This is a genomic window from Leucobacter celer subsp. astrifaciens (genome assembly GCF_001273835.1).
In the GTDB taxonomy this organism is placed as follows: Bacteria; Actinomycetota; Actinomycetes; order Actinomycetales; family Microbacteriaceae; genus Leucobacter; species Leucobacter celer.
In genome coordinates this window covers 1-115,343 of sequence record NZ_JHEI01000140.1, presented here as the reverse complement: position 1 = coordinate 115,343, position 115,343 = coordinate 1, and the positions used below count along the sequence as shown (strand labels likewise).

The 115,343-nt window shown below is 70.3% G+C and carries 97 protein-coding genes, 1 tRNA gene and 1 riboswitch (1 of these 99 running past the window's edge); of the genes, 72 read left to right on the top strand and 26 right to left on the bottom strand.

The window, feature by feature from the left end:
• From AMS65_RS13380 to AMS65_RS13360, 5 genes are all read right to left on the bottom strand, one after another.
• Positions 1-1,176, bottom strand: the 5' portion of a protein-coding gene (locus AMS65_RS13380; RefSeq protein ID WP_053384675.1) for a hypothetical protein. The gene continues 99 nt to the left of window position 1, outside the view; only the first 1,176 of its 1,275 coding nucleotides appear in the window; its start codon is at positions 1,174-1,176; the stop codon falls past the left edge of the window.
• Between the two features lie 87 nt (positions 1,177-1,263).
• Positions 1,264-6,018: a PKD domain-containing protein gene (locus tag AMS65_RS13375; protein WP_053384674.1), complete on the bottom strand. Its 4,755-nt coding sequence runs from the start codon at positions 6,016-6,018 to the stop codon at positions 1,264-1,266.
• A gap of 16 nt (positions 6,019-6,034) precedes the next feature.
• On the bottom strand, positions 6,035-6,652 hold the full coding sequence (locus tag AMS65_RS13370; RefSeq protein ID WP_241489449.1) for a hypothetical protein: 618 nt from the start codon (positions 6,650-6,652) through the stop codon (positions 6,035-6,037).
• A 149-nt stretch (positions 6,653-6,801) separates the two neighbouring features.
• A complete protein-coding gene (locus tag AMS65_RS13365) occupies positions 6,802-7,773 on the bottom strand; it encodes a glycosyltransferase family 2 protein (protein ID WP_053384672.1) in 972 nt (323 codons plus the stop codon).
• A 3-nt stretch (positions 7,774-7,776) separates the two neighbouring features.
• Positions 7,777-8,769: a glycosyltransferase family protein gene (locus tag AMS65_RS13360; RefSeq protein WP_241489448.1), complete on the bottom strand. Its 993-nt coding sequence runs from the start codon at positions 8,767-8,769 to the stop codon at positions 7,777-7,779.
• 123 nt (positions 8,770-8,892) lie between these two features.
• Here AMS65_RS13360 and AMS65_RS13355 point away from each other — a divergent pair, with 123 nt between their 5' ends.
• Positions 8,893-10,095 carry a glycosyltransferase gene (locus tag AMS65_RS13355; RefSeq protein WP_083451703.1) on the top strand — a complete coding sequence of 401 codons (1,203 nt, stop codon included), beginning with the start codon at positions 8,893-8,895 and terminating at the stop codon, positions 10,093-10,095.
• A gap of 33 nt (positions 10,096-10,128) precedes the next feature.
• Here AMS65_RS13355 and AMS65_RS13350 read toward each other — a convergent pair whose 3' ends face one another.
• Complete coding sequence (locus AMS65_RS13350; RefSeq protein ID WP_075201000.1) at positions 10,129-11,658, bottom strand: glucosamine inositolphosphorylceramide transferase family protein; 1,530 nt, start codon at positions 11,656-11,658, stop codon at positions 10,129-10,131.
• Between the two features lie 121 nt (positions 11,659-11,779).
• Between AMS65_RS13350 and AMS65_RS13345 the strand changes: the two genes are divergently transcribed.
• From AMS65_RS13345 to AMS65_RS19465, 3 genes are all read left to right on the top strand, one after another.
• Entirely contained in the window at positions 11,780-12,514 is a 735-nt protein-coding gene (locus AMS65_RS13345) for a CDP-alcohol phosphatidyltransferase family protein (RefSeq protein ID WP_157502277.1), read from the top strand.
• Between the two features lie 49 nt (positions 12,515-12,563).
• On the top strand, positions 12,564-13,904 hold the full coding sequence (locus tag AMS65_RS13340) for a phenylacetate--CoA ligase family protein (protein ID WP_053384668.1): 1,341 nt from the start codon (positions 12,564-12,566) through the stop codon (positions 13,902-13,904).
• A gap of 307 nt (positions 13,905-14,211) precedes the next feature.
• Complete coding sequence (locus AMS65_RS19465; RefSeq protein WP_053384667.1) at positions 14,212-17,205, top strand: hypothetical protein; 2,994 nt, start codon at positions 14,212-14,214, stop codon at positions 17,203-17,205.
• An 84-nt stretch (positions 17,206-17,289) separates the two neighbouring features.
• Here AMS65_RS19465 and AMS65_RS13330 read toward each other — a convergent pair whose 3' ends face one another.
• Positions 17,290-17,757, bottom strand: a complete 468-nt coding sequence (locus AMS65_RS13330; protein ID WP_053384666.1) for a hypothetical protein — start codon at positions 17,755-17,757, stop codon at positions 17,290-17,292.
• 18 nt (positions 17,758-17,775) lie between these two features.
• Positions 17,776-17,889, bottom strand: a riboswitch (SAM riboswitch).
• Positions 17,890-17,950: 61 nt separating this feature from the next.
• Positions 17,951-18,421 (bottom strand): aminoacyl-tRNA deacylase, encoded by a 471-nt coding sequence (locus AMS65_RS13325; protein WP_241489447.1) that lies wholly within the window; start codon positions 18,419-18,421, stop codon positions 17,951-17,953.
• 229 nt (positions 18,422-18,650) lie between these two features.
• Between AMS65_RS13325 and AMS65_RS13320 the strand changes: the two genes are divergently transcribed.
• The gene (locus tag AMS65_RS13320; RefSeq protein ID WP_053384703.1) at positions 18,651-20,516 is read left to right on the top strand and encodes an ABC transporter ATP-binding protein; all 1,866 of its coding nucleotides are present in this window, start codon (positions 18,651-18,653) and stop codon (positions 20,514-20,516) included.
• Positions 20,517-20,633: 117 nt separating this feature from the next.
• Here AMS65_RS13320 and AMS65_RS13315 read toward each other — a convergent pair whose 3' ends face one another.
• Positions 20,634-21,785, bottom strand: coding sequence for a heparan-alpha-glucosaminide N-acetyltransferase domain-containing protein (locus AMS65_RS13315; protein ID WP_053384665.1), 1,152 nt, complete (start codon positions 21,783-21,785; stop codon positions 20,634-20,636).
• 204 nt (positions 21,786-21,989) lie between these two features.
• Between AMS65_RS13315 and AMS65_RS13310 the strand changes: the two genes are divergently transcribed.
• The 8 genes from AMS65_RS13310 to AMS65_RS13275 all read left to right on the top strand — a co-directional run bounded on the left by AMS65_RS13310 (position 21,990) and on the right by AMS65_RS13275 (position 29,944).
• The gene (locus tag AMS65_RS13310; protein ID WP_053384664.1) at positions 21,990-23,216 is read left to right on the top strand and encodes a pyridoxal phosphate-dependent aminotransferase; all 1,227 of its coding nucleotides are present in this window, start codon (positions 21,990-21,992) and stop codon (positions 23,214-23,216) included.
• The gene (locus AMS65_RS13305; protein WP_193787030.1) at positions 23,216-23,674 is read left to right on the top strand and encodes a 23S rRNA (pseudouridine(1915)-N(3))-methyltransferase RlmH; all 459 of its coding nucleotides are present in this window, start codon (positions 23,216-23,218) and stop codon (positions 23,672-23,674) included. The genes AMS65_RS13310 and AMS65_RS13305 overlap by 1 nt, the downstream gene beginning before the upstream one ends.
• 62 nt (positions 23,675-23,736) lie before the next feature.
• A complete protein-coding gene (locus AMS65_RS13300; RefSeq protein WP_053384663.1) occupies positions 23,737-24,090 on the top strand; it encodes a hypothetical protein in 354 nt (117 codons plus the stop codon).
• Positions 24,091-24,444: 354 nt separating this feature from the next.
• A complete protein-coding gene (gene nrdH / locus AMS65_RS13295) occupies positions 24,445-24,678 on the top strand; it encodes a glutaredoxin-like protein NrdH (RefSeq protein WP_053384662.1) in 234 nt (77 codons plus the stop codon).
• 105 nt (positions 24,679-24,783) lie between these two features.
• On the top strand, positions 24,784-25,185 hold the full coding sequence (gene nrdI / locus AMS65_RS13290) for a class Ib ribonucleoside-diphosphate reductase assembly flavoprotein NrdI (protein ID WP_053384661.1): 402 nt from the start codon (positions 24,784-24,786) through the stop codon (positions 25,183-25,185).
• The gene (nrdE, locus tag AMS65_RS13285) at positions 25,185-27,326 is read left to right on the top strand and encodes a class 1b ribonucleoside-diphosphate reductase subunit alpha (protein WP_053384660.1); all 2,142 of its coding nucleotides are present in this window, start codon (positions 25,185-25,187) and stop codon (positions 27,324-27,326) included. Before nrdI ends, nrdE begins: the two co-directional genes overlap by 1 nt.
• 231 nt (positions 27,327-27,557) lie before the next feature.
• A complete protein-coding gene (nrdF, locus tag AMS65_RS13280) occupies positions 27,558-28,526 on the top strand; it encodes a class 1b ribonucleoside-diphosphate reductase subunit beta (protein WP_053384659.1) in 969 nt (322 codons plus the stop codon).
• A 245-nt stretch (positions 28,527-28,771) separates the two neighbouring features.
• Positions 28,772-29,944, top strand: coding sequence for a helix-turn-helix domain-containing protein (locus AMS65_RS13275; protein WP_053384658.1), 1,173 nt, complete (start codon positions 28,772-28,774; stop codon positions 29,942-29,944).
• On the opposite strand, the gene AMS65_RS13270 is transcribed toward AMS65_RS13275, so the two are convergent.
• Positions 29,941-30,627, bottom strand: coding sequence for a maleate cis-trans isomerase family protein (locus tag AMS65_RS13270; RefSeq protein ID WP_053384657.1), 687 nt, complete (start codon positions 30,625-30,627; stop codon positions 29,941-29,943). The genes AMS65_RS13275 and AMS65_RS13270 overlap by 4 nt on opposite strands.
• On the bottom strand, positions 30,624-31,475 hold the full coding sequence (locus AMS65_RS13265) for a substrate-binding periplasmic protein (protein WP_053384656.1): 852 nt from the start codon (positions 31,473-31,475) through the stop codon (positions 30,624-30,626). The genes AMS65_RS13270 and AMS65_RS13265 overlap by 4 nt, the downstream gene beginning before the upstream one ends.
• Positions 31,476-31,692: 217 nt before the next feature.
• Here AMS65_RS13265 and AMS65_RS13260 point away from each other — a divergent pair, with 217 nt between their 5' ends.
• The 5 genes from AMS65_RS13260 to AMS65_RS13240 are packed head-to-tail and all read left to right on the top strand — an operon-like array spanning position 31,693 to position 36,419.
• Positions 31,693-32,988 carry a M20 family metallo-hydrolase gene (locus tag AMS65_RS13260; RefSeq protein WP_053384655.1) on the top strand — a complete coding sequence of 432 codons (1,296 nt, stop codon included), beginning with the start codon at positions 31,693-31,695 and terminating at the stop codon, positions 32,986-32,988.
• Positions 32,985-33,764, top strand: a complete 780-nt coding sequence (locus tag AMS65_RS13255; protein WP_053384654.1) for an amino acid ABC transporter ATP-binding protein — start codon at positions 32,985-32,987, stop codon at positions 33,762-33,764. Before AMS65_RS13260 ends, AMS65_RS13255 begins: the two co-directional genes overlap by 4 nt.
• Positions 33,761-34,408, top strand: a complete 648-nt coding sequence (locus AMS65_RS13250) for an amino acid ABC transporter permease (protein WP_053384653.1) — start codon at positions 33,761-33,763, stop codon at positions 34,406-34,408. Before AMS65_RS13255 ends, AMS65_RS13250 begins: the two co-directional genes overlap by 4 nt.
• Complete coding sequence (locus AMS65_RS13245) at positions 34,405-35,106, top strand: amino acid ABC transporter permease (RefSeq protein ID WP_053384652.1); 702 nt, start codon at positions 34,405-34,407, stop codon at positions 35,104-35,106. Before AMS65_RS13250 ends, AMS65_RS13245 begins: the two co-directional genes overlap by 4 nt.
• The gene (locus AMS65_RS13240; protein ID WP_053384651.1) at positions 35,103-36,419 is read left to right on the top strand and encodes an NtaA/DmoA family FMN-dependent monooxygenase; all 1,317 of its coding nucleotides are present in this window, start codon (positions 35,103-35,105) and stop codon (positions 36,417-36,419) included. Before AMS65_RS13245 ends, AMS65_RS13240 begins: the two co-directional genes overlap by 4 nt.
• Positions 36,420-36,772: 353 nt before the next feature.
• Here the strand turns inward: AMS65_RS13240 and AMS65_RS20370 are convergent, their stop codons facing one another.
• The gene (locus AMS65_RS20370; RefSeq protein ID WP_241489446.1) at positions 36,773-37,009 is read right to left on the bottom strand and encodes a hypothetical protein; all 237 of its coding nucleotides are present in this window, start codon (positions 37,007-37,009) and stop codon (positions 36,773-36,775) included.
• Here AMS65_RS20370 and AMS65_RS20365 point away from each other — a divergent pair.
• Entirely contained in the window at positions 36,929-37,366 is a 438-nt protein-coding gene (locus tag AMS65_RS20365; protein WP_241489451.1) for a Fic family protein, read from the top strand. The genes AMS65_RS20370 and AMS65_RS20365 overlap by 81 nt on opposite strands.
• Positions 37,363-37,557 (top strand): hypothetical protein, encoded by a 195-nt coding sequence (locus AMS65_RS20360; RefSeq protein WP_053384649.1) that lies wholly within the window; start codon positions 37,363-37,365, stop codon positions 37,555-37,557. The genes AMS65_RS20365 and AMS65_RS20360 overlap by 4 nt, the downstream gene beginning before the upstream one ends.
• Before the next feature lie 25 nt (positions 37,558-37,582).
• On the opposite strand, the gene AMS65_RS13225 is transcribed toward AMS65_RS20360, so the two are convergent.
• On the bottom strand, positions 37,583-38,368 hold the full coding sequence (locus tag AMS65_RS13225; RefSeq protein WP_157502275.1) for a Pr6Pr family membrane protein: 786 nt from the start codon (positions 38,366-38,368) through the stop codon (positions 37,583-37,585).
• A gap of 229 nt (positions 38,369-38,597) precedes the next feature.
• On the opposite strand from AMS65_RS13225, the gene AMS65_RS13220 reads away from it, so the two are divergent.
• Both AMS65_RS13220 and AMS65_RS13215 read left to right on the top strand, forming a co-directional pair.
• Positions 38,598-39,257, top strand: a complete 660-nt coding sequence (locus tag AMS65_RS13220) for a TetR/AcrR family transcriptional regulator (RefSeq protein WP_053384647.1) — start codon at positions 38,598-38,600, stop codon at positions 39,255-39,257.
• A 76-nt stretch (positions 39,258-39,333) separates the two neighbouring features.
• Positions 39,334-40,671 (top strand): M20/M25/M40 family metallo-hydrolase, encoded by a 1,338-nt coding sequence (locus tag AMS65_RS13215; protein ID WP_053384646.1) that lies wholly within the window; start codon positions 39,334-39,336, stop codon positions 40,669-40,671.
• A gap of 90 nt (positions 40,672-40,761) precedes the next feature.
• On the opposite strand, the gene AMS65_RS13210 is transcribed toward AMS65_RS13215, so the two are convergent.
• On the bottom strand, positions 40,762-41,136 hold the full coding sequence (locus AMS65_RS13210) for a TFIIB-type zinc ribbon-containing protein (RefSeq protein ID WP_075200999.1): 375 nt from the start codon (positions 41,134-41,136) through the stop codon (positions 40,762-40,764).
• 140 nt (positions 41,137-41,276) lie between these two features.
• Positions 41,277-42,449 carry a PucR family transcriptional regulator gene (locus AMS65_RS13205; RefSeq protein WP_053384644.1) on the bottom strand — a complete coding sequence of 391 codons (1,173 nt, stop codon included), beginning with the start codon at positions 42,447-42,449 and terminating at the stop codon, positions 41,277-41,279.
• A 157-nt stretch (positions 42,450-42,606) separates the two neighbouring features.
• Here AMS65_RS13205 and AMS65_RS13200 point away from each other — a divergent pair, with 157 nt between their 5' ends.
• From AMS65_RS13200 to AMS65_RS13185, 4 genes are all read left to right on the top strand, one after another.
• A complete protein-coding gene (locus AMS65_RS13200) occupies positions 42,607-43,938 on the top strand; it encodes an MFS transporter (protein WP_053384643.1) in 1,332 nt (443 codons plus the stop codon).
• An 87-nt stretch (positions 43,939-44,025) separates the two neighbouring features.
• The gene (locus AMS65_RS13195) at positions 44,026-45,747 is read left to right on the top strand and encodes a thiamine pyrophosphate-dependent enzyme (protein WP_053384642.1); all 1,722 of its coding nucleotides are present in this window, start codon (positions 44,026-44,028) and stop codon (positions 45,745-45,747) included.
• A gap of 9 nt (positions 45,748-45,756) precedes the next feature.
• A complete protein-coding gene (locus AMS65_RS13190; RefSeq protein ID WP_053384641.1) occupies positions 45,757-47,412 on the top strand; it encodes an amidohydrolase in 1,656 nt (551 codons plus the stop codon).
• 39 nt (positions 47,413-47,451) lie between these two features.
• Complete coding sequence (locus tag AMS65_RS13185; protein ID WP_053384640.1) at positions 47,452-48,705, top strand: M20 family metallo-hydrolase; 1,254 nt, start codon at positions 47,452-47,454, stop codon at positions 48,703-48,705.
• A gap of 129 nt (positions 48,706-48,834) precedes the next feature.
• Here AMS65_RS13185 and AMS65_RS13180 read toward each other — a convergent pair whose 3' ends face one another.
• Positions 48,835-50,148 carry a D-alanyl-D-alanine carboxypeptidase family protein gene (locus tag AMS65_RS13180; RefSeq protein ID WP_157502273.1) on the bottom strand — a complete coding sequence of 438 codons (1,314 nt, stop codon included), beginning with the start codon at positions 50,146-50,148 and terminating at the stop codon, positions 48,835-48,837.
• Between the two features lie 156 nt (positions 50,149-50,304).
• Complete coding sequence (locus tag AMS65_RS13175; RefSeq protein WP_053384638.1) at positions 50,305-51,081, bottom strand: IclR family transcriptional regulator; 777 nt, start codon at positions 51,079-51,081, stop codon at positions 50,305-50,307.
• A gap of 145 nt (positions 51,082-51,226) precedes the next feature.
• Between AMS65_RS13175 and AMS65_RS13170 the strand changes: the two genes are divergently transcribed.
• From AMS65_RS13170 to ppgK, 4 genes are all read left to right on the top strand, one after another.
• A complete protein-coding gene (locus AMS65_RS13170) occupies positions 51,227-51,934 on the top strand; it encodes a CoA transferase subunit A (protein ID WP_053384637.1) in 708 nt (235 codons plus the stop codon).
• Position 51,935: 1 nt separating this feature from the next.
• Positions 51,936-52,583: a CoA transferase subunit B gene (locus AMS65_RS13165; protein WP_053384636.1), complete on the top strand. Its 648-nt coding sequence runs from the start codon at positions 51,936-51,938 to the stop codon at positions 52,581-52,583.
• A 205-nt stretch (positions 52,584-52,788) separates the two neighbouring features.
• Positions 52,789-53,961 (top strand): acetyl-CoA C-acyltransferase, encoded by a 1,173-nt coding sequence (locus AMS65_RS13160; protein ID WP_053384635.1) that lies wholly within the window; start codon positions 52,789-52,791, stop codon positions 53,959-53,961.
• Between the two features lie 32 nt (positions 53,962-53,993).
• Positions 53,994-54,776 (top strand): polyphosphate--glucose phosphotransferase, encoded by a 783-nt coding sequence (ppgK, locus tag AMS65_RS13155; RefSeq protein WP_053384634.1) that lies wholly within the window; start codon positions 53,994-53,996, stop codon positions 54,774-54,776.
• A gap of 269 nt (positions 54,777-55,045) precedes the next feature.
• Here ppgK and AMS65_RS13150 read toward each other — a convergent pair whose 3' ends face one another.
• Positions 55,046-56,248, bottom strand: a complete 1,203-nt coding sequence (locus tag AMS65_RS13150) for a 4-hydroxybenzoate 3-monooxygenase (protein ID WP_053384633.1) — start codon at positions 56,246-56,248, stop codon at positions 55,046-55,048.
• 230 nt (positions 56,249-56,478) lie between these two features.
• The gene (locus AMS65_RS13145; RefSeq protein ID WP_053384632.1) at positions 56,479-57,231 is read right to left on the bottom strand and encodes an IclR family transcriptional regulator; all 753 of its coding nucleotides are present in this window, start codon (positions 57,229-57,231) and stop codon (positions 56,479-56,481) included.
• A gap of 203 nt (positions 57,232-57,434) precedes the next feature.
• Between AMS65_RS13145 and AMS65_RS13140 the strand changes: the two genes are divergently transcribed.
• From AMS65_RS13140 to pcaC, 6 genes are all read left to right on the top strand, one after another.
• Entirely contained in the window at positions 57,435-58,181 is a 747-nt protein-coding gene (locus AMS65_RS13140; protein ID WP_053384631.1) for an IclR family transcriptional regulator, read from the top strand.
• Between the two features lie 115 nt (positions 58,182-58,296).
• On the top strand, positions 58,297-59,136 hold the full coding sequence (pcaH, locus tag AMS65_RS13135; RefSeq protein ID WP_053384630.1) for a protocatechuate 3,4-dioxygenase subunit beta: 840 nt from the start codon (positions 58,297-58,299) through the stop codon (positions 59,134-59,136).
• A complete protein-coding gene (gene pcaG, locus AMS65_RS13130; protein ID WP_241489445.1) occupies positions 59,136-59,780 on the top strand; it encodes a protocatechuate 3,4-dioxygenase subunit alpha in 645 nt (214 codons plus the stop codon). Before pcaH ends, pcaG begins: the two co-directional genes overlap by 1 nt.
• A complete protein-coding gene (locus AMS65_RS13125; protein ID WP_241489444.1) occupies positions 59,770-61,203 on the top strand; it encodes a lyase family protein in 1,434 nt (477 codons plus the stop codon). The genes pcaG and AMS65_RS13125 overlap by 11 nt, the downstream gene beginning before the upstream one ends.
• Positions 61,204-61,314: 111 nt before the next feature.
• On the top strand, positions 61,315-62,094 hold the full coding sequence (locus tag AMS65_RS13120) for an alpha/beta fold hydrolase (protein WP_053384629.1): 780 nt from the start codon (positions 61,315-61,317) through the stop codon (positions 62,092-62,094).
• Positions 62,091-62,528, top strand: a complete 438-nt coding sequence (pcaC, locus tag AMS65_RS13115; protein WP_075200998.1) for a 4-carboxymuconolactone decarboxylase — start codon at positions 62,091-62,093, stop codon at positions 62,526-62,528. The genes AMS65_RS13120 and pcaC overlap by 4 nt, the downstream gene beginning before the upstream one ends.
• A gap of 6 nt (positions 62,529-62,534) precedes the next feature.
• On the opposite strand, the gene AMS65_RS13110 is transcribed toward pcaC, so the two are convergent.
• From AMS65_RS13110 to AMS65_RS13090, 5 genes are all read right to left on the bottom strand, one after another.
• Entirely contained in the window at positions 62,535-64,073 is a 1,539-nt protein-coding gene (locus AMS65_RS13110) for an acyl-CoA synthetase (RefSeq protein WP_053384628.1), read from the bottom strand.
• A gap of 94 nt (positions 64,074-64,167) precedes the next feature.
• A complete protein-coding gene (locus tag AMS65_RS13105; RefSeq protein ID WP_053384627.1) occupies positions 64,168-64,623 on the bottom strand; it encodes a MaoC family dehydratase in 456 nt (151 codons plus the stop codon).
• Between the two features lie 68 nt (positions 64,624-64,691).
• A complete protein-coding gene (locus AMS65_RS13100; RefSeq protein ID WP_083451700.1) occupies positions 64,692-65,927 on the bottom strand; it encodes an acyl-CoA dehydrogenase family protein in 1,236 nt (411 codons plus the stop codon).
• Complete coding sequence (locus tag AMS65_RS13095) at positions 65,924-66,817, bottom strand: amidohydrolase family protein (protein WP_053384626.1); 894 nt, start codon at positions 66,815-66,817, stop codon at positions 65,924-65,926. Before AMS65_RS13095 ends, AMS65_RS13100 begins: the two co-directional genes overlap by 4 nt.
• An 11-nt stretch (positions 66,818-66,828) precedes the next feature.
• Positions 66,829-67,755 (bottom strand): SDR family oxidoreductase, encoded by a 927-nt coding sequence (locus tag AMS65_RS13090; protein WP_053384625.1) that lies wholly within the window; start codon positions 67,753-67,755, stop codon positions 66,829-66,831.
• A 97-nt stretch (positions 67,756-67,852) separates the two neighbouring features.
• On the opposite strand from AMS65_RS13090, the gene AMS65_RS13085 reads away from it, so the two are divergent.
• The 22 genes from AMS65_RS13085 (at position 67,853) to AMS65_RS12980 (ending at position 98,114) form a co-directional block, all read left to right on the top strand.
• The gene (locus AMS65_RS13085; RefSeq protein WP_053384624.1) at positions 67,853-68,326 is read left to right on the top strand and encodes a MarR family winged helix-turn-helix transcriptional regulator; all 474 of its coding nucleotides are present in this window, start codon (positions 67,853-67,855) and stop codon (positions 68,324-68,326) included.
• 183 nt (positions 68,327-68,509) lie between these two features.
• Positions 68,510-70,168 (top strand): amidohydrolase, encoded by a 1,659-nt coding sequence (locus AMS65_RS13080; RefSeq protein WP_053384623.1) that lies wholly within the window; start codon positions 68,510-68,512, stop codon positions 70,166-70,168.
• Positions 70,169-70,399: 231 nt separating this feature from the next.
• On the top strand, positions 70,400-71,965 hold the full coding sequence (locus AMS65_RS13075) for an ABC transporter substrate-binding protein (RefSeq protein ID WP_053384622.1): 1,566 nt from the start codon (positions 70,400-70,402) through the stop codon (positions 71,963-71,965).
• A 67-nt stretch (positions 71,966-72,032) separates the two neighbouring features.
• Positions 72,033-73,451 (top strand): amidase, encoded by a 1,419-nt coding sequence (locus tag AMS65_RS13070; protein ID WP_053384621.1) that lies wholly within the window; start codon positions 72,033-72,035, stop codon positions 73,449-73,451.
• Positions 73,451-74,491, top strand: a complete 1,041-nt coding sequence (locus AMS65_RS13065; RefSeq protein ID WP_075200997.1) for an ABC transporter permease — start codon at positions 73,451-73,453, stop codon at positions 74,489-74,491. Before AMS65_RS13070 ends, AMS65_RS13065 begins: the two co-directional genes overlap by 1 nt.
• Positions 74,484-76,280 (top strand): dipeptide/oligopeptide/nickel ABC transporter permease/ATP-binding protein, encoded by a 1,797-nt coding sequence (locus AMS65_RS13060; protein ID WP_075200996.1) that lies wholly within the window; start codon positions 74,484-74,486, stop codon positions 76,278-76,280. The genes AMS65_RS13065 and AMS65_RS13060 overlap by 8 nt, the downstream gene beginning before the upstream one ends.
• Positions 76,277-77,095: an ABC transporter ATP-binding protein gene (locus tag AMS65_RS13055; RefSeq protein WP_053384620.1), complete on the top strand. Its 819-nt coding sequence runs from the start codon at positions 76,277-76,279 to the stop codon at positions 77,093-77,095. The genes AMS65_RS13060 and AMS65_RS13055 overlap by 4 nt, the downstream gene beginning before the upstream one ends.
• A 107-nt stretch (positions 77,096-77,202) precedes the next feature.
• A complete protein-coding gene (locus AMS65_RS13050) occupies positions 77,203-77,901 on the top strand; it encodes a TetR/AcrR family transcriptional regulator (RefSeq protein ID WP_053384619.1) in 699 nt (232 codons plus the stop codon).
• Positions 77,898-78,956, top strand: a complete 1,059-nt coding sequence (locus AMS65_RS13045) for an FUSC family protein (RefSeq protein WP_053384618.1) — start codon at positions 77,898-77,900, stop codon at positions 78,954-78,956. Before AMS65_RS13050 ends, AMS65_RS13045 begins: the two co-directional genes overlap by 4 nt.
• Positions 78,957-79,245: 289 nt before the next feature.
• Positions 79,246-80,010: a 3-oxoacid CoA-transferase subunit A gene (locus tag AMS65_RS13040; RefSeq protein ID WP_053384617.1), complete on the top strand. Its 765-nt coding sequence runs from the start codon at positions 79,246-79,248 to the stop codon at positions 80,008-80,010.
• Positions 80,007-80,651 (top strand): 3-oxoacid CoA-transferase subunit B, encoded by a 645-nt coding sequence (locus AMS65_RS13035; RefSeq protein ID WP_053384616.1) that lies wholly within the window; start codon positions 80,007-80,009, stop codon positions 80,649-80,651. The genes AMS65_RS13040 and AMS65_RS13035 overlap by 4 nt, the downstream gene beginning before the upstream one ends.
• A 94-nt stretch (positions 80,652-80,745) precedes the next feature.
• Positions 80,746-81,915: a thiolase family protein gene (locus tag AMS65_RS13030; protein ID WP_053384615.1), complete on the top strand. Its 1,170-nt coding sequence runs from the start codon at positions 80,746-80,748 to the stop codon at positions 81,913-81,915.
• Positions 81,916-82,062: 147 nt separating this feature from the next.
• Positions 82,063-82,833: an IclR family transcriptional regulator domain-containing protein gene (locus AMS65_RS13025; protein ID WP_053384614.1), complete on the top strand. Its 771-nt coding sequence runs from the start codon at positions 82,063-82,065 to the stop codon at positions 82,831-82,833.
• 247 nt (positions 82,834-83,080) lie between these two features.
• On the top strand, positions 83,081-83,956 hold the full coding sequence (locus AMS65_RS13020; protein WP_053384613.1) for a shikimate dehydrogenase: 876 nt from the start codon (positions 83,081-83,083) through the stop codon (positions 83,954-83,956).
• Between the two features lie 13 nt (positions 83,957-83,969).
• Positions 83,970-85,292, top strand: a complete 1,323-nt coding sequence (locus AMS65_RS13015; protein ID WP_053384612.1) for an MFS transporter — start codon at positions 83,970-83,972, stop codon at positions 85,290-85,292.
• Between the two features lie 22 nt (positions 85,293-85,314).
• Entirely contained in the window at positions 85,315-87,096 is a 1,782-nt protein-coding gene (locus AMS65_RS13010) for a bifunctional sugar phosphate isomerase/epimerase/4-hydroxyphenylpyruvate dioxygenase family protein (protein ID WP_053384611.1), read from the top strand.
• Between the two features lie 55 nt (positions 87,097-87,151).
• Positions 87,152-87,805, top strand: a complete 654-nt coding sequence (locus AMS65_RS13005; protein ID WP_053384610.1) for a TetR/AcrR family transcriptional regulator — start codon at positions 87,152-87,154, stop codon at positions 87,803-87,805.
• Between the two features lie 155 nt (positions 87,806-87,960).
• Positions 87,961-92,742, top strand: coding sequence for an NAD-glutamate dehydrogenase (locus tag AMS65_RS13000; RefSeq protein WP_053384609.1), 4,782 nt, complete (start codon positions 87,961-87,963; stop codon positions 92,740-92,742).
• A gap of 97 nt (positions 92,743-92,839) precedes the next feature.
• Positions 92,840-93,493: a TMEM175 family protein gene (locus AMS65_RS12995; RefSeq protein ID WP_053384608.1), complete on the top strand. Its 654-nt coding sequence runs from the start codon at positions 92,840-92,842 to the stop codon at positions 93,491-93,493.
• Positions 93,494-93,630: 137 nt separating this feature from the next.
• Positions 93,631-95,883 carry an ATP-dependent Clp protease ATP-binding subunit gene (locus AMS65_RS12990; protein WP_075200995.1) on the top strand — a complete coding sequence of 751 codons (2,253 nt, stop codon included), beginning with the start codon at positions 93,631-93,633 and terminating at the stop codon, positions 95,881-95,883.
• 284 nt (positions 95,884-96,167) lie between these two features.
• Positions 96,168-97,067: a glycerophosphodiester phosphodiesterase gene (locus AMS65_RS12985; protein WP_053384607.1), complete on the top strand. Its 900-nt coding sequence runs from the start codon at positions 96,168-96,170 to the stop codon at positions 97,065-97,067.
• 93 nt (positions 97,068-97,160) lie between these two features.
• The gene (locus AMS65_RS12980) at positions 97,161-98,114 is read left to right on the top strand and encodes an aldo/keto reductase (protein ID WP_053384606.1); all 954 of its coding nucleotides are present in this window, start codon (positions 97,161-97,163) and stop codon (positions 98,112-98,114) included.
• A 102-nt stretch (positions 98,115-98,216) separates the two neighbouring features.
• On the opposite strand, the gene AMS65_RS12975 is transcribed toward AMS65_RS12980, so the two are convergent.
• A complete protein-coding gene (locus AMS65_RS12975; RefSeq protein WP_083451697.1) occupies positions 98,217-99,404 on the bottom strand; it encodes an ROK family transcriptional regulator in 1,188 nt (395 codons plus the stop codon).
• A 94-nt stretch (positions 99,405-99,498) separates the two neighbouring features.
• On the opposite strand from AMS65_RS12975, the gene AMS65_RS12970 reads away from it, so the two are divergent.
• From AMS65_RS12970 to resB, 13 genes are all read left to right on the top strand, one after another.
• A complete protein-coding gene (locus AMS65_RS12970; protein WP_053384605.1) occupies positions 99,499-100,593 on the top strand; it encodes a Gfo/Idh/MocA family protein in 1,095 nt (364 codons plus the stop codon).
• Positions 100,590-102,191 (top strand): sugar ABC transporter ATP-binding protein, encoded by a 1,602-nt coding sequence (locus AMS65_RS12965; RefSeq protein WP_241489443.1) that lies wholly within the window; start codon positions 100,590-100,592, stop codon positions 102,189-102,191. Before AMS65_RS12970 ends, AMS65_RS12965 begins: the two co-directional genes overlap by 4 nt.
• Positions 102,191-103,228: an ABC transporter permease gene (locus AMS65_RS12960; protein WP_053384604.1), complete on the top strand. Its 1,038-nt coding sequence runs from the start codon at positions 102,191-102,193 to the stop codon at positions 103,226-103,228. Before AMS65_RS12965 ends, AMS65_RS12960 begins: the two co-directional genes overlap by 1 nt.
• On the top strand, positions 103,225-104,346 hold the full coding sequence (locus AMS65_RS12955; protein WP_053384603.1) for an ABC transporter permease: 1,122 nt from the start codon (positions 103,225-103,227) through the stop codon (positions 104,344-104,346). Before AMS65_RS12960 ends, AMS65_RS12955 begins: the two co-directional genes overlap by 4 nt.
• Positions 104,343-105,563: a substrate-binding domain-containing protein gene (locus AMS65_RS12950; protein ID WP_053384602.1), complete on the top strand. Its 1,221-nt coding sequence runs from the start codon at positions 104,343-104,345 to the stop codon at positions 105,561-105,563. Before AMS65_RS12955 ends, AMS65_RS12950 begins: the two co-directional genes overlap by 4 nt.
• 256 nt (positions 105,564-105,819) lie before the next feature.
• Entirely contained in the window at positions 105,820-106,686 is an 867-nt protein-coding gene (locus AMS65_RS12945) for a sugar phosphate isomerase/epimerase family protein (RefSeq protein WP_053384601.1), read from the top strand.
• Positions 106,683-107,699, top strand: a complete 1,017-nt coding sequence (locus AMS65_RS12940; protein ID WP_053384600.1) for a sugar phosphate isomerase/epimerase family protein — start codon at positions 106,683-106,685, stop codon at positions 107,697-107,699. Before AMS65_RS12945 ends, AMS65_RS12940 begins: the two co-directional genes overlap by 4 nt.
• A 407-nt stretch (positions 107,700-108,106) precedes the next feature.
• The gene (locus AMS65_RS12935; RefSeq protein WP_053384599.1) at positions 108,107-109,147 is read left to right on the top strand and encodes an LLM class flavin-dependent oxidoreductase; all 1,041 of its coding nucleotides are present in this window, start codon (positions 108,107-108,109) and stop codon (positions 109,145-109,147) included.
• On the top strand, positions 109,144-109,704 hold the full coding sequence (locus AMS65_RS12930) for a GNAT family N-acetyltransferase (protein WP_053384598.1): 561 nt from the start codon (positions 109,144-109,146) through the stop codon (positions 109,702-109,704). Before AMS65_RS12935 ends, AMS65_RS12930 begins: the two co-directional genes overlap by 4 nt.
• Positions 109,705-109,760: 56 nt before the next feature.
• A complete protein-coding gene (locus tag AMS65_RS12925; RefSeq protein WP_053384597.1) occupies positions 109,761-110,405 on the top strand; it encodes a histidine phosphatase family protein in 645 nt (214 codons plus the stop codon).
• Positions 110,402-111,070, top strand: coding sequence for a TlpA family protein disulfide reductase (locus AMS65_RS12920; RefSeq protein WP_053384596.1), 669 nt, complete (start codon positions 110,402-110,404; stop codon positions 111,068-111,070). The genes AMS65_RS12925 and AMS65_RS12920 overlap by 4 nt, the downstream gene beginning before the upstream one ends.
• A 2-nt stretch (positions 111,071-111,072) precedes the next feature.
• A complete protein-coding gene (locus AMS65_RS12915) occupies positions 111,073-111,816 on the top strand; it encodes a cytochrome c biogenesis CcdA family protein (RefSeq protein ID WP_053384595.1) in 744 nt (247 codons plus the stop codon).
• Positions 111,800-113,464: a cytochrome c biogenesis protein ResB gene (resB, locus tag AMS65_RS12910; protein ID WP_053384594.1), complete on the top strand. Its 1,665-nt coding sequence runs from the start codon at positions 111,800-111,802 to the stop codon at positions 113,462-113,464. The genes AMS65_RS12915 and resB overlap by 17 nt, the downstream gene beginning before the upstream one ends.
• Positions 113,465-113,803: 339 nt before the next feature.
• Here resB and AMS65_RS12905 read toward each other — a convergent pair whose 3' ends face one another.
• Positions 113,804-114,406, bottom strand: coding sequence for a CHAP domain-containing protein (locus tag AMS65_RS12905; protein WP_241489442.1), 603 nt, complete (start codon positions 114,404-114,406; stop codon positions 113,804-113,806).
• A gap of 275 nt (positions 114,407-114,681) precedes the next feature.
• On the opposite strand from AMS65_RS12905, the gene AMS65_RS12900 reads away from it, so the two are divergent.
• A tRNA-Ser gene (locus tag AMS65_RS12900) sits at positions 114,682-114,766 on the top strand.
• The last annotated feature ends 577 nt before the right edge of the window (positions 114,767-115,343 follow it).

The window sequence follows — 115,343 nt, the reverse complement described above, 5'->3', positions numbered from 1 at the left end:
GGACTGCGCTGTCGCCGCGACACCGACGAGGAACCAGAGCAGCATTCCGTACTGGGTGATGAGGGCGACCGCGAACAGGCTCACGATCTGCGCGAGGACGGCGATGCCGGCGGCGTTCATGCCCTGCCTCGCCGAGATCACGATCGCGGCGATCACGACGGCGAAGAGGAGGGCGGTCGGCAGGTATCCGAATCTCAACAGGATCGAGAGGATCGCGTTGTCGACCGAACGGGCGAAGAACCCGAGGTAGGTGTCCCCGACGACGAGCGTCTCCCAGCTCCGGTCGCCTCCCATGAGGCGCACCTGGCCGAGGAGCACCAGCAGATCGGTGCGGTATCCGGCGCTTCCCGCGGCTTCGTCGCCGGCCGACTCGAAGACGCCGGAGAGGAAGGGGACGACCGCGAGGGCGGCCGCGGTGAGGGAGGCTCCGATCACGAGCCTCATCCGCAGGCTGAGCTCGCGCAGGAAGAGGACCGACAGGGCGACGGTCAGCGCGAAGGTGACGAGTCCGACGCGGCTGAAGGTGAAGACCGTCGCCGCGCCGACGAGCGCGACCCCGGCGATCTTGGCCGCGGGACGCCAGCGGGCCGCGAGCACGAAGGCGGACAGCATGGCGAGCACTGCGCCCAGGGCGATCGAGTGCCCCAGCGCTCCCTCCGCGCGGATGAACCCCGCGCGCTCCTGGAGCGGGCTCCACGTCGTGTAGGAGACGCCGGAACCCGGGATCAGCACGAACAGGTTGGTACTGGTTAGGAACTCGATGACGGTCAGCGATGCCAGCACCACCGCCGCGCCGGCCAGGCACTTCGTGATGAACGCACCGGGCAGGCGTTCCGCCACGATGCGACCCCAGAAGTAGAAGGCGAGCCAGTCGAGCACCGCCGTCAGATACGCGGAGAGCCGCACCTCGCCGGCGAGTTGCAGCACGGTGAGCAGCAGGATGAGCGCGATGACGACGACGTCCAGGCCGTTGAAGCGGAGACCCTCCACCTGGAGCGCGATCGCCAGCAGGGTGAGGCCGACGATCGCGGACCAGAAGATGCCGAAGCTGACGCCCACCCAGACGGGCACGAGCAGCAGCGCGACCAGCCACACGACGAAGGTCACCCGCGGGAACACCCGGAAGACCACTGCGAGGATGCCGAGCGCGGCGAGGCCGCCCACTGCCAGCAGCACGGTCGTAGCATCTAGCGGCATCCCGGATCACCCACTCATCGAGCTCGGCAGCGAGGATCTGGGCAGATCCTCCTGCCGAGCCCGAGTCTAACCGATCGCGTTCACGCGCAGTGCGTCGATCGAGACCACGACGGGAGTCGCGGACGTGCTGGATCGGTTGATGCGGAATCCGCTGCTTCCCGCGACCTGGAGCTCCGGCGCCGAATCGCTCGCGGTCAACTGCCAGCCGGACGGCTCCGGCTCGCCGGACTTCCAGACCTTGCCGAGCAGCTGGGTCGTGCCGCTTCCCGCGACGCCGACCCTGATGCTCAGCTCATCGCCGGCCGCGTAGGTGAGATTCGGCACCGCGTAGGTCATGATCGCCGTGGAGCCGCGCTGGGCGACCAGCCAGACCCTGCCATCCGTGCGCAGCCACACGTTGACCAGATAGTACGTGCTTCCCGTGTGGCGGGCGACCGCGCCGACGTAGGTGGCGCCGTCCGCGGGCGCCGAGTCGACGCTGAAATCGGTGGTCAACTCGGTGTCGAGCGCCGAGGCCCCGGTGAGCAGTGCCGTCCGGGTGCTGCCCGGGGCCAGGGTCATCCGCGCCTTGCCATCGGCGACCGATGCCGCCGATGCCGCTCCGCCGCCGATCGTCCAGGCCCCGCCGACGTCGGCGTTCCCCCACGAGGCGGTGGCGCTGCGCTCGAAGTCGTCCTGGGCCAGGAGCCCGGGAGCGGGCGGCGCCTCGGCGATGACCTCGCGAGTGGTGGTGCCCGTCGCTCCGTCGTCGTCGGTGACGGTCAGGGTGATGGTGTACTGGCCCGGTGCCGCGTAGACGTGCGAGGCGGAGACGCCGGGATCCGTCGGGGATCCGTCGCCCCAGTCCCACTCGTACGATGCGATCGTGCCGTCCGGGTCGGTGGACGCCGCGGCATCCACCGTCACCGAGAGACCGGATACCGCCGGTGCGAAGTCGGCGACCGGAGGAACGTTCTCCGTCGGCTCGGGTTCGGGTTCCGGTTCCGGTTCGGGCTCCGGCTCCGGTTCGGGTTCCGGTTCGGGCTCGGGGTCCGGGGTCGGAACGCCGAGGTCGCGGACCGTCACGCGGTCGAAGGCCACGACGCCGGTGACGGTCGAGGTGGAACCGAGGTTGTAGCGGACCGATACGTAGCCGGCCTGCTGGAGGCCCGGTGTCGAGTCCGTCGCCGTCAGCTGCCACGCCTGCGGCTCGGCCGCGCCCTGCGCCCAGATCTTCCCGCGCAGCGTGGTCGGACTCGATCCGGAGACCTCCGTCTTGATCGTGAACTCGTCGCCCTGCGCCCAGCTCATGCCGGAGATCGCCTGGGTGGCGAGAACAGTGCCGCCCTGCTGCGCGACCAGCCAGACCGTCCCGTTGTTCCGGTGCCACGCGTGGATCGTGTAGCGGTCCGTCGCGGTCTGGCGCAGCGAGAGGCCCACATAGCCGGCGCCCACCGCGGGTCCGAAGTCGGTGCGGTAGTCCAGCACCGCCTCGGAGTCGGCGATCGACACGTCCTGCAGCGCCATCTGACGGGTGCCGCTGGGAGCGAGGGCGAGCACGCCGTGCGTGCCATCGGTCGAGGCGACGTTCGCGGAACCGCTCATCGTCGTCCACACGCCGCCGGTCGGTGCCGCGCCCCAGCCGTTGGACACGACGCGTTCGAACTCGTCGAGGACGGTGTAGACCGTCGCCTCGACCGATACCGTGCGGGCGAACGCGGTGCTCGCGCCCAGGCTGTCCGTCGCCGTCAGCGTGATCTCGTAGGTGCCGTCGGCTGCGTAGGCGTGGGAGGCCTGAGCGCCGGACGATCCCGCGCTGCCGTCGCCCCAGTCCCAGGAGTAGGTGAGCGTGGCCCCGTTCGAGGCGGTCGACGCGCTGGCGTCCGTCTCGACGGTCAGTCCCGAGACCGACGTCTCGAACGTCGCCACCGGTGCGGCATGGCTCGCCTCGACCTCATGACTCGTGCTCGCGGAGCCGCCCCGGTCGTCGGTCACGGTGAGCGTCACCGTGTAGGTCCCCGCCGCCGAGTAGGCGTGCGTGGCCAGGGCGCCCGAGCCTGCTGCGCTGCCGTCGCCCCAGTCCCAGGCGTAGGACTCGATGGTGCCGTCGGGATCCGTCGAGCCCGAGCCGTCGGCCGTGACCGTCAGGCCGTTCACCGAGGGTGTGAAGGACGCGGTGGGAGGCACGTTCGGTCCCAGCACCGATACCTCCTGCTCCGTCGTCCCGATGAGACCGTGGTTGTCGCGAACGGTGAGCGTCACCGTGTACGTCCCGGTCCCGGCGTAGCTGTGCGACCGGGTCGCAGAGGTCCCGGAGACGGTCGATGAGCCGTCGCCGAAGTTCCAGGAGTAGTCCACGATGCTGCCGCCGCCCGAGACCGTCGATCCCGAGCCGTCGAAGGCGACCGTGAGCTCGTCGGCCGTGGCGGTGAAGCTCGCCGTCGGCACGTCGCGGCCCGTGCCGATCGCGTAGTGCGTCGCGACCTGCGCGGCGCTGAGCGCGTGCGGGTAGACCGCCACCTCGTCGATCGCGCCGGAGAACCAGTCGGAGGAGGGCCGGTTGGGCCAGCTGTTCAGGTTGTCGCCGCCGATGCGCCAGAAGCCGCTGAACCCCTCGCCGGTGGTGACGCTCGGATTCGATGCGACGAGCTGCCCGTCGACGTAGAGCTTCATCCCCTCGCCGCTCAAGGTCGAGACGGCGTGGTGCCACTGGCCGTTGTTGTAGCTCGACGGAGAGGTCACCACCTGCGTCGACCCCGGGTACACCCCGAAGTTCAGGCGGCCGTCGTTGCGCATGTAGATGTGGCGGTCGTACGAGGACGAGGATCCCGTCTGGTTGTTGCCGTAGCCGATCAGCTTCCCGCCGTTGTTCGTCGACGTCCTGAACCACAGCTCGGTGGTGAACTCCGTGGGCGTCGGCGGCCGCGTGGTGCTCGAGACGCGACCCGTCGTGGAGCCGTTGAAGTTCGAGAAGCCCGTAGTGGATCCGACGACCGCGCTCGGCTGCTGCGCCTGGACGCCCCCGCCGAACACCGGCGGGTTCGCCCCCGCCCAGTCGGCGTTGCTGTTGCCCAGCGGGTAGTAGAGGCTCGCGCCGTCGTCGAGCACGGCGCTCGTGTACTCGGCCGAGGCCGCGCTGCTCGCCGTCGCGGTCACGGGCTGGCTCACGACGGAGTTGCCGTCGCCGTCCTTGACCGTGATCCGGTAGGTGTAGCTCTGGCCCGCCACGACGCTCGTGTCCGTCAGGCTCACGGTGGGCACGTTCCACCACCCGTTCGAGCGTGTGGTCGAGGCGATCACGCCGCTCGTGCCGGTGCGGGTGAGCTCGTACGTCAGATCCCGATCGTCACGATCCCAGGTGCCCGCGATCGATAGCCTGATGCGTCCGGGGACGACGGTCGAGGCCGCCGGGGCGCCCCAGGCCGCGGTGGTCGTGCGCGGGCCGTCCTTGGCGCCGCCCGGCGGGGCCGTCGAGAAGCGGACGATGCCCTGGAAGTAGTTGCCGTTGACCCCGGGGAACTCGCCGGCGACCGAGATGACGTTGCCCGCCCCGGTGATGGACAGTCCCGCCTGGTTGAGCCCGGTCGCGGTGCCCGTGAAGAAATCCGGGTACCAGACGTATGCCGCGGGGGCCGGCTCGCCCTCCCAGTTGACATAGAGGCTGCCGGTGTGCGGCTGGCGCGACAGGGTGCCTCGCACGTCCGCCGTCATGGCGTGGACGAACTTGTGGGTTCTCGGCGACTGCTCCGGCCACAGGCCCACGGTGCTGCAGGCGTGCGTGTGGGTCGTCGAGTACACGACGCTGCCGGTCGAGTAGACGCCGTAGTGATCGCCGAGGCAGTCGGCCATCCAGCGCGTCGTGCCCGAGGTGGGTTCCAGGGCGAAGACGCCCTCCATGTTGCCGACTTGGGCGTTCGCGAACACCCAGCCGGTGCCGTAGATCCCGCTGGCGTCCGTATTGAGCGCGAAGATGCCGGCCTTGCCGCGGTCGTTTCCGGTTCCCCAGCCGTTCTTGACCTTCGCCGTTCCCGCCCAGGAGGCGTTGACCTGCCCGTTGCCCGCGTTGACGGAGACCAGCCCGCGCCAGGTACCGTTGCCGTTGACGTTCGAGAATCGCCCTCCGACGATGACGTGCTGACCGTCCGGATCCATGACCATCGTGTCCACCTGCTGGTCGGGCTGAGCGACCCAGTCGGTGCGGAGCGCGCCGTTCGAGGCGGCGAACGCGGCGAGATTGCTCCGGGCCGTGCCGTTCGCCTGCGTGAAGAGCCCGCCGACGTACACCGCGCCGGCGTCGGCCGCGAGCGCGTAGACGCCGGAACCGCCGATGGACGGGGTGAACCCCGGCACGAGCTGTCCGGTCTGCGCGTCGAGTGCGGCGATGTTCCAGCGCGATTGGCCGTTGACGTTGTTGAACGAGCCGCCGATGTAGATCCGGCTGCCGTCGGGTGAGGCGGCGACGGCCTTGATCGTCCCGTTGACCGTGGGAGCGAACGGCAGCAGCGCGCCGGTGTTGATGTCGAACGCCAGGATGTTCGTGCGGGGTGTCAGCGACGTGCCGGGCGCCGCCTGCGCCGGGCGTGCGTTCTGGAACTGGCCGACCGCGTACACCGTCGTGCCGATCGTCGCCTGCGACCAGACATAGCCGCTGTCGATCTGAACGGTCGGCAGCGGATCGCCGGTGACGACCGACTCGTCGCGTTGCAGCAGCGGTGGCGGCGAGGGCAGCGGATCGTCCGCGACGGCGGCCGTCGCTCCTCCGAGGACGATGGCGCTGGCCACCAGTGTGGTCGTCGCGATCGCAGCGATGACGGCCCGCAGGCCACGTCCGGCAGATGGCATGAGTTACTCCGACTCGTCAGGGCGTGCGCCCGGTGAACTGCGCGACGGGCTCGCCCGCTGCGTAATTCACGCTGATGGTGATGTCCCGGCCGTCGGCCGGGTCGAGCATGAACAGGTAGCGCCCTTCGGCGCTCTCCCGGGGGGCGATGTCACCGCCCAGCGGCGCGGCTCCGCCGGCGATCGTCGGAATGCCGAGGTCGCCTTCGGGGGTCTCGAGCGTGACGACCGCGGAGTCGACGCTCTGCGTCTCGGAGGAGGTGTTGGTGACCGAGACCACGACCGCTACCGCGGAGCCCGCGACGTCGCCGGGCGTCTCGGCCTCGACCGTCGTGGTCGTGATGGAGCCGAGCGCGACGACGAACCCGGTCGAGAGTTCGATCTCCTCGTCGATCTCGCCCTCCACGATCGGAAGCTCGGGCTGCTCGGTCGGGCCGACGCTGCCCGGCGGTGCCGGGGAGGGATTCGAGACCGAATTCGGTGCCGCGGATTCGTCCGCGGCGGAGCCGGACGAGTCGGACGCCTGCGAATCGCCGTCCGGTGAGGCCACGCATCCGGTCAGGCTCAGGGCAGCTGCGACTGCGCCGACGATCATCCACCGCCCGCGAATACCGGATGCCACACGTAATGACGTCACAACAGTCCCCTTAACTGCTAGCGGCCCACACGGTCGAGCTCCATTGCTCTCGGTGATGGCCGATACGGCATCGTAAGGAGAGGCGCGCCGGTTCACCGGCGGCTTTCAGTATTTCTTGCGGTCCCGATTTCTCGCGGTCCCGCCGGGCCTCAGCGATCCGTCGTGGGAGCGGTGCTCTCGTTCGCGGTGATCGCCGCCGCGGCGCGGGACCTCCACAGGCGCATCCCGTCCAGGCTCCCTCGCAGTGCGGGCCAGATCGTCCGCCGAGGATTGACGAACTGCCGCCTGCCGCCCTGCAGCAGGATCCGGTACGAGGCCCGCGGCGTGCGTCGCATCCAGCGCAAGCCGTCCTCGCGGGACAGGAACTTCGCCGCGTACAGCAGCCGGTTGCGGGAGTTGTAGTAGTAGTAGATCGGCGACTTCGCCCGGCTCTCGCCCTGGGCCCGATGCGTGGTCCCTTCGTCGTGCACCGCGAAGAGCGAGGGATCCGCGCGGACGGAACCCCCGGCCTGCACGACCCGGCGGGAGAGATCGACGTCCTCCCAGTAGAGGAAGTAGTCCTCGTCGAAACCGCCGAGGCGCTGCCAGAGCTCGGCGCTCATCATGAAGCACGCTCCGCTGACCCAGGTGTGGATCTGCCCGGGATCGGCATCGGCCGGCCGGCGGCTCTTCGACCGCATCTCTCCCAGGCCGAGGTGCAGATCGACCTCGGCCGTGTAGAGGCTGCCGTCCGGACGCAGCACGACCGGGGCGAGCTGCAGCGCGGGGTTCGCGCGCACCTGCTCGTGCATGCGACGAATCGTCTCCTCGCTCAGCCAGGCATCCGGATTGAGGAGCAGGAGCTCGGTCGCACCGCGGCCGATCGCGAGCTCGGCGCCGCGATTGTTGCCGCCGCCGAAGCCCTCGTTCGTATCGAGCGCGAGCAGCGTCCAGCCCCGTCGCGCGCAGACGTCCCGCATCGCCTCTCGCTCCGGCGCCGTGCTGAAGTTGTCCACGACGACGACCTGTCCCGGGAATCCGCTGCCGAGCGAGCGGGTGAGGTTGTCCTCGACCACGTCATGGGATCCGAAGTTCACGACGAGCACGGCGAGGTGCGCGAGCGGATCCGAGGGCTCGTCCATCGTTCACCCCCGTCGACGCAGGATCGCGTTGCGATAGGCGGTGAGATGCCGGCGGCCCGTTTCGCTCCAGTCGCGACGGCTGAGATCGGGCCGGCCACGGAGGGAGGCGGTCGCGGCCAGAGCGCGTTCGAGATCGGAGGCCTCGAGATCACCCTCGAAGCGGATGACCCAGTCGGCCCCGACCTCGTCCGCGAGCGCGCGGTTGAACTCGTTGTCGGGCACGAGCACGGCCCGATCCAGCGAGAGCGCGGCGAGCACGCTGCCCGAGTTGTGCATCTCGGGGTAGGGCAGCACGACCAGCTGCGCCTCGCCGACCTCCCGCACGAGCTCCGCGTCCTCCACGAAGCGGAGCACCAATTCGATCCGGGGATCCTCGCCCGCGGCCGATCGCAGCGATTCGGTGAGTTCGGCCGACGATGGGCTCCCCACGATGCGGAGCGAGGCCGTGCCGCCGGGGAGCTGCCGGAACACCTCCAGCAGGCCCTCCGCGTTCTTGTAGCGTCGCACCTTGCCGAAGAACAGCAGGCGACCCTCGACGGAGCCGACCGAGGGGTATTGCGCGAACCAGTCCCGGTAGTGGCCGTGCTCGATGAGCGTCGTCGCGGCGGCCGGCGGCACGGGGGTGAACTCGTTGAGCAGGATCCGCATCCGGGTCAGGCGATCCGTCCCGGCGAGCAGCAGCCGTTCGACCCGCCCGATGCCCCGCGGCAGTTCGACGTTGTGCACGGTGCGCACGATCGGGATCCGCTGCGCGAGCATTCTCGCGAGGACGAGCGCGTACAGCGTCGATCTCCCGAGGGTCGAGAGCGGGCCGCGCCGCTCGATCAGGGCTTCGGGCCAGTGGGCGTGGAACACGTCGTAACCGCCCAGCAGCGCCGCTCGCCAGGAGAAGGAGCGGGGTTCGACGCCCGGAGTCGCCGCGAGGCCGTCGTGCAATTGGATGATGTAGGGGTTCGTCTGCGGGCCGGGGCCGATGTAGGACTGCAGCACTCGCACGGGTCGCCCCCTCCGCACTCTTCGCTGAGCCACGTTACTCCCTGCCGCACGATCCGTATACTGTCTCGATGACGCCGATGCGAGAACCCTGAGGATCCCGCAGGCGCGAGGACTGGTGATGACATGAGGATACTCGTTTGCGCAGCGTACGTCCCGTATCCGCCCATGGGCGGCGGCAGGGCCGACATCTGGCGGCGGATCGAGGCGCTCGTCCGTCTGGGCCACTCCGTCATGCTGCTGCACCAGTACGACACGGTCGGATCCATGGCGCCCGGCGCCTCGGACTTCGACGAGATGGACCGGGTTCTGGCGTCGCGCTACTCCTACCCCATCAAGCGCGGCGGGCTCCGCACCGTCCGCCAGCTGCTCGGCATGGTGCGGCTGCCCTGGCACGCCGCCAAGGCCGTTCCGTCCGGTGACGACCGGGAGGCCGCGCACGAGGCCATCCGCCGATTCGAGCCCGAGCTGGTCTGGCTCGACGGACCCTGGCCCGGGGAGATCGCCCGGCGCACCGCGGAGCGGTTCGGCGTTCCGCTGGTGTACCGCTCGCACAACGTGGAGCACCAGTACCTCGGCCGCCAGGCCGCGGTGTCGCCGAGCCTGCGCAACCGCATCGCGTGGCGGCTCGCCAGCGTCGGGGTGAAGCGCTACGAGACGCGGCTCATGCGCGAGGCCGACCTCGTCGCCGACATCTCCCTCGCCGACCTCGAGTACTGGCGGAGCCGGGGCATCCGGTCGCTCAGCTGGCTGCCGCCGCTGCCCGAGCTCGCCCTGGCCCCTCGTCCGGCGGAGACCGTGCCGAGCGACATCCTCTTCGTGGGCGGGCTCAGCCTGCCGAACAACGTCACCGGGGTGCGGTGGCTGATCCGCGAGGTCCTGCCGCTGCTGCACCGCGTCCGTCCGGAGCTGACGCTGACCGTCGTGGGATCGTCTCCGAAGGGTGCGCTGCGCGCCGAGCTCGAGAACCACCCCGCGGTCCGATCGCACTTCGACGTGCCGTCCGTGAACCCCTACCTCTTCGGCGCACGGGTGCTGGTGAACCCCGTCTCCGTCGGAAGCGGGGTGCAGCTGAAGATGCTCGACATGCTCATGACCGACGCGCCCATCGTGACGCGCAGCCAGGGCGTGCGGGGGCTCCCGGACGACTTCGCCGCCCTCTGCGAGGTCACCGACACCGCCGAGGGCTTCGCGGAGTCGATGCTGGCCCGCCTCGAGGACCCCGCCGTCGACCTCGCCGAGCGCGGCCGCGTCAGGCAGCGCTTCGAGGTGACCGCGGTGGGCGACTGCCTCGCCCGCGTGACGGGAGAGGGGCAGTCGGGCGGGTAGGCCGGCCTTCCGCCGCGCGCTCGCCGCGCGGGCTCAGGCGCGCGGCCGCGCTCGCCGCCACCGGGGCGCCAGCCCGGATCCGTCGATCGTCTCGATCCCGCCGCCCGCGTTCAGCGTGTGCACCCGCGTGCCCGGCCAGTCCGTTCCCGCCGCGAACCGGGCGACGACCCTCTGCTCGAACGCGTCGTCGTCGAGTCGCGTGATCTCCGCCACGCTCATCGCCGCGCCGTAGCCGCCCCTGCCGTCCTGCACCGGCCGGAGGATCCGCCCGTCGCGCGACTCGACCCGGCCCGCCGGGCGCGCGCTGGCGATGTCGACGAGCACCGGGTTGCCGGCGTGCGCCGTCCAGGGCCCGCACAGGTCGGGGGCGGACCACAGGAACAGGCTGTCGGAGAGCGAACCGCCGAGGCCGACGGTCGCGGTCATCCACCAGCGGCCGTCGTGCTCGAAGGGTGTGGCGTCGCTCGCCACGACGTCATCGACCAGGACGGAGTGGAGCTCCCACCCCCGCGGGAAGTCCGTCGCCCGGTACAGCTCGATCCTGCGCGCCGCCGAGGTCTCGGGGACCATCCACACCTCGCCGCCGTGTTCGACGACGAACGGGTACGACAGGTGGACCTCGTGCCGCAGCACGACCTCGAACGGGCCGTCCGGGCCGTCCGGCCCCCAGCGCGCCGCGGAGATCACCCCCTTGCCGAGCCGATGGTCGAAGTCCTCGACGAAGAGGTACGTGCGCCCGCCGTGCTCGAAGGGGAAGGGGTCTGCGTAGAAGCGGGAGCCGTCATCGGCGACGTCGGCCCAGCCGGCGCCCGACAGCCGGCCGGTGGACAGCGCGTCGGTGTCGCCGGCCTCGTCGAGCGCGCGCCATCCCACTCGCCAATGGGGCGCGCGGAACCCGATCCGATAGGCGAGGCGCACCGCCGCGCCGATCACCCGGCGCACCGCGATCCCGGTGTAGGACCGCGGGGCGCGTTCGGGATCCGCGCCGCCGGCCCCTCCGCTGCCCGCCTCGCCGGTATCGGGGGCCGCGAACCGGCGACCCGCGACGGCCCCGACCAGGAGCGTCGCGGTGCCGGCGCCCACATCGGCGAGCGCGGTGGCGAGGAGCCCGGGCACCTCGCTGCCCGGGCGTCCGCGCGCGCGCTCCGCGCCCTCCGCATCGACGACACTGACGACGGGCAGGCGCCCGGCGCGAAGCGCGTCGGCCGCCGCCTGCTCGCCCGGCCGCCCGTCGTAGCGCGCCGACCAGTGCCCCGGAGCAGGCGATCGGGTCAGATCGAGGACGATCGCGGGTGCGGGATCCGGCGCGCGGGATCCGTGCGCGCCGGATCCCGCGGGCGGAGAGGAGTCCCGCAGGCGGCCCCGTCCCAGGCCCCCCGGTTGCAGGCGGTGCAGGGTCCGCTCGAGGCGGAGCAGCCGTTGCAGGCGCCGGTGCGCTGCCGATCGCGGCTCGTCGACCAGCCGCACCCGCACGTCGGCACCGGGGATCGTGCGCAGGCGCTCGACGAGATCCTCGTGCCACCGCCTGTGCAGGTCTTTGCCCACGAGCACTTCGATTCTCATGCTGCATCTCCCGCGATCGACATGAACGGTGCTGACTATACTCGTGCATACTCGGCTCACTGCCGAGGCAATGCCGCCGGGCATCGCGCGCGGCGGTCGAGCGGCATCGGGGCTGATGTGCATGGAGGAACTATCGGAACGGCGCTACGGCGCCGCACTGGCGCTCCTGCGGGGCGTGCAGAAACCCTCAGCGGGGACGCCGCTCTACTCGCGGCTCGTGAATCGGCCGCTCGGCCGCAGATTCGCCGCTCTCGCCTACGTCCTCGGCTGGACGCCCAACACCGTGACCCTCGTGAGCGCGATCTTCACCTTCACCGGCATCGCGCTCGTGGCGCTGGTCCCGCCCGCGTGGTGGCTGGGCATCCTCGTCAGCGCGCTGCTGATGCTGGGGTACGCCCTCGACTCGGCCGACGGGCAGCTCGCACGGCTGCGCGGCGGCGGCAGCGTGCAGGGCGAGTGGCTGGATCACACCGTCGATGCCGCGAAGGTGCTCACGATCCACACCGCGATCCTGATCGCCGTGTTCCGCTTCTTCGAGCTGCCGACCGCGTGGCTCCTCGTGCCCCTCGCCTACCTCGTGGTCGACAGCCTGCTCTTCTTCGGGATGATGGAGCGCGATCTGCTCCTGGCCCGGGCGGCAGGGGGTAGGGCGCCCGCCTCCGGGGCGTCCACCGGGATCCTGCGGGCGATCCTCATCCTGCCCTCGGACTACGGTCTGTTCTGCCTGACCTTCGTCCTCCTCGGGATCCCGCTGCTGTTCTTCGGCGTGTACACCGTCATGCTCGTCTGCAACACCCTGTTCCTGCTCGCGGCGCTCGCGAAGTGGTACCGGCAGCTCGGCGCGTACGCGCGGTGAGCGACGTCCCCGCCCGTCGTGCGGGCTCGATCCTCGAGGGAGAAAACACATGGGATTCGCCCGAACGGCATTCACGATCAAGAGCCGCACGGTGCGGCGGAGGTCCGGCCGCTTTCTCGACGAGCTGCTGAGTAACGAGCGCCTCCCGCGGGAGCGACTCGCCGCTCTGCAGGCGTCCCGGGCGGCGGCGATCGCCCGGTTCGCCGCGACGAACACGACGTACTACGCCCGCACGTTCGCCGAGGCCGGCGTCGACCCGGCCCGCCTCGAGGCCCCGGAGCAGTGGCAGCGCATCCCCGTGGTGGAGCGCGCGATGGTGAAGGAGCACCGGCGGGAGTTCATCTCCTCGGAGTCCACGCGGCGAACGGCCCGCCAGGCGAAGACCGGCGGAAGCAGCGGCGAACCGCTGTGGTTGCAGCAGGACGCGCGGGTGCCGACCCTCGCGCACGCGTGGCGCATGTACCGCTGGTGGGGCGTCGAACCCTGGGACAACCTCGCGCGCGTCGGCCGGTGGGGCTTCGGAGCGGTCGACACCCTCAAGACCGCCGTGACGTGGTGGCCGTCGAGACAGATCTACCTCGACGCGCAGCTCTTCGACGGCACGACGATGCGCGCCTTCCACCGGGCCATCGTGCGGACCCGCCCGGCGCTCATCGAGGGGTACGTGGGCGCGATGCTCGAGTTCGCCGACTTTCTCGAGGCGGAGGGGCTGACCATCCCGACGCCGCGCGCGATCGCCACCACGGCAGCACCGCTGACGGAGAACGCCAGGCACCGCCTCGAGACCGTGTACGGGACTCCGGTGTACGACGAGTACCGCGGCTCGGAGATCAACTGGATGGCGGCCGAGTGCCGCGAGCGCTCGGGCCTCCACGTCTTCGCCGACACGCGGCGCATCGAGATCCTCGGGCCGGACGGGCAGCCCGTTCCCACCGGGACCGTCGGCGACATCGTGGTCACCGACCTGCTCAACCGCGTCTTCCCGATGATCCGGTACCGGGTCGGGGACCGGGGCCGGTTCATCGAGCGCGAGTGCCCCTGCGGCGTGACGCTGCCGATGATCGCGCAACCGGAGGGTCGCACCACGGATATCGTCCGCCTGCCCAGCGGACGCATGATCAACCACGGGCTCATGGCGATGTTCGCGGATCACCCGGAGTCGGTGCGGGTGTTCCAGATCGTCCAATCCGCGGATTACGCGCTCCGCATCAGGATCGTCCGCGGAGGTGATCCTCGCGGTGACGAGCACATCGAGAACGCGGTGGCGAAGGTGCGACGGCGCATCGACGACGAGGTTCCGATCGTGGTGGAGTACGTGGAGCACCTGCCGCAGACCGGGGGCAAGACCAAGTACCTCATCAGCGAGCTCGCGGCGCCGCCGGCGGAGTAGGGTTCGCGCGGTCGTTCTGCGCGTTCGCGCCGTCCTGTGCGTTCGTTCCGTCCTTCGGCGCGTTCCCTCCGTCATTCTGCGCGCTGCGACTCGCAGGCTCGCGCAGCACAGGCTCCGCCGCAGAATCTCACCGCGAGATCCCGCTCGCGGCTCCCGCGCGGGGGCGTCGGCGACGGCGGTGCGGGGGCGTCGGCGACGGCAGCGCGACGGCTGTCGTTCGCCGGTCGTTCAGCTCCGGTACGCCCGCCGTTCGCACGGGCTTGCTTGGCTGGTCGAGTCCGTGTCCCCGCCCTGAGAGGGAGTCTCCGTGCCCGTTTCCCGTGCAATCACACTCGGCCTGGCGACGATCGTCGCGGCCGGCGCAGTGCTCATCGCGCCGCAGACGGCGATCGGCCTCGCCGCCGAGACCGACCGGCTCGCGGTGTCGGTCGTCGGCGACGGCGCCTCCAGCGGCAATGCTGCGGTTCCGGTCGCGATCCAGTTGATCGACGGGCAGGGGGAGCTCGGCGACTCCGTGCCCCTCCCCGCCTCGGCGAGCGGCGCTCAGCAGGCCTTCGCGCTGGGCGCGGATCGCGACCAGCAGGGCGCGCTGCAGCAGTCCGCCGATCACAGCCTGGTGACGCTCGGCGGGTACGCCGCGGTGCCGGGCTCGGGTGCGCTGAACGACACCGCCGCGCCCGACACGCTCCGCATCGTGGCGGCCGTCGACGCCGAGGGCGGCGTCGACACCAGCACCACGCTCGCGGGCGGGTACTCGCTCCGGCACATCCGGGGCACCGCGACGATCGACGGCTCGCGGTACTGGACCGGCGGGCACGGGGGCGACGCCACTGCGCCGGCGGGCAGCCTGCTCACCATCCCCGCGGGCGGTGCGACCCCGACGGCCGTGGTCTCGGGCAACTCCAATCTCAACAACGGTCGTGTCGTCGACATCCACGACGGGCAGCTGTACATGACGAGCGACCGGAGCGGCTTCTCCGGGCTGAACCGGGTCGGGACGGGCGTGCCGACCGAACCCGGCGCCTCGCTGACGCTGGTCGCCGCGGCGCCCTCCGGCGCGTCGGTGGCGCACGACTTCGCGTTCGCTGGCGACGCGCTCTACGTGGGCTTCACGGAGGGCGGCTCGCGAGGGATCGCGAAGTATCGCCAGTCCGGCGCGGGCTGGGAGTGGTCCGCCACGTTCGCGGGCGATTTCTGGGGGCTCGAGGGGCGAGAGGCCGGCGACGAGAACGTGCTGTACGCCGTCCGCGGCGCGAACCAGGGGAACGAGCTCGTGCGCGTCGTCGACTCGGGCGACGAGACCGAGTTCTCCGGGACGCTCGACGTGCTGGCCACGGCGGCGCCCGGCACCGCGTTCCGCGGCGTCGCCTTCGCGCCCGGGTTCGCGCCCGGCACAGACCCCGTCGGTCCGATTCTCGCGAAGCCGGCGGTGAGCTGGGACGCCCGCGTGGCGGGCGGGGGCGGCAACGCGCTCGCCGCCGTGCTGGGCCAGGAGACGAACCCCGTCGCCACCGGTTCGATCGTCGATCCCGCCGGTCAGGCCGTGGACGTCTCGGTCACGAGCAGCGACAGCGCCGTGGTCGATCCCGCCCGCATCTCCCTCGATGTCGCGGCGGACGGCTCGTTCCGGCTGAGCGCGGATCCCTCCGGCCCCGGGGCCGCCGTGATCGGTGTTCGTGTCGTCGCAGAGGACGGTCGCAGTGCGCTCTCGCAGCTGTCGTACCGCGTCGCACCGGCGCTGTCGGATGCCTCGGCGACGGCGCACTTCGGCATGTCGGATGCCTCGGCCGCCATCGACGCCGGTGACGGCTACTTCTTCGCCGTCGACGACGACTCGAACGCGATCCGGTTGTTCTCCGAGACCGGAGGAGAAGCAGTCGCCTCGTTCGACTTCAGCGATCGGATCGCCTTCGAGCGCCCCGGTGAGGCGCACGACTTCGAGGCGGTCGCGCGAGCCGGCTCCCAGGTGTTCTGGATCGGATCGGCGGGGAACACCCGCAGCGGCAATGTGCGGCTGGATCGCGACATCGTGCTCCAGACCGAGGTGCACGGCAGCGGCGCCGACGCGACGCTGTCGTTCGTCGGATACCGCAACGTGCTGCGCGATGCGCTGGTGTCGTGGGATCACGAGGACCTGCACGGCCTCGGAGCCGATCGCTTCGGCTTCCTCGCGGCGACCCAGCCCGGCGTCTCCGCGGAGGGTCCGGACTCGCTGAACATCGAGGGCGCCGCGATGGCCCCCGACGGCACGACGCTCTGGCTCGGGTTCCGCTCCCCGGAGGTCGGCGATGACGCCGAGGCGCTCATCGTGCCCGTGGCGGACATCGCCGGCGTGATCGCGGGCGGCGAGCCGGTTGTCGGCGCGCCGATCCTGCTCGACCTCGGCGGGCGCGCCATCCGCGATATGGCGCGCGCCGACTCCGGCGAGTACCTGATCATCGGCGGGAGCGCGGACGACACGGGTCGCTTCGCACTCTTCGGCTGGTCGGGGGATCCCGAGGATCCGGCCGTACCGGCGCGCGATGCGCTCGGTCTGGAGGGGTGGCCCGGATCGTACGAGGGGATCGCCGGGGTATCGAGCCTCGAGGACGGCACCCGGGTGAGGCTCCTGCTCGATTCCGGTACCGTCGACATCTACGGAGACGGCACCGAGGCGCAGGACCTCTCCCCGGTCGAGTTCAAGATGTTCCCCTCGCAGACCCAGACCCTGTCGTTCGGCGCGGTGTTCACGCCGAAGAGCATCACGATCCCCGCGGAGGGCCTCCGCGTCGGCGCACCGTCGAGTATCGGGCTGAGCGGCTTCGCCGAGGGCGAGACCATCGAACTCGTGCTGCACTCGGACCCGGTCGAACTCGGCAGCGCGGTCGTCGGCGCCGACGGGGCCGCGACGGCGACCGTCACCGTTCCGAGCGGCGTGGAGCCCGGCGAGCACACGCTCACCGCGACCGCGCCATCCGGGGCCGCCTCGATCTCCGTCGAGGTGCTGCCCGCAGCGGTCGACGGCGGTGCGGGCGGGGCCGCCGATGGCGGTGCTGATGGGGCCGCCGATGGCGGTGCTGATGGCAGTGCCGCGGGATCCGCCGACGGCGGTGCGCAGGGCGCCGCCGACGGTACGGCCGGTGCGGCCGCGGGTGCCTCCGGCGCCGCGTCCGGGACCGGGAACGGGGTGCTGGAACGCACCGGATCGGACTTTCCGCTCCTGGGAGCGGTGCTCGCCGCGGCAGCGCTGATCGGGCTGGGGCTCGTGCTGGTGCGCCGCAGGTCGGCTGCGGAGGCGGTGCCGGAATCCGCGACGGAGTAGCGGCTCGGAAACCGGTCGTGCGCCGCGGGGTCATGCCGATCCTGCGGCGCACGGCCGTCCGCGCGCCCGTTCCCGAGCGGATGCCTATTCCAGCGGGCAGCGGCTCTTCCAGTCGGGCCAGGCGTCCCGCACCGTCTCCGCCGTGACACCGAACGCCGCGAGCCCGCGCGCCACCCCGACGAAGCCGACGTTGAGCGGCGACTCCGGATTCGTGCGGCGCTCGTGATGGTACATGCGCTTGTGCGCGAGGCCGCTGCGCAGCGGGCCGGCGAGCGCCGCCACCCACGCGAGCAGCTGCTCGCGGGTGAGCGAGGGGATCCCGACCTCGCCGCGCTCGATGGCGATCCGGCAGGCGCAACCGGGCGGGCAGCTCAGCCGCACCGGCGGCAGGCCGGGCTGCGGATCCTGCCCCTCGTGCAGCCGGGCGATGCCGAACTGCGTGCCGTCGTCGCCGATCAGCGCGATCGATCCCGCGTGCGTGCTGAAGCCGGTGCCGCGCGCACCGGGCCCGCCGGGGCGGTGGAATTCGTTCTGGGTACCGTGAGTGGACACGGGTCACCTCCGTGCAGAGAAACTGACTTGCCGATCCGGGCGGATCAGCCGGCTCTTCCCCTGGGGCACCCCGCTCAGCGGAGGAGGGTTGCCGTGCAGCCAGCCAGGTACTTGACGCTGCAGCTCGAGAGCGCGACAAAGATATCACGCGGAGTGCGAAGGGCGAAGGGCGGCAGGCCTCCGCCGGATCCGCCTACTCCGGTACGGAGATGTCGGCGACGGTCGCGCCGTACGCGCGGATCAGCTCGTCGGCGTCGACGAACAGGCTGTAGCCGTGCGATCCGGCTCCCATCGCCACGCGCTGCCCGACGATCGTCTCGTCGGCGAACACCGGCCAGTCGGTCGAGCTGCCGATCGGGGTGATCGTGCCGCGCTCGTAGCCGGTCGCCGCCAGCGCGAGTTCGGACTCGGGCAGCCGCAGCTTGTTGACGCCGACGACCGCACGCAGCTTCGGCCACGAGATCGCCCGTCCGCCCGGGATGAGCGCGAACAGGTAGGTGCCGTCGGAGCGCTTCACGACGAGCGTCTTCACGATCCCCGAGGGCGGGATCCCGAGCAGTTCCGCGGCCTCGGGCAGCGACCTCGCCTCCGGGCGCTCGCGGATCTCGATGTCGAGGCCCCGCGCGGCGGCGGCCTCGCGGACTCGGCTGTGCGATGCGGACACGCGTTCCTCCCCTCGGTCGATGCTCTCCTCATCCTGCCAGACCCGGCCGGAGCCGCGCCTCTTCGGAAAAGCGGAGTCCCAGATGGCTGCTTCGCGGGTGGCGAAGTAGCCATCTGGGACTCCGCGTCTGCTTGAGCGCGTCGCGGCGTCCTCGCCGGGCGGCCCCGGCGCTCGCAGCGAACGCGGTCCCTGCGCGTCGGTGGTTCGGAGTATCCTCCGAACCATGAGCATGAGCGGCGGGATGGGCGGGCGCGGATCGCGCGTGTCCTCCGGCGACGCCGAGCGGCAGCGGGAGATCAACAGCGAGGCACCCGTCGTCGCCGACCTGGGCCGCCGCATCGCCGCGCTGTTCCGCCCGTACCGGGGTCAGCTGGCGGTGATCATCACGCTGGTGCTGATCTCGGCGGCGCTCGGGATCCTGCCGCCGCTGCTCACCCAGCGCGTCTTCGACGACGGCCTCTTCCCGCCCGACGGCGGGCCGGATCTCACCGTGCTCGTGTGGCTCGTCGGCGCCATGATCGCGGTGTTCATCGTCTCCTCCGCGCTCGGCATCGTGCAGACCCTGTTCACGGCGCGCGTCGGCAACCGCGTGATGGGCGATCTGCGGGTGCGGCTGTTCGCGCACCTGCAGTCGATGGAGCTCGGCTTCTTCACCCGCACCAAGACGGGCGTGATCCAGTCCCGGCTGCAGAACGACGTCGGCGGCGTCTCGAACGTGCTCACCAACACCGTCTCCAACATCATCGGCAACACGGTCACCGTGATCGCGGCCGGCGTGGCGATGGTGCTGCTCAGCTGGCAGCTCACCATCATCGCGCTCGTGCTGATGCCCGTGCTGGTGCTCGCCCAGCGGCGGGTGGGACAGATCCGGGCCAGGATCGCGGGCCGTACCCAGGAGTCGCTGTCCGAGATGACGGCGATCACGCAGGAGGCGCTCTCGGTCTCGGGTGTGCTGCTGGCCAAGACCTACTCCCGGCAGCACGACGAGACCGAGCGCTACGCCGCCGAGAACCGCACCCAGATCGACCTGCAGGTGCGGCAGACGATGAGCGGCCAGGTGTTCTTCGCGCTCGTGCAGGTGTTCCTCTCGGCGGTGCCCGCGATCGTCTACCTCGTGTCGGGGTGGCTCATGGCGAGGGCCCTGGGCGAGGGCTTCGACCCCGGCATCACGGCGGGCACCATCGTGGCGTTCACCACGGTGCAGTCGCGGCTGCTCTTCCCGCTCATGGCGCTGATGCGCATCGCGCTCGACCTGCAGACCTCGCGAGCGCTCTTCGCGCGCATCTTCGAGTACCTCGACTTGAGACCGGCGATCGTCGACGCCCCGGACGCGCGGGAGCCCTCCGACGAGCCGGGCCGAGCCGGGCGCGTGGAGTTCGTCGACGTGAGCTTCCGCTATCCCGACGCGGGACCCGACGACCGGGCGACGGTCGACCGCGTCTCGTTCCACGTGAAACCGGGGGAGTTCGTCGCCTTCGTCGGAGCCTCGGGATCGGGCAAGACCACCATCGGCTCCCTGATCCCGCGCCTCTACGACGCGACCTCGGGATCGGTGCGCTACGCGGGCGACGACGTGCGCGAGCTGCGTCAGGAGGCGCTCATGGACCGCATCGGGGTGGTGACCCAGGAGCCCTACCTGTTCCACGCCTCGATCGCGGCGAACCTGCGCTATGCGAAACCCGACGCGACGCAGGAGGAGCTCGAAGCGGCCGCGCGGCTCGCGAACATCCACGACACGGTCGTGAGTTTCGCCGACGGCTACGACACGGTCGTGGGGGAGCGCGGCTACCGGCTCTCGGGCGGCGAGAAGCAGCGCATCGCGATCGCGCGCGTGCTGCTCAAGAACCCCAGTGTGCTCGTGCTCGACGAGGCCACGAGCGCGCTCGACACCGTGAACGAGCGCGCGGTGCAGCGCGCCCTCGAAGACGCTCGCAGCGGGCGCACCACGGTCGCGATCGCCCACCGGCTGTCGACGGTCATGGACGCCGACCGCATCTACGTCGTGGGGGCGGGCCGCATCCTCGAGCAGGGCACGCACGCCGAACTGCTCGAGCTCGGAGGATCCTACGCCGAGCTCTACGCGCAGCAGAGCTGAGACGCCTGCGCCGATCCGGCGCCGACGCTGGCGCCGATCCGGGGTCCGGGATCACCGCTCTCCGGAATGATCCCGAGCCTCGGATCGAGACGCGGTGTTCCCGGAGCCGGCGAGGCCTCAGACCCGGCGGCGTCTCGGGCCTCGGGTGAGCACGCCGAGCAGCGCCTCCATCGGCCCCTTGCCGACCAGCGCCGCCCACAGCGAGCAGCCCACGAGCACTCCGATGGTCATGGGCCAGAACGGATCGAGCGCCCGGAAGTCGGTCCAGGGATCGAGCGCCGGGTCGCGCGCCGTCCCGACCGAGATCCACACCGCCCAGATGAGGATGTGCGAGACGTATGCCGTGAGCGGCATGGACCCCGCGGCGCGCAGGGGCCAGAGCAGCCACCGCAGCGGAGTCGTGCCGATCAGCACGCACGCTCCGATCATCGCCAGCGCGAAGCCTCCCGTGCCGATCGCCTCGCCGACGCCGGAGGAGTGCGGGGTGTCCTGCAGCACGGCGAGAACCCAGGAGTCGGATCCGATGGGCTCGTCGAGAAGCCCGCTCCGTGCCGCAGCGCGGTTGCCGAGCGGGCCGATGATCCCGTATCCGAGGCCGGCGAGCACCGCTCCGGCGGCGAGCACCGCCCAGGCGCGGCGCGGCGCGGCGAGCAGCATGCGGCCGGCGCCGATTCCCGCGGCGATGAACGCCGCCCAGAGGAGGAAGGGGTAGTTCCAGCCGAAGAGCCGCAGGGTGTCCTCGATCCCCTCCCGATCGGGGCTGCCCGCCACGGTCTGGTCGATCGCGGTCACGGCGAAGGGCATCGTCAGTGCGAGCAGCGCGGCGAGGGCGAACAGGCCGCCGGTCGGCAGGCGCAGCAGGGGGATGCCGATCAGGAAGAGGATCCCGTAGGCGGGCAGGATCACGTAGACCGGGACGTCGAGGTCGTCGAGGGTGATGCCGAGCAGCCAGATGAGCACGGCCCGGAGCGCGAGCTGCGTGCGCACGCCCCACCACCGGACGGGTCCTCCGCGGCCGGTGCGCTCGCGCGCCGTCGCTGCGGCCGAGACGATCGCCAGGGACACGCCGGCGAGGGTGGCGAACAGGATCGAGGACCGGCCCGACACGAGGCCGGACCAGGTCTCCGGACGCCCCCACTCCAGCGGGGTGACGATGGCGAGGTGCGCCGCGAACATGCCGATGACGGCGAGGCCGCGAGCCAGGTCGATGCCCGGCAGGCGGCGCGGCGGCTCGAGCGAGGCGAGGTTCGCGCCCACCCGACCGATCACGATGCCGCCCCTCTCTCGCCGTCATCCACGACCATCGCGCACGCGACTGTGAGACGGCCGGGATCCGTCGCAGGGCGGTGGCGAGACCGGAGCCGCCGTCGTCGAAGAACATTCGGCGACAGGGGCGATGCTCTCGTTGGATCTGCGGTTTCTGCGGACTCGGCGGTGCAGAATCGCACAGCATTCGGGTGGGATAATAGGCCGGTGCGCCCCATCACCCAGTCCAGCAAGCTCGCTGGTGTCCGCTACGACGTGCGTGGCCCGATCCTGCAGGAGGCCGAGCGCCTCGAGCGCGCGGGTCACGAGATCCTGCGGCTCAACATCGGCAACCCGGCGATCTTCGGTTTCGAGGCGCCGCCCGAGATCCTCGACGCGATGCACGCCGCCCTGCCGCGCGCGCAGGGATACAGCGACTCGCGCGGCATCCTGCCGGCCCGGGAGGCGGTCGCGGAGCACTACACGAAGCTCGGCGTCGAGGCCGTCGCGCCCGACGACGTGCTGATCGGCAACGGCGTGAGCGAGCTCATCTCGCTCGTGCTGCAGGCGCTCATCAGCCCGGGCGACGAGATCCTCATCCCCGCGCCCGACTATCCGCTGTGGACCGCCCAGGTGACGCTCGCCGGGGGGCACGCCGTGCACTACCCCTGCGACGAGCAGAACGGCTGGATGCCGGATCTCGAGGCCATCGAGCAGCTCGTGACCGAGCGCTCCAAGGGCATCGTGCTGATCAACCCGAACAACCCGACCGGCGCCGTGTACTCGGCGGAGCTGGTGCGCGGATTCGCCGAGCTCGCCGAGCGGCACGGCCTGGTGCTGATGGCCGATGAGATCTACGATCACATCCTCTACGACGACGCGCGGCACGAGCACGCGGCCCTCCGCGCGCGCGACACCCTGTGCCTCACCTTCAGCGGGCTGTCGAAGATCCAGCGGGTGGCCGGCTATCGCGCCGGCTGGGTCGTCGCCTCCGGCGATCGGGGGCGCGCGAGCGACTTCCTCGAGGGGCTGACGCTGCTCGCCAACATGCGCATGTGCGCCAACGTGCCGGCGCAGTACGCGATCCCCGTGGCGCTCTCGAGCGCGTCGGACTGGTCGGGCATCGCCGAGCTGTGCTCGCCGGGAGGCCGCTTCTGCGACCAGCGCGATGTCGCGCACCGCCTGCTCACCGAGATCCCGGGCGTCACCTGCGCACTGCCCGGGGGCGCGATGTACCTGTTCCCGAGGCTCGATCCCGACCGCTACGACATCCACGACGATCAGCACTTCGTGATCCAGCTGATGCGGGCGACGCACGTGATGATCACGAACGGACGCGGCTTCAACCTGCCGACCCCCGACCACGTGCGCTTCGTCACCCTGCCGGGCGCCGACGTGCTGACCGAGGCGATCGGGCGCATCGCCGAGTATCTGGACAAGGTCAGGATCGACTGATGCCGGTCAAGATCCTCGCGGTGGGGAAGAAGCACGAGAGCTGGGTCGCCGACGGCATCGGCCGCTACGAGAAGCGGCTGCGCAAGCCGTTCGACGCGAGCTGGCAGCTGCTGCCGCACTCGTCCCGCGAGGGCGATGCGGCCCGGGCGGAGGAGTCGGAGCGGATCCTGGCGAAACTGGATCGCGGAGCGTTCGTCGTGCTGCTCGATGAGCGCGGACGCAATGTCGACTCACCCGCGCTGGCGCGCACGCTGCAGGGCGCGTTCGACTCGGGGCGCGCGGTGATCGTGGTGATCGGCGGTGCGTACGGGGTCGAGGATCGCGTGCGCGAGCGCGCCGACTTCGTGTGGAGCCTGTCGCAGCTCGTCTTCCCGCACCAGCTCGTGCGGCTGATCCTCGCGGAGCAGCTCTACCGCGCACAGGAGATCTCGGCGGGGCGCTCGTACCACCACGTCTAGGGCGGCGGCAGGGTCGAATCCGTCGACCGGTCAGTGTCGGAGGTCCCTCTTAGAGTGTCGGCATGAACCCGTTCCGGCTCACCACTCGCCTGCATCCGGCGCCCCGTCCGGTGCAGCGGGAGCGCGCGCCGGCGGAGGCCGTCGCGGTGCCCTGGCGCGTGGTGCGGCGCTCCGAGTCGGGGGTGATCGAGGTGGAGCACTGCGGGGCGGCGCCGCTGTACTCGGTGCGGTTCGCGCTCGCGGGGCGCGGCATGCTGGGGTTGTCGCTCCCGCGCACGGTGCTGCCGGGGGAGCGCATGCGCGTCGTGGTGCGCGGAGGGTCTGCGGAGTCGGTCGCGGGATCGGCCGACACGATGCTGGTGATGCGCTGGTTCCAGCCCGACGGAACGGAGCTGCTGTGGCCGATCGCACTCTAGAACCGGGAACATCCGGGGCTGCGCGAACGTTGATATCAGTGCGGGTGCGCATCGGGATCCGGGGTGCGGTGGACCCGAGGGGCCCGCCGCAAGAGGGCTCGAACGGCGACACTCCGCGACACGCCGGGAAAGGGCTGTGGGGCAAAAAACTTTCGGACCGAACAGGCTGTGGATAACCCCCTGAGAGGGGCGGAACTCCGCCGAAAGTTCTCCCCAATCCCGCTTCCCGAGTCGTGGATATCGGGTGGAAAACTACATCGATGTAACTACATCATGTTGTGGTTGATGATGGTGTGGTTCACTATATGTAGTGCCTCGAGCGGGGCACATGAGTTTTTCGAGGAGGGGCGTGGAATGGCCATCACGGTATACACCAAGCCGTCGTGCGTGCAGTGCAACATGACTTATCGCGAGCTCGACAAGCAGGGGATCGAGTACGACGTGCTCGACGTCTCCGCGGACGAGACCGCACTCGAGACGGTCAAGGAGCTGGGCTACCTGCAGGCTCCTGTGGTGGTGACTGACGACGAGCACTGGTCGGGCTTCCGCCCCGACAAGATCTCGGAGCTCGCCAGCCGCCTCGCGTAGGCGCGGCAGTACGCACACTCGTGAATCGCCCGCGGCGGCCGGAGCTCGAATCCGGCACGCCGAGGGCTTTTCAGCAGTTCGAGATCGCAGTTGGGGGTGACGCGTGTGACGGACCTGGTGTACTTCTCCAGTGTCTCCGGCAACACGCACCGCTTCGTGGAGAAGCTCGGCCGCCCGGCACTGCGGATCCCGCTCCGCTCCCGCGACGAGCCGCTCGTGGTCACCGAACCATACGTGCTGCTCGTCCCCACCTACGGCGGCGGCCCCGAGACGAGGGCCGTACCCAAGCAGGTCATCCGGTTCCTCAACGACGAGGGCAACCGCCGGTATCTGCGCGGGGTGATGGCCGCGGGCAATACGAACTTCGGTGAGGCCTACGGCCTCGCGGGGGACATCATCGCACGCAAGTGCCGGGTGCCCTTCCTCTATCGATTCGAACTCTTTGGTACCCCGGACGACGTCACCGCCGTCCAAGAAGGATTGGAACAGTTTTGGAAACAGCAGTGATGGAACCGGGACTCGAGTCGTCGAAGATCAGCGACATGGATTATCACGCGCTGAACGCGATGCTCAATCTGTACGACGCCGACGGGCGCATCCAGTTCGAGCGGGATCGGGAGGCGGCGCGGCAGTACTTCCTGCAGCACGTCAACCAGAACATGGTGTTCTTCCACAACTTCGAAGAGCGCATGCGGTACCTGATCGACAACGACTACTACGAGAAGGAACTGCTCGACCAGTACCCGTTCGAGTTCATCGAGAGCCTCACCAATGAGGCCTACGCGATGAAGTTCCGCTTCCCCACCTTCCTCGGGGCGTTCAAGTTCTTCACCTCGTACGCGCTCAAGACCTTCGACGGCAAGCGCTACCTCGAGCGCTTCGAGGACCGCGTCGTCATGGTGGCGCTCGGCCTCGCCGAGGGCGATCAGGAGTTGGCCCGCGGCCTCGTGCGCGAGATCGTCTCGGGTCGCTTCCAGCCGGCCACGCCCACCTTCCTCAACCTCGGCAAGGCGCAGCGGGGCGAGCTCGTCTCCTGCTTCCTGCTGCGCATCGAGGACAACATGGAGTCGATCTCGCGCGGCATCAACTCCTCGCTGCAGCTCTCCAAGCGCGGCGGCGGCGTGGCCCTGCTGCTCTCGAACATCCGCGAATCGGGCGCTCCGATCAAGAAGATCGAGAACCAGTCGTCGGGCATCATCCCCGTCATGAAGCTGCTCGAAGACAGCTTCAGCTACGCCAACCAGCTCGGCGCGCGTCAGGGCGCCGGCGCCGTGTACCTGAGCGCGCACCACCCCGACATCATGAAGTTCCTCGACACCAAGCGCGAGAACGCCGACGAGAAGATCCGCATCAAGACGCTCTCGCTCGGTGTCGTGATCCCCGACATCACCTTCGAGCTCGCGAAGAAGAACGAGGACATGTACCTGTTCTCGCCGTACGATGTCGAGCGCATCTACGGCGTGCCCTTCGGCGACATCTCGATCAGCGAGAAGTACCAGGAGATGGTCGACGACGCGCGCATCAAGAAGACCAAGATCAGCGCGCGCCACTTCTTCCAGACCATTGCCGAGCTGCAGTTCGAGTCGGGCTACCCCTACATCGTGTTCGAGGACACGGTGAACCGGGCCAACCCCATCAAGGGCCGCATCAACATGTCGAATCTCTGCTCCGAGATCCTCCAGGTGAACACGCCCACCAGCTACAACGAGGACCTGAGCTACGACCAGATCGGCAAGGACATCTCCTGCAACCTCGGCTCGATGAACATCGCGGCCGCGATGGACGGCGGGGATCTCGGCGGGACCGTCGAGCTCGCGATCCGGGCGCTCACCTCGGTGAGCGACCAGAGCCACATCACCTCGGTGCGGTCCATCGAGGACGGCAACGACCAGTCGCACGCCATCGGCCTGGGCCAGATGAACCTCCACGGCTACCTCGCTCGCGAGCACGTGCACTACGGCTCCGAAGAGGGCATCGACTTCACCAACATCTACTTCTACACGGTGCTCTTCCACGCGATTCGCGCCTCCAACCGCCTCGCGATCGAGCGCGGCAGCGTCTTCGGCGGGTTCGAGGATTCGAAGTACGCGTCGGGCGAGTTCTTCGACAAGTACACCGAGCAGGCGTGGCAGCCCGAGACCGAGCGCGTGGGCGAGCTGTTCGAGAACGCGGGTGTGGCGATCCCGACCCAGGACGACTGGCGCGAGCTCAAGGCCAGTGTCATGGCCCACGGCATCTACAACCAGAACCTGCAGGCCGTGCCGCCCACCGGGTCCATCTCGTACATCAACAACTCGACCAGCTCGATCCACCCGATCGCGTCGAAGATCGAGATCCGCAAGGAGGGCAAGCTCGGGCGCGTCTACTACCCGGCGCCGTTCATGACGAACGAGAACCTGGAGTACTACCAGGACGCCTACGAGATCGGCCCGGACAAGATCATCGATACCTACGCGGCGGCGACGCAGCACGTCGATCAGGGCCTGTCGCTCACGCTGTTCTTCAAGGACACCGCGACCACCCGCGACATCAACAGGGCTCAGATCTACGCGTGGCGCAAGGGGATCAAGACGATCTACTACATCCGCCTCCGCCAGCTCGCGCTCGAAGGAACCGACATGAGCGAGTGCGTCAGCTGCATGCTGTAGACAGGGCTCGTTGAGCGAGTGCAGCGAGTCGAAACCCGCTCCGTGGTTTCGGCTCGCTGGATCCGCATCGTCGGTCATCCTGCGCGAGCCGTTCCCGTCATCCTGCGGGAGCGGAGCGAGTCGCAGGATCCATATCCGGTCATCCTGCGCGAAGCCGCAGAATCCACCATCATGAAGTAGATACGGCGACTCCCTCGGGTCGCGCAGCACGACGAAGAACAAGAGGAACCGATGAACTTCAAGCTGGGCCACGCGGTGCAGGCGATCAACTGGAACCGGATCCAGGACGACAAGGATCTCGAGGTCTGGAACCGTCTGGTCAACAACTTCTGGCTGCCCGAGAAGGTGCCGCTGTCGAACGATGTGCAGTCGTGGGCCACGCTCACGCAGGAGGAGCAGCTCCTCACCATGCGCGTCTTCACGGGCCTCACCCTGCTCGACACGATCCAGGGCACCGTCGGCGCGGTCTCGCTGATCCCGGATGCGATCACCCCGCACGAGGAGGCCGTCTACACGAACATCGCGTTCATGGAGTCGGTGCACGCGAAGAGCTACTCGTCGATCTTCTCGACCCTGTGCTCGACGCAGGAGATCGACGACGCCTTCCGCTGGTCGATGGAGAACCCGAATCTGCAGAAGAAGGCGCAGATCATCGTCGACTACTACGAGGGCGACGACCCGCTGAAGCGCAAGGTCGCTTCGACGCTGCTCGAGTCGTTCCTGTTCTACTCCGGCTTCTACCTGCCGATGTACTGGTCGAGCCACGCCAAGCTCACCAACACGGCCGACCTGATCCGCCTCATCATCCGCGACGAGGCCGTGCACGGCTACTACATCGGCTACAAGTTCCAGAAGGCGCTCGAGAACGAGACCGAGGAGCGCCGCCAGGAGCTCAAGGACTACACCTTCGCGCTGCTCTACGAGCTCTACGAGAACGAGGTCAAGTACACGGCCGACCTCTACGACCCCGTGGGCCTCACCGAGGACGTCAAGAAGTTCCTGCACTACAACGCCAATAAGGCGCTCATGAACCTCGGCTACGAGCCGATGTTCCCCAAGGAGATGACCGACGTCAACCCGGCGATCCTCTCGGCGCTCTCGCCGAACGCCGACGAGAACCACGACTTCTTCTCGGGGTCGGGCTCGTCGTACGTCATCGGCAAGGCCGTCGCCACCGAGGACGAGGACTGGGACTTCTAGGACCCTGATCGGGTCCCAGGACCGCAAAGGCCGGGGAAGGGCCCGGTTCGGCAGGCTTCTGCAGGACCGGGCCCTTCTCGTGCCGGCTTCCGGCGAACGGATGCGGCCGGGAGCGCACGCCTGCGGCTTACCTCAGGCGAACTGACCCGCATCGATCTCGCCGCCGTGCCCTCGCAGATCCCGCGATGTGAAGGAGTGTGTCGGCGGCTCACCATTCTCGGATCGTGCGGACGTAGCATGCCTGCATGGGTTCGGAAGTCGGGAGCGCGGGCGAGCGGCTCGTCAAGACGGTCGCCGACCTCGGAGAGCTCGTCGACGTGCCGATCGCGCTGAACGCCTCTGACATGCGTCCGCTCACCTCGATGCCGCACGCAGGTCCACTCGACGGGAGTCGCCTCGCCATGCTGCTGGGCAGGCCCGTGACTGACGACGTGCGCCGCCGACTCGCCGGCGATTCCGGTATCTTCACCGGCACGGCTCCCCAGCGCATCGCCCCTTTCCCCGGGCTCGAGCTCGGCCGTGTGCATCTTCCCGTGCGCGACACCAACGGCGAGCTCGTCGGTCATCTCTGGGCCATCGACGGAGCGGGCGCGGTTCCCGAAAGCGACTGGCTGCGCCTGCAGCACGCGGCGGGCGCGGCGTTGCCCGCTGTGCTCGCTGACGTCGGGGCGGCGGGGCGCACGCGCGGGGCGCCGCTCGACCGGCTGGTCGCGTCGCACCGGTCATTCCGCGTGTTCGCGATCGACATCCGCACGGCGTCGATCGTGGACCCGGAAGGGCTCGTCGGCTTCTCACCGCTCGACCGGGTGTTGCAGCAGCTCCGCACGCGCCCGCATGGGCTGCACTGGTCGGTGACGCGCGACAGTGCCGGCCGTGAAGTGCTCGTCGCCGGCGGTGCGCCCGAGGCGTTGGGGAGGGCCGGCATCGAGCAGGTGGTCGTCGACGCCGTGCAGGCCGTGAATGTCGACGCGCACGCCATCGGCCGTGTCACGGTGTTCGCCTCGCCGGCGCTGTTCACCTCGCACGAGGTGTTCGACCACCTCGAGGCGGTCCACTCCATCGCCGGTGCGACCGCGGCCGAAGACGTCGACGTCGTGTTCGCCGACGACCTGCCGTCGTACGAGCTGCTCGTCGAACTGGGGCGCATCGCACCCATCAGGCGACTCGAGGTGCCGCGAGCGCTGCGCACACTGCTCGAGACCGACCGCGGTCTCACGATCGCGCGCACGGCGAAGGCGTTCCTCGATGCGGGCGGCAACGCCGGTCGCACGGCCACCGAACTCGGCGTGCACCGCGGCACCCTGTACTACCGCATCGCCCGCATCGAAGAGCAGACGGGGTTCGATCTCGAGCGCGGGGATCACCGCGTGGCGCTGCACCTCGGCTTGACCGCCGCGCAGATCGAGGGCCTGATCTAGCGGGAGCCGGAAGCGCGCAGCGCCGCGAGAGCGGCCTCGGCCAGGGCCGAGTTCGAGCTGACGGCGGGCAGTCCGAGCGCCGCCTCGATGCGCGGGATCGCGTCGAGTGTGCGGAGGTTCGTGCAGCTGAGCATGACCACGTCGGCGCCGTCGCCGGAGAAGCGCTCCGAGGCGGCCAGGAGACGCTCGGGCGAGACCCGTGCGGTCTCCTCGTCATCGACGATGCCGAGCCCGTGAGCGGTGACGACCTCGAGACCGTGCTCGCGCAGGTACGCGGCCTCGGCCGCGACGATGTCCTCCGAGTACGACGCGATGAGCCGTACGCGTGAGCCGCGTGTGGAGAGCGCACGCACCATGGCGCGGGCGGCGGTGATGACCGGGGCGCCCAGGATCTGCTCGAGCTCCGCGACGAACCGGGACTCGAACGCGGTGCCGCGAAGGAAGGTCCCGCTCGTGCAGGCGAAGAGCGCGAGATCGGGGCTCACCCGGCGCAGGCTCACGGACTGCTCGATCGCGGCGGCCTCGAGTGCGTGCAGCGCCTCGGGCGTGACGGCGTCGAGGGGCATGCGCGCGACGTGCAGCGAGGCTGCCCCGCCGATGCGGCGGGGCAGCTCGATCTCGACACCGGTGTCGCTCGATGGGACGAGGACCGCGATCCTCGTCCCGGGAACCGAGTCGGTCACAGGATGCGGGGAGCGCCGGTCTCGGCGGCGCTCGGGTCGAGGCCGACCTTCTGCAGCGCGTCCGCGATGAAGCCGCTCTCGTGGAGTTCGGCGACGCCGACGTTCAGCGCCGTCGTGAGGGCGGGATTGTCCTTCGAGACCAGCACGGCGGTCTGTCCCGGCTCCAGCGAGGTCGCGATGCGCTCGTCTTCGGCGAGTTGCTTCACCTGGAAGTCGGTGTCCCGGTAGAGGTACTGCGCAGTGCCGTAGCTGTCGATGCCCACGTCGATGCGACCCGCCTCGAGGTCCTGCTGCAGCTCGGCCGATGAGGGGTAGAGGGTCAGCTTGTTGTCACCGAGCACCTGCTGCACGTCCTCGACCCAGTTGTATCCCTGGATCGTGCCGACCTTCTTGTCGGCGAAATCCGCGACTGCGTCCTCGCCAGAGCGGGAGATGACCCCCGCGGGCTCGGTGTACAGCGGGTCGGTGAAGTCGACGACCTCCGCCCGCTCGGCGGTGCGGAAGATCGAGCCGATCGCGACGTCGATGCGCCCCTGCTGGATCGCGGGGATGAGCGCGGCGAAGTCGTAGACCTCGGCCTTCACCTCGAGGCCGTGCTGCTCTGCGAGCGCCGTGATGATCTCGCCGTCGGGGCCGGTGAGTTCGCCGTCCTCCAGGCCGATGAACGGCGGGAAGTTGGGGACGCCCACGGTGAGGGTGCCCTCGGTGATGGTCGAGAACGATGCGTCTGACGCGGCGGAATCCGAGGATCCGGAGTCCGACGAGCCGGCGCCGGGCGTGGAGCACCCGGCGAGGCCGACGGTGATCGCGGCGACCGCGACGACGGACCAGAGAGAGCGGCGTTTCATGATGTCTCCAATAAGCTGACTGAATGGTTGGCTGATGGAACACCACTGTGGCGACCCGAGGCGGAACGGCCCATAGACAGGTGTTCAAAACGGCCCCAGGTTACGGACTGTGACGCTGCTGGGGGCGGCGAGCGCCGGCTTTGAACACCTGTCGAGAATGTCTCACCCAAGCTCTCCTTATGATCGACAGACCAGCCACCCGAGCAACGGAGAGAGCATGAGCGACCCCGCCGCGCAGGTCCCCGCGACCGCAGACGCGAACTCGGGTGCCACCGTCGGCATCGACGCCGCGCGCCTCTGGTCCACACTCGCCGAAACCTCGGCGTTCGGCGGCACCGACCGTGGCGGCCTGCATCGACTCGCGCTCAGCGACGCCGATGCCGCCGTGCGCGCGTGGCTCGCGGCGACCGCTCGCGCGGCGGGCTGGAACGTGCAGGGCGACGAGATCGGCAATCAGTTCATCGTGAAGCCCGGCGCGGACCCGTACCTCCCGCCGGTGCTCATCGGATCGCACCTCGACAGCCAGCCGCTCGGCGGACGCTACGACGGGGTGTACGGGGTGCTCGCCGGGCTCGAAGTGCTGCGGTCGCTCGCCGATCACGGCATCGCGCACGAGCGCACGATCATCCTGGCGAACTGGACGAACGAGGAGGGCGCCCGCTTCAGCCCGAGCATGATGGGTTCGGCGGTGTTCACCGGAGCGCTGCCGCTCCGGGAGGCGCTTGCCCGCACCGACGCGGACGGCGCGACGGTCGCCGCGGCGCTCGCCGGGATCGGCGCCGACAGCGCGGCGGCGACGAACCGTCCGACGGCCGCCGGCCTGCACGCCACCGTCGAGATCCACATCGAGCAGGGTCCGCACCTCGAAGCGAGCGGCACCGATATCGGCTTCGTCACGGGGGTGCAGGCGATCCGGTGGCTCGACGTGCGCGTCGCCGGCGCGAGCGGGCACGCCGGCACGACCCCGATCGAGCACCGCAGTGACGCTCTCGTCGCGGGCGCGCGGCTCGTGGATGTCGTCGCGCGATTGGGCGACACGGTCGATCCGGAGATCCGGCCGACCGTGGGCGAGCTCACGGTGCTCCCGAACTCCCGGAACGTCATTCCCGGTGAGGCTCGACTGGCGATCGACCTGAGGCACCCCGATGCAGAAGCGCTGGACCGGGCGGAGCTGCAGATCCGAGACGCGGCTGTGCGAATCGGCGGCGAGACCGGCACCTCCGTCGATATCGAGGTCGTGCTCGTGCAACCCGCTGTGACGTTCGACACCGCCGTGCTCGGGACGATCCGTCGCGCCGCCGAACGCCTCGGATTGAGCGGCACTGAACTGGTCTCGGGGGCGGGGCACGATGCCATGCAGCTCGCGTCCCACGTGCCGACCGCGATGATCTTCATCCCGTGCGTCGACGGGATCAGCCACGCCGAGGCCGAGAACATCACCCCCGAGTGGTCCGCGAACGGCGCGCGGGTGCTCTTCGAGGTCGTCGGCGACTTGAGCGGAGCCGAACGATGAGCCGGCAGCAGGGGGCCCCGCAGCCGGCGGAGCCGCTCGTCTCGGTGCGCGGCCTCGGCAAATCGTTCGGCGATCATCTCGTGTTCTCGGACGTCGACTTCGACGTACCCGCCGGGGCGGTCACCGCGATCATCGGGCCGAGCGGCTCCGGCAAGAGCACGATGCTGCGGTGCCTGAACCGGCTCGAGACCCCGGATCGGGGCGTCGTCGCCATTGCGGGAACGCGCTACGAGGCGGGGGCGAAGCTCTCCGCGGCGGCGTCCCAGGCGCTGCACTCCGATGTCGGCATGGTCTTCCAGTCGTTCAATCTCTTCCCGCACCTCAGCGCGGAGGAGAACGTGGCGCTCGCGCTACGCCGCGTCCGTGGGCTCTCGCGAGCGGAGGCCGCGGGCCGCGCACGCGAAGGACTTGCGCAGGTCGGTCTCTCCGACCGTGCAGGGTACCGCCCCTCCCAGCTCTCGGGCGGGCAGCAGCAGCGCGTCGCGATCGCCCGCGCGCTCGCTCTCCAGCCGCGGGTGCTGCTGCTCGACGAGCCGACGTCGGCGCTCGACCCGGAGCTCCGCGCCGAGGTGCTGCAGGTGCTCCGCCGCCTGGCCGGCACCGGCATCACGATGCTCGTCGTGACGCACGAGATGCGATTCGCCGAGCAGGTGGCGAGCGACGTCCTCGTGATGGCTGACGGCAGGGTGGTCGAGCATGCGCCGCCGGTGCAGCTCTTCTCGGACCCGCAGCACGAGCGCACGAGACAGTTCTTGAAGGTCGTGCGCGAGCCGTGACCCTCCCCCAGATCATCGCGAGCATCGCGGCGGGCATCCCGCTCACGGTCCTCGTCTCCGTGAGCGCGTTCGCCTTCGGCGCCGTGCTCGCGGTTCCGGGGGCGCTCGCGCTCGAGGCGCGCAACCCGCTCGTACGCATTCCGGTGCGCGTCGTCGTCGATCTCGTGCGCAGCGTGCCGATCCTCGTGTGGCTCTTCATCCTGTACTTCGGCGTATCCATCGGCACCTTCCACTTCGCGCCGCTGCCGGCAGCCGTGCTCGTGCTCGGCGTCGTCGCGGCCGCGTACCTCTCCGAGGTGTTCCGCACGGCGCTCGCCGCTGTCCCGGTGGGACAGGGGGAGGCCGCGCGCAGCCTGGGCTTGACGCCCGTCGACCGCTTCCGCTTCGTCGTCGCACCCCAGATGGTGCGGGTGGCCCTCCCGTCAGCGGCGACGTTCGCGCTCACGCTGCTCAAGGACTCGTCGATCCCCTCCGTGATCGGCGTCACCGAGATCGCCTACTTCACCACCCAGGCCAATCGCACCGCCGGTGCCGGGCTCGACGCCTACCTCGTCGCGGTGGTCTGCTACCTGCTGCTCAGCATCCCCGTCGCGATCGCGGCACGATCCGCGGAGCACGCGCTGCGGAAGCAGGTGCAACCGTGATCAACGGCAGCCTCTGGGAGACTCTGCAGCAGTTGCTGCCCGGGCTCGGCGTCTCGCTCCAGCTCGCGGGCGTCAGCACCGTCGTCGGCGTGCTCGTCGGCCTGCTGCTCGCGCTGCTCGCCGCCCGCGGATCGCGCTGGATATCGTGGCCGACGATCGTCCTGATCGAGATCGGCCGCGGTGCGCCCGTGCTCGTCGTGCTGCTGCTCGTCTACTACGGTCTGCCGAGCGTACAGATCGTGCTCGAGGCGAAGCTCGCCGCGTGGATCGGTCTGTCGTTCACGACGGCCGCATACAGCAGCGAGATCCTCAGGGCCGGGCTTCTCGCGGTCCCCGACGGGCAGCGGGAAGCGGCCAGAGCGCTCGGCCTCTCACGGTCCGCGACCTTCTTCGCCGTGGTGCTGCCACAGGCGATCCGGATCTCTCTCGCGCCGCTCCTCGGCTTCTGCATCCAGATGTTCCAGGCCACGTCGCTCGCGTTCGCGCTCGGTCTCCCCGAGCTGCTCAGCCGGGCGTACGACATCGGCTCGATCACGTTCCAGTACCTGCAGGTACTCGTGATCGCCGGTGCCGTCTACGCGATCGTCACCCTCCCGCTCATCAGACTCGTCGCGCGCCTCGAGCGCCGTAGCGCCCGCGCCCGCGCCCGCGCGACACCCACCCCGACCGCACCCGCTCAGCCGACAGGAGCATCATGACCGACTCGCGCTTCCATCTCGGATGGTTTCTCAACTTCACCGTCGACGACTGGGACGGCCAGTGGGGCGACGGCGGTCGCGACTGGTCGGGGGAGACCCTGATCGATGTCGCCCGCCAGCTCGACCGCGCCGACTTCGACTTCATGCTGCTCGAGGACAAATCGATGGTCGCCGACACCTACGGCGGTTCGTTCGTCGCGGAGCTGAAGCACGCGTACCACGCGCCGAAGCTCGACCCGGCTCCGCTCGTGCCGCTCCTCGCCCGGGCGACCGAGCGCCTCGGCATCATCGCGACGCTGTCGACGACCTTCTATCCGCCATACCTGCTCGCGCGCCTCACCGCGACGCTCGATCATCTGACGCGCGGCAGGGTCGGGTGGAACGTCGTGACATCGGGGGAGGACCGCGCGGCCCAGAACTACGGCTACGATCGCATCCCGGAGCACGACCTGCGCTACGAGAAGGCCGACGAGTACGTCGATCTCGTGCAGCAGCTCTGGGAGTCGTGGGAGGAGGACGCGGTCGTGCGCGACCGCGAGACCCGCACCTACGTCGACGGCTCGAAGGTGCACGACATCGACTTCTCGGGGCGCTTCTACGCCTCTCGCGGGCCGCTGAACACGCCTCCGTCGCCGCAGCGCCGCCCCGTCATCGCGCAGGCTGGCGGCTCGCCGAAGGGGAGAGCGCTCGCCGCCAAATACGCCGACGTGGTGGTGTCGCCCGCGTCGACGGTCGAGGACATGAAGGCCTACCGAGACGACATCCGAGCGCGCGCCGCCGAGCTCGGGCGGGATCCCGACCACGTGAAGGTGCTGTTCCTGGTGTCGCCGACCCTGGGCGACACCGACGCGCACGCGCAGGAGCGGGCGGAGGCGCGCATCGCCGATCCCGAGTTCCTCGAGCGCACGCTCGTCGGCATCGCCGATGTCACCGACATCGACTTCTCCCGGTTCGATCTCGACCAGCCGCTGCCTGCCGATCTCACGACGAACGGCGAACAGGGGACGCTGCGCGCCATGCTCAAGGGCGGTGAGGGGAAGACGCTGCGCGAGCTGATCCTCGGAGACAGCGGGCGGCGCAAGGGCGACCTGATCGGCTCGCCGGCGACGGTGGCGGACCGCCTCGAGGAGATCCATCGTGCCGTCGGAGGCGACGGCTTCCTCATCCACGCGCCCGGCATGCGGATCAACCGCAAGTACGTGGTAGAGGTCGTCGACGGGCTCGTCCCCGAGCTACGCCGGCGCGGACTGGTGCGGGATGCGGCGGTCGACGGCGGGCGGCCGCGGCTGCGGGATCGTCTCCGAGAGTTCTAGGCGGGCATCGGGGAGAGCCGCGCCCCGGAAAGTGTCCGGCCGCGGCCTGATGCTGTCCGCGGGAAGGGGCTGCTTGCTACCAACACTTATCTCTTGAAGTGTTGGTATGGTGAGCGCCTGCCCGCGCATCCCGTCGACACGCGCATCCCGGTCGATCCGGTCTCGTTCGAGACGTTCGACTGGAAGCCTCGTGCACCCGAGATGCACTCCGGTGCTGAGGTGGAGCACCAGACAGGTCCGTACGAGGCGGCAGTCACGACGCAGATCGCCGACTGGGATCCGCGCATATCCAGTGGTGACTCGGCGGACATCGAGGACGCGACCCGTCAGCTGGTCGAATTCGACAAGCACGCTCAGCGTATGCTCGGCACCGACAATCCCGCGCTCGGGCCGATGACAGCGATCCTGCTGCGCACGGAGTCGGCCGCCAGCTCGCAGATCGAGCAGCTGACGACGTCGGCGAAGCCGGGCCGCGAGCCGCCGACTTCGTCGCCCCGCACCATGGCCGCATCCACGGTGGGATCGCCGACCTCGTGCGCTTCGCGAAGCGCCAGGACCTCCCCGTGCTCATTCAGGTCGCGGTTGCGCACGCGCAGTTCGAGACCATCCACCCGTTCCCCGACGGCAACGGGCGGACCGGGCGGGCGCTCGCGCAGTCGATCCTTCGCAACAAGGGTCTCGTCAGCTCGACCGCAGTGCCGATCTCGGCGGGACTCCTGGTCCCCGTCGACCGCTACTTCGCGGCGCTCGGCGCGTTCCGGAGCGGCGACGCCGGCCCGATCATTCGCGAGTTCGCCAGGGCGAGCCGGATCGCAGCGGCGACGGGCACCAAACTCGTCGATGACCTCGTCGCGCAACTCGGCGAATCCCGCGCGCGACTGCAGGGTCTCCGCTCGGACGCCGCGGCGTGGAAGGTTTTCCCCCGCTCGTCGGTCAACCCGCTGTGAACACGAAGTATCTGACGAATGGGCTGGGCATCGGCGAGATGGCGGCGCTTCGCGCGCTCGAAGCACTCACCGAGCGCGGTGTGCTCACCGAGATGACGGGAAGAGCCCGCGGCCGGGTCTGGCAGCACCGGGGCATCTTCGACGTCCTCGACGGCTACGCAGCCGAGATCCGCCGCATGTCGCTGCGCTGATCCGCTTCCCGGAGATCCCGCGCGATCAGCGGCGAGGCACCGCCCCGAAGACCCGCCCCAGCAGCCGGTCGACGACGACGTAGACGTATCCGACGCCGACGAGCACCACCGACAGCACCAGCACCCGGACCGCGACGCCTCCCACTCCGTGGGTCGCGACATCCAGGAACGGGTAGGGGGCGCTGGTCCCAGCCGCGAACCTGCCCCCGAGCCCGCTGTAGACGAGCGCGAACACGAGATACGCGTAGGGGATCAGCGTCCAACGCAGAGGATCGCTCCACCGCAGACGGCCCTTCGGTACGAACAGCAGCCAGTCCGCGATCAGCAGGCAGGGGGTGATGACGTGGATCAGATTGTCGGTGAGGGAGAACGGCTGGTAGTTGCCGCCCTGCACGAACGCCGACGGAACGAGCACCACGAGGTAGACGAGCATCGTCACCGTGATGGCCATCATCACCGCGCCGCTCCAGCGGGGCGAGGGCGTGGACCAGCCGCGCGCGCCCAGCGTGCGCAGATCGCGCGCGGTCCGCGCGATCAGCAGCCCGACCCACACCAGACAGAGCAGATTGCTGAGCACGGTGTAGTAGAGCAGGGCGGTCCAACTCGGAGACGGCGTGAACACCCCGGTGATCCGTACGATGCCGGTGGCGATGAGCGCGAAGGCGGCGATCCGGAAGACGAGCGCGGCGATCCGGATCCCGAGGGCGCCCTGATCGAGCAACGGCGGCTGCTCAGTGGGCCTCGGCGGGGTGGTCGCGGTGCCGGGCGCCGCGGCGCCGCTCTGCGCGTCGGTGGCGGGACGGTGTTCCATGATGACGATCATGCCACTCCGGTTCGCAGGGTGCGGGGAGGATCCCCGATTCCGGCAGTGCACCGGCGGTCGGCAGCTGCGTATCAATGAGGCTGACACCTGCCCTGACAGCGCCGCTGATCCCGGCGGCTACACTGAGCAGTGCACACGATGGCTCGCCGGGACCCCGTCGATGGCGACGGGGAAGTCGCTGCGGCACCCGCGAGCACCGGAGTCGACAGGAGGCGAGATGGCGGAGGCGATCGGTTCGAAGCGCGGACGTCTGGATCGGCGCATGATCGTCGACGCGATCCTCGAGCTCGCCCGCGAGGAGCCGAGCGGGAAGGTCACCTTCAAGCGCCTGGGAGAGGCGCTCGGGGTCGACGCGACCGCGATGTACCGGCACTTCCGCAACAAGGAGGAGCTGACGCGCGCCGCCCTCGACCGTCTGAGCGAGATGGCCGTCGTCGACGCCGAGGCCGCCACCGGCGGCTGGCGAGAACGCCTCGAGGCGCACCTCATGCGCATCGCGGAGCTGAGCCTCGAGTACCCCTCGATCGCGGCGGAGGGTGCGATCCTCGACCCCGTCGGGCCGGGGGACGTCGCGGGCGACGAGTTCGTGCTCGCGCGGCTGAGCGAGGCCGGCCTCACCGGGCCGGCGCTGATCCGCGTCTATGCCGCGGTCTCGGGCTTCTCGCTCGCCCAGTCGGCGGCCATGGCGCAGGAGGTCGTCGCCAGCCGCGGTGCGGCCCGCGACGGATCGATCCCCTGGATCAGCACCTTCGGCTCGGTCGATCTCGCCCAGTACCCGCTCGTCAACGAGCACCGCGCGGAGCTGCTGGCCATCGACGGCATGGCGGTCTACCGGGCGGGGATCGAGGCGATCCTCGATTCCGTGCAGCTTCCGTAGGAGTTGCGCCTTCGAGGGGGCGAGTAGGGTAGAAGGATGAGCGGGCGCGGCCCGGTGCGAGCGGAGGTGGAGACCGGTGTCTGGTGGGGGCGATGCGCTTGAGTCGGACGCGATCGAACTGCTCCGCGCTCTGATCCGCGAGGCCTGCGTCAACGACGGCAGCCCCGACTCGGGTCAGGAGATCCGCAGCGTGCGCGTGCTGCAGCGCTTTCTCGCCGACGCGGTCGCCACGGGCCGTGTGGAGACCCAGGTGCTCGAGTCGGCCCCCGGGCGCGCCTCGCTGATCGCGCGGGTGCGCGGCAGCGATCCCTCGGCCCCGTCGCTCGGTCTGCTCGGGCACCTCGATGTGGTGCCGGTCGACCCGGAGGGCTGGACCCGCAACCCATTCGGCGGCGACCTCATCGGCGGCGAGATCTGGGGGCGCGGCGCCGTCGACATGCTCTACCTGACCGCGGTCTTCGCCTGCGTGCTGCGCGAGGTGGCGCTCGCACCCGAGCCTCCGCGCGGCGACCTCGTGCTGCTGGCCGTGGCCGACGAGGAGGCCGGCGGCGAGTACGGCATCCACTGGCTCGTGCGCGAGCATCCCGAGGCCGTTCGGGTGAGCGAGGCGATCTCCGAATCCGGCGGCATGCGCATGGGCGCGCACGTGGCGATCGAGGTCGCCGAGAAGGGATCGGCCGGCCGCCGCCTGGTGATGCGCGGCAAGCCCGGGCACGCCTCGATCCCGTACGGCGCCGCGAGCGCGGCGTACCGCGTGGGGGAGGTGCTGCAGCGGCTGGGCGAGGTGGCGCCGGCGGCGCAGCTGGGGGAGCTCTGGGACGCGTTCGTGGCCGCGCGCATCGACGACCCCGCACTGGCCGAGCGTCTGCGCGATCCCGTGAGCATCGACGCGGCGCTGCCGCACCTCGGCGGGATCGCCGGGTACGCGCACGCGGTGTCGCGCATCACCCTGTCGCCCACCGTGCTGCGCGCCGGGGCGACGCACAACGTCATTCCCGCGATCGGCACGATCGACCTCGACATCCGCACACTGCCCGGCACGAGCGACGAGGACGTCGACCAGCTGCTCGCCGCCGTGCTCGGCCCGCTCATCGACGAGGTGGAGATCCAGCACCTGCGCGGCTGGGCCGCCACCGCGTCGAGCGCGCACGAGCCCCTGTTCGCCGCGATCGAGCGCGCGGTCGATGCTGTTGCGGGCGCGCCGGTCGTGCCGATCATGGCGGCCGGCGGGTCGGACGCCCGGGTGCTGCGCGAACTCGGGATCCCCTCCTACGGCTTCGGTCTGCTGGGGCCCGACTGGAGCTACGAACGTTACCGCGAGGGCGTGCACGGCAACGACGAGCGCATCGACGTGGAGTCGGTCGAGCTATCGCTGGCGGCGCTGCGGCTGATCGTGGCGGAGCGTATCGGCTGATCTCCCGAGGCCTCGACTCGCCTCCGGCTCACGCAACCAGCGATAGAAGCCGGTTGAGCGAGCGAAGCGAGTCGAAACCTCAGGCCGCCCCTACTCGAAGAAGTCGCCCAGGAACTCGAAGGGGCTCTTCTTCTTGCGGTAGCGGGGGTCGTTCGACCTGCGGTCGTCCGAGTAGCGGCGGTCATCGGAGTACCTGCGGTCATCGGAGTGGCGCCGGTCGTCCGAGTACCGCCGGTCGTCGGGGTGCGAGCGGTCGTAGCGGGGCTCGGCGTACTGCTGGGGTTGCGATGCCGGCGGGATCGGCGGGGCGGAGACCTGCACCTCGGACTCGATCTGCGCGCGCTCGAGGATCTTGTCGAGCTCGCCGCGATCCAGCCACACTCCGCGGCACTGGGGGCAGTAATCGATCTCGACGCCTTGGCGCTCGCTCATGAGGAGGACGGTTCCGTCACTGGGGCAGTTCATGCTCTCGACTGTAACGGCGGCAGCTGGAAGGATTCCCGAGGCGGATCGATGGGTGAGCGAGTCGGGGTTCGGAATCCGGAGCGGCCAGAGGTTTCGACTCCGCGCTTGGCGCTCCGCTCAACCGGCTGGCTGGGACGCCCCTACGCCCAGCCGACGACGAGGCGGGCCGACTGCTCGGGCACCGTGGGATCGATCCCGGTGAGATCCGCGAAGCGCCGCAGCCGGTTGGTGAGCGTGTTGCGATGGCAGAAGAGCTCGGCGGCGGATTCGCTCACGCTGCCCGTGCGCAGATAGCTGCGCACGGCCTCCTCGAGCCGGGTGCGCTCCGCCTCCCCGCACTGCTCCAGAGCCGGCTGCACATCGCCGAGGATCGGGCGGCCCGAGGCGAGCAGGTTGCGCGCGGCCAGTCGGGCCCAGCCGCGGCTCCAGGTCATGGCACCCTCCTCGTCGGGGGCGAAGAGGTGCGCGAGCTCGCCGGCGGTGGTGGCGGACCGGCGCAGCTCCGCGAGTCCCGACGCCGCGATCACCACCCCGATGCGCAGCTCGAGCAGTTGCCGCCCGAGCTCATCGAGACGCGAGCCGGGCAGTTCGAGCCGCCGGGTGAACGCGACGAGCGCGTCTCCGAGATGGTGGGTGTAGACGGTGGCGCCGGCGCGCTCGAGCTCGGAGATCGCGACCCGCAAGGGGGCGATGTCCCGGTCCGTTGCGGCGATCACCACGAGCGGCGCTTCCGGCGGGAGCCCGAGCTGGGTCGCGATGCTGTGCAGATGCAGCCCGGAGGGCTGCGGCTCCTGGAAGAGCGAGGCGATGAGGCCCTGGCGCACCGAGGCCTCCTCCTCGCGCATGCGCTCGCGTTCGGCGACGTAGGCGCGCTGGGTCTGCCCGACGTACTCGTCGACCGTGCGCAGCACGATGCCGGTGTGCCGCACGAGGAGTTCGGCGTCGTCGGCCTCGGCGACGCGTGTCAGGGCCTCCCAGAGCACCGTGAAGTCGTGGCGGATCGCGGTCATGAGCGAGGTGATCGGGATCCCGGCGCGCGCCCGCGAGACGCCGACGTCGGTCGAGATCGTGATCTCCTCGTCGAAGCCGCCGGCGCGCAGGCCGTCGACGAGTGCGCTGAAGGAGAGACGGCCGGTGCGACGCAGCTCGGACTGCGGAATGGGCGGGGGATCGTATCCGGCGACGGATCCCACGAGCTCCAGGAATGTCTCGGTGAGCTCGTCGAGGTCGAGGTGATCGAGCAGCTGGAGCCAGCGGTCGTGGTCGTCCGGCCTGGGCGTATCGCTGAGGGAGCGGGCGGGATCCGGAGTCATGCAGCACATAATATGTGCACATGCACACTTTCGGCTCGATTTTCAGTGGCGATACGTGCTCTCGGCGGGGCGAATCACTTGAGAATCTGGAACGCGAGGCCGTCGCACCCGTGACGGCGCCCGCCCCCGGATCCCGCATCCTCGACGGAGAGAGAGTATGAGCGAGACAACCAACACGTCGACCATCGAGTACGACGCAACGCAGGAGCTGAGCGTCAAGGACGCCAACAAGGTCGCACTCGGCGCCCTGATCGGTACCGCACTCGAGTGGTACGACTTCTTCCTCTTCAGCGCGGCCGCCGCGCTGGTGTTCAACGTGCAGTACTTCACGAGTGAGAACGCCACCGCGGCAGCCCTCGCCTCGTTCGCCACCTTCGGCGTGGGCCTCGCGGCTCGCCCCATCGGCGGCATCATCTTCGGCCGCATGGGCGACCAGATCGGGCGCCGCAAGGTGCTCATGATCACGATCGTCGGCATCGGCATCGTGACCGGTCTCATCGGCCTGCTGCCGACCTACGCGGCGATCGGCATCGCGGCCCCGATCCTGCTCGTGCTGCTGCGTGTGCTGCAGGGTCTGTTCGTGGGCGGCGAGTGGTCGGGCGCGATGACCATCGTGGTCGAGAACGCGCCGCTGCACCTGCGCGCCCGCTACGCTGCGATCCCGCAGATCGGTTCGCCGATCGGCACGATCCTGTCCTCGGGCGGCTTCTTCGTGATGACCCTGCTGTTCTCGCAGCAGAACTTCGACGCCTGGGGCTGGCGCATCCCGTTCCTCGTCGCGTTCCCGCTGCTGATCGTCGCGGTCTACATCCGCAGCAAGCTCGAGGAGTCGCCGGTCTTCCGTCAGCTCGAGGAGTCGGGCGAGGTCGAGCAGAGCCCCGTGCTCACCACGTTCCGCGACAGCTGGAAGCAGATCATCATCGGCATGGCCGCGGCGCTGCTCGGCGTGGGCGGGTTCTACCTGGTGACCGCGTTCTGCGTCTGGTACGGCGTGAACGTGCTCGGCTACGAGTCGTCGCTCATGCTGCTCGGCAGCATGGTGGCGGCGGCCGTCGAGATCCCCGTGCTCATCTGGGGCGGGATCCTGGGCTCGAAGTACGGCGCGAGCCGCGTGATCCTCTGGGGCGGCATCGCCTCGGCCGTGGTCGCGGTGCCCGCGTTCCTGCTGCTCACCTCGGGCGTCCCGGTGCTCGTCGTGATCGCGATGACCCTCGCCGTGAGCACGCTCTCGCTGCCCTACGCGGCCTCCGGCACGGTGCTCACCGGCCTCTTCCCGGCCAAGACCCGCTACACGGGCGTCGGCATGGCGCAGAACGTCGCAGGCATGCTGTCGGGCTTCATCCCGCTGCTCGCCACCGGTTTCGTGGCCGCGGCGGGCAACCACTGGTGGCCGGCCGCCGCGATGCTCGTGTTCCTGTCGCTGTTCACGGCGGTGGCGGGTGTGATCGCACCGCGCATGAGCGTCAAGCTGCCCGGCTTCAAGCACTGAGGCGGCACGGCGGCCGGGCGCGCCCTCGTGCCCGGCCGCCGGCCTCATCCCACCATCACCGTCAGACTCCCGGAAGGATCGCCTTCGATGTCAGCGCCCCTCGTCTCAGAGCCCCTCGCTTCAGCGCCCACCGCCTCCTCGTCAGCCGGACACCTCATCGTTCGCACGCTCGAAGCGCACGGCGTGCGGCGCGTGTACGCGGTGCCGGGGGAGAGCTATCTCGACGTGCTCGACGGCCTGTACGACTCGTCGATCGAGACGGTGGTGTGTCGGCACGAGGGCGGCGCCGGTTTCATGGCGCTGGCCGAGGGACGTCTGACGGGGCTGCCCGGGGTGGCGATGGTGACGCGGGGACCGGGTGCCGCGAACGCGATGATCGCGATCCACACGGCCTGGCAGGATGCGACGCCGCTGGTGCTGTTCGTGGGCCTCGTGCCCGTGCACGACCGCGAGCGCGAGGCGTTCCAGGAGTTCAGCCTGACCGGCTGGTTCGGGTCGACGGCGAAGCGGGTCATGACGATCGACGACGCGGATCGCGCCGGCGAGCTCACCGCCGAGGCGATGCGGATCGCCGCGGCCGGGCGGCCGGGCCCGGTTGTCGTGGGGCTGCCCGAGGACGTGCTCGTGCACCTCACCGACGCGGATCCCGCGCAGCCGATCGCGGCCCCCGCGCCGCAGCCGGCGCCGGCCGAACTCGATGCACTCGTCGCGCGTCTCGCCGACGCCGAGCGCCCCGCGATCGTGGCGGGCGGCGAGGGGTGGCACGGCGGTGCGGGGCGGCAGCTGCTCGATTTCGCGGCCGCGGCCGGTGTGCCGGTCTTCTGCGACTGGCGCGCATACGACGCGGTGCCGCACGAGGGTGCGGCCTGGGCCGGCTGGCTCGGCTACGGCCGCGCCGACGCCGTCGTGGCGGGATACGCGGCGGCCGACCTGCTCGTCTTCGTCGGCTGTTCGCGCTCCGACGTGCTCAGCGACGGCTACACGCTCGGCTTCGACGCCGAGACCGTGCTCGTGTCGCTCGATCCCGAGGCCGTCCAGCACGCCGGCCGCATCGACCAGCAGATCCTCGCGGCTCCGGCGGCCTTCGCCGCCGCGCTCTCGGGAATCGATCCGTCCGCCGCCCGCGGATCCCGCACCGAGGAGTGGATGCGCGGCCGGGCGGAGGCCCAGGCCCGCTTCGCGGCGCACCGCCCCGACGCCTCGATCGCCGGGGCCGACTCCGACGCCGGCGTCGACCTCGGCGTCGCGTTCGGGCAGCTCGACGACCGGCTGGACGGCCGGGCGATCCTCACCTTCGGCGCGGGCAACGCGACCATCTGGGCGCACCGCTTCGTGCGTCACCTCGACCCCGCGAGCCTCGTGGGTGCGCGCAACGGCGCCATGGGCCTCGCGGTGCCCGCCGCGGTCGCCGCATCCATCGCCTTCCCCGAGCGGCGCACGGTCGCGGTCTGCGGCGACGGCGACTTCCTCATGAACGGCCAGGAGATCGCGACCGCGATCGCGCACGGCGGTGCACCGCTCGTGATCGTCGTCGACAACGGCATCTACGGCACCATCGTGCAGCACCAGGAGAATCACTACCCCGGCCGCCCCTCCGGCACGCGCATGGTGAACCCCGACTTCGCGGCCTGGATGGCCTCCTTCGGCGGGCACGGCGAGCGGGTCGAGACGACCGAGCAGTTCGCCCCCGCGCTCGACCGCGCACTCGCGGCCGACGGGCCCGCGCTCATCCACGTGCTCATCGGCTCCGAGGTCATGCCGCCGGCGTCGAGCGAGATCGCCGCCGTCGACCCGACCCCCGCGAACTGAGAGGCACGCATGCGACTCGACCTGATCCTCCGCGCACGCGAGATCCTCACCATGGACCCGGCGAGGCCCACCGCGACGTCGGTCGGCGTGATCGGCGGCCGCATCGTCGGCTTCGACGAGGAGCTCGCAGGCCTCGAGGCCGAGCGTGTGCTCGACTTCGGCGACGCGGTGGCGACCCCCGGGCTCATCGACGCGCACTGCCACACCGCGTGGTGGGGGCTGGGCCTCGCGGCGATCGACCTCAGCGCGGCGCGCGGCCTCGAAGCGCTCTACGCGCTGATCGCGGCCGAGGCTGCGCGGCTCGACGAGCTCGGGGACGCCGACGCCTGGGTGCACGGCACCGGCTTCAACCAGGCGCACCACGGCGGGCTCTTCCCCGACATCGCGCGCCTTGACGAGATCACGGGGGGCCGGCCGCTCTACCTGCGGCACACCTCCGGCCACGCCTCGATCACGAACACCGCGACGCTGCGCCTCGTCGGCGCGCTCGAGCCGGGCTTCGAGAACCCGGTCGGCGGCGTCGTCGTGCGCGACGGCTCGGGGGCGCCCACGGGGCTCGTGGAGGAGGCGGCGCAGGGTCTCGTGCAGGCGCTGCTGCTGCCCTACTCGCGCGAGCGCCTGATCGAGGCGCTCGACGCCGCGACCTCGCGCTACGCGGCGCAGGGCATCACGAGCTTCACGGAGGCCGGTGTCGGCGGCGGGTGGATCGGCCACAGCCCCGTCGAGGTCGCGGCCTACCAGGCGGCGTCGGAGCGCGGCCGGCTGCACGCCCGCGCCCAGCTGATGCCGGCGATCGACGCGCTGCGACCGCTCGAGGGGCACGCCGCCGACTTCCACGGCGAGGGCGACGGTGCCGGGCTCGACCTCGGCATCCGCGCCGGGTTCGGCGACGACGCCGTGCGCTTCGGGCACGTCAAGGTCTTCCTCGACGGCTCGTTGCTCGGCGCGACGGCGGCGGTCACCGAGGACTTCTGCGGGCACGCCGAGCACGGCAACCGCGGCTACCTGCTCGACGAGCCGGAGACCTACCGCGAGCGCGCGCTCGGCGCCTACCGCGCCGGATGGCCGCTCGCCCTGCACGCGATCGGCGACGCCGCGATCGATCTCGCCCTCGACATCATCGAGGAGGCGCAGGATCGCTACGGCCGCCTCGACGTGCCGTGCCGCATCGAGCACTTCGCCATCGCGCGCCCCGAGCAGGTGGAGCGCGCGGGGCGCCTCGGCATCGCGGTGACGCCGCAGGCCGGATTCATCGGCTCCTTCGGCGAGCAGATGGCGGATCGCGTCGGCCCCGAGCGCCGCGACTGGCTCTACCGCGGACGCTCCGTGATCGACGCCGGCGTCATCCTGGCGGGATCCTCGGACCTGCCCGTCGCCGACAACGACCTGCGGCGCGGCATGCAGTCGGCGGTCGACCGCATCGCGGACGGCGGCGTCGCGCTCGGCCCGGACGAGGCGATCACCCCCGAGGAGGCGCTGCGCACCCACACCGAGTGGGCGGCGCGCGCGACCGGCCAGCTCGCCGACAAGGGCACGCTCGAGCGCGGCAAACTCGCCGACTTCGCCGTGTTCTCGGCGTCGCCGCTCACCGCGCCGAGCATCGCGCAGCTCGACATCGTCGCGACCGTGCTCGGCGGCGAGCTGAGCTACGACGCACGATCCTGACCTTATTCTCACCCCCCACCCGCCTCGAAAGGACCGACAATGACTCAGCAGGATGATGCCTTCCTCGCCGATTGGGCCGTGCACTCCCGCTTCGGCGCGGTCGAGGGCACGAACGGCGTGGAGCGGCAGGCCGCGAGCGAGGCGGACGGCCAGCAGCGCAAGTGGTTCGCGCGACTGCTCGAGTCGCACGGCTTCACGGTGCAGCGCGACGCGATCGGCAACCAGTTCGGGCTGCTCGAGCTCGTGCCCGGCGCGCCCTACGTGCTCACCGGCTCGCACATGGACTCCCAGCCGACCGCGGGTCGCTTCGACGGGGCCTACGGGGTCATGGCGTCGGCGCACGCCTGCTTCCGCGTCGCGGACGAGCTGCGCGCCTCTGGCGAGCGGCCGCGATTCAACCTCGCCGTGGTGAACTGGTTCAACGAGGAGGGATCCCGCTTCAAGCCCTCGATGATGGGCAGCTCGGTGTTCACGGGCAAGATGCCGCTCATGGACGCGCTCGCGACGCCGGATCCCCACGGCGTCACCGTCAAGGATGCGCTCGATGCGATCGACGAGCGCGGTGGCTTCGAGGGACTCGAGGTGGCCGCCTACGCCGAGATCCACGTGCAGCAGGGCCGCAGCATGGAGCAGGACGGCGTGACGATCGGCCTGGTGAACGCCACCTGGGGAGCGCACAAGTTCGAGTTCAAGATCACGGGCGAGCAGGCGCACAGCGGATCGACGCTCATGGAGGATCGCCGGGACGCGCTGCTCGGCGCCGCCCGCCTCATCGTCGCCGCGCGCGAACTGGTCGACGAGTTCGAGCCGGGCATCCTGCACACCGCCTGCGGCGAGATCAACGTCTACCCCAATTCGCCCGTGGTGGTGGCGAGCGAGGTGCAGCTGCTCTTCGACCTGCGCTCGCCGAGCAGCGAGGTGCTCGACGCGGCCTACGCGCGGGTCATGGAGACCGTCGAGCGGGTGCAGCGCGAGGATCGTGTCGACATCGAGATCGTGGCCGAGCACAGCTGGGGCCAGAACCCCTACCCCGAGGACGGGGTCGAGCTCGCGCGCGAGGTGGCCGAGGAGCTGGGCCTGACGCACGACCGCGTGATGACGGTCGCCGGGCACGACTCGACGAACATGAAGGATCAGGCGCCCACGGTGATGCTGTTCGTGCCGAGCGTCGACGGCATCTCGCACAACCTCAAGGAGTTCACGCGCGAGGAGGACCTGCTCGCCGGCCTGGACCACCTCACGGGCGTCGTGCGGCGGCTGGCGCAGGGCGCGCTGGTATCGTCCGCCGGTTGAGCGAGGAACGCAGCGACGAGTCGAAACCCGGGCGCGTGAGGTTTCGACTCGGCTGCGCCTCGCTCAACCGGCGGGAGCGCCTTTCGTCATCCTGCGCGAGCGAAGCGAGTCGCAGGATCTATCGCCTCCCTACCACCCGAAGACCAGCGCCGGATGGGTGAGGCGCCACCAGAGGTCGGGCTCGACGATGGCCGCGGTGGTGACGACCGGGATCTCCTCGACGCCGACGGGGGTCTCCACGCGCACGGCGCCGGCGGCTTGCCCCGATCCGCCCTCGCCGAGCGGGTCGAGCTCCGCGATCCTCGTCGCGGCCTCGCCCGGAAGCAGCACTGCGCTCGCGCCGCCGGTGGTGACGAGCGGCACCCGCAGCCCGTCGACGGTCACCGCCGTGCCGATCTCCTCGCCCTCCGCGACGAGATCCACCGTCTGCGGAGCCGCATCGAGGGCGGTGAGCGCTGCGACGCTCGAGGCGACCCGATCCTCCTCGCTCGCGCGCCCCAGCACCACCGACAGCTTCACGACGTCGCGGCCCGAGGCGCTGCTCGCCTGCGCCGCGGCGAGGTTGTACCCGGCCACACTGGTGCGGCCCGTCTTCACCCCGAGCACGTCGGGCAGCACCCCGAACAGCGGGTTGGTGCTCTCGACCACGCCGATGCCCCACGGCAGCTCGGCCTGCGGCAGGCGGGTGATCTCGGCGATCGCGGGCTGTTGCAGGGCGAGACGCGCGATGCGCAGCACGTCGGACGCGGTGGCGGCGTTGCGCTCGTCCATCCCGGTCGGCTCGGCGAGCACCAGGGAGTCGACGCCGTTGCGCGCCTTCCAGTCGTCCACGGCCGCGACGAAGGCCTCATTGTCGCCGAAGATCGAGTAGGCGTACGCGGCGGCGAAGTCGTTGGCGGAGGGCACGAGCGCGAGCGTGAGCATCTGGCGCGTGGTGACCTCGGTGCCGACGGGGATCGGGAACGCGACGCCGTCGCGCGCGAGGTACGCGTCCGTGAGCGCTTGATCCTCGGCGCTCCAGACGTGCACCGGGCCGTCCGCGCCCGCCTCGAGGGGCTGCTGCTCGAGACCCACGAGCACGGTCACGAGCTTCGAGATGCTCGCGATCGGGTGCGCCTGCTCGGTGCTCGTCGCCTCGGTGTTCGCCTCCCCGGTGCCGGCTTCGCCGTCGTTCGTCCACACCTCGTCGTCGTGCAGCCAGCCGACGGCCGTCGGCAGCGCTTCTGCGTCGACCGCCGCCTGCGCCGCCGCCGGGTCGGCCGCGACGGTCTGCTGCAGGTCAGCGGTCGCTTCGACGATGGGCGCGGGCAGGGGCGTCAGCGCGGCCGCCGCGGTGTAGCCGCCGGCGACGAGGATCACGAACACGGTCAGCGTCGCCGTGAGCCGACGGGCCCGGCGTCTCGACATGCGGCGTCGTCGGTGCGGATCGGCCGAGCTGCTCACGGATCCAGCCTAGCCGCCGCGATGCCTGACGCTCGCTCGCTGAACCGAACGCGGAGTCGCAGATGGCTGCCTCCGCGCCCGCGAAGCAGCCATCTGCGACTCTGCGTTTCAGGAGGGCGGCCGGCGAAGCGCGGGGTGGAGGAATGGGCAACCGGCTCAGCGGGAGGCGAGCTTCTCCGTCAACCGGTGCGCGTGTTCGAGCAGCAGCCGGCCGAGCTCGGGCCGGCGCTCGGGGGAGAAGCGAGACTCGATCCCGGTGAGGCTGAGCGCCCACGCGGGCTGGCCGGAGGGATCGAAGACCGCGGCGCCCATGCCCCAGCTCCCCTCGACGATCAGACCGGGGTTCACCGCGTACCCCGCGCGGCGGGTCTCGGCCACGCGCTCCCAGAGCGCAGTGGCCGAGTGCTCCGGACCGTGCGCCGCCTCGAGATCGTTCTGGGAGAGGGTGCGCCGGATCTCGTCATCGGGCAGGAACGCGAGGATCGCGAGCCCGGCCGACGCGACGCCGAGCGGGAAACGTTTCCCCTCGTGCAGCACGAAGGAGCGGATCGGAAAGCTGCCGTCGCGCCGCAGCAGGCAGATCGTCTCGGCGCCGCGCCGCGCGGAGAGGAACGCGCTCTCCCCGGTCGCCTGGGCCAGCGCGGTCACGTGCTCGCGTGCGAACTCGGTGATGTCGTACCGTTCGGCCGCGACGGCCCCCATGAGGTACAGCTCCGGGCCGAGCAGCCACCTCCCGCTGCGCTGATCCCGGTCGATGAAGCCCTCCGCGCTGAGCGCCGAGAGCAGCCGGTGCGCGGTGGGCCGTGCGATGCCCGCCGCGCGGGCGATCCCGCTGGTGCCGGCTCCCTGCGGCATGGTCGTGCTGACCGCGCGCAGGATCGCCGTGACCTTGCTCACGACCTGGGCGCCCTGGGGGGCTGCTGTGGTGTCCATAAAATGAACGATATACACGGTCGGTCTCATTATGCAATCACTTTCGCGCCAATGGGTCAGTGCGCCTTGTAGGCGAAATAAAGCGAGTCGTACCCTTTGAAGTAGACGATTCAGTGATCGCATCGTGAACGAGAGGGTGGCGAGGATGGCATCGAAGTTTCGGGCGGGTGCGGCGGACGCGCTCGCCGACGTCGTACGGGACGGCATGACGATCGCCGTGGGCGGCTTCGGCCTGTGCGGGATCCCGCACAACCTCATCGTCGCGCTGCGGGAGTCCGGTGCGACGGACCTGACGATCGTGTCGAACAACATGGGCGTGGACGGCAAGGGGCTCGGGCTGCTGCTCGAGAACCGGCAGGTGCGCAAGGTGCTCGGGTCGTACGTGGGCGAGAACAAGCTCTTCGCCGAGCAGTATTTGAGCGGTGAGCTCGACGTCGAGTTCGTGCCGCAGGGCACGCTCGCCGAGCGGCTGCGCGCCGGCGGCTCCGGGATTCCCGCGTTCTACACGCCGACGGGTGTCGGCACCCCCGTCGCCGAGGGCAAGCCGGAAGCCGAGTTCGACGGCCGGCGGGTGATCCTCGAGCGCGGGATCGTGGCCGATATCGGTCTCGTGCGTGCGCACACCGGCGATTCCGAGGGCAACCTCCGCTACCGCCTCACCGCCCGCAACTTCAACCCGCTGGTCGCGATGTCGGGGCGGGTCACGATCGCGGAGGTCGAGCACCTGAGCGACGAGTATCTCGACCCCGAGCGCATCGACACCCCGGGCGTGTTCGTGCAGCGCATCGTGCGGGTCGAGGATCCCCTGAAGGACATCGAGCAACGCACGCTTCGCGTGCGCGAGGAGGCGTGACATGTGGACACGTGACGAGATGGCGGCGATCGCCGCGGAAGAGCTCGAGGACGGGCAGTACGTGAACCTGGGCATCGGGATCCCGACCCTCGTCGCGAACCACCTGCCCGAGGGTGTGAGCGTCATGCTGCAGAGCGAGAACGGGATCCTCGGAATGGGCTCCTTCCCCTACGAGGGCGAGGAGGATCCTGACCTCATCAACGCCGGCAAGCAGACCGTGACGCTCGTGCCCGGCGCGAGCATCTTCGACTCCGCGACCTCGTTCGGCATGATCCGCGGCGGGCACGTGCAGACGGCCATCCTGGGTGCGCTGCAGGTCGCGGGTAACGGGGACCTGGCGAACTGGACGATCCCCGGCAAGCTCGTGAAGGGCATGGGTGGCGCGATGGATCTGGTCGCGGGCACCCCGCGGGTCATCGTGATCACGGATCACGTCGCGAAGGACGGCACGCCGAAGATCGTCGCCGAGTGCGACCTGCCGCTCACCGGCGTCGGCGTCGTGGACCGCATCATCTCCGACCGCGCGGTCTTCGACGTGGTCGACGGCGCGCTGGTGCTGCGCCGCCTCGCGCCGGGGCACGACGTCGACGAGATCCGCGCCTGCACGGGCGCGGCGTTCACCGTCGAACTCGACCGCGAAACGGCGTGAGCATCATGGGCGCCCCTGCCGGCCGGAGCCGAGGCAGGATCGGCCTGCACGGGATCGCCCTGCACGGGATCGCCCTGCACAGTGCATCCTGCCGTGGCTGTGCCAGAGCGACGGCCACCGCACGATCTCGTTCCGGCAAGATACCAGGTAAGCGCGGGACTCTCGCAGCTCCGCACCGACAGACAGCTCCCGAGGAGGTCGCACCATGACCGCACTGATCGCGGGTTACGCCCGCACCCCGTTCACCCGCTTCACCGGTCAGCTCGCCGCGCAGCCCGCCACGGTGCTCGGCGCGCACGCGATCGCGGCCGCGCTGGAGCGCGCCGGCGTGACTCCGGACCAGGTCGACGCCGTGGTCGCCGGCCAGGTGCTGCAGGGCGGAGCGGGGCAGAATCCCGCTCGGCAGTCCGCCGTGGGCGCCGGGATCTCGCTGCAGGTGCCGGCGATCACGCTCAACGCGGTGTGCCTCTCGGGCACCGAGGCCGTGTCTCAGGCCGCCCGCCTCATCAACGCGGGCGAGGCCGACGTGGTCGTCGCGGTGGGGCAGGAGTCGATGTCGCTCGCCCCGCACGTGATTCCGCTGCGCGCCGGCACGAAGTACGGAACAGCCCAGCTCGTCGACACGGTCGACCACGACGGCCTCACCGACGCGTTCGACCGCACGGCGATGGGCGCGCTGACCGAGGAGGGCAACACGCCGCTCGGCCTGACCCGCGAGGAGCAGGACGCCTTCGCGGCGCAGTCCCATCAGCGTGCCGCGGCCTCGGCCGATTTCTTCGCGGGCGAGATCGCCCCGTTCACCGTCGCGTCGCGCCGCGGCGACACGGTGGTCGACGCCGATGACGGGATCCGCGCCGATACGACCGCCGAGACGCTCGTGGGCCTGCGTCCCGCGTTCGCGAAGGACGGCACGATCACCGCCGGCAACGCCTCGCAGATCACCGACGGTGCGGCGGCGCTCGTGCTCGTCTCCGAAGCAGCCGCGTCTCGACTCGGGCTGAGGCCCAAGGTCCGGGTCGAGGCGACGGCCCTCGTCGCCGGCCCCGATACGCACCTGCACTCGCAGCCGGCCCGGGCCATCGCGGCGGCGCTCGCGAAGGTCCCCGGCGTCTCCGCGGCCGACCTCGCGGCCGTCGAGATCAACGAGGCCTTTGCCGCAGTCGGTCTGCAGTCGACCCGCGAGCTCGGCCTCGATCCCGCGATCGTCAACCCGCACGGCGGCGCGATCGCGCTCGGCCACCCCATCGGCGCCTCCGGTGCGCGCATCGTGGGCACGCTGGCGCGGCAGCTCGCCGAGCTGGGCGAGGGATCGCTGGGCGCCGTGGGCATCTGCGGCGGCGGCGGGCAGGGCAGCGCCGTCGTGCTGCGGGCACTGTAACGGCGGCCGCGAGACCGCTACACTCGTCTGCTATGAAGCAGCAGCGAGCCGCGATCGGGATCGATGTCGGCGGCACCGGAATCAAGGGCGCCGCGATCGACCCGGAGACGGGTGAGAAGCTCACCTCGCGGCACAAGGTGCTGACGCCCGCCGGCGGGCATCCCGACGGGATCGCCCGCGAGGTCGGCACCATGGTCGCCGCGATCCGCGAGGAGCTCACGGGTCTCGGCTTCGCCGACGTGGATCACACGCCCATCGGCGTGACGCTTCCCGGTGTGGTGCGCGACGGTGTGATGCGCACCGCCGCGAACGTCGATCCGAGCTGGATCGGCACGGACGCCCGCGCGCTGTTGTCGGCGGCCGTGGGCGCGCCGTGCACGGTGGTGAACGACGCGGACGCCGCGGGGATCGCAGAGACCGCTTTCGGCGGGGTGCGCGGGCTGCCCGGTGTGACGATGGTGCTGACCTTCGGCACCGGGATCGGCTCCGCGCTCATCTGCGACGGCGTGCTGGTGCCGAACTTCGAGCTCGGGCACCTCGAGCTCGACGGGCACTCCCCGATCGAGCGCAGCACCTCCGCGAAGGTGATCGAGCGCGAGGGCATATCGCTCGAGGAGTGGGCGGCCCGGGCGGCGCGCTACCTCGCCCATCTCGAGCAGGTGATGAACCCGGATCGCTTCGTGATCGGCGGCAGCATCAGCAAGGCCTCGGACCAGTACCTGCCGTTCCCCGGCGTCACGGCGCCCGTGGCGCCGGCGAGCTTCAGGAACAACGCGGGCATCATCGGCGCGGCGAAGCTCGCCTCGCCGGCGTAGGGACGCGAGATATCCGTCGGCGCCTCATCCCCTCTTCGCGCGCCAGTAGTTGTCACCAAACTCGACGCGAGGCAACAAGTAGTGACGCGCGAAGAGTCCATAGCGGGCGTCTGGATCCTGCGTGCTGCGACTCGCTTCGCTCGCGCAGCATGACGGGCTGACCGTACGGATCCGCTCCGCCGATTGAGCCTGTCGAAATCCGGATCCGCTCCGCCGATTGAGCGAGGCGGAGCCGAGTCGAAATCCGGATCCGCGACCAGCGCCCGGCGCTACAGCACCGTCTCGTAGGGCCACCCGGTGTAGGCCTCCGCGAGATACCGCCGTCCCGCCTCCGACTCGACGACCGATCGCAGCTCGCCGAGCTGCCGCAGCCGGTCGAAGTCGGTCGATTCGGGCGAGAGGTGCAGCATGCTCGTCATCCACCACGAGAAGTGCTGCGCCTTCCAGATGCGCTTCGAGGCGGCAGCGGCGTAGGCGTCGATCCCGCGCTCGCTGCCGTGCAGCAGCAGTTCCTGCAGCGCCTCGTTCAGCAGGATGACGTCCCCGATCGCGAGGTTCATGCCCTTGGCACCTGTGGGCGGGACGGTGTGCGCGGCGTCGCCGACGAGGGCGGCCCGACCGTGCCGCAGCTCGTGCGACACGAAGCTGCGGAAGCGCAGCACGTCGCGCTGGAAGATGCGCCCCTCCCGCAGCTCGGTGCCGGGGGTGCGTGCCTGCAGGGTGTCCCAGATCTCGGCCTCGCTCATCGCGTTCGGGTCGGTGCCGGGATCGCACTGGAAGTACATGCGCTGCACGGCCGGCGAACGCTGGCTGATGAGCGCGAAGCCGTGGGAAGAGTTGCTGTAGATGAGCTCTTCCGAGCTCGGCGGGGCCTCGCACAGGATCCCGAACCAAGCGAAGGGGTACTCGCGGTAGTAGCCGCCCTCGCGCGAGGGACCGGTCACGGCGGGGCGCACGACGCTGCGCGAGCCGTCGGCGCCGACCAGGAACTCGGCTTCGATCTCGAAGGGTCGCCCCTCGGCGTCGGTGCCGAAGACGCGCGGCCGCTCGGTCTCGACGTCCGCGACCCGCTCGACGGTCGCGCCGAAGCGCAGATCCTGGCCGGCCTCCAGACGCGCGGCGATGAGGTCGATGAGCACCTCGTGCTGGGGGTAGAGCCAGACGCTGCGCCCGGTGAGGCCGGGGAAGTCGATGCGGTGCCGCTCCTGGGCGCCGTCGGGCGAGGCGAAGTGCAACTCGATGCCGTCGTGCCGGTGGCCGACCGTGTGTACGCGACTCGTCGTGCCGATCGAGGCGAGCAGATCGACGGCGCCCTGCTCCAGGATGCCGGCTCGGATGGTGCCCTCGATCTCCTCGCGGCTGCGCTGGTCGACGACGATGCTCTCGATCCCGGCCTGCTCGAGCAGGTGGGAGAGGACGAGGCCCGCGGGGCCGGCCCCGATGATGGCGACGCGGGTGCGCTCTGCGGTCATGGTGCCTCCTTCGACAGTGGTGAGCGATGCGGGTGGCGGTCGACCGGGCCTGCGAGGGTCGTTGCCAATAGTGTGCGGGAGCGGCGGGTGGGGCGTCGGATGTTTCCCATTCAATAGGAACCATCTTCCGAAACCATAACCCGTCATTCTGCGCGCAGTCGCAGAATCCATGGGTGGATCCTGCGACTCGCTCCGCTCGCGCAGGATGACGGGCCGGGAGGGGGGCTGCCTCAGGGCCGGTTCGCGCGCAGTTCCGCCTCGATCCGCTGCGCGGCCGCGCGCAGCGCGTGTACCGCCGGTTCCGGGGGAGCCTCGCGCGGCAGCACCACGGAGAGCGCCGCGATCACGGAGCCCGCATCCCGGATCGGCACCGCGACGCCGGTCGACACGGCCTCGATCGATCCCGGGGCGGCCACGAAGCCCGCGCGGCGGATCTCGGCGAGCGCTCGCCGCAGGCGGACGGGATCGGTGATCGTGCCGGAGCCGACGGCGCGCAGCGGCTCCGCGAGCACACGCTCCCGGAGGGCGGGATCGGCGTGCGCGAGCAGCACGAGACCCGACGAGGAGGCGTGCAGGGGGAGCCGACCGGCCACCCGGGTGATGTTGGCGCCGGCGTCGGGGTGCGACAGGCGCTCCAGGAAGAGCGCCTCCTCCCGCTCGAGCACGGCGAGCTGGGTGTGCTGCCGGATCTCGGCCTGCACGGCCTCCATGTGGGGGAGCGCGGCCTGCCGCAGCCGGAGCGCGGTCGATCCCCGCAGCGCGAGCTCCCAGAGCCGCATGCCGAGCCGCACCCGGTGCTCGTCGTCGCGTTCGAGCACGCCGGCCGAGACGAGCTCGTCGATCAAGCGGTGCGCGGTCGATCCGGGCAGCTCGGCCCGCCGGCCGATCTCGCTCGCCGTCTGCACGGTGCGATCCGTGGAGAAGGTGTCGAGGATCCGCACCACCCGCGTGATCATCGAGTCCCCGCTGCGCGAATTCGCCATGCCGACAGCATGCCACGGGCGACCGACCCCGTGTCTCCGAGCGGGAGATGCTTCGCATCGTGGCGGAGCAGGAGCATGAGCTGGCCAAGGCGATCGCGCTCGCCTTCGATCTCGACCTGCCGATTCTCGACCGAGACTAGGGCGCTCCCGCGCGTTCGAGCGCTACGCTCATCGGGAGACGGGATGCGAACCGAGGAGGCGGCATGAGTGCGGGCGTGCTGGACCGAGCGCTTGACGTGCTCGGCTGCTTCAGCGAGGACGAACCCGAACTCACGGCCGCCGAGCTCGGCCGTCGTACGGGCCTCGCCTCCTCCACCCTGCACCGCCTGCTCGGCACGCTGCTCGAGCGCGGGCTGCTGGTGCGCGTGCCCGACCATCGCTACGCCGTCGGACCGCGGCTGTGGGAGTTCGGCGAGCTGTCGCCGCTGGCGCTGCGCCTGCGCGAGCGGGCGATCCCGCACCTCATGCGCCTCTACGAGGCGACCGGTGAGAACGTGCACCTGGGCGTGCTCGACGGCGAACCGGAGAACGCGCGGGTGCTGTACGTCGGCCGGGTGACCGGGCGCCGCTCGATCCCGACGGTGACCCGGGCGGGCGGGCGGGGGCCGCTGCACACGACCGGGGTGGGGAAGGCGCTGCTCGCGGGGTGCGACGAGGGCTGGCTCTCGCGCTACTTCGCGACGCCGCGGGAGCGGGAGACCGTGCACTCCATCGTCGACGAGCCGGCCCTGCGCGAGGACCTGCGGCTGACCCGCGCACGGGGGTACGCGCTGACCCGCGAGGAGATGACGCTGGGCAACATCTCGGTAGCGGCCGCGGTGCCGCAGGTTCCCGGCCTGCCGTCCATCGCGCTGGGTGTGGTGGTGCACATCGACCGCGCCGACGAGCGATTGCTGTCGCGGCTCGTGCAGCAATCGGCGCGAGAGATCCACGCCGAGATCCGGGCCTAGACCGCCGCGTACGGCGCCGCGGCAGGCCCTGCTCCCACTGAGTGGGAGCGGGGAGGGGCCTCCGCCACGTCTGCTGTCACCCTGGAGGGGATCCCGCCCCTCGAAGGAGAGCACGATGTCCGAAGCGCAGAACACCTCGGTGGCCCCCGAGTCGCTGCTGGCCGCCCCCGATCAGGCCTCGCAGGCGCAGATCGACCGGGAGACCGCCGAACTGCACGCCGACTACGACCGCCGCGAGGCGGCGGGCGAGCGGTTCCCGCAGACGATCCTCGACTTCCCGCCCTACCGGTCGAGCATCCTGCGCTCGCCGACGAAGGATCCTCGGCACACGGACCCCGAGACCATCGAGCTGTGGTCGCCCGCCTTCGGGCAGCGAGACGTGAAGGCGATCGAGTCCGACCTGACGCTCAACGGCGGCCCGGGGGAGCCGCAGGGCGAGCGCATCACGGTGCAGGGGCGCCTGCTCGACTCCTGGGGCCGTCCGGTGCGCAACCAGCTGATCGAGGTGTGGCAGGCCAACGCCGGCGGCCGCTACATCCACAAGCGGGATCAGCACCCGGCCCCCATCGACCCCAACTTCACGGGCGCCGGTCGGGTGGTCACGAACGACAGCGGCGAGTACAAGTTCACGACCATCAAGCCCGGACCGTACCCCTGGCGCAATCACGTCAACGCTTGGCGCCCGGCCCACATCCACTTCTCGGTGTTCGGCACCTCCTTCACGCAGCGCATCGTCACCCAGATGTACTTCCCGGGAGACCCGCTGTTCCCGCTGGATCCGATCTACAACACCATCCGCAGCCAGAAGGACCGCGACAGGCTCGTCGGCGTCTACGATCACGACCTGACGGTGCCCGAGTTCTCCATGGGGTATCGCTTCGACATCGTGGTCGACGGCCCCGAGCAGACCTGGTTCGAGAACTCCACCTGGTTCGACGAGGAGGACGAGCACTGATGAACGACACCACCGCATTCGGCCAGGTGCCCATGGCCGGCACGGTTCCGGTCGACACCGGCGCGATCACTCTCGCGGCTCCGTCGGCCGTCCCCGTGAAGACGCACGATCCGACCCCGGGGCAGACCGTCGGGCCGTTCTTCGCCTTCGGCACCGACTTCGAGAAGAAGCATCAGCTGGTGTTCCCGCATTCGCCGGGCGCGATCGTGCTGGGCGGGCGAGTGCTCGACGGCGCGGGCAACGCGGTGCCCGACTCGATGGTCGAGATCTGGCAGGCCGACAGCGACGGCAGCGTGCCTCGCGCCCGCGGCACGCTCTCGCGCGACGATCACACCTTCACCGGTTTCGGCCGCGCCTTCACCGACGACGACGGCCACTTCGAGTTCTGGACGCGCGAGCCCGGCTCGGTGCACGGCGAGGCGCCGTTCTTCGCCGTGATCGTGTACGCGCGGGGCCTGCCCGACAAGCTGCACACCCGCCTCTACCTGCCCGAGCAGGATGAACTGCTGGCGAAGGATCCGCTGCTGTCCTCGCTCGGCGACGCGGAGCGCGCTACGCTCGTCCTGGAGCGTACGTCCGAGGGGTGGCTGCAGAAGGATATCCGCCTGCAGGGCGAGAAGGAGACCGTCTTCCTTGCATTCTGACGCGAGTGATGAGAGCCACGTGATCGACGCGGGGCTGCTCTCGCCCGTCACGATCGGTCACGACGAGAGCACGTCCGACGGGGCCTTCGCCGCGCGTCTCATCGCTGCGGAGGTCGCGCTCGCGCGCGCCTGGGCCGAGGTCGGGGTGGCGCCTCGCGAGGCCGCGGAGGCGATCACCGAGGCGCTGCTGGGGGCTCCGGGCGCCAACGGCGAGGCGGGATCGGCGCCGCCTGCGCTCGCACGGTTCGATCTCGACGCCCTGATCGCGGGATCGGTCGCCGGCGGCAACCCCGTGATCCCGCTCGTCGGCATGCTGCGGGAGCTGGTGCCCGAGCACGCCCGTGCGTGGGTGCACCGCGGAGCGACGAGCCAGGACATCATGGATACCGCGCTCATGATGACGGCGGTCGACGCCGGCTTCGAGGTGCTCTCCCACCTGGTCGAGATCGACGAGGTGCTGCGGCGTTTCGCCGCCGAGCACCGCGACGAGCCCGCTGCGGCCCGCACGCTGACGCAGCACGCCGTGCCCACGACGATCGGGCTGCGCGCCGCGAACTGGGCGCGCGGAGTCGAACGCGCGGCGATGCGGCTCGACGAGATCCTGGTCGAACTCCCGGTGCAGCTCGGCGGAGCGGGCGGCACCCTGGCGTCGTTCGTCGCCATCGGCGGCGAGAGCGCCGCTCGGGCGCTGCCGGCGGCCTTCGCCGAGGAGCTCGACCTCGCGACGCCCGAGGCGCCCTGGCACACGCAGCGCTGGCCCGTCACGGAACTGGGCGACGCCCTCGTGCAGGCCATCGACGCGCTCGGCAAGATCGCCGCCGACGTCGCCACGCTCAGCCGCACCGAGATCGGCGAGCTCGCAGAGGGTGCGGCGGGCGGGTCCTCTGCGATGCCGCAGAAACGGAACCCGGCGGCATCCGTGCTGATCCGCTCCGCGGCGATCCGGGCCCCGCACCTCGCGGCGACCCTGCACAGCGCCGCCGCTCTCGCGGTCGACGAGCGCCCGGACGGCGCCTGGCACGCGGAGTGGCCCGCGCTGCGGGAGCTGCTGCGCCTCGCGCTGGGAGCCGGCGGGGGCGCCCGCTCGCTCGTGTCGGGTCTGCGCGTCGACCACGACGCCGTGCGGCGCAACCTGGAGCTGACCCGCGGCCTGATCGTCGCCGAGCGCCTGAATCTCGAGCTCGGGCCGATCCTGGGTGCGGAGCGGGTGCGCGAGCTTGTGGCCGCCGCGGGAGCGGGGGAGGATCTCGCCTCGATGCTGCGGGCGGAGCCGGCGCTCGAGGGCGTCGATATCGACGCGATGCTCGATCCTGCGGGCTACACCGGCCTCGCCGCACGACTCGTCGACGAGCTCGACGACGAACCCGCGCCCGACGTCACGCGTGCGCAGAGCGGCCCGCAGGGCCTGTCGACACCGGAGTAGATCCTGCGACTGCGCGCAGGATGACGAAGCAATAGGCGCAGGATGGCCAAGCAAGAGGCGCAGGACGACGAAGCCATACGCTCAAGATGACGAAGCAATAGGAGAGACCCCATGACCCGACCACCGATCAGACTCACCGACCCGGTCGGCCCCGCCGGTGCGCCGCTCGTGGTGCTCGGCCACTCCCTCGGTACGGGCATCCTGCTCTGGGAGAACGTCGTGCCGGCGCTCGCCGCCGAGTACCGCGTCGCGCTGCTCTCCCTGCCGGGGCACGAGCAGACGCCCGTGCCCGCGGAGCCGTTCACCCTCGCCGAGCTGGCCGACGCGGTGGCCGAGACAGGGCAGCAGCTCGCGGGCGGCCGCTTCCTGTACGCCGGCGTCTCGATCGGCGGCGCGCTGGGGCTGGAACTCGCGCTGGGGCATCCCGAGGCGCTGCTCGGAGCCGCGATCATCGCCTCGGGCGCCGCACTGGGCGGCGCGGAGCACTGGACGGCGCGAGCCGAGATGGTGCGGCAGCAGTCGCCCGCCGCGCTCGTGGGGCCCTCGTCGAAGACCTGGTTCGCGCCCGACTCGATCACGAACGAGCCGGTGCTCACCGGGCGGATCCTGCGCGTGCTGCAGGAGACTCCGTCGGAGGGGTACGCGCGCTGCGCCGAAGCGCTCGCGAAGTACGACCTGAGCTCGCGCCTGGGCGAGATCTCGGTGCCGATCCTCGCGGTCTACGGGGAGTTCGACACCGTGGGGCCGGAGGAGAAGCAGGATCAGATCGTGGCCGGGGTGCAGCGCGGCCGCAAGCTGCGCATCGACGGCGCCGCGCACCAGCCGCCGGCCGAGCAGCCCGCCGCCGTGTCCGAGGCCCTGCTCGCCTTCTTCGCGGAGACCGCACGATGACGGGCGGATCGCACCGGGAGGGTCCCGCGGACCGAGCGCCGGGCGAGGGGCTCGGCGACGCCGAGCGCTACGAGCGCGGCATGACGGTGCGCCGAGAGGTGCTCTCGGACGAGCACGTGGATCGTGCGACCGCGAGCACCACCGACTTCACCGCCGACTTCCAGGACTTCATCACGCGCACGGCCTGGGGTGACATCTGGTCCCGGCCCGGCCTCTCGCGCCGGGAGCGCTCCGTGGCCGTGCTGACCGCGATGCTCGCGCTCGGGCACCACGGCGAGTTCGCGATGCATGTCGCCGCGGCTCGCCGCAACGGGCTCACGGTCGACGAGATCAAAGAGGTGATCCTGCAGGCGGGCCTCTACTGCGGCGTGCCGGTGGCGAATGAGGGCTTCAAGCTGGCGCGAGAGGTGCTCGAGGAGCTCGGGGAGCTGTAGGCGCCCCTATCCGCCGTACCGCGCCCGCAGCTCCGCCTTGCGCACCTTGCCCGATGCCGTGCGCGGGAGTTCGTCGACCACGACGACGCGCTTCGGCAGTTTGTAGCGCGCGAGTCTCCCGTCGAGCGCAGCGCGGACCGCGTCGGTGTTCACCTGCGCCGGATCCGTCCCCGCCGCGACGGTCAGCACCGCCCACGGCACCTCGCCCCACTGCTCGTCGGGGATCCCGATCACCGCGGCCCCGGTGACCCCTTCGATGCTGTTCAGGTGGTCCTCGATCTCGGCGGGGTAGATGTTCTCGCCACCGGAGATGATCATGTCCTTCAGGCGGTCCGAGATGAAGAGGTACCCGTCCTCGTCGAGGTAGCCGAGGTCGCCGGAGTGGAACCAGCCGTCCTCGGCGAACGCCGAGGCGGTCGCCTCGGGCAGCCCGTGATAGCCCGGGAAGACGTTGGGGCCGCGCACCTTGATCTCGCCCACCGTTCCGCGAGGAACGACGGCGCCGGTCTCCGCGTCGGTGATCCGCACCTCGGTGAAGAAGTGCGGAAGGCCCACGCTGCCCTGCTTCTCGCGGCTCATCTCGGGCCGCAGGTAGGAGGCGCCCGGAGAGGTCTCGGTCATGCCGTACCCCTGGGAGAAGCTCAGTCCCCGGGCCTCGTACGCGTCGATGATGCGGGTGGGCACGGCCGAGCCGCCGCACGTGAGCTTGTTGAGACTCGACAGATCCGCCGACCCCCAGCGCTCATGATCGGCCAGGAGCTGGTAGGTCGTGGGTACGCCGCTGAGGCTCGTCACCCGATAGCGTTCGATGAGTTCCAGCGCCCGGCCGGCGTCGAAGCTCTGCTCGAGCACCATCGTGGCCCCCTTCAAGATGATGGGCAGCGCACCCATGCCGAGGGCCGCCGCGTGGAACAGCGGCGAGATCATGAGCGCCACGTCGCTCGAGACGAGGTCGTAGTCGAGGGCGGTGTTGATGCTCACCCACGTGAGATTGCCGTGGCTCAGCACTGCACCCTTCGCCTTGCCCGTGGTGCCCGAGGTGTACATGATCATGGCCGGGTCGGTCGGGACGACGGCCGCGTCGAGGTGACCGCCGACGCCCGCGCGCAGCAGCGGGCGCAGTCCGGGCAACCCGTCCGAGCCCTCTTCGCCCGTCTGCAGGCGGTGGGCGACGCCGGCGCGTTCGGCGACCTCGGCGACACGATCGGTGAAGTCGGGCCCGTGCACGAGCACTCGGGCGCCGCTGTCGGCCAACACGTGTTCGATCTCGGGCGGGGCCAGACGGGTGTTCACGGGTACGAAGATCGCGCCGAGCTGCGCGCAGCCGAACAGCGTCATGAGGAACTCGGGGCAGTTCTCACCGATGAACGCGACCGCGTCGCCCCTGCCGATGCCGTGCTGGGCGAGCAGCCCGCTCATGGCATCGGTGAAATCGGCCAGCTGCCGGTAGCTCATCTCGCGCCCGTCGCCGTAGACGAGGGCGGTCTTGTCGGGTGTCGTCTGGCGGCGCTTGGGGAGCCAAGCGCCGAGTCCGTGATTCTGCATGCTGTCTCTTCGTCGAGGGGTGCGGCGGGTCGGGGGAGTGTTCGGGATCGCGGTTCGGGATCCTCCGATCGCGGATCCCGAACCGCCGGGGTGCCTACGCGTAGAAGCGGTAGAGGCCGCGTGCGACGAGGGCGGGCTTCGATCCGCCCTCGATCTCAACAGTCTGGTCGACGGTGAACTGGAAACCGCCGGGAATCTCCGTGACCTCGGCAATGACGGCATTCATGCGTACGCGCGCGCCGACCTGCACGGGGGAGACGAAGCGCACCTTGTCGAGGCCGTAGTTCACCTTCGTGGTGACGCCCTCGAGGTCGAACAGCTCGGTCCAGAACTTCGTCGCGAGCGACAGCGAGAGGAAGCCGTGGGCGACCGGACCGCCGAAGGGGCTCTCGGCGGTGGCGCGCTCGGGGTCGACGTGGATCCACTGGTGATCGTCGACGGCGTCGGCGAAGAGGTTCACCCGATCCTGGGTGACCTCGAGCCACTCGGAGAAACCGAGGTCGGTTCCGGCCAGGGAGGGCGCGTCGGCGTAGGCGGCGATGGTGGTCATGAGTGCTCCTTGGTGAGGGGGGTTGGTGGGGTGCCGCCCCCTTCGACAGGCTCAGGGGGCGGAGGGGATCAGGTGAAGGCGGAGACGCCGGTGAGCGCCCGTCCGACGATGAGCGAGGTGATCTCGTGGGTTCCCTCGTAGGAGTAGACGGCTTCGGCGTCGGCGAAGAAGCGGGCGATGTCGTGCTCGAGCAGCAGGCCGTTGCCGCCGGCGATCTCGCGGCCGAGCGCCACGGTTTCTCTGGCGTGCAGCGCGGTCCACATCTTCGCGAGCGACGAGTTCTCGTCCTGATGGGTGCCGGCGTCCTGGTGCAGGCTCAGCTGCACGACGAGGCCGAGCGAGGCGGTGAGATTGCCGAGCATGCGCGCGAGCTTCTCCTGCACCAGTTGGAAGCCGCCGACCGGGCGACCGAACTGCTCGCGTTCGCGCACGTAGCCGAGCGCCGCCTCCAGCGCACCGGCCTGCAGCCCGGTCGCGATCCACGCCACATCGGAGCGCATGGCCCCGAGAATGCGGGCGACATCGCGCCACGAGTTCACGCCCTGCAGCCGTGCCGATTCGGGGACTCGTACGCGATCGAGGCGGATCGCCGAGTTCTGCATCGGGCGCAGCGAGATCTTGCCCGAGATGGTCTCCAGGCCGACACCCTCCGCCTCGCGCGGCACGAGGAATGCCTTGACCTCTCCGTCGGCCGTGTCGCGCGCGAACACGGCGAGCACGTCGGCCGAGACGGCGCCGCCGATCCACCGCTTCTCTCCCTCGAGCACCCAGTCCTCGCCGTCGCGACGTGCCGTCGTGGCCAGGCCTCCGGCGATGTCGGATCCGTGATCGGGCTCGGTCAGGGCGAAGACGCCTTTCAGGGCGAATGCCCGCACAAGGGGGTCGAGCTCGGCGGCCTGCTCGGCAGACCCGCCGAGGCGCACGGTGGTGCGGAAGAGGCCCGACTGCGCGTTGTACAGGGTCGCGACCGACACGTCGGTGCTCGCGAGCACGTAGTTGCGGAAGCCGGAGAAGAGCGACGAGTCTGCCTCGGCCTCGCTCACGCCCTCGGGGCGCATGAGGTCGAGCGGCACCAGCGCTTCGAGGATCTCGGACGGCATCGTCGCGGCCTCCCACGCCTCGGCGAGCAGCGGGCGCACGCGGGCATCGAGCGTGCTCCGCAGGCCGGCGAGCGCGCCGCGCGCGGCCTCGCTCAGGTGGGATCGCGCGAAACCGAGCGGATCGATGCCGATCGCCGGGTCGGCGGCGATACCGTGGGCGGCGGTGAGGGCCGGGATCGCGGGGTCGCCCGCGCGCGTGCTCATGCCGTGTCTTCCAGGCCGAGCAGCCGAACCGCGTTGTGCTTCATGATGCCGGGCAGCGCCTCGGGCTTGAGGCTGGTCGCCTCGATGTCACTCACCCATCGGTCGGGCGTGATGAGCGGGAAGTCGGAGCCGAAGAGCACCCGGTCCTTCAGGATCGTGCCCGCGTATCGCACGAGTTCTGCGGGGAAGTACTTCGGGCTCCACCCCGAGAGATCGATCCAGGTGTTGTGCTTGTGCGTCGCCACCGACAGCGCCTCCTCCTGCCACGGCACGGAGGGGTGCGCCATCACGATCTGCAGATCGGGGAAGTCAGCGGCGACGCCGTCGAGCAGCATCGGGTTCGAGAGCGCGAGCCGCAGTCCGCGACCGCCGGGGAGCCCCGCGCCGATGCCCGTCTGCCCGGTGTGGAACAGGGCCACGACGCCCGCCTGCTGCAGGGCCGCGTAGAGCGGGTAGTGCTGCTCGTCGCTCGGGTCGAAGCCCTGCACGGTCGGGTGGAACTTGAAGCCGCGCACTCCGTGATCCTCGACGAGGCGCCGCGCCTCGTCGACCGCGGCCGCGCCTCGCAGCGGGTCGACGGAGCCGTAGGGGATGAGCACGTCGTTGTGGCGGGCCGCCCCCTCGGCGATCTCGGCGCTCGGGATCGGCTCCTGCCCGAGCCGGGTGCGGGCATCGACGGTGAAGACCACCGCGGCCATGCGGCGCTCGCGATAGTAGTCGGCGATCGCGTCGAGCTCGGGACGGGGCCCATCGGTGCGGAAGTACGCGCTCGCGGCCTCGGCGAGGTCGACGGGCAGCGACGAGTGGCCGTGCGCGCCGATCTCGATGTGCACGTGCGTGTCGATCGCGACGAGAGCGTCGACGTCGATCGCGGGTTCGTAGCGGGTCATGGCGGTCGACCCTAGGCCTGCGGGGGCTGGAGCTCTTCGGGCAGGGCCGGGAACCTCTCGCCGACCGACTGCAGCTGCTCGCCCACGGTCACGGGGAACTCCGACTCGAGCGCCGAGGCGGTCCAGCCGCCCTCGTTGAAAGCGCTGAGCACGGGTTCCGGGTGAGACCACAGCTGCAGGCGGTCGCCGCCCACGCCGATGGCCTGGCCGGTGACATCTGCGGCGGCGTCGGAGGCGAGGTGGGCGATGAGCGGGGCGACGTCGGCGGCGGTGCCGAAGCCGAGCGTCTTGCGGAAGAAGTCGGGCATGGGCTCGCCCTGCTGGTCGGCCGCGACGGCGGCGTGGAAATAGGGCACGGTCGCGGTCATCGCGGTCGCGGCCACCGGGATCACGGCGTTGGCGGTGATTCCGGCCTTCTTGAGCTCGAGCGCCCAGGTGCGCACCATGCCGACGATGCCGGCCTTCGCCGCTGCGTAGTTGGTCTGGCCGAAGTTGCCGCGCTGACCGGTGGGAGAGCCGATGCAGATGATGCGTCCCCCCTCGCCCTGCTCGCGCATGCGGATCACGGCCTCGCGCACGCAGGTGAAGGTGCCGCGCAGGTGCACGTTCGTCACCAGGTCGAAGTCGTCGTCGCTCATCTTCCACAGCACCGTGTCGCGCAGCACGCCGGCATTGGTGACGAGGATGTCGAGCCGTCCGTAGTGCTCGAAGGCCGCGTCCACGAGCTGCTTCGCGGTCTCGGTGGGGCCGACCGGCGCGACGACCGCCACGGCGGTGCCGCCGTCGGCCTCGATGCTCGCGACGGCCTCGGCTGCGGTGGCGGCGTCGACGTCGTTGACGACGACGGATGCCCCCTGCCGTGTGAGCTCCTGGGCGTAGGCGAGGCCGAGGCCTCGGCCCGAGCCGGTGACGATGGCGACTTTGCCTGCGAGCGACATGATGGGGACTCCTTCGGTTGGATCTGAGCACATGCTTCCATAAATAGTTGAAAAATTCAATGATTGTGAAAACCCGGCTATTGGTACAGTGGTGGGTATGGCGGAGAAGCGCGACCGGGTGCCCGAGTTCGACGAGCGGTGGCGCGACAGCACGCTGGCGGAGGACCTCAGCTTCCTGCTCGCGAGAGCCAATGCCAACTCGCTCGCCATCGGGCATCGGGCGCTGCGCGCATTCGGGCTCAAGTCGCGGTCCTACTCCGTGCTCTCGCTCGCCTGCGACGACCTGCGTCCGTCGCAGCGGGAGCTCGCCGACTTCCTGCGCCTCGATCCCAGCCAGGTCGTCGCCATCATCGACGGGCTGGAGGAGCGGGGCCTCGTCCGTCGCGAGACCGATCCGCGCGATCGGCGCTCGAGAGTGATCGTGCCGAGCGATGAGGGAAGGCGACTCGAGCGCGAGGCGCGCGCGGCTGTGCTCGCGGCCGAGTCGGAGCTGCACGCGTCGTTCACCGGCGAGGAGCGCGCGCGGTTCGCCGAGCTGCTGCGGCGTCTCGCGTTCGTCCCCGAATCCTGATCCGGGACCTCGCCCGCGCCTGATCCTATGTCGAATCGGCGTCTGATCCGGCGTCTCGCCCGCGCCTGATCCCAGGATTCTTCTGCGCCTCCTCGCAGAGGGGCTTGACCCTGCCGCACCTTCTTGGCATCATTGATGTCAACAGTGTTGGCAACGGTGTCGACACGCGCACGGAGGTCATCGATGACAGGGTTCGCCGACACGCTGCTGCTGGGTGGGAACACCTACGATCCGGGTGCCGCGCGCTCCGCCCCCGGAGGGGTGGCGATCGCGGAGGGGCAGATCATCGCGGTGGGGCCCGACGCGGAGCTGCTGCCGCTGCGCGGTCCCGATACCGACGTCGTCGACGTCTCGGGTCGTCTCGTGATCCCGGGGTTCCAGGACGCCCATATCCATCCGGTGCAGGGCGGCATCGAGATGCTGCAGTGCGATCTCACGGGGGTGGCGAACGCCGAGGAGTGCTTGGCGACGGTCGCGGACTACGCCGCCGCGCACCCGGATGAGGAGTGGATCATCGGCTCCGGCTGGTCGTCGGAGCACTTCCCGGCGGGTCGCCCGTCCCTGGCGGCACTCGACGCGGTGGTGCCCGACCGGCCGGCGGTGCTCGGCAACCGCGACCATCACGGCTGCTGGGTCAACACGGCCGCGCTGCGCCTGGCTGGGATCACCCGCGACACTCCGGATCCCGCCGATGGCCGCATCGGCCGCGACGCCGATGGTGAGCCCGACGGCAACCTCTACGAGGGGGCCATGCTGCTCGTGCGCGCCCGGCAGCCCGAGCTCACGCTCGACCTCGCACGCCGCGGCCTGCTGGCCTCGCAGCGCTACCTGCACAGCCTCGGCGTCACCGCCTGGCAGGACGCGATCCTCGGATACGACCTCGCGCCCGAGATCGCGATGGGCGCGTACCTGGCCGCCGACCGCGACGGCGACCTCACGATGCGGGTCACCGGCTGCCTGTGGTGGGAGCGCGGTCGCGGTGTCGAGCAGATTCCCGAGAAGCTGGCGGCGCGGGCGCGTATGGCCGCCGAGATGTCGCCCGAGCGGTGGCGCGGCACCGCGATCAAGATCATGGTCGACGGCGTCACCGAGACCTTCACCGCAGCCGTGCATGAACCCTACCGCGACGCCTGCGGCCACGTGCTCGAGAACCGCGGCATCTCCTTCTTCGATCCGGATGAGCTCAAACGTCACGTCGTCGCGCTCGACGCGGAGGGCTTCACCGTGCACTTCCACGCGCTGGGCGACCGGGCGGTCACCGAGGCGCTCGACGCAGTGGCGGCCGCTCGCGCCGCAGGCGGCGATCCCGCGCGCCCGCACCACCTCGCGCACCTGCAGCTCGTGTCGCCCGAAGACCTGCCCCGCTTCGCCGAACTCGGGGCCGTGGCCAATCTGCAGATGCTGTGGGCGGCGCACGCGCCCGCGAACGACGAGCTCACGATCCCCTTCGTCTCGCCCGCGCACGCCGACCGGCTCTACCCGTTCGGAGAGCTCCACGCGGCGGGTGCGGCCTTCGCCGCGGGCAGCGACTGGCCGGTGAGCACCCCGGATCCGCTGGCGGCGATCCACGTCGGGGTCAATCGCGTCGAGGGAGCCGACGGATCCCGCCCCTTCGGCGGAGAGCGGCAGAGACTCGACCTCGCGACTGCGCTGACCGCCTACACCGCCGGTACCGCGCGGGTGAGCGGCCACGCTCACGAGACGGGGCGGCTCCTGCCGGGCTTCGTCGCGGATCTGGCCGTGATCGACCGCGATCTCTTCGAGATCGACCCGCTCGGGATCGCGGAGGCCCGTGTGCTGCGCACCTACGTCGGCGGTCGGCAGGTGTTCGCCCGGGAATGATGCGGGGCGGTAACGATCTCGTTTCGGCCGATCGTGAGGGGTTGACCGATCCGGATCGATCATCTTTAATCATTGAATAATTCAATCATTCTCAATTTCAACTGAATTGCATCGCCGCTCGCCTCCGAAGAGGACAGAGCCGGTTTCACTGGGCGGTGGGTCGTCTTGACTCACCCGTTCCCCACCAACGCACCACCCACCGAGTCCCGTTCAACGTCGAAAGGACACACCATGACACACGGCATCACGCGCCCCGCAGTGGCGCTCGCCATCGGAGGCGCGCTTCTGCTGACCGCCTGCAGCGGCGGAGGCGGCGGAGGCGGTGGTGGTGAGGCGCCGGTCGACACCGACACGATCCGCGCCACCATCGACATCCCCGCGACCTTCGACCCCGCGGTCGGCATGTCCCTGCCCGACTTCATGCTCGCCCGCGCCAGCTTCGACACCCTCGTGCGCATGGACGAGAGCGGCCCCGTGCCGGGCCTCGCGGCCTCCTGGGAGGCGACGCCGGAATCGACCACCTTCACGCTGCGCGACGGGATCACCTGCTCCGATGGAACGCCGATCACGGCGACCGTCGTGAAGGACTCGCTCGAGACCTACGCGAACTCGCCCGGCACCATCGTGCCGCAGACTTTCGGCAGCCAGATGCCGAGCATCTCGGCCGACGACGCCGCAGGCACGGTCACGATCGACCTCGAGCGACCCTGGGCCTATCTCGTCCAGGCGCTCGCCTCCTCGCCCACGGGCATCGTGTGCCCCGCCGGGCTCGCGGATCCCGAGGGTCTCGCCGCCGGGCACGTCGAAGGCGCCGAGTCCGGACCCTACATCCTGCGCAACGCGGAGTCGGGCGTGCGATACAGCTACGAGCTCCGCGACGACTACGACCAGTGGCCGGAGTGGACGACCGACATCGCCGGTGAACCCGCGAAGCACCTCGAGTACGTCGTCTCGCCCGACACCTCGGCGACCACGAACCTCGTGCTCGACGGTCAGCTGGACATCGCGAAGGTTCAGCCCGAGTCCACCGATCGCTTCGCCGATCGCGACGGCTACGCGGTCACCCCGTTCCTCTTCAGCGACTTCTACTTCATCTTCAACGAGCGCGAGGGCAGTCCCTTCACCGACGCGGCCGTGCGCACCGCAGTGGTGCAGGCGATCAACCGCGAGGAGTTCAACAACGTCGTGCAGCTGGGCGGCGGCGAACTGTCGACGACTCTCGCCTCCTCCGCAGCGTCCTGCGTGACCGGCGAGCCGAACCCGGCGCTCATCGACTACGACCCAGAGGCGGCGGCATCGGCGCTGCAGGGTGTGACGATCCGACTCGTCGGCCCGCAGGTCGTCGGCACCAACGGCGCGGGCAACGTCTACGTGCAGGAGGCCCTGCGAGCGGCCGGTGCGACCGTCGAGCTGCAGAACGTCGACGTGGGCACCTGGATCTCGACGGTCTACACGCAGCCGGGCGACTGGGATCTCACGATCTTCGCCGACCTCAACTTCCTCGGCACGCTCGCCAGCCCGATCGGCGCCTTCGTGGGGCCGGAGATCCTCGAGGGCGGGGCCAACATCGGCGGCACGCAAGCCGATGGCGTCGAGGAGCTGTTCGAGGACGCCCGCGGCGAAGCCGACGAGGAGGCGCGCTGCGACACTCTGAACGAGGCCGCGAACATCCTGATCTCTGAGGCGCACACCGCCCCGCTGCTCGTCGAGAACTACCTCTACGCGCAGCGCCCGGGCTTCGAGGCTCACATGCTGGGCGGTTCGCTCGACGACCACATCTTCCGCATCGTCGGCTGACACCGGTGCCGCCGGGCCGGTCCCGGCGGCACCCCCGTTCTCACACCTCCGTCGAAAGTCAGGTTCCATGATCACCCCAACCAGCTCAGCGCTCGACATCGCCGCGGCCATCCGGGCCGGCGAGGCGAGCCCCGTCGAGGTGGCCGAGATGTACCTCGAGCAGATCGAGACCCGCGGCGACGCGGTCAACGCGATCGTGTGGCTCGATCGCGAAGACGTACTGCGCCGGGCGCGCGAGTCCGAGGTGCGGCTGCGCGCCGGCGACGAGAGCCGCCCATTCGAGGGGGTGCCCATTCCCATCAAGGATCTCAGCAGCGTCGCGGGACAGCCCAACACCATGTCGTCGCTCTCGGTCTCGGACGCCCCCCGCGAAGAGACCGACATCGACGTGCGGCTGCTCGAGGAGGCGGGATTCGTGCTGCTCGGCCGCTCGAACAGTCCCGAGTTCGGGCCGCTCACGGCCTCCGAGAATCCTCGTCACGGCAAGACCCGCAACCCGTGGAACCTCGAGTACACCTCGGGAGGATCCAGCGGGGGCGCGAGCGCCGCCGTGGCCGGGGGATTCGCCCCCATCGCGCACGCCTCCGACGGCGGCGGCTCGATCCGAGTGCCCTCGAGCGTCACCGGCCTCGTCGGCCTCAAGCCGAGTCGCGGTCGCGTGCCGGCGGAGGTGCGGGGCTGGGAGCACTCGACCACCTCCGGGGTGATCGCGCGGACTGTCGCCGACTCCGCCGCGGCGCTCGACGTGCTCTCGCCGTTCGATCCACTGGCCTGGTACTCGGCCCCGCAGCCCGAGCGCCCCTTCTCCGCGGAGGTGGGAGCGGATCCCGGCAGGCTGCGCATCGGGCTCGTGATCGATCCGCCGACCGGCCTGCCCGTCGATCGGGCCAATCTCGACGCGGTGCACGCCGCCGCGTCGGCGCTCGAGGCACTCGGCCACATCGTCGAACCCGCCGCTCCCTTCCTCTTCTCGCCCGAGGCGGGCAAGGGTTTCGTCGATCTCGTGATCAGCGCGAGCGTGTTCGCCTCGCCCTACGAGGACGTCGAACTCGTCGACCCCTACATCAGGTACCGCATCGAGCAGGCGAAGCGCTTCCACTCGGGGGAGTACGCGGCCCTCGCCGGGCTGCTGCAGTGGGAGACGCGGCAGGTCAACGCCCAGTTCGGCCGCGACTTCGACCTGCTGCTCACCCCGACCATGGCGGTCTCGACGCCGCGGGTCGGCGAGGTCTACGACGAGGCGAACCGCACTCCCGACGCGCCGCGGCTCACCGAGGCGCGCCAGGTGAGCTTCACCGCCTGGGTCAATATCGCGGGCCTGCCCGCCGTCTCCCTGCCGGTGCACACCGATGAGCGCGGCCTCCCCGTTGGCGCCCAGCTCGTCGGCGCTCCCTTCGGCGAGGCCCGGCTGATCCGCGTCGCGTCCCAGCTCGAGCCGGTCTTCGACTGGGCGCATCGCCTCGCCCCCGGACTGGAAGCGCGCTGATGGCGACCGCACCCCTGCTGCCCGGCGACTCCACGCAGCACATCGTCACCGTTCGCGCCGCGCGCGGCGGATCGCGATCCTGGCTGCGCTCCGACTGGGCGCTCTTCGCCTACCGGCGCCTCGGCGGGCTCGCGCTCTCCGCCGCGCTGCTCGTGGTCGTGACCTTCCTCATTGTCCCGCTGATCCCGGGCGATCCCGCGGTGGCGATGCTCGGCACCCAGGCCACTCCGGAGGCGGTCGCCGCACTGCGGGCGCGCATGGGCCTCGACCAGCCCCTGCTCGCCCAGTTCGCCGCGTTCGTCGGCGGGATCTTCCAGGGCGAGTTCGGCCGCTCGTTCCGGTACGGGGTTCCGGTGGCCGAGATCATCTCCACGAAGCTGCCCTACACCGCGACGCTCGCGCTCGGTTCGATCGTCGTCGTGCTGCTCGTGGCCATCCCGCTCGGCATGCTCGTGGGGGTGCTCACCCGCGGCGGCAAGCGAGGGCCGCTGTCGACCGTGTTCGGCACGATCGCGGGCTTCCTCGCCTCCTTCCCCGCCTACGTCGCCGGCACGGTGCTCGTGATCGTCTTCGCGATCTGGCTCGGGGTGCTGCCGGCCGGCGGCGTCGACCGTCCGGGCTACGCGATCCTCCCCGTCGCGGCACTCGCGCTCGGCCCGACCTTCGCCGTCGCACGAGTGGTGCGGCAGGAGACGTACACGGTGCTGCAGCAGGACTTCATGCGCACCGCGAAGGGGCATCGGCTGCGGGCGCTCCGGCTCTACATCGTGCACGCGCTGCCGAACCTGATGGCGAGCACCCTGACGCTCACGGGCCTGATCCTCGCCAGCCTCATCGGCGGCACCGTCGTCATCGAGACGGTGTTCTCCTATCCGGGGCTCGGGCTCGAGGTCGTGCAGTCGATCATCTACAAGGACTACCCGACGATCCAGGGCATCATCCTGGTGATCGGCTCGCTCGCCATCCTCATCAACCTGCTCGTCGACATCGTGCTCGGCGTCATCGACCCGCGCACACTCGGAGGAGGGCATCATGGCTGAACCCGGCAAGACCAGGCGGCGCTTCGCCCCGTCGCTCACGGCCGGCCTCATCATGGGCGGGGTGCTGATCCTCATCGCGATCGTCGCCCCGATCGTCCTGGGAACCGAGGCCGAGGCCCTCGGCGGTGGCTCGCGACAGGGCCCGAGCGCCGAGCACCTGCTCGGCACCGACGCGCTCGGCCGCGACGTGCTCGCGCGCTCCCTGGTGGCCACCCGGCTGACCCTGCTGATGGCCGCCGGCGCCACCGCGCTCTCAGTGACCGTGGGCGTGCTGATCGGAGGCCTCATCTGGCTCGCCCCGCGGCTGCTGCGCGAGTTCGTGCTGCGCATCATCGACGCCTCGGTGGCGTTCCCCGCGCTCGTGCTCGCGCTGGTGGTCGCGGCGATCCTCGGCCCGGGCAGCCTCTCGGCAGTCATCGCGATCGGCGTCGCCGGGATCCCGAGCTTCGCCCGCCTCACCTCGAACATGGTCGCGGGGGTCGCGCAACGCGACTTCGTCACCACCGCGCGACTGCTCGGCGTGCCCGGCTTCAAGCTGTTCTCGCGGCACCTGCTGCCGAACGTCTCGGGGCCGCTGCTCATCCTGATCACATCGAGCTTCGCTCTCGCACTGCTCGAGATCGCGAGCCTCTCGTTCGTCGGCCTCGGCGTGCAGAGCCCGGCGTTCGACTACGGCCAGCTGCTCAGCGACGGGCTCACCGGCATCTACTCGCAGCCCTGGCAGGCGATCGCACCGGCGACGATGCTCGTCTACGCCGGGATCGCGGTGATGCTCATCGGCGACGGTCTCGCGCAGACCCTCGACCCGGGACTGCGTGCGCGCAAGCTGGCCTCCCGGCTCGATCGCACCGAGCGCGAGCCGGTCGATGCCGCGCCGGAGGCCGTGGTCGAGGTGAACGACCTGCACGTGTACGCGCCGAACGGATCGGAGCTGGTGCGGGGCGTGAGCTTCGCGATCGGCCGGGGAGAGGTGCTCGGGCTCGTCGGCGAGTCGGGATCGGGCAAGTCGATGACCGCGATGGCGATCGCGGGTCTGCTCGCCGACGGTGTCCGCTCCGAGGCGCGCACCGTGCGTCTCGACGACATGGACCTGCAGGGCCGCAACCCGGCCAGGCGGCTGGCCACCGAGCTCGGGCTGGTTTACCAGGACCCCGGGACCACGTTCAATCCCGCGCTGCGCATGGGCGGCCAGCTCGCCGAGGTCGCGCGACTGCACCTCGGCCTCGGACGCCGGGCGTCCCGGGAGAAGGTGCGCGAATCGCTCGACCGCATCCACGTGCGGGACGCCGAGATGCGCATGAAACAGCACGCCTTCCAGTGGTCGGGCGGCATGCTACAGCGCGCCACGATCGCATCGGCCGTGCTCACCGAGCCGAAGCTCATCGTCGCCGACGAGCCGACCACGGCGCTCGACGTGACCGTGCAGGCGGAGGTGCTGCGCCAATTCCGGCGCATCAACCGCGACCGGGGCACCGCGATGCTGTTCATCTCGCACGACATCGGGGTGGTGCAGGAGCTCTGCGACACCGTGCTCGTGATGCGCTCGGGCGAGATCATCGAGCGGCTCACCGGCGCCGACCTCAAGGCGGGCCGTGTCGAGCACCCGTACACGCAGCAGCTGCTGGCGGCCTCGCCGCGCATGGACGACCCGATCGCGCACGAGGTCGTGCCGGAGATCGGGGCGGGAGCCGAGCCGGTGATCGGGGCGGCGATCGGATCGGTGGACGTCGGATCGGCGGACGTCGCCGCCGTTCCCGGGGACGGCACGGCGGAACGGAGCGAACGATGAGCGAGGAGATGCCGATGGAGATCGCAGCGGATCGGCGCGAGACCCGTCTGGAGGCGAAAGACCTCGAGGTCGTGCTCGGCCGTGGCGTCCGCGCGACGCGCGTGCTGCACGGGATCTCGTTCCGGATCGAGGCGGGAACGACGGTCGGCCTCGTCGGCGAATCGGGATCGGGAAAGTCGACGATCGCGAAGACCGTCGTGGGAGTGCACCGCCCCGCCGCCGGATCGATCCTGTTCGACGGCGAGGACATCTCGGCCGCGCGGGGGAGGCGCCGCACCGAGCTGCGGCGTCGCATCCAGCTCATCCCGCAGGATCCCTACTCCTCGCTCGATCCGAGGCGCACCATCGGCCAGACGCTGGCCGAGGCGCTCGATCCGCGGCGGGCCTCCGTGCGCGAGCATCGCGACCGGATCAGCGAACTGCTGCGGCTCGTCGCGCTCGACGACGGCGCGATCGTCCGGTACCCCAGCGAGTTCTCGGGCGGGCAGCGCCAGCGCATCGCGATCGCGCGGGCGCTCGCCGTGAAACCGGATCTGATCATCGCCGACGAGATCACCTCGGCGCTCGATCTCTCGACGCAGGCCGAGATCCTCGAGCTGTTCGCGCGGCTCCGGGCCGAGCTGCGGCTGACGGTGCTGTTCGTCTCCCACAACCTGGCGGTGGTGCGTCAGGTCAGCGACGAGGTCGTGGTGCTGCTGCACGGCGACATCGTCGAGCAGGGAGCCGGGGATCAGGTGCTGCGGCGACCCGAGCACGCCTACACCGAGCGGCTGCTCGCCTCCGTGCCGGGCGGTCCGGGGTTCAGTCTCGACTGAGGTTCAGACCGTGCGGCCCGCGTGTCCGTCGTGGCGCGTGCGCCGGACGGCCGTATCCAGGGCAGGATGGAGGAAGTGGATCGTGCAACGGGAATGAGGCGGAAGAGATGACGGAGCAGGTCGTAGCCGCGGGCGGCAGACGCCGAGCGGGCGGGCGCACGCGGTTGAGCCGCGAGTCGATCATGGCCTGTGCGCAGGAGCTCGCCGCGCGCCCGGAGGTCGGCACGCTGAGCATCCGCGATCTCGGTCGTGAGCTGGGCGTCGATCCGAGCTCCATCTACCGGCATTTCCAGAACAAGAACGACCTGATGACCGCGCTTGTCGAGGCGCAGGCGGTCGAGACGCTCGCCCGCGTCGACACCGACCCGGCGCGAGACTGGCGTGACGTGCTCATGGACATCGCCGAGGTCGGCCTCGAGATCCGGCTGCGGTACCCCGTCATCGGTGCCGACGCCGCCGCGATCGTCACCGAGAGCACCGACATCATCGAGGCGATCCTCGCGGCCTTCTCCCGGGCAGGCCTGCAGAAGGACCGCCTCGTCGAGTTCTACACGCTCTACGCCAGCTACGTGCTGAGCTTCAGCGGTTCGATCGCGCGGTCGCGCATCGAGTACGGCGATGAGATCGCTGATCGGGCGTGGGCGGAGGACGTGCGCGCCGCCTCGGACGCGACCCACCCGACCGCGAGTCGGCACCGCGAACGGATCCTGGCGCTCGGAGACGTCGACGTCTACCGCGTCGGGGTGCGGCTGATCCTGGAGGCCGCTGCCGCCGCCGCTGCCGCCGCGCGGTCCGAAGGCGCGTGACCACGCGGGATCGCGGCACTCGCGCGGGCGGAACCGTGCTGCGCAGCCTCTTCGCGCTGCCCCCGGGCCCGGCTCCGCGCCGCTGGATCGCGACCCGGGCGGCGCTCTCCATCGGCGTGCCCTTCGGAGCGCTCACGCTGCTCGGGCACGAGGGCATCGGCCTGCAGGCGGCGGCGGGGGCGTTCGTCGCGCTGTTCTTCGCGAGTGCCGGGGCTGCGGAGCGGGCGAAGGCGCTGCCCATCGTCGGCGCCGCACTGCTCGCGTGCGCGGCGCTCGGGGTGGCCCTCTCGCCGTGGCCCTGGCTGCTCGCGGCCGGGCTCGTGGCGGTCGCGGTGTGCTCGAGCGCGCTCGCCTTCGCCTTCAGGGTGGGGCCGCCCGGCCCCGTCTTCTTCGTGCTGAGCTACGGGCTGTCGGCGAACATCACGGCGGTGGTCGACGGCTCGCGCATCACCGACCCCTGGACGTTCCTCGCCGCGATCACCGGCGGTGCCCTCTTCTCCTATCTCGTCGCGCTGACGCCGTTGCTGCGTCGGGCGGAGCGCTCCCGCCCGGTGCGTCCGCTGCGCGAGCTGCTGCCCGGGCCGTGGCTCGGCGCGGGCGAGCGCGAGCTGATCCTGCGCATCGCCGTCGTAGCGGTGCTCGGCACGCTCGCGACCGTGGCGCTGCTCGACCCGCATCGCGCCTACTGGACGGTCTCGGCTGGCGTCGCGGTGATCGGCCTCACGCCCTCGCGCGGCTCCTCCGTCGTGCGCGGACTGCACCGCACCGTGGGCACCCTGCTGGGTGCGGCCCTCGCCGTCGCGCTGGCCCCGCTCAGCGCGATCCCGCTGCTGCTCGTCGCCCTGCTGATGCTGCTGCAGTTCGGGATCGAGCTCATCGTCGTGCGCAACTACGCGCTCGCGCTCGTCTTCATCACCCCGCTCGTGCTGCTCATCACCGCCGCTGCCACCGGCACCGCCGACGTCACGGGCGCGGCGTGGGAGCGGGTGATCGACACGGCGATCGGATCGGCGCTCGCGGTCGCCACCGGCCTGGTTCACCGGCGTCCCGCCTGACCTTCGGGCCTCGGCACCGCCTGACGGCCGGGCCTTGGCACCGCCTGACGTTCGGGCCTCGGCTCCGCCTGACGGCCGGGCCCGCTGCACCGCAGCCCCTGCCCCGCACACGCGGAGTCCCGGATGGCTGCTTCCCCGTGACGGAAGCAGCCATCCGGGACTCCGTGGTGCGTTGACGCCCGCGGATCGCCTGGCCGATCGTATCGGGGGTTCCATCCGAGCCCGGCCCGGGTTACAATTATTTCGATAAACGAAATATAGTTCGCAGAGCGAAAATGGGAGCGAGCGGATGATCGACAAGAGAGTCCAGACGGTCGAAGAGGCGGTCGCGGGGATCCGGGACGGCGCAACCGTGATGATCGGCGGCTTCGGCCGCGCGGGGCAGCCGGTCGAGCTGATCGACGCGCTCATCGCTCAGGGTGCGAGCGAGCTCACGATCGTGAACAACAACGCCGGCAACGGCGATACCGGCCTCGCGGCCCTGCTCGCGAAGCGGCGGGTGCGCAAGATCATCTGCTCCTTCCCGAGGCAATCCGACTCGTGGGTGTTCGATGGTCTCTACCGCGAGGGCGCCATCGAACTCGAACTGGTGCCCCAGGGCAACCTCGCCGAGCGCATCCGCGCCGCGGGTGCCGGGATCGGCGCCTTCTTCACCCCGACGGGCGTGGGGACGCAGCTCGCCGAGGGCAAGGAGACCCGCGAGATCGACGGTCGGGTCTACGCGCTCGAGTATCCGATCAGGGCGGACTACGCGCTCGTGAGCGCCCGCCGGGCCGACCGCTGGGGCAACCTCGTCTACCGTGAGACCGCGCGCAACTTCGGGCCGATCATGGCGACGGCGGCGGCCACGACCATCGTGCAGGTCGACGAGTTCGTGGAGCTCGGCGCGATCGATCCCGAGACCGTCGTGACACCGGGGATCTTCGTGGATCGTGTCGTCGCGGTGGGCGAGCGGCGCTGGCTGCGCGACGGCGAGTTCGTGGGCGGAGTGGATCTGGAGGGCAGGCCGCTCGCCGAGAACCTCGCCGAGAACACAGAGGGGGCAGCACGATGAGCACCAGGATCAGTCGGCAGGACCTCGCGGCGCGCATCGCCGCCGATATCCCGGAGGGGTCGATCGTCAACCTCGGGATCGGGGCCCCCACGCTCGTGGCGAACTACCTGCCCGAGGACGAGGAGATCATCCTGCACACCGAGAACGGCATGCTGGGCATGGGATCCGCGCCGGAGGAGGGACGGATCGATCCCGACCTCATCAACGCGGGCAAGCAGGCCGTGACCGCCGTGGCCGGCGCCGCCTACTTCCACCACGCCGACTCCTTCGGCATGATGCGCGGCGGGCACCTCGACGTGTGCGTGCTCGGGGCCTTCCAGGTGGCCGAGAACGGCGACCTCGCGAACTGGTCGACGGGGGCACCGGGTGCGATCCCCGCGGTCGGCGGGGCGATGGATCTCGCGATCGGTGCCAAGGACGTCTTCGTGATGACCGATCTGCTGACGAAGCAGGGCGAATCGAAGCTCGTCGCGGCGTGCAGCTACCCGCTCACGGGGGTGGGCTGCGTGTCGCGCGTCTACACCGACCACGCGATCTTCGACGTGACCCCCGACGGCTTCGCGGTGCGCGAGCTGTTCGGCGATAACACCGTCGCGGGCTTGCGCGACCTGACAAGCCTGGACCTGGCGGACGCCACCTAATCCGTCATCCGCCGCCGGTTGAGCGAGCGGAGCGAGTCGAAACCGCACGAGACGAAGTATCGAACCACCGAAGCAATTCTCAAGGAGAACCAGGATGACCTCCACCTTCATCTACGACGCCGTGCGCACCCCCTTCGGGCGGGCGGCCGGCGCGCTGTCGGGGATCCGCCCGGACGATCTCGCGGCCGTGGTGATGCGAGCCGCGGTCGACCGCACCGGCATCGACCCGGCCCGCATCGAGGACGTGATCTTCGGCGACGCGAACCAGGCGGGTGAGGACAACCGCAACGTGGCCCGCTTCGGTGCGCTGCTCGCGGGATTCCCGACGACCGTCACGGGCACCACCGTGAACCGGCTCTGCGCGTCGTCGGTCGAGGCCGTGATCCAGGGGTCGCGGGCGATCGAGTCGGGCGACGCCGAGGTGATCCTCGCCGGGGGCGTGGAATCGATGTCGCGCGCCCCGTTCGTGGTCGAGAAGTCGGCGAAGCCGTGGCCGGCCGTGGGCAATCAGACCATGTGGAACACCTCGATCGGGTGGCGCATGGTCAACCGGGCGCTGCCGAAGCACTGGACGATCTCGAACGGCGAGGCGGCGGAGAAGACGGCCCGTGAGTGGGGCATCACCCGCGAGGCGCAGGACGCGTTCGCCGTGCGTTCACACCGTCTCGCCGCCGAGGCATGGGCGGCCGGCGCCTACGACGCCGAGATCGTGCAGGTGCCCGGCGCGGAGCTGGCCCGCGACGAGGGGATCCGGGATGGCAGCACCGTGGAGAGGCTCGCAGGCCTCAAGGCGCTGTTCACCGCGGACGGCACGGTGACCGCGGGCAACTCCTCGTCGATCAACGACGGCGCCTCGGCGGTGCTACTCGGGGCGGAGGGCGCGCTCGACGCCGAGCCGCTCGCCCGCATCGCGGGCCGGGCCGCGCACGGCGTCGATCCCGATGACTTCCCCATCGCGCCGATCGAGGCCGCCAACAAGGCGCTCGCCCGTGCGGGCAAGACCTGGGCCGACGTCGATTTCGTGGAGCTCAACGAGGCGTTCGCGTCGCAGAGCCTCGCTTGTCTCGCGGGCTGGCCCGAGCTCGACCCCGAGAAGCTCAACATCCACGGCGGCGCGATCGCGATCGGCCACCCGCTGGGGGCCTCCGGCGGCCGCATCATCGGCCACGCCGCGCACGAGCTGAAGCGTCGCGGCGGCGGCGTCGCGGTGGCCGCGATCTGCATCGGTGTCGGCCAGGGGCTCGCGGTCGTGCTGGAGCGGTAGGCGCGCGTGGTTCTGTCTCCGGGCCGGTGGGGGTATCGCCGGCTCGGGGGCCAGCGGGTCGTCCGTGCATATGGGATCTGCTGATCATAGGCGCGTTCGAACAAGAATCGGCATATCTCCGGCAGATCCCATATCGTTGGCAGAGTGATGGAAGAACCGCAGAGCGCCGACTTCGTGCAGTCGCTCGCGCGCGGGATCGCGGTGATCCGTGCCTTCGATGCTGATCACGCGGAACTCACCCTCAGCGAGGTGGCCCGCCGCGCCGAGATTCCCGCTGCGGCCGCCCGTCGCTTCCTGCGCACGCTCGAGGCGCTCGGGTACGTGCGCAGCGACGGCCGCCGCTTCGCCCTCACGCCGCGCGTGCTCGAACTCGGCTTCAGCTATCTCTCGGCGCTGTCGCTGCCCGAGACGATGCAGCCCCACCTCGAACAGCTCTCGAGGGCCGTCGACGAGTCGGTGTCGGCGGCCGTGCTCGACAGCACTGAGATCGTGTACGTGGCGCGCGTGCCCACCCGCCGCATCATGACGGTCGGCATCACGATCGGCACACGCTTCCCCGCCTACGCCACGAGCATGGGGCGCGTGCTGCTGGCGGCGCTGCCGGAGGAGGGGATCGTAGCGGCGCTCGAGTCGAGTCAGCTCGCGGCCCTCACCGAGCGCACCCTCGCAGATGCCGAGAAGATCCGGGCCGAGTTCGCACGGGTGCGGCAGCAGGGCTGGGCCATCGTCGACGGGGAGCTCGAGACGGGGTTGCGATCGGCGGCGGCGCCGGTGCGCGGCAGGGACGGGCGGGTCGTCGCCGCGGTGAACGTCTCGACCAGCGCGAGTCGCGCCTCGATCGAGCAGCTCCGAGAGCACCATCTGCCCCTGCTGCTCGAGACGGTGGCCGCGATCGAGGCCGACCTGCGCCTGCTGTAACCCGCGTTCCGTCGAGGCTCGCCGAGTTCTGTCCGAGAGGCGGATGTCGAGGCTGAATCGCGAGTGCCGCCCGGCCCGCTCCGCCCTCGGGGCGGGCGGAGCGGGCCGCGGCCTCGGCTGGGAATCTCGGCGGGGATCCCGATCATCCGAACGCACTCGGAACTTGACATGTCGTCATCGTGCCGTAACATGGACGTACCGGTTAGTACATTAACCGGAAACACGCACCGAGTCGCAAAGGAGCGCCGTGACCTCGACGTCATTTCTCGCGGGCCTCGTCGGAGCGGGGGTCACGCCGTCGCTGACTCCCCCGATGCACGCCGCCGAGGGGAGCGCGCAGGGACTCGACTACGTCTACCGGCCCATCGACCTCACCGCCCTCGGGATCGGGCCGGAGCTGCTTCCGGAGATCCTCGTCTGGGCCGAGCGCCTGGGCTTCGATGCGCTCAACATCACCCATCCCTGCAAGCAGCTCGCGCTCGAGCACCTCGACCGGGTCGACCCCGGGGCCGAGGCGCTCGGCGCCGTCAACACGGTGCTCTTCACCGCGGAGGGCCGCGTCGGCTACAACACCGACACCACGGGGTTCGAGGCGGCATTCCGGGCGGGGATGCCCGCGGCGCGCACCGACCGAGTCGTGCAGCTCGGAGCCGGGGGCGCGGGATCGGCGGTCGCCAACGCGCTGATCCGCCTCGGGACGCGCCGCCTCAGCATCGTCGACCTCGATGCGGAGCGCGCGATCCGCCTCGCAGCCGATCTCACCAGCCGCCACGGAGCCGAGATCGAAGGTGTCGGCCCCGAAGCGCTGCCCGAGCGGCTCGCCGAGGCCGACGGTGTCGTGCACTGCACGCCCTGCGGCATGCGCGAGCATCCCGGGGCCCCCTTCGACCTCTCGCTCCTGCGACCCGAGCTCTGGGTGGCGGACATCGTCTACCGCCCGATCGAGACCGAACTGCTGCGCGGCGCGCGAGCGCTGGGCTGCGCGACGCTCGACGGGGGAGGCATGGCGGTGTTCCAGGCCGTCGACGCCTTCCGCCTCATCACCGGCCGAGAGGCCGATCCCGAACGCATGATGCGTCACTTCCATCAGATGCTCGATGACGAGCACCGCACTCACGAATAGAGAGACGTCACAGATGTCAACGAAGACAACCGCCGGGCAGACCGGCAAGACGCCGGTCAAGGCGGCGCTCGCCAGTTTCATGGGCAGCGCCGTCGAATACTACGACTTCTTCATCTTCGGCACCGCCGCAGCGCTGATCTTTCCGCGCATCTTCTTCCCGAGCGGGGACGAAGCAGCCCTCGTGATGTCTCTCGCGACCTTCGGGTTCGCGTACATCGCGCGCCCCGTCGGCGCCGTGATCCTCGGCCACTACGGAGACCGGATCGGTCGCCAGCGCGTGCTCATGTTCACACTCGTGCTGATGGGCGTGGCGACGTTCATCATCGGCTGCCTGCCGACCTTCGCGCAGATCGGCTGGTTCGCCCCGATCCTGCTCGTGCTCTGCCGCCTCATGCAGGGACTCTCCGCGGCCGGCGAGCAGGCGGGTGCCTCGTCGTTGTCGCTGGAGCACGCGCCCGACAACCGCCGCTCGTTCTTCACCTCGTGGACCCTCACGGGCACGCAGGGCGGTCAGATCCTCGCGGCCTTCGTCTTCCTGCCGGTGACGATGCTCTCCGATGACAATCCCTTCAAGTACGAGTGGGCCTGGCGCATCCCGTTCTGGCTGAGCGCCGTGGTGGTGGTCGTCACCTTCTACATCCGCCGCACGCTGCACGAGCCGCCGGCCTTCGCCGACGCGAAGGCGCAGGGCGAGATCGCGAAGATCCCGCTCGTTCCGCTGATGCGCGATCACTGGCGCGACGTGCTGCGCGTGATCCTGTGCGCCTTCATCGCCGCGGTCTCGACCGTGTTCGGCAACCTCGCCATCGCCTACGGCGTGGAGGTCGGGCTCGCCCAGAGCATCACGCTGTGGCTCGTCGTCGTCGCCAACATCGTCGCCCTCGGCACGCAGCCGCTCTTCGCGATGCTCGCCGACAAGATCGGCCGCAAGCCCGTCTTCATTTACGGTGCGATCTCGTCGGCGGTGTTCATGCCCTTCTACATGCTGTCGATGAGCGGCGACAGCGTCCTCCTCACCTTCCTGCTCGCGATCCTCACGTTCTCGTGCGGATACGCGGCCGCGAACGCCGTGTGGCCGTCGTTCTACGGCGAGATGTTCTCGGCGCGGGTGCGCTTCTCCGGTCTCGCGATCGGCACGCAGATCGGCTTCCTGATGGCCGGCTTCGCGCCATCGATCGTCGCCGCGCTCGGCGGCGTTCGCGAGGGCGGCTGGGTGATCATCTCGGTCTTCACCGGTGTGATCTGCCTCATCGTGACGCTCGCGGCGCTCACCGCCCGCGAGACCAAGGACGTGCCCACCGACACGCTCGGGATCAAGCTTCCCGAGACTCGCTGAGAGGAACGGGAGAACGGGAACCATGCGCACATCCATCGCCACGGTCTGCCTGTCGGGCGGACTCACCCAGAAGCTGCACGCCTGCGCGGAGGCGGGTTTCGACGGCGTCGAGATCATGGACGCCGACCTCGTCGCGGCCTACGAATCGCCCGAGGAGATCCGGGCGCTCTGCGCGCGGCTCGGGATCCGGATCGACATGTTCCAGCCGATGCGAGACATCGAGGGGGTGGATCCCGATGCCTTCGCGGACAACCTGCGCCGGGCAGAGGCGAAGTTCGACGTGATGGAGCGCCTGGGCGCCGACCTGCTGCTGCTCTGCAGTAACGTCGGCACCGCGACGATCGACGACGACGCGCTCGCGGCCAGGCAGCTGGGGGAGCTGGCCGACCGCGCGGCACGGCGCGGCATCCGCATCGCCTACGAGGCGCTGGCGTGGGGGCGGTACGTGAGCGACTACCGGCACGCGTGGCGGATCGTGCAGCTCGCCGACCGGCTCAACCTCGGCGTCTGCCTCGACAGCTTCCACATCCTGTCGCTGGGCCTGGACCCGTCCGGGATCGAGCAGATCGACGCCGACAAGATCTTCTTCCTGCAGCTCGCGGACGCGCCGGCCCTCGAACTCGACGTGCTCTCGTGGAGTCGCCACCACCGGCTCTTCCCCGGCGAAGGGAGCTTCGACCTGACCGGCTTCCTGTCCCACGTGCTGCGCGCGGGGTACTCCGGGCCGCTCTCGCTCGAAGTGTTCAACGATACCTTCCGCCAGACCGATCCCGACGCCACCGCGAAGCACGCCCTCCGTTCACTGCGCTGGCTCGCCGATCGCACCGCGGCCGAGAACGGCTGGGACGAGGATCGGCTCGACGCCCCCCAACCCCCGCGCGGCGTGGATTTCGTGGAGATCGCGGGAGAGGATCTCGCCGACGTCGACCAGCTGCTCGATCAGCTCGGCTTCGCGTTCGCCGGTCGCCACCGCAGCAAGCCGGTGCGGCTGTGGAGCGCCGGGAAGTCGCATATCGTGCTCAACGAGCAGGCGCGGGAGTCCGGCGCACGGCTCGCCGGGCTCGGTCTGAACGTCGGCGACGCCGAAGCGGCGATGCGCCGCGCGCTCGCGATCGGCGCGACTGAGGCGTTCCGGCGCACCTACGCCGGCGAGCAGAGGCTGCGCGGTGTGGAATCGCCCGACGGTACGCAGCTCTTCTGGAACGACCTCCCGGCGACGCGTTCGTGGATCGGCGAATTCGAAGGCGGAGCACCCGCGGCCGGCCGCGTGGATGACGCGCTGCGCGGCGCGATCGACCACGTCAACGTCGGATACCCCTGGCAGCAGTTCGACGAGGCGGTCCTCTTCAACACGAGCGTGCTCGCGCTGAGCGCCGAGCCGACGGCCGAGCTGCCGGGGCCTCAGGGGCTCGTGCGCAGCCAGGTGATGCGCACCGCCGACGGGGCGGTGCAGCTCGCGATGAACCTGGCCCCGCCGAGCGCCCCGGCGATGGCGCGGCACATCGCCGTCCGCGTCGACGACGCGGTGGCGGTGGCGCGGCGCGCGAGGGAGCGGGGCCTTGCGTTCCTGCCGATCCCGAGCAACTACTACGACGATCTCGGCGCCCGCTTCGGCCTCGGCGGCGATGAGCTCGCCGAACTGCGCGAGCTCGGACTGCTCTACGACCGTGACGATGCGGGATCCTTCGTCCACTTCTACACGCCGACGATCGGGGATGTGTTCTTCGAGATCGTGGAGCGGCGCGCGGGGTATTCGGGCTACGGTGCCGCGAGCGCACCGGTGCGGCTGGCTGCCCAGGGCTAGGCCCCGTCATTCGGTGCCGATCCCCGCCCTCGCCGGAGTACGAGACAATGGGGGCGTGAACCAGACGACCGAACGGCAGCGCGACGCCGAGCGCACGCGGGCGGAGCTGCTCGTCGAGGCGACGGCGGCATTCGCGGAATCCGGCTACTCGGGCACCCGCGTCGACGAGATCGCCGAGCGCACGCGCACCACGAAGCGCATGATCTACTACTATTTCGGCGGCAAGGAGCAGCTGTATCTGGCGGTGCTCGAGAACGCCTATCGCGGGATCAGGGAGGCTGAGCGAGAGCTCCAGGTCGACGGCCTCGAACCGGCCGAGGCCGTGCGGCGGCTGGCCGAGCTCACCTACGACCACCATCTCGCGCACGGCGACTTCATCAGGCTCGTCGCGATCGAGAACATCCATCACGGCAGGTTCATCAAGCAGCTGGACTCGTTGCGAGAGGTGAACAAGCCCGCCCTGGGGCTGCTCGAGGACGTGCTCGGTCGGGGGAAGGCGCGGGGGATCTTCCGCGACGACGTCGATCCGCTGGAGGTGCACCTGCTGATCAGCTCGTACTGCGTGTTCCAGGTGGCGAACCAGCACACCTTCGGCTTCCTCTTCGGCGTGGACCTCCACGACTCCGCACGCAGAGACCGTTTGCGCGGGATGATCGGAGATGTCGTCGTGGCGTGGCTGACCGCGCCGACGGGTGCCGCGGGGCACTGACCGCGTAGGCGCACGAGGAGGATTCCGGAGCTGTCCGCGGGTTCCTCCGCGCCTCCGGACGGGATCTCTCACCAGGGTGATGGGCCCCGGGTTATGCTGGGCGTGAGCTGGGCCGGCCGCGGCCCTCACGGACGTCAGACGGGACGACGAGGTTCATGAGCAGTGCAACCGGAATGAACGAGCTTCGCGAGGCGATCGAGGCACTCGATCCCGCGGTGAGACCGGGTATCGAGCGTCTGATCGGGCAGGTGGACGAGGACGACCTCCGGGAGCGGGAACCGCGTGACGTGGTGGGGTCCGCGCAGTCGATGCGCGCGCTCGCCGGGAAGCGCAGCCAGGGCGAGACCCTGGTGTCGGTCTTCACTCCGACGCTGCGCGAGCACGGCTGGACCTCTCGCCGCACCATCGTCAACATCTGCACGGACGATTCGCCGTTCCTGGTCGACTCGGTCGCCGCGGCCATCGCCCGGCAGGGCCTCTCGGTGCATCTGCTCATGCACCCCGTGGTGTCGGTGCGCCGCGACGAGGCGGGCGAACTGATCGAGGTCGACGCCCACGGCGGCGACCTCGAGTCGTGGATCCACCTCGAGGTGGATCGGGTGCCCACGGAGGAGGGCCGAGTCGAGCTCGAGGAGCGGCTGCAGGTCGTGCTCGGCGACGTGCACGCGGCGGTGAACGACTGGCAGGCCATGCGTCGCGCGTGCCTCGACATCGTGACCGATCTGCGCACCGCGGCTCCCGCCACGGTCGACCGCTCGGAGATCGCCCCGGCGGTCGAGTTCCTGAGCTGGCTCGCGGAGGACAACTTCACCTTCCTCGGCTACCGGGAGCACTCGCTCGAGACCGGTGAGGACGGCGAGGAGGTGCTGCGCGCCCTGCCGCACACGGGTCTCGGCATCCTGCGCAAGCCTGCCGCGGCGGTCGCCAAGCTGACCCCGGAGGCGCAGCGCACGGCTCGGGATCCGCGCCTGCTCACGATCACCAAGGCCAATTCGCGGGCCACCGTGCACCGCGACGTCTACCTCGACTACATCGGCGTGCGCATCTTCGACGAGGCGGGCAATGTGACGGGCGAGCGCCGCTTCCTCGGCATGTTCACCTCGGTCGCCTACGCCTCGTCCGTCCTGACGCTGCCGATCGCGGCCACCAAGGTGCGCGCGGTGCTCGACGCCTCGGGCTTCACCCCGAACTCGCACTCGGGCAAGGACCTGCTCCAGGTGCTCGAGCAGTACCCGCGCGACGAGCTGTTCCAGGACACCCCCGAGCACCTGCTGGCCGTCGCAGGCGAGGTCAGCCGGCTGCGCGAGCGCCGGCGATCCCGCATCTTCCTGCGCCAGGACGAGTTCGGCCGCTTCGTATCGGCGCTCGTCTTCCTGCCCCGCGACCGCTACAACACCACGGTGCGGCTGCGCATCGAGGCGCTGCTGCGCGAATCCTTCGGCGCTGATCAGGTGGATCACACCACGCGCGTGGGCGACTCCCCGCTCGCGCAACTGCACTTCGTCGTGCGCGTGCCGAAGGGCGAGCGGCTCCCCGAGGTCGACGAGGCGGATCTGCAGCCCCGGCTGGAGGCGGCGATCCGAGGCTGGGACGAGGGTCTCGTCAACGCGCTGCACCAGGCGTTCGAGGAGGAGGAAGCCGCGGCGCTGCTGAGCCGGTACGCCGACGCCTTCCCCGAGGCCTACAAGGAGAACGTCGTTCCCGAGGACGCCGTGGGCGACATCGTGCTGCTGGAGCGGCTCGAGCGCGGCGACGAGTTCGCCGTGCACCTCTACGAGCCCGAGAAGCACGAGGGCGGCAAGCGCTACCTCACCGTGGCCTCGCGTCGCGAGTACCCGCTGACGCAGGTGCTGCCGGTGCTCACCGATCTCGGCGTCGACGTGGTCGACGAACGCCCGTACGTCGTCACCATCGCCGGCGATGGCACGAGGCACATCTCGGACTTCGGGCTCGTGGTCTCGGGCCCCGAGCTGTGGGGCGATCCGAAGTGGGGGACCGCGCTGGAGGAGGCCTTCCACGCGGTCTGGACCGGCGCGGCCGAGAGCGACCGGCTCAACGCGCTGGTGCTGCTCGGCGGCCTCGACTGGCGCCGGATCGTGATCCTGCGCGCCATCAGCATGTATCTGCGGCAGATCGGCTCGGCCTTCTCGGTCGAGTACATCGAGCAGGCGCTCATCGAGAACCCCGGCATCGCCGCCGACCTGGTGCGACTGTTCGAGGCGCGCTTCGATCCCGCCGTCGACGCCGGCGACCGGGAGACACGCACCGCCGAGCTCGGCGCCGCACTGCGCCTCGCCCTCGACGAGGTGTCGAGCCTCGACCACGACCGCATCCTGCGCTCCATCATCGGCGTCATCGAGGCCACCTGGCGCACCAACTTCTACCAGCCGGGCGCCGACGGCGGTGCCAAGCCGTGGGTGTCGATGAAGCTCGACTGCGCCCGCGTGCCCGGCCTGCCGAAGCCCCACCCGATGGCGGAGATCTGGGTGTACTCGCCCGAGGTGGAAGGCGTGCACCTGCGCTTCGGCAAGGTCGCCCGCGGCGGCCTGCGCTGGAGCGACCGGCGCGAGGACTTCCGCACCGAGGTGCTGGGACTCGTCAAGGCGCAGATGGTGAAGAACGCGGTGATCGTGCCGACGGGATCCAAGGGCGGCTTCGTGGCGAAACGGCTGCCGTCGCCCAGCGACCGCGCCGCCTGGCTCGAGGGAGGGAAGGCGGCCTATCGCACCTTCATCCGCGGCCTGCTCGACGTGACCGACAACCGAGACGGCGGCGAGATCCTGCCGCCGGAGGGTGTGGTGCGCCACGACGGAGACGACCCGTACCTCGTGGTCGCGGCCGACAAGGGCACCGCGTCGTTCTCGGACATCGCGAACGCCATCTCCGAGGAGTACGGCTTCTGGCTGGGCGACGCCTTCGCGTCGGGCGGCTCGGCCGGCTACGACCACAAGGGCATGGGGATCACGGCGCGCGGCGCCTGGGAATCGGTCAAGCGGCACTTCCGCGAGCTGGGGCACGACACCCAGACGCAGGACTTCACGGCGGTGGGCATCGGCGACATGTCGGGCGATGTGTTCGGCAACGGCATGCTGCTCTCGGAGCACATCCGGCTCGTCGCCGCGTTCGACCACCGGCACGTCTTCGTCGATCCCGCTCCGGAGGCCGCGGCGTCCTTCGCCGAGCGCCGACGGCTCTTCGAGTTGCCGGGATCCTCGTGGGACGACTACGACCGCTCGCTCATCTCCGCGGGTGGCGGGATCTTCCCGCTCTCCGCGAAGTCGATCCCGGTGAGCCCGGAGATGGCCGTCGCCCTGGGCCTCGACGCGGGCGTGGGATCGCTGACCCCGGCCGAGCTGAAGCGCGCGGTGCTGCTGGCGCCCGTCGACCTGCTCTGGAACGGCGGCATCGGCACGTACATCAAGGCGAGTGCCGAGACGAACGGCGAGATCGGCGATCGCGGCAACGACGCCATCCGGGTGAACGGCGACGAACTGCGCGTGCGGGTGGTCGGCGAGGGCGGCAACCTCGGAGTGAGCCAGCGCGGCCGTATCGAGGCAGCGCTCGCCGGGGTGCGCATCAACACCGACGCGATCGACAACTCCGCCGGCGTGGGCACCTCCGACCGCGAGGTGAACATCAAGATCCTGCTCGGAGCCGTGGAGCGCGACGGCCGGCTCGACCGGGAGGCGCGCGACGAACTGCTGCGCTCCATGACCGACGAGGTGGCCGTGCAGGTGCTGCGCGACAACTACGAGCAGAACGTACTGCTCGGCAATTCGCGCGAGAACGCCGCCGACATGCTGCCTTCGCACGCACGCCTCATCGAGTGGCTCGAGGGGCGCGACGAGCTCGACCGCGAACTGGAGTTCCTGCCGAGCGCCGGTGAGATCCAGACCCGCATCGCCGAGGAGCGCGGCCTGACCCGTCCCGAGTTCGCGGTGCTCGTGGCCTACGCCAAGCTGGCGCTGAAGGCCGATCTCGCGGTCACCGATCTCGCCGATGATCCCTGGTTCGCGCGCACGCTCTCCGAGTACTTCCCCGGCCCCATCCGCGAGGGGTACGCGGACGACCTCGCCCCGCACCCGCTGCGCTCCGAGATCGTCGTCAACTCGGTCGTCAACTCGATGGTCAACCGGGGCGGGATCACCTTCGCCTACCGGGCTGCCGATGAGACGGGCGCCTCGAGCCAGCAGATCGCGAGGGCCTACGTCGTGGCGCGGGAGGTCTTCGACCTGCGCGGCTTCGTCGTCGCCGTCGAGGCCACCGACAACGCGGTGCCGACCGCGGTGCAGACCGATCTCTACCTCAGCTTCCGCCGGCTGCTCGACCGGGCGACGCGCTGGTTCGTGCACCACCGCTCGGAGAAGGTCGACATCGGCACCGAGATCGAGCTGTTCCACGATCCGATCACGCGGCTCTCGGGCGTGCTGGGTGAGCTGCTGCGGGGCGACGAGCTGCAGCGCTTCGAGGCCCGCGTGCTCGAGCTCGAGGAGGCGGGTGTTCCCACGGACCTCGCTCGGCGCGGTGCCGGGCTGCTGGCGTCCCTGCCGCTGCTCGACATCGTGGAGCAGTCGCGCCTGCGCGACTGGAGCCTCGACGAGGTCACCGCCGTGTACTTCGACCTCTCGTCGCGGATGCGATTCGACGAGTTGCTCAGCGGGGTGACGGCGCTGCCGCAGGACGACCGCTGGGGTTCGATGGCCCGCGCCGCGATGCGCGATGACCTCTACGCCGTGATGATCGAGCTGACGGCTTCGGTGCTCGAGCAGACCGAGCCGGGCGACGCGGGGCAGCGGATCGACGCGTGGCTCGAGCAGGGCACGGCCTCCGGCCGGCGGGTGCTCGAGGAAGCGCTCGACGCGGTCTGCTCGAACGCGCACGCCGGTCTCGCGACACTGTCGGTGGCCCTGCGACGGCTGCGATCGCTCGTGCGCTGAGCGGCTGAGGCGCTGAGGCGCTGAGGCGCTGAGCGGTTGAGCGCGCAGGATCGGGGAGTCCATCGCGATCCGCGCCGCGGATATTACACTGAGGACCATGGCAGCAGAGTCGGAGCCGAAGGCCGTAACCGGCTACCCGGCCGAGCGCGTCAAGGCCTTCGTCGACGCGGCTGTCGCCATCGCGCTGACGCTCCTGATCCTGCCCCTCATGGAGAGCGTGAGCGAGGTGGTCGGCGCGGGCGATGACGCGACCGCGTGGCTGCTGGAGCACAGCGGGCAGCTGCTGAACTTCCTGCTGAGCTTCGTGCTCATCGCGATGTTCTGGATCATGCACCACCGTCTCTTCGCGAGCGTCGAGCGGGTCACGGTGGGACTCATCTGGCTGCTCGCCGCGTGGCTGCTCACGATCGTGTGGCTGCCGGTCGCCACGGCGATCGCGGGAGGGATGTCGGACGAAGACGCCGTCGCGAAGACGCTCTACATCGGCAGTCTGGTCCTCGTCGCGGTCATGTCTCTCGTGATCCGGCTCTATCTCCGAGCCCATCCGGCGCTGCACGCCCTGGGCCGCCGTGACCTGCTGCTCGGCCTCACGGACGATATCTCCCTGGTGCTGCTCTTCGCGCTGGCGCTGGCCATCACGCTGCTGATCCCGGTCGTCGGGTACTACTCGCTGCTCGTGATGGCGCTGTCGGGTCCCGCCCAGAAACTCATCGCGAAGATGCTCGGTGCGGGCAGGCCGGAATCGACATGACTCTGGCGCCGCGCGGCTCTTCGCGGTAAACTTGAGTCATCATCACTCAAGTTTGAGGATTGGGTCGGGAGGCGCGACCGCCGCCCGGCCCGCAGGATCGGCGAGGGATCGCATCTCGCCCACAGTCGGAGGAGAATATGCAGGCAAATTGGACGCCCGCTCAGGGCGAGGGGGAGCAGCAGTCGGCGCTCGAGCAGTTCGGCGTCAATCTCACGGAGGTCGCCCGCTCGGGCAAGCTCGACCCGGTCATCGGGCGTGACGGCGAGATCCGCCGAGTGAGTCAGGTGCTCACGCGGCGCACGAAGAACAACCCCGTGCTGATCGGCGAGCCCGGCGTCGGCAAGACCGCCGTCGTCGAGGGGCTCGCCCAGCGCATCGTCGCGGGCGACGTCGCCGAGTCGCTGAAGGACAAGGAGCTCATCTCGCTCGACATCTCCGCGCTCATCGCGGGCGCGAAGTACCGCGGGGAGTTCGAGGAGCGTATGAAGGCGGTGCTGCAGGAGATCAAGGACTCCGACGGCAAGGTCATCACCTTCATCGACGAGCTGCACACCCTCATGGGGGCGGGCGGTGGCGAGTCGTCGGTCGCGGCCTCCCAGATGCTCAAGCCCATGCTGGCGCGCGGCGAGCTGCGGCTCATCGGCGCGACCACGCTCGACGAGTACCGCGAGTACATCGAGAAGGACGCGGCGCTCGAGCGGCGCTTCCAGCAGGTGTACGTCGGCGAGCCGTCGGTCGAGGACACCGTCGCGATCCTGCGCGGGCTCAAGGAGCGGTACGAGGCGCACCACAAGGTGACGATCGCGGACTCGGCGCTCATCGCCGCCGCGAGCATGTCGAACCGCTACATCACGGCCCGCCAGCTGCCCGACAAGGCGATCGACCTGATCGACGAGGCCGCCTCCCGCCTGCGCATGGAGATCGACTCCGCGCCCGTCGAGATCGACGAGCTGCGCCGCGCGGTGGATCGGCTGAAGCTCGAGGAGCTCGCGCTCAAGAAGGAGAAGGACGACGCGTCCAAGGAGCGTCTCGCGAAGCTGCGCGAGGACCTGGCCGAGAAGCAGGCCGAGCTCGGGGTGCTCGAGGCCCGCTGGGAGAGGGAGCGCGCCTCGCTCAACCGGGTGGGCGAGCTGCGCGAGAAGCGCGACCAGCTGAACATGGAGGCCCAGGTGGCGCAGCGCGAGGGCAATCTCGAGAAGGCGTCGAGGTTGCTCTACGGCGAACTCCCGACGATCGAGAAGCAGATCGCTGAAGCCGAGAACGCCGAGATGGCGGGAGAGGTCGGGGGCGAGCCCCGCATGGTCAACGAGCAGGTGACCGACGAGGACATCGCGGGCGTGGTGGCGGCCTGGACGGGTATCCCTGTCGGTCGACTGCTGCAGGGCGAGACCGAGAAGCTGCTGTCGCTCGAGGGCGAACTCGGCAAGCGCGTGGTCGGTCAGGGCGAGGCGGCTCGCGCGGTCGCCGATGCGGTGCGCCGCACGCGGGCCGGCATCGCGGACCCCAACCGTCCCACCGGCTCCTTCCTGTTCCTCGGGCCCACGGGCGTCGGCAAGACGGAGCTCGCCAAGGCTCTGGCCGAGTTCCTCTTCGACGACGAGCACGCCATGGTGCGCATCGACATGTCGGAGTACGGCGAGAAGCACTCCGTCTCGCGGCTCGTCGGCGCCCCTCCGGGGTATGTCGGCTACGAGCAGGGCGGTCAGCTCACCGAGGCCGTGCGCCGGCGCCCCTACGCGGTGGTGCTGCTCGACGAGGTCGAGAAGGCGCATCCCGAGGTGTTCGACGTGCTGCTGCAGGTGCTCGACGACGGTCGGCTCACTGATGGGCAGGGCCGCACGGTCGACTTCCGCAACGTGATCCTGATCCTCACCTCGAATCTGGGCAGCCAGTACCTCATCGATCCCGATATGACCTGGGTGCAGAAGGAGGATGCGGTGCGCGAGACGGTGCGCCGGGCCTTCAAACCCGAGTTCATTAACCGGCTCGACGAGATGGTGATCTTCCATCCGCTGTCGGAGGAGAATCTCGCGCAGATCGTGGAGCTGTCGATCGACCGGCTGCAGCTGCGGCTCGCGGATCGGCGCCTCACCCTGGGCGTCACGCCCGAGGCGCGGGCCTGGCTCGCGTCCCGCGGCTACGATCCGATCTACGGCGCCCGCCCGCTGCGACGGCTCATGCAGCACGAGATCGACGACCGCCTGGCGCGGGCGATTCTCTCGGGCGGGGTGCGCGACGGCGAGGCGGTGCGGGTCGACGTTGCGGCCGACGGCGACGGCCTGGTTCTCGAGAGTGCGGGATCGGTGCCGACCGCTTCGGCCGACTTCGGCGGCGGCGCGGGTGGTGACGGACCCGACGACGTGATCGAGGCCGAGCTGCTCGACGACTGATCCCCCGCCCCCCCCGAGCCTGGCGAGGGGTGGGGCGGGCGCGGGTGCGTGCGCTTCGGCCCCGGTATCCCGCCTTCGCGCGTCAGTAGAACCAGGTGAGGCAGCAACTACTGACGCGCGTAGTAGGGGCGCGGGTCACGGGGCGGAGCGGCGCGCCCAACAGCAGGCACACGTTCTGGCAGACAGCCCCCGAAGCCCCTTCGCAGAAAGATCACAAAACGGTAACGGACTTCGCTATGCTGTGAGTCACCGCGCGAGGAGGCGCGGCGCGAGGAGGCTCGAGCATGACGGATCAGGCGGCCGGTTGGGGGCGCGGCGCTCTGCGCACCGGGCTGCTCGCGTGGGCGCTCGTCCCCCTGCTCCTCGTGCTCTGGGGCGCGACGCCTCACGCCGCGGCCGCCAGCAGCATGCAGATGCACGGCGCGCTGCACCGCGAGGGCGCCGTCGGCATCATCTCGCACCGCGGAGCCGCCGCGATCGCTCCCGAGAACACGCTCGCCGCGATGCGCGTCGCCATCGACCAGGGCGTCGAGTTCGTCGAGACCGATGTGCAGCTCACGGCCGACGGGGTGCCGATCCTCATGCACGACCCCACTCTCGACCGCACCACGAGCGGCGTCGGCGCCGTCGCGCACCGCAGCTTCGCCGAGATCCGCGCGCTCGACGCCGGCGGCTGGTTTGCCCACGACTTCGCGGGCGAACTCGTGCCCACGCTCGAGGAGTTCCTCGACGAGCTCGAGCCGTCGACCACCCGCGCCCTCGTCGAACTGAAGGGCGAGTGGAACACCGAGCAGCTGGAGGGCGTCACCGAGCTGCTGCGGTCGCGGTACATGGTCAATCGCGTGGCGCTGCAGTCGTTCGAGATCCCCACGCTGGAGGGGCTGCAGCAGGTGGCGCCCGAGTTCGCGCGCGTGCTGCTCACCCGCGAGTGGGACGAGGGCACCGTGCAGCAGGCGGTGGACCTGCAGGTCTCGGCGGTCGGCGCGCGCACCAAGCTCTACGACGGCCGGCCGGAGCTGCTCGAGCGCCTGCGCGCGGTCGGCATCGGATCCCTCGTCTACACGCTGAACACCGAGAAGCGCTGGGCGCAGGCGAGTGAGCGCGGCGTCGATCTCGTCGTCACCGACGACCCGGTGAGCCTGGCCATCTGGCGGGACGGATCCGAGGCGCCCGCAGCGGAGTGAGGCGGGTCGCGCGACGCGCTTCGTCATCTCCTGGTGGGGGAGGCCCGGCCACTGCTAGCGTCGGGGTGTCATCGATCGAAGGAGGATCCTCACATGCCCACCCCCACCCTCATCGGCAGTTCCGGGATCGAGATCGCGCCCCTCGCTCTGGGCGGCAATGTCTTCGGCTGGACCGCGGATCGCGACACCTCGTTCGAGGTGCTCGACGCCTTCCTCGCCGGAGGCGGGAACTTCGTCGACACGGCCGACGGCTACTCGCACTGGGCGCCGGGCAACTCCGGCGGCGAGTCGGAGACGATCATCGGCGAGTGGCTCGCGTCGGGCCGGGATCGCGACGGCGTGGTCATCGCCACGAAGGTGTCGACGCACCCCGACTTCTCGGGGCTCGCGGCCGCCAACGTGCAGGCCGCTGCGGAGGCGTCGCTGCGGAGGCTGCAGACGGACCGGATCGACCTCTACTACGCTCACTTCGACGATGCGGAGACCCCGCTCGAGGAGACGGTGGCGGCATTCTCGCGCCTCGTCGACGAGGGCAAGGTGCGCGCCATCGGCGTCTCCAACTACACGGCCGAGCGCATCGCGGAGTGGTTCCGCATCGCCCGCGCGGGCGGCTACCACCTGCCGGTGGCGCTGCAGCCGCACTACAACCTCGTGGAGCGCGACTTCGAGTCGAACGGGCTGCGCGAGGTCGCCGAGCGCGAGGGGCTCGCGGTGTTCCCGTACTTCTCGCTGGCCAAGGGCTTCCTCGCGGGCAAGTACCGCGACTCCGACGCGGCCTCCTCGTCGGACGCGAGTCCGCGCGCCGAGGCGGCGGTCGGTTATCTCGACGAGCGCGGCCGAGCCGTGCTGGCCGCGCTCGACGAGGTCGCAGTCGCCCACGGCGTATCCGTCGCCTCGGTCGCGCTCGCCTGGCTCCGCGCCCAGCCCACGATCGCGGCGCCCATCGCCAGCGCGCGCAACACGGAGCAGCTGCCCGCGCTGCTCGCGGCGCTCTCGCTCGAGCTCACCCCGCAGCAGATCGCGAACCTCACCGCTGCATCGGCGTAGGGTCGCCCTCGCCGTTTGAGCGAGCGCAGCGAGTCGAGATCGAGGTCCTTCGGTTTCGACTCGCTGAGCTCGCTCAACCGGCGGGAGGGCGTGGCGCCGTGGTCAGCCGCCGAGTGCGGCCGTGATCCGCTCCGGCGACAGGGCAGCGTCGATCGCCAGCTGGGCGGCGCCGAGGATCGCGGCGTTCGCCGCGGCGCGGGAGGGCGCGATCGTCAGGTGCTCGGTGGAGAGCGGGATCGAGCGGGCGTAGACGACCTCGCGCACGCCGGCGACCAGGTGTTCCGCCGTCTGCGCCATGGTGCCGCCGATCACGATGGTCGACGGGTTCATCAGGCTGACGCAGGCGGTCAGCACCTCCCCGATGTCGCGCCCGGCCTGCCGGATCGCCTGGATCGCCGCGACGTCGCCGCTCTTCGCGAGCGCCACGACCTCGCTCGGGCGTTCGAGTCTCCGCTCCGGCGTGCTGAGGGCGCGGGCCAGGGCGCGACCCGAGGCCACCGCCTCGATGCAGCCGCGGTTGCCGCAGGGGCACGGAGCGTCCGCGGCCCGGGCGAGGGCGACGTGCCCGATGTCTCCGGCGGCGCCGTGCGCGCCGCGGCGGAGCGTTCCGCCCGAGATCACACCGGCGCCGATGCCGCTGGCGACTTTGACGAAGATGAGGTCGGTGACGCCCGGCCAGGAGGTGCTGAGCTCGCCCAGTGCCATGATGTTGACGTCGTTGTCGACGAGTACGGGCGCATCGATCTCGGCGCGGATGGCGGAGGGGATGTCGAAGCGATCCCATCCGGGCATGATGGGCGGGTTGATCGGCCGCCCCGTCGAGAATTCCACGGGGCCGGGGACGCCGATCCCGATTCCGGCGACCTGTTCCGGCGTATAGCCGAGATCGGGAAGGATCTTCTTCGCGGACTGCAGGATCCAGTCCATCGCGGCTTCGGGGCCCTCTGCGATGTCGCGCGGAGAGGAGACCTCCGCGAGCAGGCCGCCGTCGAGGTCGGTGACGGCGATGCGCGCGTGCAGCGCGCCGAGATCCGCCGCCAGCACCACTCGCGCCCGAGGATTGAAGGCGATCTGCGATGACGGGCGGCCGCCCGTCGAGGCCGCGTCCTCGACGGGGGTGATGAGGCCGAGCTCGAGCAGCTGATCGATGCGCTGCGTGATGGTGGGGCGCGAGAGCCCCGTGATCTGCGCGAGCTTGGCTCGCGTGCGGGGTCGTCCGTCTCGCAGGAGTTGGAGGAGCCCGCCCGCCGTTGAGATAGCGGCGCCGTTCAGCGGAGAAGGCAGAGTCACACTTTCAGTAAAGCACAGATGAAAGTTGATAACGGTTTGGTCACTTATGAAAGAAGTTTGACAAAAGTGTGATGCCGGGTAACACAATAGAAACATGCAGACGATGTTGTCTTCCCGGTCCCCGCGCGTCGGCATGCTCGGCGCGGGATTCATGGCCCGCACGCACACGCTCGCGGCCCGTGTCGCCGGCGCGGGCCTCGAGGCCATCGCCTCATCGTCCCCGGAGCGCGGCGCGGAGGCCGCCGCCTCGCTGGGATACGCCCGATCCCTCTCCGCGGATGAGCTCCTCGCGGAGGGGCTGCCGTTCGTGCACGTCTGCACCCCCAATCAGAGCCATGTCGACTACGCGCGTACCGCGCTGCGCGCGGGCTCGCACGTCATCTGCGAGAAGCCGCTCGCGACGAGCGCGGCGGAGGCTCTCGAACTCGCGGCGGAGGTCGAGGCGTCGGGGCGCTTCGGTGCGGTGCCGTTCGTCTACCGCTACCACCCCATGGTGCGCGAGGCCCGAGCCCGCATCGCCGAGGGCGAGGCCGGTGCCGTGCTGACGATCGCGGGCCAGTATCTGCAGGACTGGCTGCTCGACGCAGACGATGACAACTGGCGCGTCGGGATCGGCTCCGGCGGTCCGTCCCGAGCCTTCGCCGACATCGGATCCCACCTCGTCGACCTCGTCGAGTTCGTCAGCGGCGACCGCATCACGAGGCTCGTCGCGACCACGCGCACCGTGCACCCCGAGCGCGGCGGGCAGCCCGTCGACACCGAGGACTCCGTTGCGCTGGCGCTCGAACTCGCGGGCGGCGGCATCGGCACGCTGCTCGTCTCGCAGGTCGCGCCCGGCCGCAAGAACGGGCTCGTGCTCGAGATCGCGGGATCCAGGGAGAGCCTGCGCTTCGAGCAGGAGGATCCCGAGCGCCTGTGGGTGGGCCGACGCGGCCACTCCGTGCTGCTGCGACGGGATCCCGACACGCTCTCGGCCGATGCAGCGCGCATCTCGTCGCTCCCCTCGGGCCATCCGCAGGGGTATCAGGACGCGTTCAACGCCTTCGTCGCGGATGCCTACGCCGTCGCGGCGGGGGAGCAGCGCGAGGGGGTGCCGACCTTCGCGGACGGGGCCAGGGCCGCGGTGATCACCGACGCCGTGCTCGAGTCGGCGCGCGGCGGACGCTGGGTGGAGGTGAGCGTGGCATGAACGACACCCGCCCGGCCGGCGCTGATCTCTCCGGCACCCCTGTGCTCCCCGGAAACCCCGTGCTCCCCGGCAACCCCGTGCTCCCCGGCAACCCCGCGCTCTCCGGCGCTCCCGTGCTCTCGGCCGTCGACGTGCGCAAGCAGTTCTTCGGCGTCGAGGTGCTGCACGGCGTCTCCCTCGATCTCGTTCCCGGAACCGTGCACGGCCTCGTCGGTGAGAACGGCGCCGGCAAGTCGACGCTCATGAAGATCATCGCGGGGGTGTACCGGCGCGATGCGGGCGACGTACGGCTCGACGGCGAGATTGTGGATTTCGGCCACCCCGTCGATGCGGCGCGGGCCGGAGTCGCGACGGTGTTCCAGGAGTTCAACCTGCTGCCCGATCGCACGGTCGCGCAGAACGTGTTCCTGGGCCGGGAGCCCAGGCGCTTCGGCCTCGTGGACGCCGCGGCGATGCGGCGCTCGACGGAGGAGCTGCTCGCCGACCTCGGCATCTCGGGGATCTCTCCCGACGCGACGGTCGGCGGGCTCACGGTCGCCGAGCAGCAGATCGTCGAGATCGTGAAGGCCCTCTCCGTCGATGCGCGTGTGATCTCGATGGATGAGCCGACCGCGGCTCTCGCCGACCACGAGGTGTCGATCCTCTATCGGGTGATCCGGCGGCTGCGCGAGCGCGGCGTCGCCATCCTCTACGTCTCGCACAGGCTGAAGGAGATATTCGATCTGTGCGACACCATCACCGTGATGAAGGACGGCTCGCTCGTCTCGAGCGACCCTGCCGCGGAGCTGGATCAGGCCACGCTCGTGCGGCGCATGGTGGGCCGCCCCATCAGCGCGTACTTCCCCGACCCTGAGCCCGGCACCGAGATCGGCGATCCCCTCGTCGAGGTGCACGACGGCGGCAACGCGCAGCTCGACGGCATCGAGCTGCGACTGCGCGCGGGCGAGGTCGTCGGCGTCTCCGGGCTGCAGGGATCGGGGCGCACCGAGCTCGTCGAGGCGATCTTCGGCGCCGCGCCCTTTACCCGCGGCGAGCTGCGACTCGACGGCGTCCCGCGGTCGATCCGGCAACCGCGCCAGGCCGTGAGACGCGGGATCGCGCTGGTCACCGAGGATCGGAAGCGCACGGGTCTCGCGCTGCACCAGTCGATCCTCGACAACGCACTGCTCGCGATCCGCAGCGTCTTCCCCGGCCGCACCCGATCGAAGCGGGCCGAGATCCCGGGCGTATTCTCGGCGCTCGAACTCGTGAGCCAGGGCCTGGGCCAGGAGGTGCAGGCGCTCTCCGGCGGCAACCAGCAGAAGGTCGTGCTCGCGAAGTGGCTCGCGACCGCCCCACGGGTGGTGCTGCTCGACGAACCGACTCGCGGTATCGATGTGGGAGCGAAGGTCGCCGTCTACCGGCTCATCCGGGAGCTGGCGAAGCGAGGCGTGGCGATCCTGTTCGTCTCGAGCGAGCTGCCCGAGGTGATCGGCATGGCGGATCGGATCCTCGTCATGAGAGATGGACGGATCGCCGGCGAGCTGCCGGCGGGATCGTCCGAGGAGACTGTTCTGGCGCTCGCGACGGGTGCCGCTGAAGCCGAGGGAGGAGCGTGATGGCCGCACTGAGCGCACGACTGCGAGGGCTCGACACGACCGTGATCGTCTACCTCGCGCTGATCGCGGTGCTCGCGCTGAGCGCCGTGCTCGTCGCGACGGCGGGGCGCAACCTGTTCAGCCCCGGCAGCATCCGCGACATCCTCACCGGAATGAGCGTGCTCGGCTTCGTCGCCATCGGGCAGACCCTCGTGATCCTGGGCGGATCCCTCGATCTCTCGGTGCCCTACGTCGTGAGCCTGACGAGCCTCATCGCGGCGCAGACGATGAACGGCCGGCCCGGCATGATCGTGCCCGCCGTGCTGCTCGCGCTCGGGGTTGCGGCGCTGATCGGGCTCGCGAACGGCCTCATCGTGACCTTCCTGAAGGTGCACGGCTTCGTGACCACCCTGGGGGTCGGCCTGATCCTCAAGGGCTATCTCAGCACGAACTACAAGGGCACCGCCGGTTCGGTGCCCTGGGAGTTCCAGCTCTTCGGCGCGACCGGGGTCGGCCCCGTGCCGGTCTCCACCATCGTGATGCTGGCGCTGGCCGGCGGTGTGGCGTTCCTCCTCGCGCGCGGCAGCTTCGGACATCACCTGTTCGCGGTCGGCGGCAACGCAGAGGTCGCCCGGCTCTCGGGGGTGCGCACGAGGCGGCCGGTCATCTGGGCGCACGTGCTCTGCTCGGTGTTCGCCGGGATGGCGGGCCTGCTGCTCGCGAGCCGGCTCGGCGTCGGCAGCCCGACTGTGGGCGTGCAGGGCGGGTACGACCTGCTCTCCATCGCCGCCGTGGTGCTGGGCGGCACGCTGCTGGCCGGCGGGCGGGGCTCGATCTGGGGCACGATCGGCGGCGTCGCGATCTTCGCGGTGCTCGACAACCTCATGAGCGTGCTGCAGGTCAACCCGTTCCTCAAGGACGTGGTGCGCGGGGCCGTGATCGTGATCGCCGTCGCCGTGTACTCGCGGCGGCGCCTGGTCGCGCGCCGCGAGCGCTTCACGCGCACCGGGGCCGATGCCGTACCGGTGGACGCCACGAGCGAGGGAGGTGCGCGATGAACGCGGCGCAGCGCAGCTCGGGCGGATTCGCACGCTTCCTCAGCACGCTGGTGAGTCCGCGCGGTGCCGTCTACCTGCTGCTCGTCGTGCTGCTGATCATCGTCTCGGTGCTCAACCCGTCCTTCACCGAGCCCGGGCAGCTCGTGCGCTACATCCAGCGCGTCGCCCCGATCGCTATCGTCGCGATCGGCCAGTACTTCGTCATCGTGAGCGGCGAGTTCGATCTCTCCCAGGGATCCCTCGTGACCACCCAAGTCGTGCTCGCGGGCACCCTCATCGGACAGGACGACGAGAAGGCGCTGCCGGTGCTTCTCCTGCTCCTCGTGCTCGGCACGATCGTCGGCATCGTGAACGGCCTCGTCGCGACACTGCTCAAGGTGCCGTCCTTCATCGTCACGCTCGGCATGATGCTCGTGCTCTACGGGGGTGTGATGTGGTGGACGGGCGGCGCTGCGACGGGCAACCCGGCCGACTCGTTCCGTCAGATCGGGCGGGGCGGCATCACCGGGATCCCGGTGATCGGCATGCTGCCCTGGGCGGTCGTGACACTGGCGGCCGTGATCGCGCTCGCCGCGTGGCTCTCGCGCCGTCCGTTCGGCCGCACGCTCATCGCGATCGGCGACAACCCGGCCGCGGGCGCCTTCGCCGGCGCATCGGTGTGGCGCACGAAGACGACCGCCTTCGTCATCTCCTCGCTCTGCGCGACGGTCGCGGGGGTGCTGCTCGTCGGATACGCCGGAGTGCATCCCTCGGTCGGCCGCGGCTACGAGTTCACGGCGATCACCGCGGTGGTGCTCGGCGGCGTGGTGCTCGGCGGCGGCCGCGGATCGGTCTGGGGCGCGCTCGCGGGGGCCTTCGGCCTCGAGACGCTCTTCACCCTGCTGAACTTCACCGCAGTCCCCTCCACCATGCGCGACGCGATCCAGGGCGCGATCATCATCGCGGCCGTGGCGTACTCGGGTGTCGTGTTCGGAGCCATCAGGCGCCGAGCGCTCGCCGAGGGGGCAGAAGGACCACCCGGAACCACCGGGCCAGTACCGGCGGGGAGCACCCCGCCACCCGATCCCGTCGGCGCCGTTGCCATGCGGGACATACACACGAAGGAGAATCGATCATGAAACGATCGCTGAGCATCACGGCGGGCCTCGTCGGCGCGGCATCGCTGATCCTGCTTGCGGGGTGCACAACCGACCCGTCGGTGGAAGCACCACCCGAGCAGGGCACGACGGAGGAGGCTCCCGCAGAGGAGAGCACGGGCGAATGGTTCGACCAGGCGCTCTTCGACAAGCAGTACGACGAGCGCTCGGTCACCCCGGAGGGGCCGGCGGATCAGCCCTATCTGCAGACCATCAACGCGGAGATGCGCGACACCTCCGAGTACGCGTCCGAGGGGGCCAAGAAGCTCTGCTTCGCGAACGCCTCGATCTCGAACCCGTGGCGGCAGACCGGCTGGATCACCATGAACGAGCAGCTGAAGGTGCTGCAGGATGCCGGCGCGTTCTCCTCGATGGAGACCCGCGACGCGAAGGACAGCGATGACACGCAGATCGCAGACATCGACTACTTCATAGCAGAGGGCGACTGCGACGGCTTCATCATCTCCCCGAACTCGACCGCCGCAATGACGCCGGCCGTGGAACGCGCCTGCGACACCGGGAAGCCGGTCGTGGTCTTCGACCGCGGCGTGCAGACCGACTGCGCGGTGACGTTCATCCACCCGATCGGCGGCTTCGCGTGGGGCATCGACACCGCGGAGTTCCTCATCGATCACCTGAACGAGGGCGACAAGGTCGTGGCGCTGCGCATCCTGCCGGGCGTCGACGTGCTCGAGCAGCGCTGGGCCGCGGCCGAGAAACTGTTCGACGAGGCGGGCATCGAGGCCGTCGACTACTTCACGGGTGCCGACCCGGCCGAGATCAAGAAGATCATCTCGGACGAGCTGGCCAAGGGCGATGTCCAGGGCATCTGGATGGACGCCGGCGACGGTGCGGTAGCGGCGATCGAGGCGTTCGAGGACGCCGGCAAGGCCTACCCGGTGATGACCGGCGAGGACGAGCTGAGCTTCCTGCGCAAGTGGAAGGAGACCGAGCTCACGGGTCTTGCGCCCGTCTACTCGAACTTCCAGTGGCGCACCCCGCTGCTCGCGATGCAGAAGATCTTCGCGGGCGAGGAGGTACCGTCCGAGTGGGTGCTGCCGCAGAGCCCCATCGCCGTCGATGAACTCGACGACTACCTGGAGCGCAACGACGGCATGCCCGACGGGCACTACGCGAAGTTCGGTGGCGAGGATCTGCCGGGCTACCCGCAGGTCTGGCAGAATCGGGTCATCCCGTAACTCGACCGGCGCGAGGAGTATCCTCTCGTCAACCGGCGAGAGGAACGCGTCGCAGGATCCATCCCGCTGGTTGAGCGAGCGGAGCGAGTCGAAACCCGGGCTCCAGCACCCGGGTTCCGACTCGGCTCCGTCTCGCTCGACCGGCGCGAGAAACCTCTCCTCGTCGTCCTGCGCGAGGTACGAGTCGCAGGATCTCCCCTCCCCAGGCGCAGATCCTGCGACTCCGCGCAGGATGACGGAATCCGAATGGAGTGATATGCAGCGACAGCTCGGTGTGAACACATGGGTGTGGACATCGCCGCTCGACGACGAGGCACTGCTCGGGATCGCGCGGTGCGCGCGCGGGATCGGCTATGAACTGCTCGAGCTGCCGGTGGAGTCGCCGGGGGACTGGTCGCCGGCGCTCGCCGTCGAGCGTCTCGGGGAGCTCGGCATGGGCGCGCGTGTGGTCGGGGCGATGGGCGCCGGGAGAGATCTGCTGGACGACGCCCTGCGCGACGCGACGCAGGACTATCTGCGGCACTGCGTCGACGTCGCCGTGACGCTCGGATCGCCGACGGTCGCCGGCCCCTTCACCGCCCGCACGGGACGCGTCTGGCGCATGGATGCCGAGGAGCGGGCGGCGACGGTCGCAGCGCTGCGGCTCGCGCTGCGCCCCGTGGTCGACTACGCCGCGGAGCGAGGGGTGACGCTCGCGATCGAGCCGCTGAACCGCTACGAGACCAGCCTCGTCAACACGGTCGAGCAGGCGCTCGACGCCCTGGAACCGCTCCTCGGATCGGGCGTCGGGCTCGCGCTCGACGCCTACCACCTGAACATCGAGGAGCGCTCTCCGGCGGCCGCGATCCGGGCCGCCGGCTCGCACGTGGCGGTGGTGCAGGTCTGCGGCAACGACCGCGGGCCGGCCGGACCCGACCACACGGACTGGGAGGCCTTCCTCGACGCGCTCGACGACATCGGCTACGCCGGTCCGCTCACGCTCGAGAGCTTCACCGGCGACAACGACACGATCGCCACGGCGGCCTCCATCTGGCGGCCGCTCGCCGAGAGCCAGGACGAACTCGCCCGAATCACCCTCGATTTCCTCACCGACCTGCAGCAGCGAAGGAGCCGCCTATCATGACGCACGAGGCATCGCATCCCGTCACCCTCTTCACCGGCCAGTGGGCCGACCTGCCCTTCGAGGAGGTGGCCCGGCTGGCGGCCGAGTGGGGCTACGACGGCCTCGAGATCGCGGCGTCGGGCGACCACCTCGACCTGGCGCGCGCCGACGAGGACGACGCCTACCTCCGATCCCGGCTCGAGATCCTCGATCGTCACGGCCTGCGGGTGTGGGCCATCTCCAACCACCTGGCCGGGCAGGCGATCTGCGACGACCCCATCGATTTCAGGCATCGCGCCATCGTGCGCCCCTACATCTGGGGCGACGGCGATCCCGAGGGGGTGCGGCAGCGCGCTGCCGAGGACATGATGCGCGCGGGTCGTGTGGCCCGCAAGCTCGGCGCCGAGGTCGTCACCGGCTTCACCGGTTCGAAGATCTGGCCGTACGTGGCCATGTTCCCGCCGGTGCCGGCCGAGGTGATCGATGCGGGGTACGAGGACTTCGCGCGGCGGTGGAACCCGATCCTCGACGTGTTCGACGGCGAGGGCGTGCGGTACGCCCACGAGGTGCACCCGTCCGAGATCGCCTACGACTACTGGACCACGGTGCGGACGCTCGAGGCGATCGACCACCGGCACGCGTTCGGCCTCAACTGGGATCCGAGCCATCTCGTCTGGCAGGGCGTCGATCCGATCGGCTTCATCGTCGACTTCGCGGATCGCATCTGCCACGTCGACTGCAAGGACACGCGCCTGCGCCCGCAGACCGGGCGCTCCGGGATCCTCGGCTCGCACCTGCCGTGGGGCGACCCGCGCCGGGGCTGGGACTTCGTCTCCACCGGGCACGGCGACATCCACTGGGAGGACGCCTTCAGGGCCCTCGGATCCATCGGCTACGCGGGGCCCATCTCTATCGAGTGGGAGGACGCAGGAATGGATCGCCTGCACGGTGCGGCCGAGGCGGTGGGGCGGATCCGGTCGCTGCTCTGGAACCGCCCCGACGCGTCCTTCGACGCGGCATTCTCGAACCAGTAGGCGAGGGATCGGCCGCGGCGCTCTGCTGATTGTGGAGAGGAGCGCCGCGCGCTCCCTCCTGCTGATTGAGCGAGGAGCGCCGCGCGCTCCCTCCTGCTGATTGAGCGAGGAGTGCAGCGACGAGTCGAAATCCGCGCGCCTCGCGCTTCCGCCTCCGCGGTGTTCCGCCTCGCTTGGCGCTGTAGCGCCACCACGGATCGTGCGCAAACGCTGGCGCGTTTGCCCGCAAACGATCCGTGCTCAACCGGCGGAGGCGGCCCCGTTCCCTACTCTCGTGTGAGCGTGCACTCCCCACGCGGCGTGCACGATCCTCGCTCCTCAGCCGTACGGTGCAGTGAGGGTGACGAGCGATTTCCTCGGTGTAATGATGCGTCTCATAACCTGACGTGATGATTATGCTGATAGGCATGACCAGCGATACCGCTCGACCGCTCCGCCACCTCGGCTTCATCCACCTCGTTCCGTTCGATCGCAACGATCCCGGGCGGGGTCTCGAGGAGGGGATCGAGCTCTTCCGCTATGCGGAGGAACTCGGGCTCGACAGCGGGTGGGTGCGTTCCCGGCACCTGCAGTACGGCCTGCCCTCTCCTGCGGTGTTCCTCGCGGCCGCTGCGCAGCACACGAAGCGCATCGGGCTCGGCAGTGCCGTGATCCCCGTCGGCTTCGAGAACCCGTTCCGCCTGGCCGAGGACCTCGGCACCGCGGACGCGCTCTCGGGCGGGCGGCTGCTGCCCGGCCTCAGCGTGCACCCGCCCGCGTACGACGACGCGGTCAACGACCTGGTGCACGACACCGGCTGGCGGGAGGAGGACTACGGCTACGGCCGCATCGAGCGCCTGCGCGCCCTGCTCGCCGGAGACCGGGTGCGCGAGGTGCCCGAGTACAACGGCATCGGCGGTGACTTCGATTCCGAGCGGGTGGAACCGCACAGCTCCGGGCTCTCCGATCGCCTCTGGTACGGCGGGGGATCGCTGCGCTCGGCCGAGTGGGCCGGACGCGCGGGCTTCAACTGGCTCGTCAGCAACATCAGCTCGGCCGAGAACGGGCTCACCGACTTCTCGCGGGTGCAGCGCGCGCAGATCGACGCGTTCCGCACCCAGCATCCCGCGGGCGAGGCGGCGCGCGCCACCGTGGCGCGGGTGATCGTGCCGACCGATGGCGCCACTGACGATCAGGTGCGCAGGTACCGCGCCTACGCCGAGGCGCGTACCCCGCGCACGAAGAAGGTGCACGGCAAGAACACCATTATCGCGCTCGACGTTCTGGGATCCCTCGACGAGATCGTCGAGTTCATCCGCGGCGACGTGGCGTTCCAGGCCGCCGATGACTACCTGTTCGAGCTGCCGTTCGAGCTCGAGCTCGACGACTGGAAGCACATCCTGCATCAGCTCGCCACCCGCATCGGCCCGGCCCTGGGATGGCGGCCGGGCGCCGGGGGAAGCGTGTGAGCGGGGGCGGATCCGAGCTGGTGATCCGGCGGCCGTCGCCCGAGGAGTACCCGGAGATCGATCGGCTGATCGAGGAGTCCTACGCGCACGACTACGGCCCCTCCGACCCCCACGACGACCCGGTGTACCGGTCCGCGGTGCGGGATCGCGACTACGAGGTGTGGGTCGCGGTCGATGCAGACGGCCGGCTGTTGGGCAGCGTCACGCTGCGCGCTCCCGGCGGGCCGCCCCTGCACGAGGACGTCGCCGAGCGCGAGCTCGATCTGCGCCTGCTGGGCGTTGCGCCGAGCGCTCGCCGTCGTGGAGTCGCGGCGGCCCTCATGCGGCAGGCGGCGGTGCGGGCCGCCGAAACGGGGCGGGCCGCCGTGGTGCTGAAGACTGCGCCGAACATGCGGGGCGCGCACCGGCTCTACGAGGCGCTCGAGTTCTCCCGCGCTCCGGAGCGCGATGGCCTGTGGATCGACGGTGAGCGCGTGCTCGACCTGTACACCTACGTGTTTCCGCTGCATGAGGCCTGCAGCGCTACGTGGTCGACGCCTTCGTGCGGTCGGGGCTGAAGTAGGGCGCGAGCCCGCCCGGCAACTCCCAGACAGCCCGAACGTAGAATGGTGATGTGAGCGACAAACTGCTGCATCTGGTGCGCCACGGCGAGGTACACAATCCCGACCGTGTGCTGTACGGCCGTCTGCCGGGGTTCCGCCTCTCCGAGCTGGGCCACCGCATGGCAGAGGCGGCGGCGCTCGAACTCGCAGGCAGCGATCGCATCGTCGCCCGGCTGCTCGCCTCGCCGCTCGAGCGCACGCAGCAGTCGGCCCGTCCGATCGCGAGCGCACTCGGTCTCGAGGTGTCGCTCGAGGATCGCATCATCGAGCCGGCCAACGCGTTCGAGGGCATGGTGAACTCCGGCCCGGACTCGGCGTTCCGGAAGCCGCGCTACTGGTACCGCTTCCTGAACCCGTTCCGCCCCAGCTGGGGAGAGCCGTACCGGCAGATCGCGGCGCGCGTGCGTGAGGCCTTGGATGAGGCGTGGGAGACGACGCGCGGCGGCGACATCGTGATGGTGTCGCACCAGGCCCCCATCTGGGTGGCGCACCTCGACGTCGCGGGCAAGCCCCTGTTCCACAACCCCGCGACGCGGCGCTGCGAGCTCTCCAGCATCACGAGCTTCGAAAAGCGGGGCGAGCGCTGGTTCGAGGTCGACTACCGCACGCCGGCGGCCGACCTGCTCGGCGACGCCGTGGACGTGGGGGCGGTATGAGCCGTCGTCGGACCGGGACGGCTCTCGCCCTGCCCATCGCCGCCCTCCTCGCGCTCTCCGGGTGCAGCGGGGGAGATGGAGACCTCGCGGCCGAGTGGAACGAGGCGAGCGGCAAGGGGTACGTCTCCGGCGACGGCTCCTCGCTCAGCATCGCGCCGGAGCAGCGCACCGAACCGGTGGAGTTCTCCGGCGAGACGGAGAGCGGCGACAGCTACGGCTCGGCCGATACCCTCGGCAGCGTCACGGTGGTCAACTTCTGGTACGCGGGCTGCGCGCCCTGCCGTGCCGAGGCCCCCGACCTCGTGGAAGCCTACGACGAGTTCCTGCCGCAGGGTGTGAAGTTCGTCGGCGTCAACACCCGTGATCAGGTCGCGCAGGCGCAGCAGTTCTCCGAGCGCTTCGAGATCGAGTACCCCTCGATCATGGACAACGCCGGCGGGCGAGCGGTGCAGCGCGCCTTCGCCGGTCAGGTGCCGCTCAACGCGGTGCCGACCACCCTCGTGCTCGACGCCGAGGGGCGGGTGGCGCACCGGGTGCTCGGTCAGCTCGCCGGCACGTCGCAGCTGCGCACGCTGATCGGAGAGACCCTGGCGGAGACCGACGGCGGGGCCGCCGCGGATCCGGCATCGGATCCCGCCCCGGCTGACGAAGCGACCGAGCAGTAGCGGTGGACATACAGCACCTCGTCGCCGACGGGCAGCTGCTCGTCGCGTCGGTGATCGCACTCGCGGCGGGCCTGCTCTCGTTCCTGTCGCCCTGCGTGCTGCCGCTGGTGCCCGGCTACCTCGCCTACGTGGGCGCGAGCGCGGGAGCGGCCCCGGGGGAGAAACCCGCGCGGGGGCGCCTCGTGCTCGGCTCGCTGCTCTTCGTCGCCGGGTTCACCGCCGTGCTGGTGGCGTTCCTCGCCGCGGCGGGGACCGTCGGCGTGTGGCTGCTCGAGTGGGAGCAGATCATCACCCGAGTCATGGGTGCCGTGGTGATCCTGATGGGACTGGTCTTCATCGGAGCCTTCGGCTTCATGCAGCGCACCACGAAACTGCGCGTGAAGCCGCGCACCGGGATCATCGGAGCTCCGCTGCTCGGAGTGGTCTTCGCCATCGGCTGGACCCCGTGCCTCGGCCCGACGCTCGCCGCCATCATGACGCTGAGCGTGCAGCAGGGCTCGGTCGGGCGCTCGGTGGTGCTCGCCTTCGTCTACTGCCTCGGCCTCGGCCTGCCCTTCGTGCTGGCGGCTTTCGGCTTCGGCTGGATGACCCAGACCATGACCTTCTTCAAACGGCATATTCGCACCGTGAATCTGATCGGCGGTGCGCTGCTGATCCTCATCGGTCTCCTCATGGTGACCGGACTCTGGAGCCAGATGATGTACGCACTGCAGGCGGTGATCGGCGGATATGTCACGCCCCTCTGACTATGACGACGGAACGGGTGCGGGCGGATCGCTGCGCGCCGAATCGCCCGAGCTCGGGTTCACGGGCTGGCTGCGCTGGTTCTGGCGGCAGCTGACCAGCATGCGGGTCGCCCTGATCCTGCTGCTGCTGCTCGCGGTCGCGGCGATCCCGGGCTCCCTCGTACCGCAGCGGGGAGCCGATCCCAACGGCGTCGTGCAGTACCAGCAGGATCACCCCGATCTCTTCCCGATCCTCGATGCCTTCCCCATCCAGGCCTTCGACGTGTACGGCTCGGTGTGGTTCTCGGCGATCTACCTGCTGCTGTTCATCTCGCTGATCGGCTGCGTCCTGCCCCGCATCGCGCACCACTGGAAGGCCTGGCGGGGAAAGCCCCCGAAGACGCCGGCCCGGCTGCAGCGCATGGCGGGCTTCTCCGAGCTGCGCCTGTCAAACCCCGAAGCGACGCCGGCTGAGCGCGAGGCCTTCGCCACGCGCGCGGTCGAGGAGGCCGCTGCGATCCTGAAGAAGCTGCGCTACCGGGTGGAGCTGCAGCGCGCCTCGCGGCGCGGCGTCGACGAGGTCTCGGTGTCGGCGGAGCGCGGGTACCTGCGCGAGACCGGCAACCTGATCTTCCACGTCTCCCTGCTCGGTGTGCTTGTGAGCGTGGGGCTGGGCGGCGTCTTCACCTTCAACGGGCAGAAGGTGCTCATCGAGGGCGAGACGATGGTGAATCAGCTCATCGACTACGACACGGCCACCTCCGGGCGGTCCTTCGACAGTTCCAGCCTCGAACCCTTCAGCCTGAGGCTCGATTCGCTCGACGTCACCTACAACACCCCGGACGACGGCAACGTGCAGGCGATCGGCCTGGTCAAGGACTACACGGCCAACATGACGCTCCTCTCGCCCGAGGGTGACGAGTCGGAGCACGTGATCCGGGTGAACCACCCGTTGCGCGTGCACGGATCCCCGATCTACCTCATCGCCAACGGCTACGCCCCGAAGATCACCATCCGCAACGCCGAGGGCACCGTCGTCTACAGCGAGGCGATGCCGTTCATCCCCCAGGACAATCTGAACATGACCTCGCTCGGGGTGGTGAAGGTGCCCGACGGCATCGTCGACGAATCGGGCGATCCGGTGCAGATCGGCCTGCGCGGCTTCTTCTACCCCACCAAGGCCGATCTCGACACGGGGGCCTACACCTCGAACTATCCCGACCTCGAGAACCCGGTGCTCACCCTCGACGTGTTCGAGGGCGACCTCGGCATCGACGACGGCATTGCCCGCTCGGTGTACGCGCTCGACACGAGCGGCATGGAGCAGCTGACCGGCCGCGCGGTGGACGTCGACTCCATCGAGCTGCGACCGGGGGAGCGGGCCGACCTGCCGAACGGCTTCGGCACGATCGAGTTCGAGTCGGTGCCCCGGTACGCCTCGTTCGACGTGATGCAGAACCCGGCCCAGGAGTGGATCCTGGTGTTCGCGGTGCTGGCGCTGGGCGGCCTCATGTGGTCGCTCTTCGTGCCGCGCCGCCGCATGTGGGTCAAGGCGCTGTCGTCGGAGGACGGCGTGGTGCTGCAGTACGCGGCGCTCGCGCGCGGGGACGACCCGGCGCTGGAGCGGGCCGTCGAGGAACTGCGCGACCGTCATCGCGAACAGCTGTAGCCTCGCGGGCCGCGGCCCGCGAGGCTGAATCCTGCTCCTCCGCACCCGAGGCGGTGGGATCCTGTCCCCTCCCGTGCAGCTCGAGCAGCCGGATCCCGGTCCCTGCGCCTGTCGGAGCGGAGATCCGCGATCCCTCGTTGCTTCGTTCCCTCCTGCCTCGCCGAGTGAGCGCAGATGGTTCGAGGATCCCGGATCCCGAACCATCTGCGCTCACTCGGCGGAGGTGGTGCGGGAGTGAGGCTGGTGCGGGAGCGGGGCAGGCGCGGGAGAAACGAAGGGCGGTGTGCGGGATCCTCATCGGATCCCGCACACCGCCCTTCGCGAAATGTCTAGAAGGCCTTAGAAGCGCCAGACGGCGGCCTGGAATCCGACCGGGGGTTCGGGCGTCCAGCTCTCGTTCTTGCCGACGAGGCCGGATCCACCGGGGTTGTTCGACTCGATGATGGTGAAGGTGCCGTCGTCGTGCACCTCGGTGATGAGCACGGTGTGCACGCCGGTGACCCACGAGGTCGGGGAGTCGATGTACTCGTACTGGATCACATCGCCGGGCTCGGCCGTGGCGAGCGTCATGCGAGTGGCGCCGTCGTAGTTGGAGACGGGGTTGCCGCCGCCGCCCCAGTTGCCGCCGCCCGCGCGGATCCAGCGCTGCGCGGACATGATGCACTCGCCCGGCTGGCTCCAACCGGTAGCTCGGCTCGTGCCGACCTCGCTCTCGGCCAGCGCGATAGTGGCCTCGACGTCGAAGTTGTGGGGCACCTTCGCGACGTCGTCGATGCTGAGCACGGACTCGATCGGTGCGCCGGCGAGTGCGTCACCGGTGTCGAGCGTCTGCGACGCCGTGGTGGTGGGCTGCACCGCCGCGAGGGAGAAGTCCTCGATCGGGGCGTCTGCGACCGCCGGCGCTGCGCCGAGGGCGAAGGTCACTGAAGCGACCAGGCTCACTGCGAACGCCTTGGCAGATACTCTCACGCGAAAAACTCCGGGGGTTGTCCAATAAAAAACGCCGGGCCGTGGCCCGCGCGCCTCAACCAGTATGCGTTACCGTTCTGTTACTTTCAAGTCCAGAGGCGAAATCGATCGTTCATGTGGGGATGCTCCAAGGTGACGTTCAGGCCCGGGGCCGCCCGAAGCGGCCTGGGATTGCCCTGGGGTGGCCCCGGTTCGGTTCCGTCGCGAGAACACGCTAGACTGGTGCGCGCTGGCTTCGCGGCCAGTGAGGAGGATTCGCCTAGCGGCCTATGGCGCACGCCTGGAACGCGTGTTGGGTTAACGCCCTCGGGGGTTCAAATCCCCCATCCTCCGCTGCAGGGCCCGTCGCATCGCGACGGGCCCTTTCGCGTCGTCCGGTGTCCGCGAGCCATCGGCAAGACCCTGAGGATGGGCGTGGGTGCGCTGGCCCTCCCCGTCGCTCCGCTCCCGGCGCCCCTTCCGCCTACGCGCGCCAGTAGTTGCTGCCTCGCGCCAGGTTTGGTGACAACTACTGACGCACGAATCTCCTGAGAGCCCCTGAACCGGCGCCGAGGGTGGCGCCCTGAGGCGGTGGCCTCACCGCGCACCAGGCACCGCGCACCAGGCAGAAACGCTCGCGCGTTGCTTCGAGCGGTGCACGCGTGGCCGCACAACGCCGGCGCATCGCCCTGAGCGGCCGGCCGGGGTCCGACCTCTGTGCTCTGCTTCAGGCGGATTTCAGAAGACTGGGGATCCGGTGAACCCCTCGCGCAATCTCTCACAGCGCTCGGGCCGCGTGTGCCAGACTCTTAATTGAGGGTTTCGACTTGGTCTGACGCGAGGTGATGGCGATGACGGAGAGCCGTGGGAACGAACCGCGACGGCGGCAGCAGCGCGGGATCGCGACGCAGACGGCTCTGCTCGAGGCGGC

What these genes read in the sequence shown, in the direction of transcription:
- AMS65_RS13375 (WP_053384674.1), bottom strand. Translation starts at nt 6,018, where the DNA reads ATGCCATCTGCCGGACGTGGCCTGCGGGCCGTCATCGCTGCGATCGCG.
- AMS65_RS13365 (WP_053384672.1), bottom strand. Translation starts at nt 7,773, where the DNA reads ATGGACGAGCCCTCGGATCCGCTCGCGCACCTCGCCGTGCTCGTCGTG.
- AMS65_RS13355 (WP_083451703.1), top strand. Translation starts at nt 8,893, where the DNA reads ATGAGGATACTCGTTTGCGCAGCGTACGTCCCGTATCCGCCCATGGGC.
- AMS65_RS13350 (WP_075201000.1), bottom strand. Translation starts at nt 11,658, where the DNA reads ATGAGAATCGAAGTGCTCGTGGGCAAAGACCTGCACAGGCGGTGGCAC.
- AMS65_RS13345 (WP_157502277.1), top strand. Translation starts at nt 11,780, where the DNA reads ATGGAGGAACTATCGGAACGGCGCTACGGCGCCGCACTGGCGCTCCTG.
- AMS65_RS13340 (WP_053384668.1), top strand. Translation starts at nt 12,564, where the DNA reads ATGGGATTCGCCCGAACGGCATTCACGATCAAGAGCCGCACGGTGCGG.
- AMS65_RS13320 (WP_053384703.1), top strand. Translation starts at nt 18,651, where the DNA reads ATGAGCGGCGGGATGGGCGGGCGCGGATCGCGCGTGTCCTCCGGCGAC.
- AMS65_RS13305 (WP_193787030.1), top strand. Translation starts at nt 23,216, where the DNA reads ATGCCGGTCAAGATCCTCGCGGTGGGGAAGAAGCACGAGAGCTGGGTC.
- AMS65_RS13300 (WP_053384663.1), top strand. Translation starts at nt 23,737, where the DNA reads ATGAACCCGTTCCGGCTCACCACTCGCCTGCATCCGGCGCCCCGTCCG.
- nrdH (WP_053384662.1), top strand. Translation starts at nt 24,445, where the DNA reads ATGGCCATCACGGTATACACCAAGCCGTCGTGCGTGCAGTGCAACATG.
- nrdE (WP_053384660.1), top strand. Translation starts at nt 25,185, where the DNA reads ATGGAACCGGGACTCGAGTCGTCGAAGATCAGCGACATGGATTATCAC.
- nrdF (WP_053384659.1), top strand. Translation starts at nt 27,558, where the DNA reads ATGAACTTCAAGCTGGGCCACGCGGTGCAGGCGATCAACTGGAACCGG.
- AMS65_RS13275 (WP_053384658.1), top strand. Translation starts at nt 28,772, where the DNA reads ATGGGTTCGGAAGTCGGGAGCGCGGGCGAGCGGCTCGTCAAGACGGTC.
- AMS65_RS13265 (WP_053384656.1), bottom strand. Translation starts at nt 31,475, where the DNA reads ATGAAACGCCGCTCTCTCTGGTCCGTCGTCGCGGTCGCCGCGATCACC.
- AMS65_RS13260 (WP_053384655.1), top strand. Translation starts at nt 31,693, where the DNA reads ATGAGCGACCCCGCCGCGCAGGTCCCCGCGACCGCAGACGCGAACTCG.
- AMS65_RS13255 (WP_053384654.1), top strand. Translation starts at nt 32,985, where the DNA reads ATGAGCCGGCAGCAGGGGGCCCCGCAGCCGGCGGAGCCGCTCGTCTCG.
- AMS65_RS13240 (WP_053384651.1), top strand. Translation starts at nt 35,103, where the DNA reads ATGACCGACTCGCGCTTCCATCTCGGATGGTTTCTCAACTTCACCGTC.
- AMS65_RS13225 (WP_157502275.1), bottom strand. Translation starts at nt 38,368, where the DNA reads ATGGAACACCGTCCCGCCACCGACGCGCAGAGCGGCGCCGCGGCGCCC.
- AMS65_RS13220 (WP_053384647.1), top strand. Translation starts at nt 38,598, where the DNA reads ATGGCGGAGGCGATCGGTTCGAAGCGCGGACGTCTGGATCGGCGCATG.
- AMS65_RS13210 (WP_075200999.1), bottom strand. Translation starts at nt 41,136, where the DNA reads ATGAACTGCCCCAGTGACGGAACCGTCCTCCTCATGAGCGAGCGCCAA.
- AMS65_RS13205 (WP_053384644.1), bottom strand. Translation starts at nt 42,449, where the DNA reads ATGACTCCGGATCCCGCCCGCTCCCTCAGCGATACGCCCAGGCCGGAC.
- AMS65_RS13200 (WP_053384643.1), top strand. Translation starts at nt 42,607, where the DNA reads ATGAGCGAGACAACCAACACGTCGACCATCGAGTACGACGCAACGCAG.
- AMS65_RS13195 (WP_053384642.1), top strand. Translation starts at nt 44,026, where the DNA reads ATGTCAGCGCCCCTCGTCTCAGAGCCCCTCGCTTCAGCGCCCACCGCC.
- AMS65_RS13190 (WP_053384641.1), top strand. Translation starts at nt 45,757, where the DNA reads ATGCGACTCGACCTGATCCTCCGCGCACGCGAGATCCTCACCATGGAC.
- AMS65_RS13185 (WP_053384640.1), top strand. Translation starts at nt 47,452, where the DNA reads ATGACTCAGCAGGATGATGCCTTCCTCGCCGATTGGGCCGTGCACTCC.
- AMS65_RS13175 (WP_053384638.1), bottom strand. Translation starts at nt 51,081, where the DNA reads ATGGACACCACAGCAGCCCCCCAGGGCGCCCAGGTCGTGAGCAAGGTC.
- AMS65_RS13170 (WP_053384637.1), top strand. Translation starts at nt 51,227, where the DNA reads ATGGCATCGAAGTTTCGGGCGGGTGCGGCGGACGCGCTCGCCGACGTC.
- AMS65_RS13165 (WP_053384636.1), top strand. Translation starts at nt 51,936, where the DNA reads ATGTGGACACGTGACGAGATGGCGGCGATCGCCGCGGAAGAGCTCGAG.
- AMS65_RS13160 (WP_053384635.1), top strand. Translation starts at nt 52,789, where the DNA reads ATGACCGCACTGATCGCGGGTTACGCCCGCACCCCGTTCACCCGCTTC.
- ppgK (WP_053384634.1), top strand. Translation starts at nt 53,994, where the DNA reads ATGAAGCAGCAGCGAGCCGCGATCGGGATCGATGTCGGCGGCACCGGA.
- AMS65_RS13150 (WP_053384633.1), bottom strand. Translation starts at nt 56,248, where the DNA reads ATGACCGCAGAGCGCACCCGCGTCGCCATCATCGGGGCCGGCCCCGCG.
- AMS65_RS13145 (WP_053384632.1), bottom strand. Translation starts at nt 57,231, where the DNA reads ATGGCGAATTCGCGCAGCGGGGACTCGATGATCACGCGGGTGGTGCGG.
- AMS65_RS13140 (WP_053384631.1), top strand. Translation starts at nt 57,435, where the DNA reads ATGAGTGCGGGCGTGCTGGACCGAGCGCTTGACGTGCTCGGCTGCTTC.
- pcaH (WP_053384630.1), top strand. Translation starts at nt 58,297, where the DNA reads ATGTCCGAAGCGCAGAACACCTCGGTGGCCCCCGAGTCGCTGCTGGCC.
- pcaG (WP_241489445.1), top strand. Translation starts at nt 59,136, where the DNA reads ATGAACGACACCACCGCATTCGGCCAGGTGCCCATGGCCGGCACGGTT.
- AMS65_RS13120 (WP_053384629.1), top strand. Translation starts at nt 61,315, where the DNA reads ATGACCCGACCACCGATCAGACTCACCGACCCGGTCGGCCCCGCCGGT.
- pcaC (WP_075200998.1), top strand. Translation starts at nt 62,091, where the DNA reads ATGACGGGCGGATCGCACCGGGAGGGTCCCGCGGACCGAGCGCCGGGC.
- AMS65_RS13110 (WP_053384628.1), bottom strand. Translation starts at nt 64,073, where the DNA reads ATGCAGAATCACGGACTCGGCGCTTGGCTCCCCAAGCGCCGCCAGACG.
- AMS65_RS13105 (WP_053384627.1), bottom strand. Translation starts at nt 64,623, where the DNA reads ATGACCACCATCGCCGCCTACGCCGACGCGCCCTCCCTGGCCGGAACC.
- AMS65_RS13100 (WP_083451700.1), bottom strand. Translation starts at nt 65,927, where the DNA reads ATGAGCACGCGCGCGGGCGACCCCGCGATCCCGGCCCTCACCGCCGCC.
- AMS65_RS13095 (WP_053384626.1), bottom strand. Translation starts at nt 66,817, where the DNA reads ATGACCCGCTACGAACCCGCGATCGACGTCGACGCTCTCGTCGCGATC.
- AMS65_RS13090 (WP_053384625.1), bottom strand. Translation starts at nt 67,755, where the DNA reads ATGTCGCTCGCAGGCAAAGTCGCCATCGTCACCGGCTCGGGCCGAGGC.
- AMS65_RS13085 (WP_053384624.1), top strand. Translation starts at nt 67,853, where the DNA reads ATGGCGGAGAAGCGCGACCGGGTGCCCGAGTTCGACGAGCGGTGGCGC.
- AMS65_RS13080 (WP_053384623.1), top strand. Translation starts at nt 68,510, where the DNA reads ATGACAGGGTTCGCCGACACGCTGCTGCTGGGTGGGAACACCTACGAT.
- AMS65_RS13075 (WP_053384622.1), top strand. Translation starts at nt 70,400, where the DNA reads ATGACACACGGCATCACGCGCCCCGCAGTGGCGCTCGCCATCGGAGGC.
- AMS65_RS13070 (WP_053384621.1), top strand. Translation starts at nt 72,033, where the DNA reads ATGATCACCCCAACCAGCTCAGCGCTCGACATCGCCGCGGCCATCCGG.
- AMS65_RS13065 (WP_075200997.1), top strand. Translation starts at nt 73,451, where the DNA reads ATGGCGACCGCACCCCTGCTGCCCGGCGACTCCACGCAGCACATCGTC.
- AMS65_RS13060 (WP_075200996.1), top strand. Translation starts at nt 74,484, where the DNA reads ATGGCTGAACCCGGCAAGACCAGGCGGCGCTTCGCCCCGTCGCTCACG.
- AMS65_RS13055 (WP_053384620.1), top strand. Translation starts at nt 76,277, where the DNA reads ATGAGCGAGGAGATGCCGATGGAGATCGCAGCGGATCGGCGCGAGACC.
- AMS65_RS13050 (WP_053384619.1), top strand. Translation starts at nt 77,203, where the DNA reads ATGACGGAGCAGGTCGTAGCCGCGGGCGGCAGACGCCGAGCGGGCGGG.
- AMS65_RS13040 (WP_053384617.1), top strand. Translation starts at nt 79,246, where the DNA reads ATGATCGACAAGAGAGTCCAGACGGTCGAAGAGGCGGTCGCGGGGATC.
- AMS65_RS13035 (WP_053384616.1), top strand. Translation starts at nt 80,007, where the DNA reads ATGAGCACCAGGATCAGTCGGCAGGACCTCGCGGCGCGCATCGCCGCC.
- AMS65_RS13030 (WP_053384615.1), top strand. Translation starts at nt 80,746, where the DNA reads ATGACCTCCACCTTCATCTACGACGCCGTGCGCACCCCCTTCGGGCGG.
- AMS65_RS13025 (WP_053384614.1), top strand. Translation starts at nt 82,063, where the DNA reads ATGGAAGAACCGCAGAGCGCCGACTTCGTGCAGTCGCTCGCGCGCGGG.
- AMS65_RS13015 (WP_053384612.1), top strand. Translation starts at nt 83,970, where the DNA reads ATGTCAACGAAGACAACCGCCGGGCAGACCGGCAAGACGCCGGTCAAG.
- AMS65_RS13010 (WP_053384611.1), top strand. Translation starts at nt 85,315, where the DNA reads ATGCGCACATCCATCGCCACGGTCTGCCTGTCGGGCGGACTCACCCAG.
- AMS65_RS13000 (WP_053384609.1), top strand. Translation starts at nt 87,961, where the DNA reads ATGAGCAGTGCAACCGGAATGAACGAGCTTCGCGAGGCGATCGAGGCA.
- AMS65_RS12995 (WP_053384608.1), top strand. Translation starts at nt 92,840, where the DNA reads ATGGCAGCAGAGTCGGAGCCGAAGGCCGTAACCGGCTACCCGGCCGAG.
- AMS65_RS12990 (WP_075200995.1), top strand. Translation starts at nt 93,631, where the DNA reads ATGCAGGCAAATTGGACGCCCGCTCAGGGCGAGGGGGAGCAGCAGTCG.
- AMS65_RS12985 (WP_053384607.1), top strand. Translation starts at nt 96,168, where the DNA reads ATGACGGATCAGGCGGCCGGTTGGGGGCGCGGCGCTCTGCGCACCGGG.
- AMS65_RS12980 (WP_053384606.1), top strand. Translation starts at nt 97,161, where the DNA reads ATGCCCACCCCCACCCTCATCGGCAGTTCCGGGATCGAGATCGCGCCC.
- AMS65_RS12970 (WP_053384605.1), top strand. Translation starts at nt 99,499, where the DNA reads ATGCAGACGATGTTGTCTTCCCGGTCCCCGCGCGTCGGCATGCTCGGC.
- AMS65_RS12965 (WP_241489443.1), top strand. Translation starts at nt 100,590, where the DNA reads ATGAACGACACCCGCCCGGCCGGCGCTGATCTCTCCGGCACCCCTGTG.
- AMS65_RS12960 (WP_053384604.1), top strand. Translation starts at nt 102,191, where the DNA reads ATGGCCGCACTGAGCGCACGACTGCGAGGGCTCGACACGACCGTGATC.
- AMS65_RS12955 (WP_053384603.1), top strand. Translation starts at nt 103,225, where the DNA reads ATGAACGCGGCGCAGCGCAGCTCGGGCGGATTCGCACGCTTCCTCAGC.
- AMS65_RS12950 (WP_053384602.1), top strand. Translation starts at nt 104,343, where the DNA reads ATGAAACGATCGCTGAGCATCACGGCGGGCCTCGTCGGCGCGGCATCG.
- AMS65_RS12945 (WP_053384601.1), top strand. Translation starts at nt 105,820, where the DNA reads ATGCAGCGACAGCTCGGTGTGAACACATGGGTGTGGACATCGCCGCTC.
- AMS65_RS12940 (WP_053384600.1), top strand. Translation starts at nt 106,683, where the DNA reads ATGACGCACGAGGCATCGCATCCCGTCACCCTCTTCACCGGCCAGTGG.
- AMS65_RS12935 (WP_053384599.1), top strand. Translation starts at nt 108,107, where the DNA reads ATGACCAGCGATACCGCTCGACCGCTCCGCCACCTCGGCTTCATCCAC.
- AMS65_RS12920 (WP_053384596.1), top strand. Translation starts at nt 110,402, where the DNA reads ATGAGCCGTCGTCGGACCGGGACGGCTCTCGCCCTGCCCATCGCCGCC.
- resB (WP_053384594.1), top strand. Translation starts at nt 111,800, where the DNA reads ATGTCACGCCCCTCTGACTATGACGACGGAACGGGTGCGGGCGGATCG.